The organism is Streptomyces rhizosphaerihabitans (assembly GCF_025399795.1).
Lineage (GTDB): Bacteria > Actinomycetota > Actinomycetes > Streptomycetales > Streptomycetaceae > Streptomyces > Streptomyces rhizosphaerihabitans.
Genome location: NZ_JAODTZ010000050.1, coordinates 1 through 84,075 on the forward strand (window position 1 = coordinate 1; position 84,075 = coordinate 84,075).

Genomic DNA, 84,075 nt, shown 5'->3' on the forward strand with positions numbered 1-84,075 from the left:
CGGCCTTGGCCGCCTTCCGCGTGGGCGCCGCGCTCGCGCCGCCCTCGCTGAGCGGATCGACCAGCGTGCCGACCGGCTCGGCGTGCGCCCCCTTCCCGAAACCCCAGTCGAGCAGCTGGGCCGTCTCCTCGTAGACGCCGCTGCCGCCGCTCTTCGGGTGCATCACCGTGACGAGCAGGGTCCGTCCGTCGCGGGTCGCCGCGCCGGTGAAGGTGTTGCCGGCGTGGCTGGTGTAGCCGTTCTTCACCCCGATCAGGCCGTCGTACGGCCGCACACCCCACGCGCCCGTCAGCAGGCGGTCGGTGTTCTGTATCTGGAAGGTCTTCTTGCCTCCGGCCGGGAAGTCCGCGGTCTTCGTCGAGCAGTAGCCGCGGAAGTCGGCGTCCGCGAGGCCGTGCCGGGCGAAGAGCGTCAGGTCGTACGCGGACGACAGCTGGCCCTTGTGGTCGAAGCCGTCGGGGCTGACCACATGGGTGTCCAGGGCCTGCAGATCCTTCGCCAGGGCCTGCATCTCGGCGATCGTGGCCGCGATGCCGCCGTTCATGTGGCTGAGCACATGCACCGCGTCGTTGCCGGAGCGCAGGAAGACGCCCTGCCACAGCTGCTCGACGGTGTAGGTGATGCCGGGCTTCACGCCGACCATGCTGGAGCCCGAGGGGACGTCGGCCAGGTCGGCGTCGACCACCTTGTACGTCCGGGCCCGCTCGAACTTCTTCAGCACGGTGTCCGCGAAGAGCATCTTCAGGGTGGAGGCGGGCGGGAGACGCAGGTGCGCGTTGTACGAGGCGAGCACCTCGCCGCTGGTGTGGTCCGCGACCAGCCAGGAGCGGGCGGTGAGCCGCTTGGGCAGCCCCGACCCGCCGCCCGCCTGGATCCCGGGGCGGGCCAGTCTCGCACCGCCGATCGTCGTCGTGGCGTACGCGGTCGTGGCCGTCGCGGCGGCCAGGGGTACGGCGGCGGCGAGGCCCAGAGCGGCACGGCGGGAGAGCCCGGAAGAATCACGCATCCCGGGACCGTACAAAGTCTCTCCGAGAAGATTGACAGCGGGGTGTCAAAGAGAAGGAACGCCGATTCCAAAGTGGGGGCAAAACAGGGCGCGCGGGCGCGGGCCCGCCCCGTCGGCACCGTCCACCGTCCCACCGGGGATGCGCGTGCGGCGGGCCCGCCGATCTTCACCGCGGGGGCCACTCAACAGGCGTTTCCTGGCAATGAGCCCTTGAAAACCTGGGAATGGGCTGTCTGACCCAATATTGATTCCGAGGTCCGGATTCTCAGCCTTCACACATCTCTTACTCAGCCCGGCTCAAAGGTTCCTCCATAGCTTGTGGCCGCGCCCACTGGGGCGCCAAGAACCTTTGAGGAACGGGATGTTTGGCATCTATCTCAAGCGTGAGCTGAGCCGGCGCAAGAAGGCGGCGCTGGTGATCGCCATGGGTCTGGCGCTCGGAATCGCGCTGGTCATCACCGTCAACTCGGTGTCGGCCGGCATGCAGCAGGCCCAGGGCAAGGTCCTGAAGTCGCTGTACGGGCTCGGCACGGACATGACGGTCACCAAGGCCCGGACGGCACCGACGAGCAGCTCCTCGGGGCGCCCGAAGTTCGACTTCGACGCCAAGTCGGACAGCAGCACGACACAGAGCTCGGACCGGGTGATGACCCAGGGCGGACAGTCCCTGAAGTCCTCGCTCGTCACCGAGGTCGCCGCGCAGAAGGGCGTCGCGAGCGCCGTGGGCGCGCTGAGCCTGAACGTCACCAAGGTCGACGGCTCCTTCACCCAGGGCAAGGCGAAGTCCTCGACGTCGAACTCCGGCCAGCAGGGCGGACCCGGCGGCCAGAACGGCGGCGGCAGCACCGGCGCGCCGCAGGTGCAGGGCGGCGGCGCCTCCTTCGACGTGAACTCGTACTCCGTCGCGGGCGTCGACGTGACCCACCAGGACCTCGGCCCGCTGGCCACCTCGAAGATCACCACGGGCAAGACGTTCACGGCCGCGCAGACCTCCGCGAAGGTCGCGGTGCTCAGCAAGTCGTACGCCAAGCAGAACAAGTACACGGTCGGCAAGACCTTCAAGATCTCCGGCACCAAGTACACGGTCATCGGCATCGCGACGCCCGACAGCAGCGAGTCGACCACCGACGTCTACCTGCCGCTGAAGCAGGCCCAGACGCTCGGTGACGCCAAGAACAAGGTCACCACGATCTACGTCAAGGCGACCGACTCGAAGCAGATCGCCACGGTCAAGGCGACGATCCAGAAGAACATCTCCGGGACGACGGTCACCACCTCCGCCGACCTCGCGGACACCGTCTCCGGTTCGCTGTCCACCGCCTCGAACCTCGCGACGAGCGTCGGCAAGTGGCTGTCGATCGCGGTCCTGATCGCCGCGTTCCTGGTGGCGGCGCTGCTCACCTCCTCCGCGGTCTCCCGCCGGGTGCGCGAGTTCGGCACCCTGAAGGCGCTCGGCTGGCCGTCCCGCAAGGTCACCCGGCAGGTCGTCGGCGAGTCGATCGTGAACGGACTGCTCGGCGGCGTGCTCGGCATCGCCCTCGGTCTCGGCGCGGCCTACACCGTCACCGCGATCAGCCCGAAGCTGACGGCGGAGCTCGGCTCCACCGGCGGCGGTGGCGGCATGGGGGGCGGCCCCGGCGGCGGCGGGCCCGGTCAGCAGGCGGCCTCCGCGGCCAAGAACACCATCGACATCGCGCTCACCGCGCCGGTCTCGGTGACCACCATCGCGCTCGCCGCGGGCCTGGCCATCACCGGCGGTCTGATCGCCGGCGCGATGGGCGGCTGGCGCGCCTCCCGGATGCGCCCTGCGGACGCGCTCCGCAGCGTCTCCTGACCCGCCCCTTGGGCCACACCCCCTGAGCCGGGGCGCCGCGTCCACTCCCCCCGGGCCGCGGCGCCCCCACCCCTTCATCCTCGGAGAACCTCATGTACAAGCTCACCGGCGTCACCAAGCGCTACACGCGGGGCAAGGAGACGGTCGAGGCGCTGCGCGGCGTCGACCTCACCATCGAGGACGGCGACCAGCTCGTCATCCAGGGCCCCACCGGCGGCGGCAAGTCGACGCTGCTCCAGATGATCGGCGGTCTCGACCGGCCGACCTCCGGCAGCGTCGAGCTGGACGGCGTGGACCTCGCCTCCATCAGCGAGGCCAAGCTGACCCGGCTGCGGGCCGAGAAGATCGGCATCATCTTCCAGTCGTTCAACCTCATCCCGACGCTGACCGCTCAGGAGAACGTCGAGACCGCCCTCGTCCCCCTCGGGGTGAAGCCCGCCGAGCGGCGCGAGCGGGCAGCCGAGGCGCTCCGCTCGGTCGGCCTCGGCGAACGGCTCACGCACGTCCCGACCGAGCTGTCCGGCGGTCAGCAGCAGCGCGTCGCCATCGCCCGAGCGCTGGTCAAGAAGCCCAAGGTGCTGCTCGCCGACGAGCCGACCGGCAACCTCGACGAAGGCACCCGCGACGACATCGTGGGCCTGCTCGAAGGCCTGTGGCACGAGTACGGGCTGACCTTCATCATGGTCACCCACGACTCGTCCATCGCCCGTCGCGCACCGCGCCTCGCGACTATCAAGGCCGGTCAGATCAGCCTGACCGAGCAGGGCGGCGCCCGTCGGGCCACCCCCGGACCGTCCGCCCAGGCGCCGGAACAGCAGCAGTACGCGCAGCAGTTCGGTGCCGCTCAGGGCTACTGACCCCGGGGGCAGCGGCCGGCCCAGGGTCACCGAGCCCGCCGGAGCCCCGGCCGCCGTCGTGCACCTCCGGCACGCGCCTCCTGTACGCCCCTCGCGCCTCCCCGTACGCCCCACGCGTCCTCCGTACGCCCCCGGGCCGCTCACCGTCCGAGCACGCCGTCGACCTCGGTCGACCGCGCGGCGGTGAGCGGCCCTTGGCGCTCGCCCCCGCGTTCTCCTCGGCCCGGCGACCGGGCGACCATGCAACCGGGCGGAAGCCGGGACCGGTGCCTCGCCGGTACGGCGGACAGTTACGCCTGGCCGGTCTCGAAGCGGCTGATCCTGCCGCCGTCGTCGACGATGAAGGTCCACTTCGTCTTCATCTCGCCCCAGGTGTCGTTGCTGTACCGCACGCGGAGGGAACGCCCGCCGTTGGACTCGTTGTCGACGTCCATGTGACCGCGGGAGGAGAAGATCTCCCGGTCGGTCCAGTCGTCGAGGTCCCGGTCGGAGCCGTCGTCGGACATGGTGGCGCCGGGCGCGAGAAGCGCCTCGAAGGCGTTCCGGTCATGGGCGTTCACCGCGGAGACGAAGGCCCGGACGGCCGGGTCGCTGAGCTTCGCTACCTGAATCGTCATGGCAGCCAGAGTCACACCGGTCCCGGGCGGCCGCCACCCGAACGGCTGCGCGGGCACGCCGGGTCCGTCCGATCGGTGCGACGGTGGTCACCCGGGAGGGAACCGTTGCCGCTGCCTGCACTGGGAGTCACCGTGACCTGTATCGACCGGCGTGATCTGGGACTGCTGCTGCTCCGTCTGAGCACGGGCGGCGTACTGGCCGCGCACGGAGCACAGAAGCTGTTCGGCTGGTTCGGCGGAGGCGGCATCGAAGGCACCGGGGCGGCCATGGAGGCCATGGGCTACTCGCCCGGGAAGGCGAGCGCCAAGGCGGCGGGCCTCGCGGAGGCGGGCGGTGGCACCCTGCTGGCGCTGGGGCTCGCCACACCCGCGGCCGGCGCCGCGGCGGCCGGCGCGATGGCGGGCGCGGCGGCGGTGCACGTACCGAACGGGTTCTTCGCAATGAACGGCGGCTACGAGTACACGGCGTCGCTCGGCCTGGCGGCGGCAGGCCTGGCCGTGACGGGTCCGGGCCGGCTGTCCCTCGACCATCTGATGGGACATGCGGTGAACCGCGGCTGGATGGTGCCGATCGCCCTCGGTACGACGGCGGCGGTCACCGCGGTCGTCGTGGGCGCCCGGAACAAGCGGGTACGCAAGGCGCGGGAGGGCGAACAGGAAACCCTGTTCGACGAGTAGGAGTCGGCCCTCCTGACGCGGGGGAGGCTGGCCCCATGGCTGATCACGCCGCGGATGACCCGGCCGAGCACACCGACGCCGACACGGCGGGGCGTACCGCCGACGCCGACATCGCGATGTCTGCCGCCGACGACCCGGCCGGGCGCACGGCCGACACCCCGGTCGGGCCCGCCGCCGACACCACGGTCGAACGCGCCGCCGACACCCCGGTCGAACGCGCCGCCGACACCCCGGTCGAGCGCGCCGCCGACGAAGACGTCGAAGACGTCTGGGACACGATCGACCGTCTGCACGCCTGGCTGGACGCCAACCGGGCGCACGGTGGCCGGGAGGGCCTGCTGCTGCGCGTGCTGAAGCTGTCGGAGGAGGTCGGCGAGGTCGCCCAGGCGGTGATCGGCGCGACGGGCCAGAACCCGCGCAAGGGCGTGAGCCACACCTGGGACGACGTCCGGTCGGAGCTGTGCGACGTCATGATCACGGCGATGGTGGCGCTGCGCACGCTCGCGCCGGACGCGCGCGAGGTCTTCGCCGCCCATCTGGCGTCGGTCGCCGACCGTTCGCTCGGCGCGGCCCCGACTCCTCCGACTCCTCCGACTCCCCCAACTCCCTGACGAGAAAAGGGAATCGTCGGACCGGTTCGGCACCCTGCCTGCGGTGACCGGAAGTGTTCACTCCACGGACGCGTGCGCGCGGTGTGGAGTTGGCGATCACAGCTCAGCCTTCTCGTCGACGCAGAGCCGACGAAAGGGTCCCCGTGCAGGACTACGTTTTCTCCACAGGCCGCAGGACAGTCGCCATGATCGGTGGCGTGCTGACTCTCACGGCCGTGGGTCTGGGAAGCCAGGCGCAGGCGGCGAGTTACGGCACGCCGAGCCTTTCGCTGTCGGCCACGTATCTGTCGGGCGCGGTGGGCGCGACCGCCGATCCGGCCGTGAACGTGACCGTCGCGCAGAGCGGGGCCGACGCCGGCGCGCTCACCGTCACGGTCACCAAGAGCAGCAAGACCGCGGTGGCGACCACGGCGGACGTCAGCGTCACCGGCACGGGCGCCACCCGCAAGGTCGTCGTCGCCGCACGCGGCGAGGGCTACACCGACCTCACCGTGAAGGTGACCGGGGTCGACGGCCAGACGGCCACCAAGACGCTGCACTACGCCGCGTCGGCCGCCGTCCAACTCGCCTCCGACAGCCGGTACTTCACGGGATCAAGTGACGCCTCGGCGGCCGTCGACGCGGGCGGCGGCTACACGGTCGTCGCGGACGACGAGTCCAACGTCCTGCGTCTGTACGACCGTTCGGTGTCGGGCGCTCCGATCAAGACCTGGGACTTCTCCTCGAACATCGGTGCCTCCAAGGAGATCGACATCGAGGCCGCCACCCGGGTCGGCAACACGATCTACTGGACGGGCTCGCTCGGCAACAACAAGGACGGCGAGTACAAGGCGGACCGCAACACGGTCTTCACCACGACGGTGACAGGCTCCGGTGCCTCGACCGCCCTGACGTACGGCCGTTCGTACAAGAAGCTGCGGGACAACCTCGTCGCCTGGGACAAGGCGAACAACAACCGCTACGGCTTCGCGGCGGGCACCGCGGACGGCCAGATTCCCAAGGAGATCGACGGATTCAACGTGGAGGGCCTGGAGTTCGCTCCGGGCTCGACGACCACGGCCTACGTCGGCTTCCGCGCCCCGCTCGCCCCCGCGGTGCCCGGCGGCAAGGCCCTCATCGTGCCGGTCACCAACTTCGACAAGGTGCTGAGCAGCGGCGCGTCGGCCGCCTTCGGCACTCCGATCGAGCTCGACCTCGGCGGTCTGGCGATCCGCGACATCCGCAAGAACGCCTCGAACCAGTACCTGATCGTGGCCGGCTCCTGGGCCGCCGACGACAACTCGGACCCGTACGCCCTCTACTCCTGGGACGGCGACCCGGCGCACGCGCCGGTCAAGCGCCTGGACCTGCCCACTTCGGACCCCGGCGGCTGGGAGGCGATCGTCGACGTCCCCGACCTCACCGTGTCCGGCGCCCGCGCCCAGCTGATCACCGACGACGGTTCCGCCGACCTGTACGGCGACGGCACGGAGGCCAAGGACCTCACCCACGCCGAGTGGAAGAAGTCCCGCGCCACCTGGTTCACGGTCACGAACTGAGGCTGCGGGACCGAGGGCACCCGAGGAAAACGGCTGCCGCCCGTATCCTGACCCGGGCCCGCACCGGCCGCCCGCATCCTGACCGACGGCCGGGTGCGGGCGGCCGGGTGCGGGCGGCCGGGTGCGGGCGGCCGGGTGCGGGCGGGCCCGCTACGCGGCCAGGTGGCGGATTCCCGCCCGGCTCGGAGTCACCGTCGCAGCCTCGATCCCGGTGACCTCGACTGCGACGCCCCACGCCTCAAGGTTCTTGGCCGTCTGCACGAGGGTGACCTGGGAGAAGGGGAACAGCGTGTCGGCGGTGAGGTCGGTTCCGTTCTTCAGCATGATCGCGAAGACGACCCTCGACGGCCGGAAACCCTCCGGCAGGGCCCGGCCGGGCCGGGCCGTGGCCACCTTTCGGGCGAACCCGTCCATGGCCTCCGGCGAGTGCAGCAGGGTCTGAACGGCGACCACGGCCTGGCCGAACAGATGGCTCAGCGCATCTGAGCCCTTGGCCCGCTTCACCATGACCAGGACGTCGTCCGGGCTCAGCAGATCGCAGATCTCCACGCCGTTGCCCCGGTGCAGCGCCGTCCGGACGTTGTCACGGTCGAAGCAGACGTACCCGGGCCGCAGGTCGGGCACCGACTCGTTGTACCTCCGCTCCGTGTCCCCGAGCACCCAGGCCGGAAGGTCGACCGACGGCGTGCCGGTGATGAGCCTCTCGACCTGCGAACGGATCGCCTCCAGGTACGCCTCGCCGATCTCGTACCACTGCCCGTCCAGCAGGAAGAAACGGCGGGCGCCGAGCGCCACCTCCGCTTCGATCCAGCGCAGCACGTACGACGTCCAGATGACGTCGTCCTTCGCTGCCCGGGTGTGCGAGTAGAGGGTGACCGCGCCGTCCCGGAGCGCGGCGAAGCGCGTTCCGGGCCTCTGCACGCGGGCCCGGTTGAGGACGTACTCCAGGCTGAAGTCGTCGGTGAGGTACGCCTCCGTGCTGTGCACCTTGGTGGCGAACGCCTGGGCGGCCGCGTAGTCGTCCCAGTGGTCGGAGGGGACGGCGACCGCGATACGTCCGTCCGGCTGCTCGCCGAGCATGTCGTCGAGCCGCTTCTCCAGCCGCGTGACGAGGTCGTCGTCCTTGATCGGGACGATGTGCTCGACGAATTCCAGTGCCGGGCTCGGGACCTCGTCCCGGAGGACACGGGCGATGGCCCGGATGTCCGCGACCAGGTCCGCGGCGTCGACGCCGAGCCGCATCCGCAGCCCTGTACCGCCCTCGACGCTGGAGATCTTCGTACGGTTGTCCTGACCGATCGTGAGCTGCATCCCGTCCAGTTGGCCGCCCAGCCGACGCACGATCTGCGCGTGCTCCTGGACACCCAGGCTCCAGACCGGAGTGCCGCCGGGCACGAGGGTGATGTCGGTCCGTCCGCCGCCCGGCGTATGGGAGACCAGGTCGCGGATCTGGGCGGGGTCCACCCTGCGGATCACGAAACTCAGTCCGAACCGCCGGTCCTTGACGCGATCGGGCACCAGGCGGAATCCCTGGTCGTAGCCGATGGCGTACACCTCGCCGTCGACCGCGAGCATCAGCAGCCCGGCCGACCGGTTCACCGGCCGCGACACCTCGCACCCGGTCGTGCGGTTGATCTCGCCGCACCAACTCGCGACCGACTGCTCGAAGCTGCCCGTGACCAGCAGTGCCGGAACTCCCAGCCGCTCCTCCGGGAAGTGCAGTTCCGCGTCGACGGCTTCGAGCCGCTCGGGGGCAAGAACGTCGAACATCGCGTCGACCGTGGGAGCGACGCCCGTGAGCCGGTACAGGGTGCGCTTGGAGGTACTGGAGGTCCTGGTTGCCATGGCGCCGCTCCGTCCAAAGGTGTTGCGGGCAGGGGGAGGCCTGGGAGCCCCGGGGAAGCCGGGAGGCCGAGTGAAAGCACACCCAGTAGAGCGTCAACTGAAAGCACTGTCAAATAGTTCACAGCAGTGGGATGCCGGTATAGAGTGGGGTAGTCCAGCCCGCCCGCCCTACGTCACCGGCAGGAGCCCATGAACCAGCAGGCCAGCGCCCTCGTGACCGCCGCCGACATCTCCCGGCTGGCCGGGGTCACCCGCGCCACGGTGAGCAACTGGCGCCGTCGGCATCCGGACTTTCCCGCCCCGACCGGAGGCACGGACACCAGCCCCACCTACGACGTCGACGCCGTGCGCGCCTGGCTCTCCGCCCGTGGCCAACTCCCCGACGACACACCGGCGGACGAACTCCGCACCGCCCTGCGCAGCCACCCCGGCGACGGCGAACCGGCCCTGTACCTGCTCCCCGCGGTACTCGCAGCCGCCCGGCTGGACCGGAGGAAGCGCGAAGCCCTTCCCGAACTGGGTGACGACGCACTGCTGCAATGGATCCGGTCAGCCGCAGACGACGGAGCGGACGACATTCCGGGAATCGAGAACCCCGCATACGGCGCCGAAGTGGCCGGGCCACTGAGGGCCTTGGTTCGATGCGTCGTCGTGGACGGCGCGGAGGCCACGACTGATGTCCTGGCCGAACGACTGCTTGAGGACACTGGGGGTACCGGCACCTATCTCACACCGCGCCCTTTGGCCGACCTCATGGCCCGACTTCTGACCGACAGCGCGGGCGCCTTCCCCGTGAGCGTTCTCGACCCCGCGTGCGGCACCGGGTCGCTGCTCGCCGCGGCGGCATCCGCAGGGGCGGCCGAACTGCACGGCCAGGACATCCTGGTCGCCCAGGCCGCCCAGGCCGCCGTGCGGCTCCGGCTGAGCACCCCCGAGGCGGTGATCTCCGTACGTACCGGGGACAGCCTGCGCTCCGACGCCTTCAAGGGCCTCACCGCGGACGCCGTCCTGTGCAATCCTCCGTACGGAGTCCGTGACTGGGGGCACGAGGATCTGGCGTACGACCAACGCTGGGCCTACGGCGTGCCGCCCAAGGGCGAGCCCGAACTCGCCTGGGTCCAGCACTGTCTGGCCCACCTCACGCCCGGGGGCCGTGCCGTGCTTCTCATGCCGCCCGCCGTCGCGGAGCGCACCGCTGGCCGGCGTATCCGGGCGCAGCTCGTACGCGACGGAGCCCTCCGCGCGGTCATCTCGCTTCCCCAGGGCGCGGCCACCCCGCTCCACATCGGCCTGCACCTGTGGGTGCTCGAACGGCCCGATCCGGGGGCTGAAGCCCCGGGGACGGTTCTGCTCGTCGATGCCGCCGCTTCCGAGAACCGGGATCTCGACTGGGCCACCATCGACGACACCGTGCTCTCGGCGTGGCGGCCGTACCTCGCCGACCGGGACGGCTTCACCGGAGCCCCGGGCATTGCCGGCGTCGTACCGATCACGGACCTCCTCAACGAGGCCGTCGATCTGACCCCGGCCCGCCACATCCGAACGGCTTCCCGACAAGCTCTGCGCCCCGTCCTTCTGGCCCGGCAGGCATCGGAGCTGTACGGCCAACTCCACCAAGCCGCAAGGGACCTGACCGGCCTCAGCACTGAAGGCGACTGGCCACCGGCCGACGACCACCCCCGCGACTGGCGCACGGCGACGGTCTCGGATCTCCTGCGCGGCGGCGCTCTCAGTTTGCTCCGTACCGCGCCCCCAGGCCGCCGGACCCGTAGCGGCGAACCACTACCGCGGCCCGAACCAGAACTCGGCGGACGACCCACGCTCACAGCAACCGACGTCGTGCAGAACCGACCCGCCTCCGGAACGGAAGCAGATCTTCCCACCGGCGCCGCCCTCCCCTTGATCCAGGGAAGTGACGTGCTGCTCACAGAGACGCTCCGCGTGGGGCGTGGCGCCGTGGCCCGGGTCGTCGAGCCGGGCGAGACAGGCTGCTTCCTAGGGCCCCACCTGCTGCTCTTCCGTCCGGACCAACGTCGGCTCGACCCCTGGTTCCTGGCCGGGTTCCTCGCAGCGGAGCAGAACGTCAACGCCGCAGCCACCGGCACATCCATCGTTCGAGTGGACCCTCGACGACTACGCGTTCCCTTGCTCCCACTCGCCGAACAGCAGCGCTACGGCGCCGCGTTCCGCCGCCTGCACGAGCTGCGTACCGCTGCCCGCCGTGCCGACCGGGCCGCCGAGGACGTCACACGCCTCCTCAGCACCGGACTCACGGGCGGCGCGCTGTTTCCGCACGGCCACGGATCGGCGTGAAACCTGCGGCCCGGCACCGCGAACGGCCAGACTTGACCTCTCCGTCCCTCGGGACGGCGAAACTCCGGAAGGACAGCGTTGAACAGCAGTAAGCACACGGAACTGGCAAACCATGCGTGGTCGGTCGCCGACCTCCTGCGCGGCGACTACAAGCAGTCCGACTACGGCAAGGTGATCCTGCCGTTCACCGTGCTGCGGCGCCTGGAGTGCGTCCTCGCTCCGACCAAGGACAAGGTCCTGGAGGTCGCCGCCCGCCACGAGAACCAGGACATCAACCCCGACCGCTTCCTGCGCAAGGCGTCCGGCCACAGCTTCTACAACACCAGCACCTACACGCTGAAGGCCATCGCGGGCGACGCCTCCCACGCGGCGAAGTACCTCAACGAGTACTACGGTGCCTTCTCCCCCAACGCCCGGGAAGTCCTGGAGCGGTACGACTTCGCCCAGCAGATCAAGCGGCTGGACGCGGCGGACCTGCTGTACCAGGTGGTCGGGCGGTTCGCCGATCTCGACCTTCGGCCGGTGAAGCGGGACGAAGACGGCAATCTCGTGCTCGGCGAGGACGGCAAGCCGATCGAGATCGTCACCAACCACCAGATGGGCTACGTCTTCGAGGAGCTGATCCGGCGCTTCGCCGAGCAGTCCAACGAGACGGCCGGTGAGCACTTCACGCCGCGGGAAGTCATCCGGCTGATGGTCAACCTGCTCGTCGCACCGGACAGCGACGCGCTGGCCCTGCCGGGCACCGTCCGCACGGTCATGGACCCGGCCTGCGGAACCGGCGGCATGCTCAGCGCGGCCGAGGAGCACATCACAGCTCACAACCCGGACGCCACCGTCAAGGTCTTCGGCCAGGAACTCAACCCCGAGTCCTGGGCCATCTGCCGGTCGGACATGATGATCAAGGGCCAGGACCCGGAGAACATCAAGTTCGGCAACTCCTTCAGCGACGACGGCTTCAGCAGCGACGACTCCAAGAGGGACAAGAACACGCCCACCACTTTCGACTACCTGCTGGCCAACCCGCCGTTCGGCGTGGAATGGAAGAAGGTCAAGGACACCGTCGAGGACGAACACGAACGCCTCGGTGAGAGCGGGCGGTTCGGGGCCGGCCTGCCGCGCATCAACGACGGCTCGCTGCTCTTCCTCCAGCACATGATCTCGAAGATGAAGCCCGTGGACGTGTCGGGGGCGGGCGGCAGCCGCATCGCGATCGTCTTCAACGGCTCCCCGCTGTTCACGGGCGCGGCGGAGTCGGGTGAGTCCAAGATCCGGCAGTGGATCCTGGAGGAGGACTGGCTGGAGGGCATCGTCGCCCTTCCCGACCAGCTCTTCTACAACACCGGTATCTCCACGTACTTCTGGGTGCTCAGCAACCGCAAGGCCAGGGACCGGCGCGGCAAGGTCGTCCTGCTGGACGCGCGCGACTACTGGCGCAAGATGCGGAAGTCGCTCGGCGACAAGCGCAAGGAACTGGGCGAGCAGCACATCTCCGAGATCACGAGGCTCTACACGGAGGCGCTGGCCGTCGTCGACGCGGCGGAGCGGGGCGGCGGTCACGACCTGGCCGACCGGGCCGGGAAGATCAAGGTCTTCCGCAACGAGGACTTCGGGTATCACCGGATCACCGTCGAACGGCCATTGAAGCTCCGCTTCGAGGTGACGGAGGAGACGCTCACCTCGATCACCGCGTCGAAACCGATCGCACGGGCCACGAACGCCGAGGCGTTCGCGGCGGCGCTGCGCCCGCTGGTCGGCAAGTCCTGGACGGCGAAGTCCGACGCCTGGATCGACCTCAAGGACGCGATCGTCGCGGCCGGCCTGCTGTGGCCGACGGGCGCGCCGTTCGGCAAGGCGCTACGGGAGGTGGTCGGCGTCCGCGATCCGGAAGGCGAGGTTCAGCGCATTAAGGGCGAGCCGGAACCCGATCCGGAGCTGCGGGACTACGAAAACGTTCCACTGGAGGAGGACGTGGAGGAATACCTGCGGCGGGAGGTTCTGCCGCATGTTCCGGACGCGTGGATCGACCACGGCAAGACGAAGGTGGGGTACGAGATCCCGTTCACGCGGCATTTCTACGTGTACAAGCCACCGCGGCCGTTGGCGGAGATCGACGCGGAGTTGAAGGCTCTAGAGGGCGAGATCCAGGCGCTGCTTGGGGAAGTGACCGAATGAGCAACAGGACACCTTACGCCTACCCGCAGTTTCCGCTTCGGCGTTTCATCCACGAGATGACCGATGGACCCTTCGGAAGTGCTCTGACGAGTAGTCATTATTCCGATGAAGGCGCACGCGTCATCCGCCTCGGAAATATTGGATCAGCTCACTTCAAGGATGCCGATGCAGCATTCATCCCGATGTCCTATTTTCAAGAATTGCGACGCCATGAGGTAAAGGCTGGAGATTTGCTCATCGCAGGGCTCGGCGACGATCGGCATCCCGTGGGGCGCGCCTGTATTGCACCTCCCCACCTAGGGCCCGCCATCGTTAAAGCGGATTGTTACAGAGTTCGACTGGATGAGACCCGACTCACACATCGATTTGCCGCATGGGCACTCGGATCCTCAGCTGTCTCGGATCAGGTTTCAGCCTCGACCCGAGGATCGACTCGTTCCCGAATTAACCTTCAGGTGGCACGCGAGATCCACCTACCTGCGCCCTCCATAGAAGAGCAGCGCCGCATCGCCGACTTCCTCGACGCCGAAACCGCCCGCATGGACAAAACAATTGCAACTGCTCAACGCATGCGCGCAGTTCTGCGCGAACGCAAGTCTGCACACAGGGCACTGATTCTTCGAGGCGGTCACAAACTCGGGGGAAGACGCATCCATCCAATGCTCGGCGACTTGCCAGACGAATGGAAGGTTCTCCCTCTTAGGAGGCTGGTTCCGCGGATCGGCGTAGGAGTAGTCGTTGACCCATCGTCATATTTCGCAGACGAAGGGGTTCCCTTTCTCCACGGCGCAAATGTCCTCCCGGAAAAATTTCACCTTGCGGACGTTAAGCGCATTTCACTATCGGACAGTCGGAGGCTTTGGCGTTCCCAGCTATTCGAGGGTGACGTTGTCGTGGTCCGCGCAGGAGACCCGGGCCGAGCGGCAGTCGTAACCCGTGAACTTAACGGTGCTAATTGCGCTTCGGTTCTTGTTCTCAAAAAAGGCGAAACCCTGCTTCCCGGCTATCTCGCAGCATACTTCAACAGCGCACTAGGCACTGCGTATGTCGACTCTGTTCGCTACGGCGCCGCGCAAGAACAAATCAACGTATCTCACGTCGTCGACTTCATGGTGCCTGTACCATCGATTGATGAACAAAAAGAAATTCTTGCAGAATTGCATCGCTCTGCAGCGCCAGGAGTCATCATGGACCGACTTTTGGCAAAGCAATCCGCGGTCCTCGCCGAGCGGCGTCAAGCCCTGATCACCGCTGCCGTCACCGGCCAGATCGACGTGTCCACTGCCAGCGGACGAGGGATCGGGGAATGATCGCGCCATGAGTTTCGCCGCGGCCCATCGCACGATGCCGTTCATCACCCGTGTCCGAATTGAGAACTACAAGTCCATCGCTCATTGCGACGTGACTCTCGGCCAGTTCACCGTACTGCTCGGGCTGAACGCGGCAGGCAAGTCGAACTTCCTGGACGCCTTGCGCTTCGTCCGCGACGTGCTGGTGAACGGCCCGGACGTGGCCGTGTTGACGCACGGTGGGTGGGAAGGGGTGCTGCGCCGGGTCCCTGAACCGACGACCTCCTGCACGATTGGTCTGGAGTTTCACCTGCTGGCAATTACCCACGACAGGAGGCCCTGGGTGGGGCGGTACGAGATCACCCTCGCGCCGGCGACCGCCACCAGGGCTGGGCGAGATGCGGGGTCTGGTGTCCGTATCCAGCGTGAGTTCTGCGAAATGCGTCACCCCGGCGCCAAGGGCGGGATTGACGCCGAGCGATTCCTGGTGCGAGACCGCGCCGGAACGGGACGTCGTCAGAAGCTGCTGGAGCTTTCACGAAGGGCTGACACAGAGCCGTTCGGTGAACTACACGAGGCTCTCACGGAGATGTTCTTCTACAGCCCCGACCTGTCCAGCCTCCGTGAGGCCCGCCCCAACACCCCGACCGCCGGAGCACTCGGCGAAGACGGCAGCGATCTCGGCCCTGCCCTGGCCGCGCTCGGGGATCAGGAGCGTGACCGTATCTCGCAGTACCTGGGGGTGATCGTGCCCGGTGTCGTGGAGGCCGGTCCCACGGACCCCTCCGCCGACTACATCGCGGCGCGGATCAGCTTCGCCACCGACGGCGAGACCGAACCGCACGTCTTCCGGGCCGAGTCCATGTCGGAAGGCACTATCCGGGCCATCGGTCTGCTGACCGCACTCTTCCAGCCCGACGCCCGTGAAGGCTGGATGCCTCTCATCGCCGTCGAAGAGCCCGAGTTGGCACTGCACCCGCTCGCGGCAGGAGCCCTCTACGACGCGCTTACGGAAGCCAGCGAATACGTGCAGGTCCTCGCCACCACGCAGAGCGCGGAGCTGTTCGACCGCAAGGAGGCCGATCTGTCGGCCATCCGCGTGGTCGCCGCCGAGCACGGGGTCACGGTGATCGGCGAAGTGGACCCAGTGAGCCGGTCGATCGTGGCCGACGGCCTGGCCACCACGGCCGAACTGCTGCGCTCCGACCAGTTGCGCCCCGTCATCGAACCCCCAGCCCGACCGGACGAGCAGCCGGAGGGCGAGGAGTGAACCACCCGAGGGTCACGATCGCCTCCGTCGTCGAGGGCGAGGGCGAGATCAGCGCGCTGCCCGTACTCCTCCGGCGGCTGATGTACGAGGCGGAGATCTGGGACGCGGACATCCAGCCGCCCTTCCTGGTCGACCGTGGCCGACTCGTCCGGCCGGGCGGTCTGGAAGCCGCTGTGGAGGCCCAGGCTCGACGCGTACCCGCCGACCACCCGGGCGGCATCCTGGTCGTGATCGACGCCGACGACGACTGCCCGGCAAGCCTCGGGCCCTCGCTGCTGGCCCGCGCCGAGGCGGCCCGCCCGGACCGCCGCACAGCCGTCGTGCTGGCGAACCGGGAGTTCGAGGCATGGTTCCTCGCGTCGGCTTCCTCCCTCGGTGGCCGGGCGGGGCTCGCTCAGGAGTTGGAGGTCCCGGCCAACAGCGAGACGTTACGCGACTGCAAGGGCTGGCTGACCCAGCACCGGCGGGACGGGGTGCGGTACCGCCCACGTGTGGACCAGCCTGCCCTGACCCAGGACATGGATCTCGACCTGGCCCGCGCCAACTCACCGTCCTTCGACAAGTTCTGCCGCGACATCACCTATCTGGTCACCGGAAAACGGGGGGAATAGCCGCTCATGTCCGTCCACGACGAAGCAGCATTCGGGAACGCCATAGTCGCCGCCCTGCTGGAGCGCGGTTGGAGCGAAGGAAGCCGGTCGCACTACCAACCCCAACTCGGCCTGGACACCGCCCAGCTCTTCGATTTCATCGGCAAGACCCAAGCCGACGACTGGGCCGAGCTGATCGCCGTCTATGGAGGGGACGCCAACACCGCCCAGGCCGGGTTCGCCAAGCGCGTGGACCAGGCGATCGGAACCGACGGTGTGCTGGACGTACTCCGCAAGGGAGTGAAGGACCACGGCGTCCTGATCAGGCTCGCGTACTTCAAGCCGTCGCTCGTCGCATCGGACGCGGTCCTGGACGACTACCGGGCGAACCGCCTGACCTTCGTGAAGGAGTTGCAGTACGCGACGAAGCAGGCAGACAAGGGCAACGAGCTGGACCTCACCCTTTTCCTCAACGGAATTCCGCTCGCCACCGCCGAGTTGAAGAATGGCCTGACCCGTCAGGGGGCGGAGCACGCCAAGGAGCAGTACCGACTCAAGCGGGACCCCACTGAGCTGATCTTCGCACGACGCGTCATCGCGAACTTCGCCGTGGACACGGACGTCGTCTACGTGGCGCCCGAACTGCGCGGCAAGCTGACGCGGTTCCTACCGTTCAACACGGGATCGGAGGGCCCGGGGAAGCCCGGCGGCGCGGCAAATCCGGCGCCCACCGTCCCCGGGACGTACGCGACTTCCTACCTCTGGGAACAGATCTGGGAGCGGGACACCTGGCTTGACCTGATCGAGCGGTTCGTACACCTCAATAAGGAGAAGGGCCCGGACGGGCGGACACGCAAGAAGCTGATCTTCCCGCGCTATCACCAGTGGGACATCGTCAAGAAGCTCGCCGGCCATGCGGCCCGTCACGGCGCCGGTCACAACTACCTCGGCATGGCCTCCGCCGGCTCCGGCAAGTCGAACACCATCGGGTGGCTGGCGCACCGCCTGTCGTCACTGCACACGCCCATCGACCCCGACGAGATCGACCCCGACGCCCTGGCCGCCGGACTCAAGCCCGGTGCGCCCGTCTTCGACAAGGTCGTGATCATCACTGACCGCCGCAATCTCGACGCCCAACTGCGCGAGACCGTCGGCAGTTTCGAGAAGACGGCCGGTCTGGTCGTGAAGATCGACGAGAAGCACGGCGCGAAGTCCGACCAGCTCGCCAAGGCGCTGTCCCGCGAGACCGGAAAGATCATCACCGTCACGCTGCACACCTTCCCCGCCCTCATCGACTACCTGCGCCGCAACCCGACCGAGATCCAGGGCCACAACTTCGCGATCATCGTGGACGAGGCGCACTCCTCGCAGTCCGGTGACGCCGCCACGGCCGTGCGGGCGGCACTGCGTGACCTGGGCCTGGACTCGGACTCCGACGAGGCCGGGGCAACCGAGGTGGAAGCGGCGGCTGCCACCACCGAAGCCAGGCTCATCCGCAAGGCCACCCAGCGCAGCAAGGCCTCCAACCTCTCCTACTTCGCGTTCACGGCCACGCCCAAGGCCAAGACGCTCGAACTCTTCGGCACCGTGGACACCGTCAACGGCAAGCCGACGTACGTCCCCTTCCACACGTACTCGATGCGCCAGGCCATCGAGGAAGGCTTCATCCTCGACCCCCTGCGCACCTACGTCACGTACGACACTTACTGGAAGCTGGTGAACAAGAACCCGGCCGAGCGCGAGGTGGACCCGTCCAAGGCGAATCCCCTGCTCGCCCGGTACGCGCTCACGCACGACTCCACCGTGACGCAGCAGGCGCAGGTGATCGTCGAGCACTTCCGCACGCACACCGCCGGCCGGCTCGGCGGGCGCGCCAAGGCCATGGTGGTGACGGCCTCCCGGCACAGCGCCGTGCAGATGGCCCGTCAGATCAGGAAGTACGTCGGCGACCAGGCGTACGCCGACCCCGGCGTCCTGGTCGCGTTCTCCGGGAGCCTGACGTACGACGGCGAGGAGATCACCGAGCCGAAGGAGAACGGCGGCCTCGCCGAGTCCGCGCTGCCGAAGGCGTTCGCGTACACGCGCAAGGACGACAAGGCCGTACGCACCGGCGGGACGGCGACTCAGCGCGAGTACCGCATCCTGGTCGTCGCCGAGAAGTACCAGACCGGCTTCGACCAGCCGCTGCTCACCACGATGTACGTGAACAAGAAGCTCGCGGGCATCAGCGCCGTCCAGACCCTCTCCCGTCTGAACCGCACCGCTGACCGCAAGTCGCAGACGGACCTGGCCGTACTGGACTTCGTCAACGACGCCGAGGACATCAAGGAGTCCTTCCGCCCGTACTTCGAGGAGGCGAACACCCTTCCCTCCGACCCCAACCTCCTCTACATCGCGCAGAGCCAGGTCATGCAGCCCGACATTCTCGTCGAGGAGGAGATGCGGGAGTTCGCGGACGCCTATCTGGCGGCCGAGGCGAAGGCGGCAGGCTCGGTGGCCCGTTGGGAGAAGCTGCACGCCGAGCTGTACCGGCATCTCGGCCCCGCCGTCGAGCGGTTCACCGAACTGCTGGACCGCAAGGACGAGGCAGGCGACCCCGACGAGGAAGCCGCCGAGGCCGCCGAGCAGTTCCGCGCGGATCTCAACGACTACGTACGGAAGTACGGCTTCCTCTCGCAGATCGTGCCCTACCGCGACGCCGACCTCGAATGCCTCTACCTCTACGGCCGCCACCTGCTCAACCGCCTGCCGCGACGCGGAGACGGCGGCGTGGACATAGGGGACGTCGACCTCAGTCACCTGCGCATCCAGAAGACCGGCGAGCACGACCTCGCGCTGACCGCCGAGGGAGCGGCGGAGCTGCGCGGCTTCGGCGAAGGTGGGGGCGGTGCCAAGGAGCAGGAGAAGTCACTGCTGTCGGAGCTGATCGAGAAGTTCAACGACAAGTTCGGCACCGACTTCACCGATCAGGACGTGATCACACCGTTCTCGGAGGCGAAGGCGGACCCGAAGGTCCGCGCCGCCGCCGTCAACGACGAGGAGAACTTCGGTCTCGTCTTCGACGAGGTCTTCGAGGACAAGATGGCCGAACACATCGACACCATCGCCGACATGGGACGGCAGTACTTCAGCCACGACGACAGCTTCAAGCAGTCGCTCAACCAGAGTGCGCGCCGGGCTGCCTGGCGGATGATCCGCCGGGAGGAGAACATCGACGACGAGGCGGCCTGACCCGCCCGTCCGTCCGTCCGCAGGATCAACCACCCTGTTGGAAAGCGAGGCCCGCGACCACGGACGTCCCGCGCGTGTGGCGGGGCCAGACGGTCCAGGCGGCGGCGAGACTGTCGACGAGGATCAGACCCCGACCGCTCTCGGAGTCCGTTTCCGGGCGGGCCAGTTCGGGTTTGCCGACACCCGGGTCGGAGACGGCGAGCCAATAGTGTCCGTCGGCGGGCCAGAGGACGAGTTCGATGAGGTTCTCGTCCTCCCCGCAGGCACCGTGACGGATGGCGTTGGTGACCAGCTCGGAGGTCAACAGACAGAGGTCGTCGCCCAGGTGGGGGCGAAGGACGTACGGCAGCGATTCGGCGACGGCGTGCCGGGCCCGTCGCACAGAGGTGGGGTGGGCAGGAAAGCGCCAGTGGACAGGTACGAGGGGGATCTCGGGCATAGCGAACTCCACGGCTGTGTGAGGGGTTTGGGGTTGCCGGTGGCCTACCGCCCTGGTCGCGGGCACACCCGCCCCAGGGCGGACGGGCATGCTCGCACGGTGCGCTTCCGGCGTTGCGGTGTGTAACTTGCGCGATACTGACAGTAGAGCAGGCGGTGGTAAATTTTCCACGCACTCAAGAGAATTCACCACGGAGAGGTGAGGCGGCCCCAAGTGCGACCGGGCGGCCCCCGCCGGATGGAGAGAACCCCATGCCCCCGAGGACGACCCCCACGGAACAGCAAAAGCGACTGGGAAGTGAGCTGCGGCGCATCCGTACCGTGGCAGGCATGTCCGCAGAGTTCGCGGCGGGCCTACTGGGTGTGGACCGAGGCAAGATCTCCAACATCGAGTCAGGAGTCCGGGGTATCAACGCCGACCGCCTGCGCACACTGGCCTGCAACTGCGATGTGACCGATGAGGCATACGTCGAGGCGCTCATCACGATGGCCCAGGTGAGTACAGGCTGGTGGGAGCGCTATCGAGGCATCCTGCCTCAAGGCCTGCTGGACATCGCAGAAACGGAAAGCAACGCCGCACGCATGCGCGGTGCCAACACCGTGCACGTGCCGGGCATGCTCCAGACATCGGAACAGGCGATGGCCATCTTCCGAGCCGCGGTCCCTGCCCTGCCCGAGCACGAGGTTGCCCTGCGACTCGCGCTGCGTTCGGAACGCCAGCAGGTGATCACCGGCGACACCGCGATCCCGTACGTCGCTGTCATCCACGAGGCCGCACTGCGGATGCAGTTCGGCGGTACCGACGTGGCCCGTGCCCAGTTGGGGTACCTGCTGGAGGTCTCCGAGCGGGACAGCGTCACCGTGCTCGTCCTCCCCTTCGCCCACGGCGCCTTCCCTGGAGCCGGACAGACCGTCGTCTACATCGAAGGACCCGTATCGCAGCTCGATACAGTGCAGGTGGACAGCTCCCACGGACCCACCTTCCTTCACGCCGAAGGGCAGTTGGCGAAATACCGGGCACAACTCGATCTGTTGGAAGGTCTGGCACTGCCGCCAGAGCAGTCCCGAGATTTCATTCGTGAACTCGCACGCCAACTGTGAGGAGCACCAGTGCCCGACATCACCTGGGAAAACCCCTTCTGCGCCGAGGGAAGCTCCTGCTTCCGCCTCGGAACCGACGCCGACGGCAACGGCTACATAGCCGTCAACGGCCAGGAGGACCGATATCTCACCGACTCCCTCGAAGCCCTGCGCACCCTCATCACCGACATCAAGGCCGGCAAGGCCGACCACCTGCTGTAACCCCTGCCGCGCGCCCCGCCAATAGGTACCGTGTACAGCGATCGACTGACATGGCATCAGGACGACGGGGGCGCAACGCGTGTCGCAGGCAAGGAGAATCGGCGAGCAGGGCCGCTACGAGCTGATCGAGGTGATCGAGTCCGGCGGTATGGGCACGGTCTGGCGCGGCTATGACGCTGTCCTCGACCGGGAGATCGCGGTCAAGCTCATCCGGCCCGACGTCATCTCGTCGCCCGCGCAGGCGAAGGAGTTCACCCGCCGCTTCGAACGCGAGGCGCGCGTCACCGCAAGAATCGGGCATCACGGAGTGCCCCAGGTATTTGACGCGGTATTGGACGAGGCGTCGTACGACCGGCTGTACCTGGTGATGGAGTACGTGCGCGGGATCTCCCTGCGCAGGCTGCTCACGAGTGCGGAGGACGGAACGACCGCGCGGCTCCCGGTGAGTTGGGCCGCGTCGATCGCGGCACAGATCTGCACCGTCCTGTCGTACGCGCACGCCATCCCGGTCGTGCACCGCGACCTGAAGCCGGACAACGTCCTGATCGCCACGGACGGCACGGTCAAAGTGCTGGATTTCGGCATCGCGAAACTGCTGGGCACGGACGTCACCCGGCTCACAGCCGCCGGCGACCGGATCGGCACCAGCCGTTACATGCCGCCCGAGCAGATCGACAACGCGCAGATCACACCACTCAGCGACCTCTACGCGCTCGGCTGCGTGCTGCACGAACTCCTCGCCGGAGAGCCGGTCTTCAGTGGCGACAACGAATACCAGCTCCTGTACCAGCACATGGACGTACCGCCGAAGCCGCTCCGCACCCTGCGGCCCGAGGTGCCTGAGGACCTGGAGGCGCTGGCCCTGGACCTGCTGGCCAAAGTGCCCGAGCAGCGTCCGGCCGACGCGTACGCGGTGTACGAGCGTTTATCGCCGCACCTGCCGCAGCCGGGATCGGCGGCTGTCCCCGTGACACTCACCGAGGCCGGCTCCCCTTCGGTGGTTCCCGACCCGACAGTGGTCTACCGGCAGCCGAACGCACCCCTGCGACGGACCACGACGCCCGCACCCTCGCCCGGGCTGGTGGCTCCCGTACCGGTCCCGGCGCGCGTCGACACTGCGCTGCGGGATGCGATCCGGGACGCCTACGCCAGGTCCGCGGACCTGGCCGGGAGCGGGCGGTTCGCCCAGGCCGCGGACATCCTCAAGGCGGTGATCGCCACGGCGGCCACCGCCCTCGGTGCACACAACCCCCGTGTACTCGGTCTGCGGCGACAGCGCGCGGCGGTCCTCATGGCCGGCGAGGACTTCCGGCGTGCCTTGCCGGAGTTCGACGCACTGGCCGCCGTCTACGCCCGTACGGCGGGACCGGCCGACGAAAGCACGCTGGAGTGCCGTCGGCACGCCGCCCACTGCCGGGCCAACCTCGGCCAGGCCACCGCCGCCCTGCGGGAGTTCCAGGAGGTTCTGGAGGTCGTGTCCGACGCGGACGGGGACGCCTCCGAGACCGCTCTCGACCTGCGGCGCAGCATCGGCATTCTCCTCTTTTCCGAGGGTCGCCGCACCGAGGCCGAGGGCGTCCTCGACGCCCTCCACGAGGACATGTGCGTCCTCCTCGGCGAGGACCACGAGGAGACCCGCGAGATCGCCGACCTCCTCGCCCGGCTGCGCGGCCCGGAGGGACCACGCCTTCACTGACGTCCTGCGGGTGCCGTGCGCACGCCGTCAGGCCTCGTCCTCGTCCTCGGCCTCTTCGCTGTGGATGCGCTGAGCCAGATCCCACAGGCTCAGGCCATCCGACTGGAACCAGCGAGCCGTTCCCTGGTTGGCCACGGGCCGCTCGTCCCAGTCTGCGTCCGCCCACATCTTCGACACCAGTCCGGACGGCGAGTACTGCTGCTCGTCGTACGCCCACAGGATCGGTTTGGTCCGGTGATTGACCCAGGTCGCCTGACGTCGCCTTTCGTCTTCGACGAGCCACTCTTCCATGGCGTCACGTTCGGGCTCGTTCAGAGCTACGTACTGGAGGGGAGCTCCGTCCTTGATGGCCCGGCGGTCGACCAGGAGCGGCACGGTGTTCGGGCGACGCGGCTTGCGCTCCTTCGCGGGAGGTGCGGGAACGGCGACGCCATCGGCCAGGTCACCGAGGACATGTTTCGCGAGCTCCCGGCATGTCTCCGCTCTCTGGAAGGCGGTCCTGATCTGGGGACGCGGCCCATGACGAGTGACGATCTGGTGCGTCAGGCGACGCACCAGATCCGGTACGAGGGCGGGGATCTTCTCCATGACCTCGCTGTCCCAGTCGAAGTCGGGGTCGTCGATACTCGTGGCACCAAGATGCTGGAAGAGCAGGTGGGTGACGAGAAAGCCACCGTGCTCGGTGGTCGCAGCCTCCCGGCTGTTCTGCCCACTGCCCAGTTCGTAGACCGCGCTCCGTGCCGCGCGCAGCGTGAGCACGGAGCGCCACACCTTCTGCGGCGAGGGTTCGCGTTTGAACAGCAGGGTGTGACTGCCCGTGGGGCCCTGCTCCCAGAGGTTCTCCGTGGAACTGGCGGCCCGGGCGGCCTGTTCCGCGTCCGGGTGCAGGCACGCTAGTGCGAGAGCGAGTTCGTCCAGTGAACAACCGGTCTCGGGCGCGGCGACCGGCTCGCCGCGCTTGATCACGTACTGCTTGCGCAGTTCGGCGCGCAGGTTGGCCTTGATCGCCTGGTGCACGGGTTCCAGCGCGATGTGATCGCGCTGCTCGATGGCGTTCTGCCGGTTCGCCGCCTGCGAGACCTGCACGCCGAATTTCCGGTCTTCGTGCGTGTTGATGACCTTGATGCTCAGGGTGGCGTGGGCCGCGGCCTCGCCGTCGTCGTGCATGGCCCTGGCGACAGCCCGTACCGTCTGAGCGCCGTTGACGATGCTCGCCCCCGTCACGGTGAGAGTGGTCGGCCTGCTCTGCGGTGCCTTGGCGCTGTCGTGCTTCGCCGTGAGCGAGTTGCAGATCATGGTGATGCCGTTGTTCAGGTGCCAGAATCTCGTGGGATCGGACGTAAGGGTCTGACCGATCTCCGCGTTCGTGACGGTGGTCCCGAGCGGGGCCCGGAGATTCTGCTCGAACAGGCCGGTACCGTGCGTCTCGTACCACTCGGCGACACTCTCGGCGGAGACCGTGCCCTGGTAGGCCTCGAGCGGTCCCTTCTGCTGGTACCAGTCGTCAAGGCGTACGTCCAGACGGATCGGCTTCGGCCGGAGATCCGCGTGGATCTGGTCATGGAAGTCTGCGGCATACAGCACTTCGACGCTCATGCGGGCGCCGTGCTTGTTGAACTCGTCGAGAGCGTTGTCGAGAACCTCGCGTGCGGGCGGAGAGGGCTCCACAGTGCCCATCAGCGCGATGACCAGAGTGGCTCTCTCGTTGATGATGAACGGCCTGGCCTCCAGGGCGAGCGCGCCAGCACGCTGGTTGAACTGGTCGTACAACTCGTTCTCGATACGGTTCAGGCCGTCCACCATCGCCTTGGCGGCGCCCACGTCGAGGGTCGCCGTGCCCTTGTCGCTCCACTTCGCCTGGACGAGCAGAGCCTGTCGGCTCTCCGGCAGGGGGGCGATGGCGTCCATTCCCTGGTCCGCGATGCCGTCCGTGACGAACCGGGCCGCCTCGGCCACGCTGCATTTGGCCACGCGTCGTACCGCGAGGGCTGCGAGGGCTCGGGAGAGGAAACGCTGTTCGTAGTTGTCGCCTCGGAAGTGGGCGATGTCGCTGTCGTCTATCACCCCGTCGAATGTCTCGTGCAGCTGCTCGCGGACCTGCGTGACCGGGCGAGGTGTGTCCGCCCCCGAGGTGGCCATGGATGGTTGCCTTCCTATTGGTGGTGTCCTGTTGATGGCCTACGCCCGCGTCTAGATCCCTGAGCCGTTGCCGCGCTGCCGGAGGCTGAAGTCCACGACCACCAAAGCAACACCGGCCGTCTCGATCGTGGCCTCCACCCAGTCCAGGGCCGCTTCGAAGGGCACCCCGCTCGCGCCGAACCAACCGTCGCGCACCAGTTGGGCGAAGTGGGTCGGTACCAGGTGGCGGGTGAGCGCGCCCGCGGAAGGGCCTGGGAGACCTGGTTCCGCCGCGGCCGAGATCGCTGCGGCGACCTGGTCGTAGGGGTAGATCGCACCAGGGCTCGTCCGGTGCAGAGCAGCGGTGAAGGGCACCTGCTCATGAATACGGAGAAAGAGAGGGTCGTACAGCAAGCTGTAATCGTCAGCGGTCCGCCGGTCGCGCCTCGGCAGGCGGTGAACACGGCTGTGGAACTCGTCCAGACCGTGCCGGGCGTCGGGCGAGAAGAGCCCGTTCGGGCCGGGACGCACGTAGCGCAGCATGACGAGCGTCCCGGTGCCGACGTGGTAGTAGTAGGCGTCGAGGGAGCCCTCCCCACCGTCCACCACCCACCGATCGGTTATCGACGTGGCTTCGAAGTCATAACTTCGGTTGCCTCCGCGACTCGCGAACGCTCGAACGACGGTCTCACCGATGCCGCTGAACCTCGTCGCCGCCCGCCCGCGGATGTCGTCGAGCATCGGCTGGACCGCAGTCCCGACAAGCCCTCTGATAAAGGCTGCCCGGGCGGCTGTCCTGTCCCAGAGACGTACCGCCGAGAAGTCGTCAGGGGTAGCCATCCCGGATATCTTGGCGAAGAGCAGAAGAGCGTCACGCTCATCACGCCAGCGGAGCTCCCCCTCGCTCCAGCCTTCGGATTCGTCGAGCAAAGGCATCAGCCTTTGGACTTCGGCCTCGGCATCAGGGGAGATCTGCCGGAGATTGGCGAACACGGTGTCTGCGCCGACCGTGACAGGACCGCTTTCCGGTAACGACTTGAAGAGTGCGACGTCTCGCTCACCGCCGGCGCACCAGAGCCCTGAGACAGGCACCAGGCCTTGAAGCCTTCGCGCACGGGTGACGATGACCTTCCGGTCTCGGTCGGTCTCATGAGCAGGGCGTACGACACCCAGCCCCCAGATCCGTTCCGGCTGCTCCTCGCCACCTTCTCCACCCTGCTGTTCGGCAGGAGCAAGCAGGATCGCGAGGTGCGACTTGGCCTCGGGCCAGTCACGACAGGGTTGGGAGTAGGACCTTTCCTTGGTGTGGTCGGCATCGAGCAGACGAAGTAAGTCACTGTCAGGGCGCAGAATCGCCAGCCGCGGCGATCGCGCCGAAGACGGGAAATTTACCCGCCTTGGTTGTGCGAATGTCATCCACTCCCCCGAACCGCCTGCCACCACACCGAGCCAGGCTCAGGGGGATGGTAGCGCGCCAGCGCCGGCTTACACGTCCCCAGTTCTCGCCGCCCCGGCCAACTCCGTTACATATTCGCCCAGTTGCTCAGGACCAAGCCGCCTGACTCACCTATTGCCTGACGCCCGGTCAACGGTGCGCGGGTCGCTTTCCCCCGCGTCAAACGGTCCACCCTGGAAACGACGTTGTCCCGCAAGGTCGTCGAGCCGATCACCGAGGCTTTCGGCCGCCACTCCGCAGTCCTCGGCCTGCATGGGACAAGTACGCCATCGACGCAATGCCCGGCTCCGCCGCCCTCGCCGCACGTCCCCAGGTCCCCCGCCCCGCCCCGCCCCGCCCCGGAAATCGAACCTCAGCCAAGCCGGGACGGGACATTCACCGGAATCTGTACTAGAATCTGTACAGAATCGAGCCTCTATATGGGTACGGTGACAGTATGGAGATCCCTCAGGTCGTGACCGTCAGCGATGCGCGCGCGAGACTGTCGCGAATCCTGACTGACCTGTCAGAGTCCGGCGCGGATGCCGACCCGGTCCTGATCGGCGCCCACCGCAAGCCCCAGGGCGTCCTCCTGTCCGTCGATGCCTTCGAGGCGCTGAGCGGCCGAGCGGCACGGCGTGCGGCCGTCGCCTCGGCCACCGGCTCCATCGAGGCTGAGGGGCTCCATGCCTCCGATGCCTCCGATCGCGACACCGAGGCGTACGTGAAGGGCGATCTCGACGCGGACACTCTTGTCGCCCGCGCGATCGCCCGCCACCGACAGACTTCGGAGCGACGGGCAGGGTGAACGATCCGTACGCCATGCCCAACGGCGTGCTGCGCAACAAGCTCGGTATCACCGACCATCAGCTGCTCGCGGCAGCGGAGGCGGACATCACCCGGGCACGCCTCGCCATGCTCGCCGAACGCCCCCTACCAGGCGCGTACGACCTCGGCCATCTCCAAGCGTTCCATGCCGCGGTCTTCGGTGACATCTATCCGTGGGCAGGCGAGTTACGCACCGTGAACATCGCCAAGCGCACACCGTTCTGCCCGGCGAGAAACCTGGTGCCCTACGCCGGAGAGGTCTTCGGCCGTCTCGCCTCGTCCGGTCACCTACGGGATCTCCCCCGGCGAGAATTCGTCATCCGACTTGCCGCGCTGTACGGCGACTTGAACGTCCTCCACCCGTTCCGCGAAGGCAACGGCCGCACCCAGCGGGCGTTCCTGACCCAGCTCAGCACCGACGCGGGCTACGACCTGAACTGGTCGACCCTGGACCCTCGGCGCAACGAGGACGCCTCGGTAAAGAGCTTCCTCGGCGACAACAGCCTGTCGGAGCGGCTACTGGACGAACTCATCACCTTCACAGGGTGACGAAGCCGTCTCCCCGCCGGCAGGCGCGACGCCTGGTGTCAATCCCCTCGGACTGTGGAGATCTTCTGTCCTACCGGGAGCCCCGTTGCCATGTCCCGAGATCATCTGGCGCATCATCAGAACGGGGCGAATCTCCCCATGCACCCCAGGGCCCTACGCACCCAAAAACCACCACCAGTACGGCGCCCACCAGCGCTAATGCACTAAATCACCGGCATTGCTCTGACCTGCGTTCCTTCTGGTCAGAAACCCTGAGCGGCAGACGAGTCGGGCTGTACGCCGGGTTCTGTCGCCCGGCTGCCTCGCGGCGGCCGGGGAGACGGCCATCCATCTAGGGCCGGCGTTGCCGCCGGCCTCGTGCGGTCTACCCGCGGACTCGGGCGGGCAGCCCTCGAACGTCCGCGCAGAGCCGCCTTCTCTTCCGGGAAAGCGGCCCCTCTTGACCTTGCTCCGGGTGGGGTTTACCTAGCCGCCTGAGTCGCCTCAGGCGCTGGTGGTCTCTTACACCACCGTTTCACCCTTACCGGGAACCGGAGTTCTCGGCGGTTTACTTTCTGTGGCACTGTCCCGCGGGTCACCCCGGGTGGCCGTTAGCCACCACCCTGCCCTGTGGAGCCCGGACGTTCCTCGGGAAGGTCCACAAGAACCTCCACGCGGCCGTCCGCCCGGCTCGTCTGCCGTGTCGACCATGGTACCGGGCGGACCGGACGCCGAGGACCGGCAGTCGCCGTGGCCAGGACCGAGCCCGCCAGGATGAGGGCGAAGGCGGCGAGGATTCCGGAGGTCAGGCGTTCGTCCAGGAAGACGGCTCCCGCCGCGACCGCGACCGCCGGATTGACGTACGTGATCACCGTCGCCCGGGTCGGGCCCGCCTCCTTGATCAGTTCCAGGAAGGCCACGAAGGCGACGGCCGTGCAGATGACGCCCAGGCCCGCGAGGGCGGCCAGGACCTGTCCGGAAGGTATCGCGTCCGGCCGGGTGGCCGCCGCCGCCGGGGCGTAGACCAGCGCCGCCAGGGCCAGGCAGGGGGCGGTGAGGTGGAGCGACGGCACGTCCTTGAGGTGGCGGGCCACGATGACCGGCGCGGTGGCGTAGCCGACGACCGTCAGCAGCACCTCGACGAGCGAGCGGGCGTCGCCGCCGGTCAGGTGCGGGGCCGTGAGGACCGCGACGCCGGTCAGGCCGAGCGCGAGGCCCGCGATCCGCCGCGCGCCGAGCCGTTCCGTGTCGCCGAAGAGGCGGGCAGCGGCCACGCCGATGATCGGCACCCCGGCGATCAGCAGGCCCGCGGTGGAGCTGGACAGATGGCGTTCGGCGTCCGTCAGGGTCCACCAGGGGACCATGATCTCGATGATCGCGAAGGCCAGCATCGGGCGCCAGTGGGCCCGTACGGTCCGTGTCAGGCCGCCCTGACGGATCGCGAAGGGGAGCAGCAGCGCGGCGCCGACCGCGCAGCGCGTGAACACCACCACCGACGGGGACACCTCGTCCACCGCCACTTTGATCATCAGGTAGGGGATGCCCCAGACCACTCCCATCAGGGAGAACAGAAACCAGCCGCGTGCAGTCATGGCGGCAGTCTCGGTCACCGCGCGGTGGGGCGTCTTGAACGCTGTTGCGCTCCGGCGCCGGTGACGTGACCGTCTGCCTTACGGCGACGGGAACACGCTCGCGCGGTACGCCGCCGGTGTCACCCCCAGCACCCGGCGGAACCAGCGTGTCAGATGCGCCTGGTCCGCGAAGCCCACGATCCCGGCGACCTCGGCGGGCCGCAGTCCGGACTCCAGGAGGCGGCGGGCCCGGTTCACCCGGTGCTGGGCCAGCCAGGCGTACGGCGGTATCCCCATCGTCGTACGGAAGGCGCGCAGGAGCTGGTAGCGGGACAGGCCGAGGTCCGTGGCGAGGGAGGCGAGGGAGGGCGGGTCCTGGAGTTCGTCGGCGAGGCGGTCCCGTACGGCGTCGGCTATGTGCGCGGCGCCCGGGATCTCGTCGCGGTCCGGGCGTGCCGTGGAGTGGCGCCGGGCCAGCGCGGCCAGCAGCCACGGGAAGCGGGACTCGGCCTCCAACGGGTCGGGGCAGGCGCTCAGTTCGGTGTGCGCGGCGCGTAGCGCGGCGGCGAGTCGGGGGTCGTCGAGGAGGGGTTCACGGAAGTGCGGGAGGCCGCCGACGGCGCCCTCGGAGAGCAGGGACGGCTCCGCGTACAGGGCCCGGTAGGCGTAGCCGTCGCAGGCGGCCGGACCGCCGGTGTGCATCTCGCCGGGGGCCAGCACGACGATGGACCCCGGGCCGGTCCGGATGTGGCCACCCCGGTAGTCGATGATCTCCGAGCCGCCGACGCAGACGCCGATGGTGAACTCGTCGTGGGCGTGCGGGGCGTAGCGGTGCTGGTCGAAGCGGGCGGTCAGCAGATCCAGGGGCCGGCCGTCCCGACCGAGGAAGGCCCGGGTCCAACGGGCCTCTTCTTTCGCAAGGCCCTTCGCGGGGCCCGTTACGGATCCCGTTGCGGATTCCTTCACGGACGCGGTCGCTCCACGCAGTACGGGCACCGTCGGCCCCCGCCGTACGGTCCCGGTCGCCTCTCCCCGTCCGGCCATGGCCGCCTCTCCCCCTCGCCGCCGCGTTTGTGCGGTCGCTCCCAGGAGGTGAACACGCGCGTCCCCCGTTTCCATGCCTGCGTTCGTTCCCGGGATCAAGCGGGTGCGAACTGCACCTTCGCCGTTCCGGGGTCCGCCTGGGTGAGCCGGACCCTCAGGCGTTCGCCCAGGGGCAGCTCCGTCGTGCCGCCCGCGATCCGGGCGAAGACCGCCGGGGACTCCAACTGCACGGTGCCGACCGTCGGTTCGTGCTCCTGTACGTCCACCACGCAGGCCTCGAAGAGGTCACCGACCCGGTCCTTGAGCAGCGCGGCCTCGACGATGTCGACGCACTCGCGCTCGACGGTGCCCGCGCGCCTGCTGCCCTGCGCCATCTCCTTGGGCAGGGCGTCGAGGGCCGCGAGGACCCACTCGGGAGACGGCCGACCGGCGGCGGCCGCGAGGCAGATCTCCGAGGTGTAGCGGTCGACGAGCCGGCGCAGCGGGGCCGTGCAATGGGCGTAGGGCGCGGCGACGGCGGCGTGCGCGGTGACCTCGGGGAGCGCCCCGTCCCGGAAGACGGTGTACCCGGCGCCGCGCAGCAGCGTCGTGCATTCCTGGAGGAAGGCGGCGTGGTGCGGCCGGTGCGGGTCGAGGGAGCGGATGAGCTGCGCGTACGAGACGTGGTGCGGCCAGTCGATGCGCAGGGCCCGCGCGGTACGGCGCAGCCGTCCGACCGCCCCGTCCGGCGCGGCGGGCAGCGTCCGCAGCACTCCCGTGCCGTGCGCGAGCATCAGGTCGGCCGCCGCCATCCCGGTGAGCAGGGAGATCTGCGCGTTCCAGCCGTCGGCGGGCAGCGGGGCCCGGTAGACGAGTTCGTACGTCCCGTCCTTCTCGACGATCTCCTGTTCGGGCACGTTGAGCGAGATACCGCCGCGCTCGACCTCCAGGGCCTCGCGCAGTCTGCCGATGACCTTGAGCAGGGCGAGCGGTTCCTCCGCCGTGCCCGCGTCGATCTGCCCCTGTACCCCCGTGTAGTCCAGCTTGGCGCGACTGCGGACCAGGGCGCGGCGGACGCCGGTCGTCTCCGTACGGCCGTCCGGGTCGAGGTCGATCGTCCACAGGACGGCCGGGCAGGTCTGGTCCGGGAGGAGGCTCGCGGTGCCCTCCGAGAGCTGGGGCGGGTGGACGGGGACCTTGCCGTCAGGGAAGTAGAGGGTCACCACGCGCCGGTGCGCCTCGGCGTCCAGGGCTCCGCCGGGCGCCACGAAGGCGGCGACGTCGGCGATGGCGTACTGGACGCGGTAACCGCCCTTTTCGCGGCGTGACAGGTGCATCGCCTGGTCGAGGTCGTCGGACGTGGGCGGGTCGATGGTGAAGAGGGGGATGTCCGTCGCGTCGTCCGAGGGCAGGCGGGGTGGCCGCCCGGCCTCCGCGAGGACCTCGGCCGGGAAGCTCTCGGGCACACCGAGTTCGGTCCGCAACGCGCCGAGGGCGGCTCGCAGCGGAGCCTCCGGTGCTCCGGTGACGCGGACGTGACGGCGAGGCATGGGTCGAGCGTAGGCCGGGGCCGACCGTTGAGCACGCCGAGCCGAGCAGCGGAACCGGGCGGCGAAAGCGGCTCGGTCGTACCCCGTAGGCTGGCGCCCGGCCATATCCACCGTGAGGAGAACCAACCGTGCTCGTGCTGCTGCCGCCCTCCGAAGGCAAGGCGCCCTCCGGCCGGGGAACCGCGCTCAAGCCGGAGTCGCTGTCCCTGCCGGGTCTCACGGAGGCGCGCCTGGCGGTCCTCGACGAGCTGGTCGAGCTGTGCGTGGCCGACGAGGAGAAGGCACGTGAGGTCCTCGGACTGAGCGAGGGCCTGCGCGGCGAGATCGCGAAGAACACGGAACTGCGGACCGCCGGTACCCGCCCGGCCGGGGAGATCTACACGGGGGTCCTGTACGACGCCCTGGACCTGGCCTCGCTGGACACCCCGGCCAAGCGGCGCGCGGGCCGTTCGCTGCTTGTCTTCTCCGGGCTGTGGGGCGCGGTACGGGTGACCGACCGGATCCCCTCGTACCGCTGCTCCATGGGCGTGAAGCTGCCGGGCCTCGGGGCGCTGGGCGCGCACTGGCGTACGCCGATGGCCGCCGCGCTCCCCGAGGCCGCGGGCGACGGGCTCGTGCTGGACCTGCGGTCCTCGGCGTACACGGCGGCGTGGAAGCCCAAGGGCGAGGTCGCGGAACGGACGGCGACCGTACGGGTGCTGCACGCGCAGATGGTGAACGGGGTCGAGAAGCGTTCCGTCGTCAGCCACTTCAACAAGGCGACGAAGGGCAAGATCGTCCGCAGCCTGCTCACCGCGAGTGCGACGCCGAAGAACCCGGCGGAGCTGGTGGAGGCGCTGCGGGACCTCCGGTACACGGTGGAGGCGGAAGCCCCCGGCAAGGCGGGCAGGCCGTGGGCGCTCGACGTGGTGGTGAAGGAGATCCACTGAGCCACCCGTGACGTTGCAACATGCGCAACGACCTTTGCGCATGTTGCATACCCCGGGCAGGATGTGGGCATGGCTTCGTCATCGCCCTCGTCTCCGCATGCCTCCGTCCTGGATCTCGCGCCCGTCGTCCCCGTCCTCGTGATCGCGGACGCCGCTGACGCGGTGCCGCTGGCGCGGGCGCTGGTCGCCGGCGGACTGCCCGCGATCGAGGTGACACTGCGGACCCCGGCGGCGCTCGGCGCGATCCGGGCCATCGCGGCCGAGGTGCCGGACGCGGTGGTGGGCGCGGGCACGGTCCTGACGCCGGAGCACGTGGCCGAGTCGGTGGCGGCGGGCGCCCGCTTCCTGGTCAGCCCCGGCTGGACGGACGTACTGCTCGACGCGATGAAGGCGTCCGGAGTGCCGTTCCTGCCGGGGGTGTCCACCACCTCGGAGGTGGTGGCGCTGCTGGAGCGCGGGATACGCGAGATGAAGTTCTTCCCCGCGCAGGCCGCGGGCGGCACGGCCTACCTGAAATCACTGGCGGGGCCCCTCCCGCAGGCGCGGTTCTGCCCGACGGGAGGCATCGGCCCCGAGTGTGCGCCGGACTACCTCGCACTTCCCAACGTAGGCTGTGTAGGCGGCAGTTGGATGCTTCCGGCCGACGCGATCGCCGCACGGGACTGGCGCCGGGTGGAGGACCTGGCACGGGAAGCGTCGGCACTGCGACGTTAGCCGCAGCCCACTCCCACACCCGCTCTCACTCCCACACCCGCTCCCGCTCCCGCTCAGTTCACGCGGATGACCACCTTGCCGAAGGCCGCGCCGCTCTCGTAGTACCGGAAGGCCTCCCGCACCTCGTCGAAACCGAGGACACGGTCCACGACCGGGCGCGTCCCGTGCAGCTCCAGCGCCCTGTTCATGGACTCGAAGTGCGCGCGGCTGCCCACGAAGACCCGGCGGATCGTGGCCAGACTCGCCGCGTAGGCCGCGTTGGAGATCTCGATACCGTTCCTGCGAGGGTTGCCGGTGATCAGGAGCACGACCTGGCCGTAGAGCGCGGCGGCGCGCATCGACTGCTCGATGGTGTCGGGCCCGTTCGTCTCGACGACGAGGTCTGCGCCGCGACCGCCGGTCAACTCCCTTACGGCGAGGCCCCATTCCGGGTTCTCGGCGTAGTTGACGACGTGATCGGCTCCGAGGGCCTTGAGGCGGTCCGCCTTGACCTCGCTCGATGTCGTCGCGATGACCTCGGCGCCCAGCATCTTGGCGAACTGCACGACGAACAGGGACAGCGCGCCGGCGCCGAGGGTGAGCACGGTCTGGCCGGGGGTCAGCGGCTCGCCGCCCGTCAGGGACTGCCAGGCGGTCACCCCGACGCAGGGCAGACAGGCCGCCTCCTCCCAGGTCAGATGGCCCGGAACGCGCACCGCGGCCTCCTGGCCCAGGCAGGCGTACTCGGTCAGCATGCCGTCGAGGGTGGCGCCTGGCTGGTCGAACCGGTCGGGGGTGATCCGGCCGTCCAGCCAGTTCGGGAAGTACGTGCCAGCCACCCGGTCGCCCACCGCGAACCGGGTCACCTCCGCCCCCACCGCCACGACCTCCCCCGCTCCGTCGCTCAGCGGGATCACGTCCGGCACGGCCTTCAGCGGGTAGGTCCCCTGCAGAATCAGCAGGTCACGCTTGTTGAGGGAGACCGCACGGACCCGGACGAGGATCTCGCGGGGTCCCGGTTCGGGCCGGGCCGACTCGCGCGGGACGATCCCGTCGACGGTGCCGGGCGTTTCGAGGTGGTAGGCGCGCATGTCCGCTCCCTGAGTGGGCTCCCGAGTGGATGCGCCCATGCTGTTCGCAGCGGGAGCTCCGCTCAATTCCCGGCAAGGTATGACGAGTGCTCGCGTGCCGCTGTCGTACCCGTGACGTACAACTGATCGCATGACGACGGGTACCTCCACCGAACCCCCTCCCTTCGCCCGGGAGCTGCTGCGCTGGCGGCACGCGCGCCGGGTGAGCCAGCTGGAGCTCGCCTCCCGCGCGGGCACGACGCAGCGGTACGTCAGTTTCATCGAGCGCGGGCGTTCGGTGCCCGGCAGAGAGATCGTGATCCGGCTCGCCGAGTCGCTGGGCCTGACCCTGCGGGAGCGCAACGCGCTGCTCCTGGCGGCCGGTTACGCGCCCGCGTTCACCGAGTCGTCGCTCGACGCGGCCGCGCTGAAGCCCGTACGGGAGGCGCTGGACAGCATCCTCGAAGGGCATCTGCCGTATCCGGCAGTGGTGGCGGGACCGCGCGGTGAACTCGTCGCGGCCAACGCGGCGTTCGACGTCCTGACCGAGGGGGCCGCTCCCGAGCTGCTGGAGCCACCGGTGAACGTGCTGCGGCTGGCCCTGCATCCGCGCGGGATGGCGTCACGGGTGGTGAACCTGGACGCCTGGGGACAGCACATCGTGGAGAACCTGCGGGCCCGGTCCCTGCGCAGCCCCGATCCACATCTCGACGCGCTGGTGGAGGAGTTGGCGGAGTACGTTCCGGCGAGCGAGCCCGGCGCGGACTACCTCGGATTCGCCGTGCCGCTGCGACTGCGGTGCCCGGAGGGCGAGTTGAGACTGCTCACCACGCTCACGTCGTTCGCGACCGCGGTGGACGTCACGCTCGCCGAGCTCCATCTGGAGGCGTTCCTCCCGGCGGACCGGGAGACCGCCGGGATCCTTCGCGACCGCGCCGCCCGGCGCGGCTGACCAGCATCCCGCTCAGCGCAGATGTGAGGTGTCGTTGAACAACCGGACGCTCGCGTTGCCGTCCGCGTAGTACGCCACCGCCGAGATGGACGCCGCCGACAGTTCCATCCGGAACAGGGACTCCGGCGGGGCGCCGAGAGCCAGTCGTACGAGTGTCTTGATCGGGGTGACGTGGGTGACGAGCAGGACCGTGCGGCCCGCGTAGGAGGCGATCAGCTTGTCGCGGGTGGCCGCCATGCGGTGCGCGGTCGCGGCGAAGCTCTCGCCGCCGCCGGTCGGTTCGGCCTCCGGCGAGGCGAGCCAGGCGTTCAGGTCGTCCGGGTGGCGTTCGCGCACCTCGTCGAAGGTCAGCCCCTCCCAGGCACCGAAGTCCGTCTCGCGCAGGCCGTCCTCGATGACGACGTCGAGGCCGAGCCGGGCGGCGACGGCCCCCGCGGTCTGCCGGGTCCGGGCCAGCGGGGAGGACACGATCTCCTGGATGGTGCCGCGCGCCGCCAGCGCGGCGGCGACCCGCTCCGCCTGCTCCCGGCCCGCGTCGGACAGCGACGGATCGCTGCCGCCGCTGCCCGAGAACCGCTTCTGCGGGGTCAGCGCGGTCTCGCCGTGCCGCAGCAGGACGAAGGTGGCGGGGGCGCCCATGTCGGGGGCGGCGCTCCAGCCGGTGGTGGGTGCGGTGGTGGCCACGTTCTGCGCGGCCCGCACATCGTTCTCCGACTTCACGGCCCGCCCGTCGGTCGCCGACTTCGCGGCCCGCCCGGCGTCTGCCGTTTTCGCGGCTTCGCCGCCGGATGCGGATGACGGGGTGGGACCCGTGACCGTCGTCCGAGTGCCGCCCGTCCGCGGCTGGTCACGCAGTTCCCCGCGCCCCCCTCCGGGCGCCTCGTCGCTCACCGACCTCGCGGCCTCGCCGTCGGCGGACGGGGCAGGACCCGTGACCGTCGTCCGAGTGCCGCCCGCCAGTGGCTGGTCACGCAGTTCCCCGCGCCCCTCTCGGGGCGCTGCCGAAGGGGGCGTCTCCGCGGCACCGCGGGTGCCGGACAGTGCCGCCCTCGCCTTCGCCGCGCCGGCCGTCGCGTCCCCGGGCGGGCCCGTCGGCTCGGGCGCCGCGGACCGCGCCGCCCGCGCGTCCAGTTCCGCCGTCGACGCCGACGGCGACCAGGCCTCGCCCCGCTTGCCGGCGTCCATCGCCTCGTTGGCCAGCCGGTCCGCGTGCTTGTTCCGCTCGCGCGGCATCCACTCGTACGCGACCTGGGAGGGCGGGAGAACCCGGGCCGCCCGCGCCGCCAGCGGCTTCATGTCCGGGTGCTTGATCTTCCAGCGTCCGGACATCTGCTCGACGACGAGCTTGGAGTCCATCCGGACCCGGACCCGTGCGGTCGCGTCGAGGTCGCGGGCCGCCTCAAGACCGGCGACCAGGCCCCGGTACTCCGCGACGTTGTTGGTGGCGACGCCGATGTACTCGGCGCGCTCCGCCAGCGTCTCCCCCGTGGCCGCGTCGATGACCACGGAGCCGTAGCCCGCGGGCCCCGGGTTGCCCCGGGAACCCCCGTCCGCCTCGACGATGAACTCCCGCACGAGCCGAACTCCCTACAGGCCGGACTCGGACGTACGCACGAGGATGCGGTGGCAGTTCTCGCAGCGCAGCACGGTGTCGGGGGAGGCCGCCTTCACGTCGTTCACCTCGGTGATGTTGAGCTCCAGGCGGCAGCCCTCGCAGCGGCGCTGGTAGAGCCGGGCGGCGCCGACGCCACCCTGCTGGTCACGCAGCTTGGTGTACAGCTTGAGGAGATCGGCGGGCACGGTGGCGGCGATGACCTCGCGCTCCTTGGTGACCGTGGCCGCCTCGCCGTCGAACTCCTCGAAGGCGGCGTCACGGCGCCCGGTCGCGTCGTCGATCTTCGCCTGGACGGAGGCGTCGCGCTCGGTCAGCTCGGCGACCCGCTCCTGGGCGGACTCGCGGCGCTCCATGACCTCGAGGACGACGTCCTCCAGGTCGCCCTGGCGCTTGGCGAGGGAGACGATCTCGCGCTGGAGGTTCTCCAGGTCCTTGGGGGAGGTGACGGCACCCGAGTCGAGGCGCTGCTGGTCGCGGACGGCGCGCTGACGCACCTGGTCGACGTCCTGCTCGGCCTTGGTCTGCTCGCGGGCGCAGTCGCTCTCCTCGGTCTGCGCGGCCACGAGCAGGTCGCGCAGCTGGGTGAGGTCCTTGTTCAGCGACTCGATCTCGGCGTGCTCGGGCAGCGACCTCCGCTTGTGCGCGAGCTGCTGCAGGCGGGCGTCGAGGGTCTGGACGTCGAGAAGTCGGATCTGGTCGGCGGGCGCGGCGTTCAGTTGGGGGCTCCTGATGTGTCGGTGTGTGAGGCCGCGTGGGCGGTCCAGGGGTCGGTGACCGTCCGGGAGACGTGGACGCGCAGTCCCCATCCCTTCCGGTCGGAGATCTCGTCGAGCTGGGCGGCTGCCAGCTCGCACCAGGGCCACTCGGTGGCCCAGTGCGCCGCGTCGAGCAGCGCGAGAGGGCTGTGGGCGCGGGCCTCGGACACCGGGTGGTGCCGCAGGTCCGCGGTGAGGAAGGCGTCCACGCCGGCGGCGCGCACGTCGTCGAAGAGGCTGTCCCCGGAGCCGCCGCTGACCGCCACGGTCCGCACCATCGCCTCGGGGTCGCCCGCGACGCGGATGCCCTGCGCGGTGGCGGGCAGCCGCTCGGCGGCCCGCGCGGCGAGCTCGCGCAGGGTCAGCGGGTGGTCCAGCTCACAGACGCGGCCGAGGCCACGGCGGCCCTCGGGGTCGGTGGGGTCCGGCACGAGCGGACGTACGACCCGCAGGTCCAGCGCCCCGGCCAGGGCGTCGCTGACTCCCGGATCGGCGCGGTCGGCGTTGGTGTGGGCGACGTGCAGCGCGATGTCGTTCTTGATCAGCGTGTGCACGACACGGCCCTTGAAGGTGCCGGCCGCGACGGTCGTCGTACCGCGCAGATAGAGCGGATGGTGGGTGACGAGCAGGTCGGCGTCCAGCTTCACCGCCTCGTCGACGATGTCCTGGACGGGGTCGACGGCGAACAGAACGCGCGTGACCTCCTGGTCGGGGTCGCCGCAGACGGTGCCGACCGCGTCCCACCCCTCGGCCCGCTCCGGGGGCCAGAGGGCGTCGAGCGCGGCGATGACTTCAGACAGACGGGGCACGGGGAAAGGCTACCTGTCTTATGTCCCTGTCCGACCGGTCGCGGGCCACGGGGCCGGCGCTCGGGCGGCGGGCGGAACGCGGTTCCCGTCGCCCCGGCCCCGTCTCTCCACCATCGTTCAGCACATCCACCCCGTTCCCTCAGGCGAATCACGACATGGCCACCCTTATGTGTGAAGCAGCAGCCCGTCGCTCCCCCGTCTGTGCGTGCGAAAACTACCTTCGTCGCCGGAGGTGACCGAACGATGACGGCCGGTGCGACAAAACCCGTGGTGCAGAGCGAGCGCGAGAACGGCGCTGAGTACGGCGACGACGCGAGCCGGTGGGCCGCGCGTCCCGTCTGTGTGATCACCGCCGACGGCACCTACGGGGCACGGCTCGCCCGCGACGGCGAGTCCTGGTACCCGGAGCGCTGGACGCTGGACGGCCCCGAGCCGTACGCCGTACCGCTGCCCGGCCCGCAGCCGGAGGAGCCCGGCACCGAAGTGCAGCCGCTGACCGACGGCAGGGTGCTGATCCATCGCGCGGACGACGGGCGCCACGCCTTCTCCCTCCTCTACCCGACCGGGCCGGGCACCGGCGAGCTCCCGCTCGGTGCGGTGGAGTGCCCCGACGTCGGCACCGTGCTGCGGCTGCTGCCGCCCGCGCCGGACGGGGAACGCGCGTACGCCCTCGCGGTGGGCCGGGGGTCGACGGCGGTGTGGCTGGTGGCGGGCGGGGCGTTCGGCCCCGAGCATCTGGCCGAGGTGCCGGGCCACTGCTCGGGAGGCGTGTGGCTGGACCGCACGGGGCGCCTGCTCGCGCTGGACCGCTTCCAGAACGGCCGCACCAAGACCGTGGTCGTCGACCTGGAGCGCGGCGGAGAGGTGTCGCCGCTCCTCCAGATCGCCGACCACAGCAACGACCGGCTGCTCCTCGCGGACGCGGACAGCGGACTTCTGCTCATCCGCTCCGACGCGCCGTCCCCCGGCCGGGACCGTCTCGGCTGGGGCGTGCTCGGCAGCGCCCTGCCCGTCCGCTTCCCGGACTGCCTGACCGCGACGGGCTGTTCGATCACCCCGTTCGCGATCCAGCCGGGCCAGGTACTGATGCCGGAGTCCTGCGGCGTCGCCCTGCGCATCGACGGACCGGGCGGCACCTGGGTGGGCCTGTGGCGCCCGTCCGAGCGCCGGATCCACCATCGCCCGGCACCCGAGGGCTGGTTGCCCGGCGCCGGGCTGTGGACCCCGGAGGGGGTCCTCCGGCTGCCGTACGCCACGGGGGTCGTCCCGTGCGGTGTCGCACGGCTGGGAGCACCCGGGGGGACGGGGGAGCCGGACACAGGGGATCCGGCTCCCCCGGCACGCCCCGCGCGTCACCCGGTCCCCCTCCAGCAGGCGCCCCTGAAGATCGGCCGGCCGGCCGGTCCGCCCCACCCGGCCCCGAGAACCGGCCCGGCCCGGACGCCTCCGGTCCACCTGGCCCTGAGCACGCACACCGCTCGTGCCCCGGGAGCCGAAGCGACCCGCGCCGCCGACGGCGCCGGAGCGTCGCACGCCACTGCGGGCCACGCGCCCGAGGGCCCGGAGACGCTGTCGACGGTGACGAGCCTCACCACCAGGACCGCACCCGCCGAAGCGCGGCGGGCCGACACGAACCCGGGCGACGAGCCGGCCGGGGCACTCCCGCCCGCCGTACGGCTCGCCACCCAGAAGGCCGAACCGCTCCGGCCCGACCCGCGCCCCATCACCGGGACCACCGAGCCGGTCCCGCCCCAGCCGAGCCGCTGGATCAGGGTGTCCGAAACACCCATGACCGAGCCGAAGCCCCGGACCAAGGTCACCGAAACCCCCACGACCGAGCCCGGCCTCTGGACCAAGGTCGCCGAAACACCCCCACCCGGCATGAGTCTCAGGTCCAGGGCCGACGGAACACTCCCGGGCGGCATGACCCTCAGCATCGAAACGACCGAACCACTTCCGCCGGTCATGAGAATCGGCGGCGGTGCGGGTGCCGAAGCCGGTTCAGGCGCCGGTGCTGGAGTTGGTTCAGGCACCGGTTCAGGCACCGGTTCAGGCACTGGTGCTGGAGTTGGTGCCGGCACTGGTGCTGGTGCCAGTGCCGGCAGGATCGCGCCCGCCGGGCCGCTCCCGCCCGTCACGGGCCATGGCGCCCGGACCGCCGAACCCCTCCCGGCCGTCGCAAGCCCCGCTCACAGGACCACCGGACCACTCCCGGCCGTCGCAGGCCCCGCTCACAGGACCGGCCAACGACTCCCGGCCGTCGCGATCCCCGGCTCCGCGCCCGCCGAACCGCCCCCGCCCGCGGAGCACTTCTGGACCAGGGCCGCCGAAACACCCACAACCGAGCCCAACCTCTGGACCAAGGTCGCCGAAACTCCGCCACCCGGCATGAGTCTCGGCACCAGGGCGGGTGGAACACTCCCCGCCGACACGGGTCTCGGGGGCGGGTACGGGAACGGGAACGCGCCGTCGGCCTTCGGGGAGTTCCGGGGCCAGGTGGCCCTGAGGACCGCGGTGAGCCGTCCGGGGTTCGAGGCCGAACCGGCCTCGGCGCTCGCCGCCGTATCGAAGGAGCCCGCGGAGTTCCAGGAGGAGGCCGGACCCCGGACCGCACTGCCCGTCCGCCGGGCTCTCCACGCGGGTCCGGCCGACGCGGGTCCCACCAGCGCCGGCACCGGTCCGCTCCAGCCGACCGGTCCGGTGCCAGGGGACGCGGCCGCCCCGCCCGCCGGGAGTGCGGGGGCGGCATCCCGCACGGACAGGGAGGAAAGGGACGACACGGGCGAAGAAACGTCACCCTCCGACTCCCGCTCGATGACCGCACGTTAGAATCCCCCGGCTGTAAAGAAGGATCTTGCATACGGGGTGAACACTTCAATGAACGACTTCAGCACCATGGAAGCACCGGGCACGGACGTCCACGAGACGTCGGCGACCCGGTCCGAAGGCCACGGCAGACACCGCGGCCCGGTCTCCGGCCACGACGACGAGGCGACCCCTCAGGGCCGCCACCGCAAGCCGTCCGGCCAGTCGGCCACGAAGGCCTGAGGGCCGCAGGACAGGTCGGGCAGGACATCGCCCGACAGGAACGGCACGAACAACAGGCACGACGCCCAAGGACGGGACGGCCGACCCACACGACGGCCCGACGGACCCCACGGCACGCCGAACCGGCATACGGCCCCGCTCGCACCAGACGCTTTCCGGGGGTCGCGCAACACATGGTCGTGTTGATCAGGCCGTGAGCAGGTCATGCAGTCGCTCGGCTGGGGTTTCCCAGCCGAGCGTTTTGCGTGGGCGGCCGTTGAGTTCGGTGCCCCGGCCGTCGGGCAGGTGCACCAGCATCACGTAGCGGGTGGCGCGCCCGGCTGCTCAGCGGGGAGAGCCCGCCCCGTCCCGCTTGAGCCCCAGCACCTCCGCCGCCGCGAACGTCTCGCCGCTCGGCCGGTCCGCGTAGTACGGGGTGAGCAGCGCGTCGAGTTCGTCGTGGCTGAACGTGTCCTGCTTGCTGTCGAACTTCGCGGCCACCCGCGGTCGTTCGACGACCGCGACCATGCCACCGTGGACGACGAGGAGCTGGCCGTTGACCTGCGCGGCGGCAGGTGAGGCCAAGTAGCCTACGAGCGGGGCGACATGCTCGGGGGCCAATGGGTCGAGACGGTCGCCGGGCAGTCCGAATCCGGCGAAGACGTCCTCCGTCATACGGGTCCGGGCGCGCGGGCAGATGACGTTCGCCGTGACGCCGTACTTGGCGAGCGCCAGCGCCGTCGAGGTGGTCAGACCGACGATCCCGCCTTTCGCGGCCGCGTAGTTGGGCTGTCCGGCGGAGCCGGCGAGGAACGCCTCCGAGGAGGTGTTCACGATGCGTCCGTAGACGGGGCCGCCGACCGCCTTGGAACGGGCCCGCCAGTGCACGGACGCGAAGTGGGTTGTGTTGAAGTGGCCTTTGAGGTGCACCCGGATGACCGAGTCCCACTCGTCCTCGGTCATCGAGAAGACCATCCGGTCCCGCAGGATGCCCGCGTTGTTGACGAGGACGTCCAGTTTCCCGAACTCGGCGACCGCCGACTCGACGAGTTCGCGCGCTTGTTCGTGATCGGCGACGTCCCCGGTGTGGGCGATCGCCCGGCCGCCCGCCGCACGGATCTCGGCGGCGACCTCCTCGGCCGGGGTGGCCGAGGCCTCGCCCGAGCCGTCCCATCCGGGCTGCCCGTAGTCGTTGACGACTACGGCCGCACCCAGCCGGCCGAGTTCCAGCGCCTCGGCCCGGCCGAGCCCGCGCCCCGCGCCGGTGACGATCGCGGTGAGCCCTTCAAGTGGCAGTGACATCAAGGTCCTTAGCGGTTGTCGTGGAGGTCCTCGGCGGTCGTAGGGCGTCCCTGGGCGTCATGGACCGTCGTGGGGCGTCAGATCTCGATGCACGTCCGCAGGGCGGTGCCCGAACGCATCTGGTCGAGCGCCTCGTTGATCTCGGCCAGCGGCACCCGGTGGGTGATCAGGCCTTCGAGGTCGATGCGGCCCGCACGCCACAGGGCGATCGTGCGCTCGTACGACCGAAGGACGTCCCCGCCGCCGTACATGGAGGGCAGGATGCGCTTCTCGTCGAAGAACAACTCGAACATGTTGAGCTGGAGGAAGTCGTCCATGGCGCCGGCCCCGACGACGACGAGGGTGCCGCCGCGGCGGGTGTGGTCGTAGGCGGTGCGTGCGGTGGCGGACCTGCCGACGACCTCGAAGACGTAGTCGAAGCCCTCGCCCGCGGTCAAAGACTGTTTGGCGTCGGCCAGTTCGTCGGGCGAGACGGCCTTGGTGGCACCGAACCCGAGCGCGGCCTCCCGACGCGAGGCGACCGGGTCGACGGCGACGATCTCGGCGGCTCCCCTGAGCCGGGCGCCCTGGATCGCGGAGATGCCGACGCCTCCGCAGCCGATGACCGCGACCGATGAACCGGCTTCCACGTCAGCGGTGTTGAGGGCGGCGCCGAGTCCGGTGGTGACGCCGCAGCCGATCAGGGCGGCGATGTCGAAGGGCACGTCGTCGGGGATGGGGACCGCGCAGCCCGCGGCGACGACCACCTCCTCGGCGAAGGTGCCGGTGCCCGCGAAGCCGAAGACGTCACCGCCGGGACGCTTGAAGTTGGGGGTGCCCGCGTTCATGAATCCGGCCAGGCACAGTTCGGTCTGGCCACGCTTGCAGGCGGGACAGACGCCGCAGGCAGGCAGCCAGCAGATGACGACCCGGTCACCGGGCTTCACGTGGGTGACGCCCTCGCCGACTTCGGTGATCTCGCCGGCGCCCTCGTGCCCGGGCACGAACGGCGCGGGCTGCGGCAGGACTCCGTTCATCGCGGACAGGTCCGAGTGACACAGCCCGGTGGCCCGCACCCGGATGCGCACTTTGCCGGGTCCGAAGCCCACCGCCTCGACGTCGTCGAGGACTTCGAGTTTGTCCTGGCCTATCTCGTGCTGTACGGCTGCGCGCATGGTGCGGCTCCCCTCAGGACGGTTCGTGCAAATGTCAGGCGTGATCGACGACGGTGTCGGCGAGGACCGGCGCGTCGTCCCTTTCGACCGCGCTCACCGCCACCCGGACCCCGTCGTCACGCCGCCACATCCGGATGCGCAGGGTCTCGCCGGGAAAGACGACTCCGGCGAAGCGGGTGGTGTACGAGCGGACGCGGGTCACATCGCCGCCGAGCAGGGTGTCGACGACGGCCTTGAGCGTCATGCCGTACGTGCACAGCCCGTGCAGGATCGGCCGGTCGAATCCGGCGAGCTTGGCGAACTCGGGGTCGGCGTGCAGCGGGTTCCGGTCTCCGGAGAGCCGGTAGAGCAGGGCCTGGTCCTCGCGGATCGGCCGCTCGACGGTTCGGTCCGGTGGGCCCGCCGGCGCTTCGAGGCGGGTGCTGGGGCCCCGGTCACCGCCCCAGCCGCCTTCGCCCCGTACGAAGATCTGGGCGTCGTTCGTCCACAACGGGCCGTCCGCGTCGGCCACTTCGGTGCGCATGACGAGGACGGCGGCCTTGCCCTTGTCGTAGACCGCGGCGATGCGCCCGGTGGCGGTCGCCGTACCCTCGGCGGGGATCGGGCGGTGCAGCCGGACGGTCTGTCCGCCGTGCAGGACGCGGGCGAGGTCGACGTCGACGCCGGGCATGGAGAGGCCGCTGATCACGCCCGGTGAGCCGGCGCCCGCCACGGTGGCGAAGCTCGGCAGGACGTGCAGCCTGGATTCGAGGGTGTAGCGCAGCTCGTCGGGGTCGGTCGCGGGGATACCCGCGCCCAGACCCAGGTGGTAGAGCTGGACGTCCTTGGGGGTCCAGGTGATCTCTCCGGTCCGCGGTTCCGCTGCGACGGCCTTGGCGGCGTCAATGGGCATGGGGCTCCTGACTCGACTGCGCGAAAGACCTCGGTGCGGCCGTCCGCACCGTCGGCCGCACCGAGGTCGACACTGGGCCGTGGAACCCGCTCGTTCTAGAACGCGTTCCAGTCCGGCGAACCCTTGTATAGCCCAGCGCCCATTACTTGTGAAGACTACTGACGCCATGTCAGATCAAGCCGTCACGGCGGCCTTCGCGGGAACGCGTCGCGGCGGGGGGCCGTGACATTTGTCCCGGCCGATCGCCGACAAGTGCATCTGCCGGGGCACGGCCACGGACCTCTAGCGTCGTTCTCATGACACGGACGACGGGGACGACCGCGGGGAGCACGGCGGGACCGAGGGCGGAAAGGTCGGCGGAAACGTCGGCGGGGACACGGACGACGGGGACGGCGACGCCATCGGCCGTGTCCTTCAGGGGCGTGGTCAAGACCTTCGGCGACGTGCGCGCCGCGGCCGGTCTCGACCTCGACGTGGCGTGCGGCGAGACGGTGGCGCTGCTGGGCCGCAACGGCGCGGGCAAGTCGACGGCCATCTCGCTGCTGCTGGGTCTGGACGAGCCGGACGAGGGATCGGTCGCGCTCTTCGGCGGCCGCCCGGAGGAATCGGTGCGCGCCGGACGGGTCGGCGCGATGCTCCAGGACACCCGGCCGGTGCCGAGGGTCACCGTCCAGGAACTGGTCTCCTTCGTGGCGGGACGCTATCCCGCGCCGCTTCCGGTGGCCGAGGCCCTGCGGCTCGCGGGCATCCCGGAACTGGCCGGGCGGCGCGTCGACCGGCTGTCCGGCGGGCAGGCGCAGCGGGTGCGGTTCGCGGTGGCACTCGCCGGGAACCCCGCGCTGATCGTGCTCGACGAGCCGACCGCCGCGCTCGACGTGGAGGCACGGCACGCGTTCTGGGAGTCGATGCGGGCCTACGCCCGGCGCGGCCACACCGTGCTCTTCTCCACGCACTATCTGGAGGAGGCCGACGCTCACGCCGACCGGATCGTCGTCATGGACCGGGGGCGGATCGTCGCGAACGGGACCGGGGAGGAGCTCAAGCGGTCGGCTGGCGGCCATCGGGTCTCCTTCGACCTGGCGGGGCGCGGCGCGGAGGGCCTGGCGCTGCTGCCCGGCGTGGTGGCCGTGGAGGTGCTCGGGGAGCGGGCCCGGCTGCGCACGGACGACTCGGACGCGACGGTGGTCGCGCTGGCCGAACGGGGTGCGATACGCGGCCTGGAGGTCGTCCCCGCGTCCCTGGACGACGCGTTCATGGCACTCACCTCGCATGCTCAGGAGAAGATCTGATGTTCGACTATCTGCGGCTCGAAGTGCGCCGGACGCTGCGCGACACCGGCTTCGTGATCGGCGGTGTCGCGATGCCGGTGATGATGTACCTGCTGTTCACCAACCTCGGCGGTGGCGACGACGGCGGGTGGAAGACGGCGTCGATGGTCGGCATGGCCGCGTACGGCGCGGTCGGCTCGGCGCTGAACACCGGCGGCGGGGTCGCCGAGGACAAGGTGACCGGCTGGCTGCGGCAGCTGCGGGTGACACCGATGACACCGCGCGAGGTGGTGCTCGGGCGCGCGCTGACCGGTTCGGTGACCGTGCTGCCCGCGATCGTCACGGTGCTGGCGGCCGGCGGGCTGGTCAACGGTGTGCGGCTGGAGGCCTGGCAGTGGGCCGCGACGGCAGTGCTGCTGTGGCTCGGCTCGGTGCCCTTCACCCTGCTGGGCCTCGGCAACGGCTACCGGATGACCGCGCAGACCGCGGGTGTCGCGAACATGGTGTGCAATCTGGGGCTCGCGGTGGTCGGCGGCCTGTGGTTCCCGCTCGCCCTCTTCCCCGGCTGGCTGCGCTCGATATCGCCCTACACGCCCACGAACCGCTTCGCGCAGCTGGGTGTGTCGGTCACCGAGGGCCGGGCGCCGGGCCTCGGGGCGGTGGCGGTGCTGACCGCCTGGCTCCTGGTGTTCGGTTCGTACGCTGTGGTCTCGTACCGTCGATCCGCACGAACCGTCTGAACGGGGAACGGGACATGCCCTTGATGAAGAGCATCGGCTGCCAGGTCCGCGGGTGGCGGGCCGAACGGATCCGCTGGAAGGCCGACATGGAACGGTTCAAGGCCGAGCAGCGGGCCGCGCGCAAGAGCGGCGGCGAGATGCCCGAGAACCCGGGCCCGCCGCCGACCGGCTTCGCGCTGCTGCCGTGGCTGCTGCTGGGGATGGGCTCCTTCTCCAATCTCCTCCAGGGCAGGACGGCGCAGCCCTGGATCGGCGGCCTGGGCCTGTTCGTCTTCAACTCCCTGTACATCTACGTGACGTTCCGCGCGTTCGTGAGGACGAAGCGGGAGGCCCGCTCGACCCGGGTGGCGCTCGTCCTGATGGGCGTGATCACCTGCGCGCTGGCCCTCGGGTACGGCGGAAGCTGGCTGTACTTCTTCCCCTTGCTCGGGCTGGCCACCGGGGCGGTGGTGCGCGGCCCCTGGCTCGGGAAGATCGGCCTCGGTCTGACGGCACTCGCCGCGACGGTCTCCGTCGTCCGGGCGGGCTGGGACGCGGTGAACGTCGCCTACGGCACCTTCCTGTCCACGATGGTGACGGCCGCGATCCTCTCCCTCTCCGAGGCGGTACGTGAACTGCGCCAAGCCCGGGAGGAGTTGGCGCGCCGGGCGGTCGAGAAGGAACGGATGCGTTTCTCCCGCGACCTGCACGACCTGCTCGGGCACACGCTCTCCGTCATCGTGGTGAAGTCGGAGGCGGCCCGCCGACTGGCCCCCCGCGATCTGGACGCGGCACTTGTGCAGGTCACGGACATCGAGTCGGTCGGCCGGCAGGCCCTGACGGAGATCCGCGAGGCGGTCACCGGCTATCGCGAGGGCAGCCTCGCCACGGAGCTGGACCGCGCCCGCTCGGCGCTGTCCGCCGCCCGGGTGGAGCCGGTCGTACGGCAGTCGGGGCCGCCCCTCGTCCCGCAGACCGAGGCCCTGCTCGGCTGGGTGCTCCGCGAGGCCGTCACCAACGTCGTACGCCACAGTGACGCGACGCGCTGCGAGATCACCGTCGACGGCACCCCGGACCTCGTCCGTCTGACCGTCTCGGACAACGGCACCGACGCCTCCCCGGCCGATCCCGAGCCGGGCATCGGCGGCACCGGCCTCAAGGGCCTCACCGAACGCCTCGCCACGGCCGGCGGCTCCCTGCGGGCCGGACGGACTCCGCGCGGCGGCTTCGAGGTGCGGGCCGAACTGCCGGTGGAGGCAGCCGACTTGACGGAGGCGTCGATCTGAGCGACGGCCGCTGCGGTACCTACGGGCCGTCGTTCGCACCGGCGGAGCCGACCCTGCCGACGGGCCGCTGACCCGACCCCCGCCGGGGGCACGGCCCGAAGGGTCCGACGGAACACCGCGCGGCGGCGGGCAGGCCCCCACGGGCCGGCCCGTCGTCGCACGGCGACTGCACGGTAGCCGCCGAACCACTCCGAAAAATCAGCGGACTTGGCGTGTCCGTCCAGGGCTAAGGGCTGTCCCGTAATCCCCGGCGGGCGCACGACGACAGCTACGGCACTCCCCCAAGCTCTTCGAGCAGGGGGGACCCCCACGCCGCGTTGTCGGATCGCCCGAATACGCCCAGTATGAGGACGACCCTCCGCCTTGCGATGCTCCCCCACAGCCCGAAAGGCGTGGGAGGGGCCCCCAGCATCTGACGCCGCGCGCTGATCCACCGGGGATTACGGGACAGCCCTTAGGGCGCCCAGGGAGCCGTGACCACCCAGCTCACGTCGTCCGTCCACGAGGTGGTGCTGTCGAAGGCGTTCGAACCGCCATTACTCGCTGTATAGACGTTGTAGTTGTAGTGCCGGATGTATCTCGTCGGGTAGTTGTACGACGCGAACGAGGTCCCCGTTCCGCTCTTGCCGGTCCCGGCGCAAAACGTGGCGTCCTGTCTGAACTGCGCTGTGCCGACCATGGGTTGCCGGAGGAGCTGGTAGTTGTAGTGCCGCAGGAAGTCACCCGGGTAGTTCCGCGACTCGAAGGAGTAGCACGAGCTGTCGGCGAGGCCCCTGCGGACGATCCAGGTGGCGTCGCTCTTGTCGAGCGCCGAACTGCTCGACGTGATCGCCGAGACGACCGCCGCGTTGGCCTGGTGGCGGATGTAGTCGGTCGTGCAGCACGAGGTGGTCGCGCGCAGCGAGATCTCCGACCCGGCCGTCAGCGAACCGGTGATCCCGGTCGAGCCGCCGTAACCGACGGAGACGATGTTCGTCTGCACCAGGTTGTCGGCGGCGTCCGTCGGGATACCGGAGGTCATGACGCCCTCGAAGAAGGACCCTATGGAGCCGTTGCTGTTGTCTCCGCCGGTGCCCAGGACGATCGCGCCCTCCTGATGCATGGGCGAGTAGCCGCTGGTGGTGGGTTCACCCCCGGAATAGGTGGTCGTGAGACTGCCCGATTGGGCGTTGCCGTATTTCAGCGCGAAATGGTCCTGACCGTTGTTTTTCAGCAAAGCGGTCACGAACGGCATCGCCCCGGTGCCGGTGTTCGACGTGTTCTTGCTGTATCCGGAGTCCGACTGGAACAGCCCGTTCTCCAGGTCGGCCTGCACCCAGGGGCCCTGGCCGTAGCAGGGCGAGAACCAGCACTCGGTGCCGAAGTTGATCGCGTCCATGTGGCCGTTGCCGGTGTCCTTGTTGTTCGTCTCGGCGTTGCCGTAGTCGAAGCAGCAGCTGCCGTTGACGTGGGTGCCCGAGGTCACCATGTACATCCCCTCGGCTGCCCCGTTGGTGGCCACGCCCGAGGTGGAGTTGTCCCGGTAGCCCATGCCGGCCGAGATCTCCAGACCGTAGACCTGGTGGCCGCCGGCGGTCACCGGCAGCGCGTCCGCGGGCGCCCCGACATCGGCCGCGCCCGCCCCGCCGGCGCCCTCGACCGTGAGGTCGTTGTGGCGCGCGGACTGGTCGTAGATCTTTGTGATGATGCAGGTGGTACCGGTACAGAAGGAGTCCTGGGCCGCCGCGTTCGCGTACCCGCCGGCCGTCAGGAGACCGATGTTCGCGGTGGCGCTGTCGGAAGCGCGCTGCACCTGGTAGAGCGAGCCGTTGTACGACGCGTAGAGCGCCCTGACGAGGCTGTGCGCGGCGACGCAGGGCGTGCCCGCGGAGGCGTAGACGTCACACGGGAGCGAACCCGCGGCGGTGGCCCGCGGCGCGCCCACGGCGAGCGCAACGACGGCCACCATCACCGACAGCACGGCCAGGGCCGCGCTTCTGAGGCGCTGCAAGCGCACGAAGGATGACAACACGGTGCACCTCTTCCGTTCCTGGTAGGACAGTGCGGGTGCCCGGTCGAAATACCGGACATCGTTCGATCGAAATACCGAACCAATTCCCGGTCGAAATGCCGAACGTTTGCGAAAACCGGATCGGCTCAGGAATTACAAAGGGGAGCGCTGAATTCCGAGGCGATTATTTGCCCGGAGCAGTGGACCGTCAAGACTCGCGGACTCGAACGAGGACGATTTTTTTATCGGCCCCCGACGCGGCCCCCGACGCGCATACCGCGACCGGCCGGGACCTGTCCGCCTTACGCTTGCCCCGTGAACGAGATGCCCCAGGACCACCGGCCCGCCAAGTCCATCCGTGTCCTGCTCGCCGAGGACCAGGGAATGATGCGCGGGGCGCTCGCTCTGCTGCTCGGCATGGAGCCGGACATCGAGGTGGTCGCGCAGGTGTCCGCGGGCGACGAGATCGTGGACACGGCGCTGATCAGCCGGCCCGATGTGGCGTTGCTGGACATCGAGTTGCCGGGGAAGAGCGGGCTGGACGCCGCCGCCGAACTGCGCGAGCAGGCGCCCGACTGCCGGGTGCTGATCCTCACCACCTTCGGCCGCCCCGGATATCTGCGGCGGGCCATGGAGGCGGGAGCCGCCGGGTTCCTGGTCAAGGACGGGCCCGTGGAGGAACTGGCCGAGGCGATCCGGCGGGTGCTGACCGGAGAGACCGTCATCGATCCGGCGCTCGCCGCCGCCGCGCTGAGCGCCGGGCCCAATCCGCTCACCGCCCGCGAGTGCGACGTGCTGAAGGCCTCGGTGGACGGCGCCACCGTCGCCGACATCGCCGGCAAACTGCACCTCTCCGAGTCGACCGTCCGCAACTACCTCTCCTCCGCCATCGGCAAGACGGCCACCCGCAACCGCATGGAGGCGATGCGGGAGGCCCGGCAGCAGGGGTGGCTGTAACCACCGCCGAACGCCCACGCCCCCGCGCCCCGTCCGGCGCGTGGCCGGGACGGGGCGTGGAGGGCGTCAGTCCGGCGGTGAGAGGAAACCGCTGGTGGGAGCAGACTCCGGCCGCCCCCGTCTCGGGTCCGTCGAGGCTGCGTCACGCACCACGCCGGCGGCACCTCCGGGGTCGCCCTCCCCCAATTCGCCTCACCCGCCGCCCCGTTCCCGCCTTCCTACCGCGTCACCTCCGTCGACTTGAAGGACGTACCCTGCGGAGCCAGGCACACGAACCAGCTGTTCGGGGAGCCCTCGACCGCCCGGATCGCGAACGTGCCGGGCGCGCCCCCCTCGCCGTCCGAGGTGTCCCTGCCCAGCACGGTCGTCGTCCCGTCCTTCCAGGTGCAGGTCACACTCCGGGCGGTCTTGGCGACATGGCCGACGACCAGGCGCTGCGGTCCCTTGGAGCCGGGTTGCAGCGGGAGTGCGGCGCTCTCCAGGTCCGTGCCCGCCTGGACGTCCTTCGCGTCGAACGTGTTCTGCACGCTCCAGGATTTCCCCTTCTGAGAGCCCCGGTACACGAAGAACGAGGTCTTGCCGATCAGGTCGGACGCCTTGCTCACGCCCGTCGGCACCTCCTCTTGCTCGATCATCGCCGACAGCTGGCCCTGTGCCTCCGCCGCGTCACGCGGCGCCGCCCACACGTCGACGAAGACCTTCCACGGCTTGCCCTGGTCGGTTCCGCTCGCCAGTACCGTCCGATGCCCGAACAGATCCGGTGTCCCGGTCTGCGACGGCGCCGTCACGGCCGGCTCCACCCGGCCCCCGCTCCCGCCCGGCATCCCGGCCAGTGCCAGCGTCCCCGTCGTGCCGGCGATCACCAGGGCGGTGGCCGTCGCGATCGCCCAGCGGCGGGCCCGCCGGCGTCGGCCGCCGCGGACGACCGCCGCGTAGGGGGCTATGCCGATCTCGACCTCGTCCGCCGCCTCGGCCAGCAGGAAGGCGATGTCCGTTTCCGTCGCCATGCTGTGATTCGTCTCCCGGTTCCCGCTCATCATTTCCGCCCTCCGTGCGTCACCGTGTCCGCCAGGCCCGGTATGACGCGGAGTTTCGCGATCCCCTTGGCCGCGTTGCTCTTCACCGCGCCCACCGAGCAGCCCATCGCCTCCGCCGCCTGGCTCTCGCTCAGGTCCTCCCAGTAGCGAAGAACCACCGCCTGGCGCTGGCGCGGAGGCAGTTGGGCGAGCGCGGTGATCAGGGCGCCTCGGTCGTCGGCGCGGGCGATCGGGTCACCGCTGTCGGGCAGCTCGCGCGCCAGGCCCGAGTCGTCCTTCGGCGCGAGGAACTCCTTGAGTTTTCTGCGGTGTTTGCGAGCGTGCGCGTTGATCATCACGCGCCGCACATACGCCTCCGGTTCATCGGCCGCGCCGACCCTGCGCCATGCCACGTACACCTGCTCCAGCGTCGCCTGGACCAGGTCCTCCGCCGCGTGCTGCTCCCCCGTCAGGAGAAATGCCGTACGCATCAGCCGCGGCCAGCGGCCGACGACGAAACTCTGGAACTCCTCGTCCCGAGCCTGTTTCCGATCCCCCATGAGCACCTCCTAGATGTTTGAAGGAGTCCGCGAGCATCGGATTTCGTTGCCTCACCGCCGCGAGATTCTCCGCGGCAGCCATACGAGCATCAGGACCGCGCCGGCCAGCAGCAGCACCCCGCTGACGCGGAACGCCAGCGCGTACCCGGCGGTCAGGGCTTCCCCGGAGGTGCTTCCTCCCGTACGGGCCGCCGCGATCGTGAACATGATCGCGAGTCCCAGCGAACCGCCCATCACCCGTGAGGTGTTGACCAGGCCCGACACCAGCCCCGCGTCCTGGGGCGCGGCGCCCGAGGTCGCGAGCGCGGCCAGCGGTGTCGCGGCCAGGCCCGCGCCGGCCATCATCAGGATGCCGGGGAGCATGATCGCGGTGAGGTACGGGCCGTCCGCTGTCATGGTCGACTGCCAGCCGAAGCCGGCCGCGGCCAGGAGTGTGCCGAGGACCGCCACGTTGCGCGCCCCGACGACCGGCATGAGGCGCGGTGCCGACTTCGAGCCGATGACCACCGCGAGCGAGCTCGGCACCAGCGCGAGACCCGCGCCCAGCGGCGAGTAGCCGAGCACGTTCTGCGCGTACAGCGTCATGAAGAACCACATGCAGAACATCGCGGAGCCGGAGACGAACATGGCCGCGTTGGCCGAGGACACCGACCGCAGCCGCAGCAGTTTCAGCGGCATCAGCGGCGCCGTGGTCCGCGCTTCGACGACCAGGAAGACCCCGATGAGCGCCGCTCCCGCGCACAGGGGCACCAGCGTCGCCGCCGCCGTCCACCCCTCGGCCTCCGTCTGCACGATCCCGTAGGCCAGCGTCGCGAGGCCGGCCGTCACCAGGAGCGCGCCGGGCAGGTCGAGCCGCCGCCCGTCCCCGGCCCGGCTCTCCACCAGCCAGTGCGCCGCGCCGGCCAGCACCACCGCGCCGATGGGCACGTTGATGAGAAGTACCCAGCGCCACGACAGCCCGTCGACCAGCAGTCCGCCGACGAGTCCGCCCGCCGCGCCGCCACCGGCGCCGACGGCGGTCCAGGTCGCGATGGCCCGCGCGCGGGCGGCGCCCTCCGGGACGGCCGACGTCAGGATCGTCAGTGTCGAGGGCGCGAGCACCGCGGCCCCCAGGCCCTGTGCGGCCCGCGCGAGAAGCAGTTGGGTGCCTTCCTGGGCGAGGCCGCCGCCGACCGAGGCGAGCGTGAAGAGCGCGAGGCCCACCAGGAACATCCGCTTGCGCCCGTACAGGTCGCCGGCCCGCCCGCCGAGGAGCATGAATCCGGCGAAGGCGATCGAGTAGGCGTTCACCACCCACTGCAGCCCCGGGCCGCTCAGCCCCAGGTCGGTCCGCATGGAGGGCAGGGCCACGTTGACGACGGACACGTCCAGGACGACCAGGAACTGTCCGGCACACGCGAGCGCGATCACCACCCAGGTGGGTGGCGCGATACGGGCTGATATCCGGGTGTCTTCAGCGGCTCGGAGCATGGGTGTCATGCTCTCAACCGGCTTACGGTCCTTGCATCAGGATTTCGACGCAGACGGGCGTGCGTCACCAGACCGGGGACCCACGCGGGTCAGGGGTACGACAGTCAGGTGCCGGGCCGGCTGCGGCACGGCGCTCGGTGCCCGTGCTGCTCAGGCCCCCGCGCGCAGCAGCGTGACCACCGCCGCGCCGCCCAGCCCGATGTTGTGGGCGAGCCCGACCCGCGCCCCCGGCACCTGCCGCGCTTCAGCCTCTCCCCTCAACTGCCATACGAGTTCGGCGACTTGGGCGATTCCGGTCGCCCCCAGCGGATGCCCCTTGGAGATCAGCCCGCCCGAGGGGTTCACCACCCAGCGTCCGCCGTACGTCGTGGCCCCCGACTCGACGAGTTTGCCCGACTCCCCCTCCCCGCACATGCCGAGCGCCTCGTAGGTCAGCAGTTCGTTGATCGAGAAGCAGTCGTGGAGTTCCACGACGTCCACGTCCTCGATGCCGAGTCCGGAGCGTTCGTACACCTGGCGCGCGGCTTCCCGCGACATCGGCTGTCCGACGACGTCGATGCAGGAGCCGGAGGCGAAGGACTCCTCGGTGTCGGTGGTCATCGACTGGGCGACGATTTCGACCGCCCTGTCCTCCAACGCGTGCCGCTCGGCGAACCGTTCGGACACGACGACGGCCGCGGCCGCTCCGTCCGAGGTGGGCGAGCACTGGAGTCTGGTCAGCGGCCGGTGCACGGCCTTGGCGGCGAGGATCTCGTCGACGGAGTACACGTCCCGGAACTGGGCGTACGGGTTGTGCGCCGAGTGGCGGTGGTTCTTGGCGCCGACGGCGGCGAGCTGGGCCTGTGTCGTGCCGTACCGCTCCATGTGCTCGCGGGCCGCGTCGCCGAAGATCTGCGCGGTGGGCGGGGACATCTCGAAGCCGTGCCGGGCGGCCATGATTCCGTAGTGACGGGCGACGGGCGACGTCGAGAAGTCCCCGCCGTCGGCGCCCGATCCGAGCACCCCCCGTTTCATCTTCTCGAAGCCCAGCGCGAGGACACAGTCGCAGATCCCGCCCGCCACGAACTGCCGGGCCAGCATCAACGCGCTCGCCCCGGTGGCGCAGTTGTTGTTGACGTTGTACACGGGGACGCCGGTCAGGCCGAGTTCGTAGGCGGCGCGCTGACCGGCGGTGGAGGCCTGGAAGCAGTAGCCGACGGGCACCTGTTCCACGTCCGTGTACGAGATCCCCGCGTCGGCGAGGGCGCCCGAGCCGGCCTCCCGGACCATGTCCCAGTACTGCCACTCCCGGGTCTCGGGCTTCTCGAACTTGGTCATACCGACACCGACGACGTACGTCTTCATGTCGCGCTCCTAGTCTCGTGGCAGGCCGAGGATGCGCTCGGCCACGACATTGAGCTGGACCTGGGTGGTGCCGCCCGCGATGGTCAGGCAGCGGGAGAGCAGGAATCCGTGCACGGCCCGCGCCCCCGGGCCTTCGCACAACGCGCCTTCGGGGCCGAGGAGTTCGAGTCCGAGTTCGGCGACCTTCTGCTGGTGCGCGGTCTGCACCAGTTTCCGGACGGAGGCGCCCGCGCCCGGTTCCACGCCGGAGACCTGGCGCAGGGTGGTGCGCAGCGTGATGCAGGCCAGGGCGTGTGCCTCGGCGAGCAGCGCTCCGAGCCGGGAGCCCTCGACGCCGGCCGGTATCAGCGCCTCGAGGCCGGTGTCGAAGGTCAACTGGTCGGCCATGTGGACGCGTTCGTTGCCGAGCGTGTTGCGGGCGACCCGCCAGCCGTCGTCCACCTCGCCGACGACCGCGTCCGCGGGCAGCAGCGCGTCGTCGAAGTAGACGTCGTTGAAGAGGGAGTCCCCAGTGATCTCCTTCAGGGGGCGGATGTCGATGCCGTCGGTGTTCTTCATGTCGACGACGAAGTAGGTGAGCCCCTTGTGCTTGGGCGCGGCCGGGTTCGTCCGGGCGAGGAGGATCCCGTGGTCGGCCCACTGTGCCGCGCTCGTCCACACCTTCTGCCCGTTGATCCGCCACCGGCCGTCGGCCGTGCGCTCGGCGCGGGTCCGCAGTGAGGCGAGGTCGGATCCGGCGCCCGGTTCCGAGAAGAGCTGGCACCACAGGAGGTCGCCGCTCAGGGTGGGCAGCAGATAGCGCTCCTGCTGCGCCCCGGTCCCGTACGCGATGAGGGACGGTACGACCCAGGTCGCGATCCCCAGGTCGCTGATCCGCACCTCTGCCGCCGCCAACTCCTGTTGTATGGCGAGTTGCTGGACGGGGCCGGCGCCGAGTCCGTACGGCGGGGGCAGATGCGGGGCGGCGTATCCGGTGGGTGCCAGCGCCCGGCGGGCGGGCGCCGGGCCCAGCCCGCGCACCCGGTCGATCACCTGACGGGCCCCGGCCCGGTACCCGTCCGCCTCCGGCGGCAGCTCCAGGCGCAGTTCCCGTCGTACGCCGCCGCGCGCGAGCCGCGCGGCCCGCCGCAGGTGTCCGCTCCCGGCCCCGAGCAACTGCCGTGCCACCAGGGCTCGGCGCAGATAGAGATGGGCGTCGTGCTCCCAGGTGAACCCGATGCCGCCGAGTATCTGGACGCAGTCCTTGGCGCAGGAGCAGGCGGCGTCGAGGGCGGCACCGGCCGCGAGGCAGGCCGCCAACTCCCTTGCGCCGGACGACTCCTGGCCGGCACGTGCCGCGTCCCAGGTGAGCGCCCGTGCCTGTTCCAGTCGTACGAGCATGTCGGCGCACAGGTGCTTCACGCCCTGGAAGTGTCCGATGGGACGGCCGAACTGCTCGCGGACCCTGGCGTGTCCGGCGGCCGTGTCCAGCGCCCATGCCGCGGTGCCGCAGGCGTCCGCGGCGAGGACGACGGCGGCGAGGTCCCGGACCAGGGACGGGTCGACCGCGAGGACGCGGTCGGCGGGGACCCGCACCCCTTCCGCCCGGATCTCGGCGGTCGCCCGTGTCGGATCGGCGCTCTCGTGCGGCCGGACGACGAGATCGGCGGCGTCCACGACCAGCCAGACAGTGCCGCCGGACCCGACGCCTCTACCGGAATCAGCGGCCCCACCCAGCGCGGTACCACCACCGGACGCGGCACCCCCATCGAAGCCGGCCGCCCCACCCGGCGCGATATCGCCGCCCGGCGGTGCCTCCGTCTCCGCTCCCTGACCGCCACTGGACGGAGCGTCCCGCCCCGCCGCCGGCTCGTCGCCGGACGTCGTCCGCCCGTCGCCCGCGCCCGCGACCGCCGCCGCCAGCACGAGCACGTCCGCGTCGGCGCCGGAGAGCACGGGCGGCGCGGTCCCGTCGAGCACGTATCCGCCGTCCACCGCCAGGGCCGTCAGGGAGCCGGCGCCGAACGCGACGGCGCCGACGCGCTCCCCGCACCCCAGCGCCCGTAAGAGATCAGGGAGCCCTCCGGCCCGTCCGGGATCGCCTCGCCCCGCGGCCTGTCCGGGATCGCCTCGCCCCGCGGCTTGTACGGGGTCACCGCCCGCCCCTTCCCGGGCCGCCCTGTCCGCGTCGGCCGACCGCAGTACCGCCGACGCCAGGACGTGCGCGGCGAACGGTCCCGGCAGCGCTGCCCGCGCGGCCTCCTCCACGACGACGGCGAGGTCGACGAGGTCGCCGCCGCCACCGCCGTACGCCTCGGACAGGTGCACGGCGAGGAGCCCCTGCGCCGCGAGCGCGTCCCAGAACGGCGGTCTGCCGCCGCCCGGGGCGTCCAGGAGTTTGCGGACCTCCTCGGGCGGTACGGCGCGCGCGATCCAGCCGCGTACGGCCTCGGCCAGCTCCCGCTGCTCCGGCGTGATCGCGATGCCCATGCGTGCCTCCCCAAAGGCCCAAGGTGCGTGGATCCGCGCCAGACTAGAACACGTTTCATTCTGACGGTAGGTCAGATACCCATGGATCGGTCAAGAATTCGTTAGTACGCCGAAGCATCGGAATAGTTGCCCAGGCGCACCGGGTTCCCCCTGCACGTATCCCGCGCGGATCACCCGACCGACGTCCCCGTGTCCCCATGGATCACCCGACCGACCGTCCCCGCATCCGCACGGATCACCCCCCGCTCGCCGCTCTCTTGAGTGCTCCTTTCTTACGGCCTGGAGGCCCCCCGCAATGACGCACACGACGACCGACCAGCCCGCGCGGAGGCCGAGCGGCGCGACCGTGCCCGTGCTCGCCTTCGCGGGCATCGTTGTCGCGGTGATGCAGACCCTGCTCGTCCCGGTCATCAAGGACCTGCCGACGCTGCTGGGCACCGCGCCCAGCAACGCCACCTGGGTCCTGACCTCGACCCTGCTCTCGGGCGCCGTGGCCACGCCGATCATGGGCCGCCTCGGCGACCTCTTCGGCAAGCGGCGCATGCTGCTCACCAGCCTGGCCGTGATGGTGGTCGGCGCCCTGGTCAGCGCGCTGACCAGCGCCCTGGTGCCGATGATCGTGGGCCGTTCGCTCCAGGGCTTCGCGATGGGCGCGATCCCGCTGGGCATCGGCCTGATGCGCGACATGCTGCCCCGCGAGAAGCTCGGCTCCGCGATGGCCCTGATGAGCTCCTCGATCGGCGTCGGCGGCGGACTCGCGCTGCCCGCCGCGGCCCTCGTCGCGCAGCACACCGACTGGCACGCCCTCTTCTACGGCGCCGCCGGCCTCGGCGTCCTCTCCATCGTCCTCACCCTCCTCGTCGTACCGGAGTCCCCGATGCGCGCCGAGGGCACCTTCGACGTGCTGGGCGCGATAGGGCTCTCCGTCGGACTCGTGCTCTTCCTGCTGCCGATCACCAAGGGCAGCGACTGGGGCTGGACCGCGCCCACCACGCTCGGCCTGTTCGGCGCGTCGCTCGCCGTGCTCCTCCTGTGGGGCGTGATGGAGCTGCGCCTGAAGGCTCCGCTGGTCGACCTGCGCACCACGGCCCGCCCCGCGGTCCTCTTCACCAACCTCGCCTCGATCATGGTCGGCGTCTCCTTCTACGTCGTCTCCCTCGTCCTGCCGCAGCTGCTCCAGCTGCCGACGTCCACCGGCTACGGCCTCGGCCAGTCGATGGTGAAGGCGGGTCTGCTCGTCGCGCCGCTCGGCCTGACGATGATGTTCACCGCGCCCGTGTACGCCCGCCTGTCGGCGAAGTACGGCCCGAAGGTCACGCTGATCATCGGCATGGTGATCATCGGCATCGGCTACGGCGCGGGCCTCGGCCTGATGAACGCCGCCTGGCAGTCCCTGGTCATCGCGGTGGTCCTCGGCGCGGGCATCGGCCTCGCCTACTCCTCGCTGCCCGCCCTGATCGTCGGCTCCGTCCCGGCCTCGGAGACCGGAGCCGCCAACGGTCTGAACACCCTGATGCGTTCCATCGGCACGTCCGTGTCGAGCGCCGTCATCGGCATGGTGCTCGCCAACACGGCGAACCACGTCGGCGGGGTCGCGGTCCCGACCATGCACGGCTTCCGCGTGTCCTTCCTGATCGCCACCGGCGCGGTCGCGGTCGGCCTGCTCATGGCGCTGTTCCTGCCGGGCCGTCCCCCGGCCACCAAGCCTCAGCTGGTCGCCAGCAGCGAGGAGGACGCCGCGCTGGAGCGGGCGCACGAGGTGCTCGGCGGTTTCCGCGGCCGGGTCCTGAACGTCGAGGGCGGCCCGGTTCCCCGCGCCAAGGTCACCCTGATCGACCGGCGCGGCCGCCAGGCGGGCGCCACCCACTCCGCCGAGGACGGCAGCTACGCGCTGGCCGTGCCGGCCCAGGGCGCGTACGTGCTCGCCGCTCGGGCCACCGGCCACGGCCCGCTCGCCTCGTCGGCGACGCACCTGGGCGACGACCGGCCTGTCGCCCTCGACCTGTCACTGCCGGGCGAGGACGCCGAGGTCACCGCCTGACGTTCGGACCCGCCCGAGTGATCATTCCCACCCCCGTCGCCCTCGCGGCGGGGGTGTGGGGCACGATGGGGCGGCCAGGGACCCGTACGCCCGGTTCGTTCGCACCGGTCGTACGCGCCCGATGTCCACGCCGGACGTCCGCGCGGTCCGCAGTTCCGCGCCGGACGCCCGCATCGGACGCACGCATCCGATCCACGTAGCCTTTTCCGCACCCGCTCCACGCACCAGCCGTTCGCAACGCTTGACGCACCCCGTTGTTCGCACCGATGGAGGAGACCCCATGCCCGCGGCACCCAAGCCCGAGATCCTCGCCGCCTTCGAGGCCGCGAAGGGGTTCATGCCGCGGGGTGAGGGACTCGCGCTGTACGAGGCCGCCGTCGAGGCCGGACGGCTCGGGCTGCCGCTCCTGGAGGTCGGCACCTACTGCGGCCGTTCCACGATCCTGCTCGCCGACGCGGCGCGCGAGGCCGGGGTGACCGCGATCACGGTCGACCACCACCGGGGCAGCGAGGAGCAGCAGCCGGGCTGGGAGTACCACGACCCGTCCACGGTCGACCCGGAGATCGGCCTGATGGACACGCTCCCCACCTTCCGCCGCACCCTCCACCGGGCGGGTCTGGAGGACCACGTGGTCGCGCTGGTCGGCCGCTCGCCGCAGATCGCCGCGTTCTGGCGCACGCCCCTCGGCCTGGTCTTCATCGACGGCGGCCACACCGACGAACACGCGAGCGGCGACTACGAGGGCTGGGCTCCGCATGTCGCCGAGGGCGGTCTTCTCGTCATCCACGACGTGTTCCCGGACCCCGCCGACGAGTTCACCGGCCAGGCCCCGTACCGCGTCTACCTCCGGGCCCTGGAATCGGGCGCGTTCACCGAGATCGCGGTGACCGACTCGTTGCGCGTCCTGCGGCGAACCGGAGCAGGGATCTGAGCGCCCGGTTAGAGTCGCTGACGTGTCGTACGTAGGCCCTGACTTCGATCCGCCCCAGCCGCGCCGTTTCCGGCGCGGACCGCTCACCGTCGCGCTCGCCGCGCTCGTACCGGGCGCGCTGGCCGGCTGGCTGGTGTACCACGCCGTGGGAGACGATTCGGGGGGCGGGTCCGGCCGGGCCGTTCCCGGGTCGTCGTCCTCCGCGCCCGGCTCCGCCTCGCCCTCCGCGCACGCGTCCGCCTCTACGGCGGACGACGCCAAGGGGGGTACGCCGTCGACCTCGGCGCCCTCCTCCTCCGCGCCCGCCGCCTCCGGCTCCGGCTCCCTCAAGGGCAAGGTCATCGTCATCGACCCGGGGCACAACCCGAGCAACTTCCAGCACACGTCCGAGATCAACCGCAAGGTGAACATCGGAACGAACTGGAAGGAATGCGACACGACCGGTACGTCCACCAACGCGGGTTACACGGAAGCCCGGTTCACCCTCGACGTCGCGCACCGGATGCGGGCGATCCTCGAAAAACAGGGCGCCACGGTGAAGCTGACCCAGGACGGCGACCGCGCCTTCGGCCCCTGCGTCGACGAGCGGGCCCGCATCGGCAACACGGCGCACGCGGACGCGGTCGTCTCCATCCACGCCGACGGATCGGCGGCCGGCAACCGCGGCTTCCACGTCATCCTCCCGGCATCGGTGCACGCGCACGCAGCCGACACCCGCCCGATCGTCGCCCCCTCCCGCGACTTGGGCGAGCGCATCGCGGGTCTGTTCGTCCGCGAGACGGGCAGCGCGCCCTCCAACTACGTCGGGGACGGAACCGGACTGGTGGTCCGTAAGGATCTCGGTGGTCTCAATCTGTCAACGGTTCCCAAGGTGTTCATCGAATGCGGCAACATGCGCGATAGCAAGGACGCTGCGCTGCTCACCAGTAGCGCGTGGCGAGAGAAAGCGGCACGGGGGATCTCTGAAGGAATCGTTGGTTTCCTGCACGGGTAGTGATCTACGGACCCAACCCGGCGGACACCCTGATCGTCCGGGCGATAGTGTCGTCCGTACGATAAAAGGGCCACCCCCGCGCTTCACACCGAGTCCCGACGGCGACACCATGACGGCGACACGGTGAACAGCGATGCCTCCATGACGACGAGACGACTGACGAAGGACCTGAAGTGAATATCCGCTCCCTCACTCGAGGCGACGGCGTGGTGATCGGAGCAGCGGTGTTGCTGTTCATCGCGTCGTTCCTCAAGCTCTACTCCATTTCTGGGTACAACTACGACGCGACCGCATGGGACAGCCTCGGCGAAGGCCTCGGCGTCTACATGGGTGGGGTGATCGGCGCCGCTCTGATCGTCGTCAACCGCTGCTTGCCGCAGCCGCGCAAGATCGCCGGGCTCGACCTGGGCACGGTCGGCGTGGCCTTCACGGTGCTCGTCGCCTGGACCATGTTCTGGTCGCTCGTGGACGTCCCGGACAGCGCCGACGCCGCCGCCGGAACCATCCTCGGCTTCATCGCGGCCCTCGCGCTGGCCGGCGCGGCCGTCGCGAGCCCGCTCGTCCCCGCGCTCAAGGTCGCCCTCGTCGGCGCTCCCGCGCTCCCCTCCCCGCAGCCCTACGGCGGTCAGCCGCAGGGTGGTTACGGGTACCCGGGAGCCTCGCAGCCGAGCCAGCCCGGCCAGCCCGGTCAGCAGCCCTACGGTGCTCAGCCGTCCCAGCCGGGGCAGCCGTTCGGCGCGCAGCCGGGTCAGCCGCCGGCCCCGCAGACGCAGCAGCCCGCTCAGGACTTCTCGCCGTTCTGGTTCGCCGTGCCGGTCGCGCGCCCGCTGTTCTCGGAGGACGGCGCGCAGGCGCCGATCGCCGAACTGGCGCCGGGTACCTGGTACCTGGCCGTCGAGCAGCGCGGTGCGACCCTGGTGGCGCAGACGCAGGACGGTCGTCGCGGTGTGCTTCAGGACACCTCGGGGATCCAGCGCGGCTGACCCGCCCATCGTCGCAGCGACGGCCCCTCGCCCTTTCCGGCGGGGGGCCGTTGTCGTACAGTCGCAGCACCCACATGACTGACGGACCGTCAGAATTCTGGTTCTGGAGGCGACATGCGGCTCGGTCTCGCGCTCGGCTACTGGGGGCGCGGCCCCTCGACGGACCATGTGCCGCTCGCCCAGGAGGCGGAGCGGCTCGGCTACCACTCGGTGTGGACCGCCGAGTCATGGGGTTCGGACGCGTTCACCCCGCTCACCTGGATCGCCGCGCGGACCACGCGCATCCGACTCGGCACGGCGATCGCGCAGATGGCCGCCCGTCCCCCCACCACCACCGCGATGCACGCGCTCACCCTCGACCATCTCTCCGGCGGGCGCATGATGCTGGGGCTCGGTCTGTCGGGACCCCAGGTCGTCGAGGGCTGGTACGGGCGGCCGTTCCCGAAGTCGCCGCTGACCGCGACCCGGGAGTACGTCGACGTCGTACGCCAGGTTCTGCGGCGCGAGGGGCCGGTCGAGCTGGACGGACGCTTCCACTCCCACCCGTACCGGGGCGCCGACGGCACGGGACTCGGCAAGGCGCTGAAGCCCATCACCCATCCGCTCCGGGCCGAACTGCCGCTCCTGCTCGGGGCGGAGGGACCGAAGAACATCGCGCAGACGACCCGGATCGCCGACGGCTGGCTGCCGCTGTACTGGTCGCCGACGCGTCCTCAGGCGTACGAGGCCTCGCTCGCCGACCTGCCCGAGGGCTTCCTCGTGGCGCCGATGGCCCGGGCGCACGTCTGCGACGACGTCGCCGAGGGGCTGCTGCCGGTCAAGGCGATGCTCGGCTTCTACATCGGCGGGATGGGGCACTCGGCCCGTAACTTCCACGCCGATCTGATGGCCCGGATGGGCTTCGAGGAGGAGGCCCGCAGGATCCAGCGGCTGTTCCTGGAGGGGCGCCGGGAGGAGGCCGTCCTGGCCGTACCGGACGCCTTCGCAGACGAGATCTCGCTTGTCGGACCACGTGAACGCATCGCCGAGCGGCTGGAGTTGTGGCGCAAGGGCCCGGTGACCGACCTGCTGGTCCTGTCCCCGGACCCCCACACACTGCGCGTGCTGGCCGAGCTGAACTCCTAGCCGCACCGACGATCCCGATCCGGCCGCGCCGGCGGGCCGAATCAGGCCAGACCGACCGGATCACACCGGTTCGCCGGGTCCGCCGGGTCCGCCGGGCGGGCCTAGCCTCCGCTGAGCTGGGACGCCGACGGCACCTTGTCCTTGACCTCGGCGCCCGCGCTCTTCCCGGCCGCCTTCACCTTGTTGATGATGTCGTCGAAGGAGTTGGCGACGGCGTCGGTGGAGTCGCCCTTGCGCAGCTTGGCGGGCAGGTCCTTGAGCGCGGCGATGCCCGCGGCGAGCGGGGCGAGGGCCTTGGACAGGGCGGGATCGCCCTGGGCGTTCTTCGTGGCGGCCTTGAGCCGGTTGTACGCGAAGGCGCCGGCGAGCCCGGCCTTGACCAGGGCGACCCGGCGGCCCTTCGCGCCCTTCTTGAACGTGCCCGCCTTCCAGGGTTTGACGATCCACTGGTAGGTGGCGCCGGCCGCGAGCCCCGCGTTCGCCACGAAGCGGGTCTTGGCGAACTTCTGCTTCTGCGCCGAAGTGGTCGGGGTGGGGGTGGCGGCCGCCTGCACCACGGCGGCGGTGTCCTGCCCGGATCCGCCGCTGCCACAGGCTGCGGAACCGCCGATCAGGACGCAGGAGAGGGTCAGCGCCACGATCAGGCGCCGTATCGGTACGGGCACGGGATCCTCCGGATGAGGGGACGGTTCTCCCGGTCCGCCGGTTCTTCCCGTTCGCGGAGGAACGCGGCTCTCCCCGGCAGCCTCACCCGGCCCCATCCGCCGCGCCACTTGAGAGAACCCGTTCGGGTTTCATCCAGGATTGACGGGCAACCCGCTGGACATGTCCCCTCGATATCGCAACGGCTCGAATCAGGCGGGGACGGTCATCGCGATCGTCGCGGATGTTATGGCCGTCATCCTCGGTCTCTGGATTCTGATGTATCTGCTCGACGCCAACCGTGGCAACGACCTCGTGCAGTTCATCCACCACATGGCGAGCTGGCTGGCCGGCTGGTCGCGTGACCTGTTCACCTTCGACGAGCAGTGGGCGCGCGTGGTCGCCGGCTACGGTCTCGCCGCGGTCGTCTACCTGTTCGTGGGCCACGCTGTGGCCAACCGCATGCACCGGCACTGACAGCCCGGAGCGCCCAAGTCCCGAGCGTCCGGACGGTCCAGAAGGCAGGACCGTCCGGACGGTTCAGCGGGTCTGGGTGCAGCAGTCCGGGTCCAGGCCGGTCGGAAGGCGCTCGCCGCCGAAGACGGCGCAGGTGGGCTCGTCGCCGCCCAGTGCGGCGACCGCCAGCAGCAGGGAGCCCGCCGTCCAGGTGGTGAGCTCCTCGGGCCAGACGGCCTGGTCCTCGAAGACATAGCCCGTCCAGTACAGACCGGTCTTCGGATCGCGCAGGTGCTGGATGGACTGAAGGATCTCCAGCGCGCGGTCGGACTCGCCCACCGCCCACAGGGCGAGGGCGAGTTCGGCCGATTCACCACCGGTGACCCACGGGTTGGGAACGACGCAGCGCACCCCGAAACCGGGCACGACGAAGCGGTCCCAGCCCTCCTCGATACGGGACTTGGCCTCGGCGCCCGTCAACGCGCCGCCGAGTACCGGGTAGTACCAGTCCATGGAGTAGCGGTTCTTGTCGAGGAACCGCTCCGGGTGGAGCCGGATCGCGTGCCGCAGCGCGCCGACCGCCAACTCCCAGTCGGGCTGCGGCTCTTCGCGCTGTTCGGCGATGGCGAGCGCGCAGCGCAGCGCATGGTGGACCGACGAACTCCCGGTCAGCAGCGCGTCGTCGACCGCGGTCCCGTCGTCCTCGCGCTTCCAGCCGATCTGCCCGCCGGGCTGCTGGAGTCGCAGCACGAACTCCACCGCCGCGAAGACGGTGGGCCACATGCGGTCCAGGAACATGTCGTCGCCGGTCGCCAGGTAGTGGTGCCAGACACCCACCGCGATGTACGCGCAGAAGTTGGTCTCCCGGCCGCGGTCGGTGACGTCCTCGAAGTCCCCGTCGGCGTACGCCGCGTACCAGGATCCGTCCTCGTTCTGATGCCGTGCCAGCCACGCGTAGGCCCGCTCGGCGGCCTCGTGCTCCCCGGCCGCGTCGAGCGCCATGGCGGCCTCGGTGTGGTCCCACGGATCGAGGTGGTGGCCGCGGAACCACGGAATGGCTCCGTCGGGGCGCTGCACCCCGAGGATCCCGCGCACCGTGGCGTCGGCCTCCTCGACGGTGAGGACCCCGGGCAGGACGAGATGTTCTGTCCGGGAAGTGGTCACGTGGCGTCCGTCTCGGAAGCGGTCGTCGCGGATTCCGTCGCGCCGGCGAGCTTCGGCAGGTGCGGCTTGGTCGCGTACGCCACGAAGCTCTTGCCGATCAGCGGGTTCAGCGCCTGCTCGACGACCCGGGTGGCCAGCGGTTTCTTCATGATGTCCCAGACCAGCAGCTTGTGGTACGCCCGCACGGGCAGCGCCTTGTCGTTGTCGACGCCGAACGCGCACTTCAGCCACCAGTACGGCGAGTGCAGCGCGTGCGCGTGGTGGGAGCCGTAGGGTCGCAGCCCGGCCTCGCGGATCTTCCCGAGCAGTTCGTCCGCCTTGTAGATGCGGATGTGGCCGCCCTCGACCTCGTGGTAGGCGTCCGACAGGGACCAGCAGACCTTCTCCGGCCCGTAGCGCGGCACGGTGATGGCGATCCGGCCGCCCGGCCTGAGCACGCGGACCATCTCGGCGAGGACGCCCTTGTCGTCCGGGATGTGCTCCATGACCTCGGAGATGATCACGACGTCGAAGGACTCGTCGGGGAAGGGCAGCGCGAGCGCGTCACCCTCCATGGCCGTCGCGGTGGCCCCGGCGGGCGCCTCCCCGGCCTCCTTCATCGCCGCGAACCACTTCGCGACCTCGCGGATCTCCTCGCCGTTCTGGTCCAGCGCCACGACCTGCGCGCCGCGCCGGTAGCACTCGAACGCGTGCCGGCCGGCACCGCATCCGAGGTCCAGGACGCGGTCGCCCGGGGCGAGCGGGAACCGGGAGAAGTCGACGGTCAGCACGTGGCCCTGCTTTCGCGATTGGCTGCAACTAGTTCTTCGGCGGCGAAGGTCTCTTCCGCGGCCTCGGAGCGGGCGGGGCCCGGGGTCGCCAAGGAGCCGGTGCCCGGCGCGCTGCCGCGCCCTTCGGTGCCCGTGGCGGAGGCGGCCTCGCGCGAGCGGAGCCGGGACGCGGGAAGAGCCATCGCCTCACGGTAGTGGGCCACCGTGCCCTCGGCCGCCTTGGCCCAGGTGAAGCGAGCGAGGACGCGTTCACGCCCGGCGGAGCCGAGCCGCACCCGCAGTTCCGGGTCGCCGAGGAGCCGGCCGAGGGCCGCCGCCAGCGCCCCCGAGTCGCCCGGCGGGACCGCGAGGCAGGTCTCGCCGTCGGGGCCCGCGACCTCCGGGATCGCTCCACCGGTGGTGGCCACCAGCGGCGTTCCCGTGGCCATCGCCTCGGCGGCGGGCAGCGAGAAACCCTCGTACAGGGAGGGCACACAGGCGACTTCGGCCGAGCGGACGAGATCGACGAGATCGGCGTCGGAGATGCCCTTGACGAACTCGACGGCGCCGTCGAGGCCGTACCGCTCGATGGCCTGGGCGACCGGACCGTCCTCGGCACGCCGGCCGACGACGACGAGGTGCGCGCCCGGGTGTTCGGTGCGTACCTTCGCCAGCGCCTCGACGAGGAACACCAGGCCCTTGAGCGGCACGTCCGCGCTGGACGTGGTGACGATGCGCCCCGGCACCTGGCGCACGGACGGATTCGGCGAGAAGAGGTCGGTGTCCGCGCCGATGTGGACGACGTGGATGCGGTCCCGCTCGACGCGCAGGTGGTCGACGATCTCCTGGCGGGAGGTGCCGGAGACCGTGAGGACGGACGGCAGCCGGCGCGCGACGCGCTTCTGCATGCGGGTGAAGGCGTACCAGCGGCGGACGGAGGCCCGGCGCTGCCAGCCCTCGGCGGCGTCCAGCTCCAGTTGCCGGTCGACGGTGATGGGGTGGTGGATGGTGGTCACCAGCGGGGCGCCGACATCCCCCAACAGACCGTATCCGAGCGTCTGGTTGTCGTGGATGACGTCGAACTCGCCGCGCCGGGCCCGCAGATGACGGCGGGCGCGCAGCGAGAAGGTCAGCGGCTCGGGGAAGCCGCCGGTCCACATCGTGCCGACCTCGAGGGCGTCGATCCAGTCCCGGTACTCGCCTCGCGCGGGGGTGCGGAAGGGGTCGGGCTGGCGGTACAGGTCGAGGCTGGGCAGCTCGGTGAGGCTCAGCTCGGGCAGGCCCTCGTCGAGGACGGGGTAGGGCTGGGATCCGATGACCTCGACGCGGTGGCCGAGGCGGGCGAGTTCGCGCGAGAGGTGTCGTACGTACACACCCTGGCCGCCACAGAACGGGTTTCCCTTGTAGGTGAGGAGCGCGATGCGCAGGGGGCGGTCCCCGTCGGCAGCCGCACCCTTACCGGGGCCCGCCTCCATGGCCTCAGCGGTCACTTCCGGTCCCCTTCTCCCTGCACTTTCCCGCGAGATTACGCCGGGACGCTAATCTAGAACAAGTTTCAGACTTGATCGTTCAAGGAGCATTGAATCTACCGGCAGGTAGCGCCAGTGTGAGCGGTGGATCAGGTGATTCACGCCACGACGGCGCGGCGGGGTCGGCTGGTCCGCACGGTGGTGCCCCACCCTGCCATGCCGACTCGTCGCTCCCTCTCGCTGATGTCACGGAACGGACCCATGCCTGCGGAAGCCAAGGCGGACTCGAAGAACGCGCGACCGGCGCCGGGGGCCAGCACGCCCGCCGCGCCCGCCACCGCCGCGCACTCCAGGCCGCACCCCATGTCGCATACCGCCTCTCCCCCGCTCACCGAGCGCCAGGAGGCGCGCCGTCGCCGGATCCTGCACGCGAGCGCGCAGCTGGCCAGCCGGGGCGGCTTCGACGCCGTGCAGATGCGCGAGGTCGCGGAGTCGTCGCAGGTGGCTCTCGGCACGCTGTACCGCTACTTCCCCTCGAAGGTGCATCTGCTGGTCGCCACGATGCAGGACCAGCTGGAGCACATGCACGGCACGCTGCGCAAGAAGCCGCCGGCCGGGGACACCGCCGCGGAGCGGGTGGCGGAGACCCTGATGCGGGCGTTCCGCGCCCTCCAGCGCGAACCGCACCTGGCCGACGCGATGGTCCGCGCGCTCACCTTCGCGGACCGCAGTGTCAGTCCCGAGGTCGACCAGGTCTCGCGGCAGACCACGGTGATCATCCTGGACGCGATGGGCCTCGACGACCCGACGCCGGCCCAGCTCTCCGCCGTCCGCGTCATCGAGCACACCTGGCACTCCGCTCTGATCACCTGGCTCTCCGGCCGCGCGTCCATCGCCCAGGTCAAGATAGACATCGAGACGGTCTGCCGCCTGATCGACCTGACCGACCCGGAAGGCCGGTAGGCCCCGGAGGGCCGGGACTGCCGCCGGAAGGCATCCGGGGGAACGCGCCGTCCTCGTGTCCGCCCCCTCCGTCCTATTCCTCCGGCGGGAACACCGGCTCGCCGCTGCCCAGCAGAGAGATCATGACGGCCTCGACCGGGCAGCCCTCGGCCGCTTCGAGGATCTTCTCGTTGGCGTCGGTCTCCGGCTCGACCGGGTGGGACTGCATGCCGGCGTCGAGGCGGAAGGCGTCCGGGGCGTGGTGGACGCACTGGGCGGAGCCGATGCAGACGGAACGGTCGACCTCCACCTGCCAGCGGTCGCCCATCCTCAGGCCTCCCACCCGGCCGGCAGGTGGATCATCTTGTGCTCCAGGAACTCGCTGTATCCCTCCGGCCCGAATTCCCGCCCCAGGCCGGAGTTCTTGTAGCCGCCGAAGGGGCCCAGCATGTCGAGGCTGAAGGTGTTGACCGAGTAGGTTCCGGTTCGGACCTGGCGGGCGATGTCGATGCCATGGGCGACGTCCGCCGTCCAGACGCTGCCGCTCAGCCCGTAGTCGGAGTCGTTGGCGATCTTCACCGCCTCGGTCTCGTCGCCGTAGGGGAGCAGACAGATCACCGGGCCGAAGATCTCCTCCCGGGCGATGCGCATCGAGTTGTCGACGCCACCGAAGAGGGTCGGCTCGACGTACCAGCCGCGGTCGAGTCCTTGCGGACGCCCGCCGCCGGCCAGGATCTTCGCGCCCTCCTCCTGACCGATGCGGATGTAGTCGAGGTTGCGCCGCTGCTGCCGCTCGGCGACCAGCGGGCCGACCTGGGTGGCCGGGTCGAGGGGATCGCCGACGACCAGCGCGTTCGCCGCCGCGGCGAAGGCGTCCGCGAACTCGTCGTAGCGCGAGCGCGGTACGAGGATGCGGGTCTGTGCCACACAGGCCTGGCCGTTGTTCATCCAGGCCGCCGACACGATTCCGGGAACCGAGGTGCCGAGGTCCGCGTCCGGCAGCACCACGGCCGCCGACTTGCCGCCCAACTCCAGGGTCACGCGGGTGAGATGGCGCGCGGCGACCTCCATCACCCGTTTGCCCGCCGCGACGGAGCCGGTGAAGGAGACCTTGTCGATACCGGGGTGTCCGACCAGGTACTCACTGACCTCGCGGTCCGCCGGGAGGATCGACAGGACCCCCTCGGGCAGCCCGGCCTCCTTCGCGATCTCACCCAACAGGTAAGCGTCCAGGGGTGATTCGGGCGACGGCTTCAGTACGACGGTGCAGCCGGTCAGCAGCGCGGGCGCGAGCTTGGCGGCCGCCACGAACTGCGGGACGTTCCACGGCACCACGGCCGCCACCACGCCCACCGGTTCACGGCGGACGAGGAGCTTGCCGAGGACTCCGTCGCGCGCCTCCTCGTACGTGTAGCCGCGCGCGACCGTGATCGCCGCGTCCCACACCATCATCGCGCCGAGGGCCTGCGCGAGGACGCTCCAGGAGTAGGGGGAGCCGTTCTCGGAGGAGATGACGCGTGCGATCTCCTCGTGGCGTACGGCGATCGCGTCCTTGATCCGCGCCACGACCGCGATCCGCTCGTCGAGGCTCATACGCGGCCAGGGGCCCTCGTCGAACGCCTGACGCGCGGCGGCGACGGCCCGGTCGACATCCGCCGCCGAGGCGTGCGGCACCCGGCCGATGACCTCCTCGGTGTGCGGCGAGATCACCTCGATGACGTCCTTGCCGAGGGGGTCGGTCAACTCCCCGCCGATGAACAGCTGTCCGTGTTCCACGAGCTCGGTCATGGCCGACTGCCTCCAAGGACGCTCTTTGCCGCCACTTCTGACGCTTCATCAGATACGAGAACTGATACCAGTTCCAGTGAGATGAGTCCACGGCGCGAACGCGACCGTCCGCGCGGACGCAAAGGTCGACCCGGACTCCCGACAGTCGACTCAGGCTCCAGACAGTCGACTTGGGCTCCCATTGGAACCCGTTCTAGTTATAGTGGCGAGAACTCGGCGATGGGTGGAAGCGCATGACGCAGGTGACCGATCACGGCGGGGGCGTACGGTCGATCAGAGTCCCCATCCCGGACAATCCGCTCGGCCATACGCTGGTGTATCTGGTCGACACCGACGCGGGGCCCGTGCTCATCGACACGGGCTGGGACGACCCCGCTTCCTGGGACACACTCGTCGAGGGAGTCACCGGCTGCGGAACCTCCGTCGCGGAGATCCACGGCGTGGTCATCACCCACCACCACCCCGACCACCACGGCCTGTCGGGCCGGGTCCGTGAGGCGTCCGGCGCCTGGATCGCGATGCACGCCGCCGACACGGCGATCGTCCGGCGAACCCGGGAGAACCGGCCCGAGCGCTGGTTCGGCTACATGGCGGCCAAGCTGGCCGCCTCCGGCGCCCCGGAGGAGCACGTCGCCCCGCTGCGCGAGGCACACAAGTCCGTCCGCCGCCCCAGCACCCTGCCCGGCTTCTCCCCCGCGCTGCCCGACCGCGAGATCGTCCCCGGCGAATTCGTCGCCCTGCCCGGCCGCCGGCTGCGCGCCGTCTGGACCCCCGGCCACACCCCCGGGCACGTCTGCCTCCACCTGGAGGAGGAGCATCCGGCGCAACTGCCCGGCAACGGACGCCTGTTCTCCGGTGACCATCTGCTGCCGAAGATCACTCCGCACATCGGGCTCTACGAGGACCCGGGCACCCACGGGCGCCCTCCCTACGCGAACGGTATGGAGAGCCTCGGGGAGATCGCCGATCCGCTCGGCGACTACCTCGACTCCCTGGAGCGCGTCGGCCGTCTCGGCCCCGCCGAGGTGCTCCCGGCCCACCAGCACGTGTTCACCGATGCCCCTTCCCGAGTGGCGGAGTTGCTCACGCACCACGAGGAGCGGCTCACCGGCCTGCTGGCCCTGCTCTCCGTCCCGCTCACGCCCTGGCAGCTCGCCCAGCGCATGGAGTGGAACCGCCCCTGGGCCGACATCCCCTACGGATCACGGAACATCGCGGTCTCGGAGGCCGAGGCCCATGTGCGCCGACTGGTGAAGCTGGGGCGCGCGGAGGCGGTGCCGGGCAGCGATCCGGTGACATACGTGGCGGTGTGACGCCCTCGCGCCCAGCGAGTCGCTGGGCGCCGGCCCGCTCGCCACGAATCACCGGTCGCAGATCGCCAGTCGCCGCTCGCGAGCCACGGGTCACGGGTCACGGGTCACCGGTGCCTGATCGCTGCTCGCGAGCCACGGGGCGCCAGTGCCTGGGCACCGGTCGCAAGTGCCTGGGCGCCAGTCGCGAGCCACGAGGCTGGGCGCCGGTCGCGAGTGACGGGGTGCCGGTCGTGCCGCGGATCTCGGGGGCGCACCTCATCGGCCGTGGACCGCGTAGTCCAGCCCCTCCTCGTACGGCATCGCGCGCCCCTCCCCGTACGCCTTCTCGTAGGCCGGGTCGCCGATCTCGCCGCGGACGCGGAGTTCGTGCGAGCGGCGGGTGGCCATCAGGTCGGGCGAGTCCATCTGGGCCCGCCCGGTGAGTTCCCACACGCGCTCACCGATGCCCAGGAGGCGGGCCGCGCGATGGCCGTCGCCCGCCGCGACGACCCCCGCCGCGAGCACGTCGAGGGCCATCGCGGCACCCACGGTGTTGTGCAGCAGTCCGTGCCCGGCCAGCGCGGTGCGGGCGTTGCCGACGGCCGCGCCGATGTCCCCGCGGGCCAGATCGGTCTGAGCCACGACGCTGTCCGCGAAGGCGCCCGCCCACGACTCCCCGCACGCGACGCTCGCCGCACGCACCTCCTCGGCCACCGCGCGCGCCCGCCCGTGGTCCCCGCTCAACAGGTACGCGAAGGCCAGCGCCACCCGGACCTGGAGCTGCGCCGCCCCGAACCAGTCCCGCCGGACAGGCAGCCGAGGTGCGCCCGCCAGCACGTGGACCGCCTCGGACAGACGCCCGCTCAGGGCGAGTTGGCCGCCCCGGATGTACTTGGCGGCCACCACCGCCACCGGGTCGCCCTGTTCCCTCGCCGCGTCGGCGCAGCGCACCGCCCAGTTGGCCGCGGCCTCCAGATCACCCTGGAGGAGCGCGACCGCACCCCGTGTCCACACCGCGCGGATGCGGTCGGGGCCGGGCGGCGCGCCGTTCGACAGCGCCTGGTCGAGACAGTGCTGGGCTTCGCGCAGGTAGCCGCAGTGCCGCCACAGGAAGCCGATGTCGGCCGCCATCGCGAGGGCGACCCGTCCGTCCGGCTCGGTGAGCGCGCAGTCCATGGCCGCGCGGAGATTGGCGTGCTCGGTGAGGGTGCGCTCGCACCAGCCCGCCTGGCGTCCGGTGTTCCACTCGGCGCAGCCCTGGTGGGCCAGCCGCCGGTAGTGGTCGCGGTGACGCAGCCGCAGGGCGTGTTCCTCGCCCAGCGCCCGCAGCCAGTCGGCGCCGAACTCCCGCACGGTGTCGAGGAGTCGGTAGCGGACGGGGTCGGCGTGGTGGCGGCGCACGATGGACTGCTCGACGAGCCGGTCGAGCAGTGCGGGGATCCGGCCGGCGGGCAGCGGACCGCCCGCGCAGACCTCTTCGGCGGCCCTCCCGCAGAAACCGCCCGCGAACACCGACAGACGGGCCCACAGCAGTCGTTCCAGCGGTGCGCACAGTTCGTGGCTCCAGCCGATGGCCGTGCGCAGGGTCTGGTGGCGCGGCGGCCCTTCGCCCTCGCGCGCGGCGAGCAGGTCGAGCCGGGACGGCAGGCGCCGGCCGAGCAGGCCGCTCAACTGGTCCAGGGTGAGCTCGCCGAGCCGGACGGCGGCGAGTTCGATGGCGAGCGGAATGCCGTCGAGGCGGCGGCAGACGGCCTCCACGGCAGGGCGGTCGGTGTCGTGAAGGGTGAATCCGTTGTCGGCCGCGCGGTCGGCGAACAGGGCCACCGCGTCGCCCGCGACCGGCAGCGGATCGAGGCGCAGGACGTGTTCGCCCGGCAGACCGAGCGGCTCGCGGCTGGTGACGAGGACCCGCAGGCCCGGCAGCAGGGGCAGCAGCGTCTCGACGAAGGCCACGCAGTCCGCGAGGACGTGCTCGCAGGAGTCGAGGACCAGCAACAGCCTTTTGCCCTCGGCCCATTCGGCGACCACCTCGGTGACCGGCCGTGTCGACCGGTCGGAGAGCCGCAGCGCCTCCACGACGGCGAGGCCCACCAGTCCGGCGGAGTGCAGCGGGGAGAGCTCCACCAGCCAGACGCCGTCCGGGTACGCGCCGCCGATCCGGCCTGCGGCCTGGAGCGCGAGCCGGGTCTTGCCGACTCCGCCGACGCCGACCAGGCTCACCAGCCGGTAGATCCCGGTACCCGGATCCAGCTCTCGCTCCAGCCGGCCGAGTTCCTCCAGCCGGCCGATGAAACTCCGCGTCGATGAGGGCAGATTGCCAGGCCGTCCACCGGACGTGCTGCCGGGCCGTCCACCGGTCGTGTTGTCGGACACGCGCACCAGTGTGACCGGATCGCACACGTGCGATGCCCCGCTCCCCCGACTCGGACAAAAGATCCACATCGCGACGCCACTTCCGGGCGCGTTCCGACGAGATGTGATCAACTCTCCGTCGGCGTGGGCGACGAGGACCGTTTTCGGGGATTGTCGGGTGATGCGCGAGAGGGAGCGACGGAGCGAGCGGATGTCCGCCGACGACGGAGGCGATGGGCAGGTCGGAGCCGGGTTCTCGTGGCCGATGCTCGTACCGCCGGCCGCCTGTCCGGCGGTGGCCCTGCCGCATCTGCTGGACGACCGGGTGCCTCCCCTGGTCACGCTGCTGCTGATCGGACCGTTGCTGGCGTGCGCGCGGTCCGGGGTGCGCTGGACCCTGCTGGTCTCCTCCTGGTCGGCGGCACTCGGGCTCGCGACGGGCCTCGCCGACGGTGATGTGACCGGCCTCGACTTCGGCGTCCACTTCGGCGGGCTGCTGCTCGGCTGCGCTATCACCGTGTACGCGGCCGGCCGGCGCGAGCGCCTGAGCGACGCGCTCGCGCGGGCCCGCGAGGTCGCCCGGGTCACCCAGGAGGCGATCCTGCGGCCCATCTCCCGCACACTGGGCGGCACTCAGGTGTACACCCGCTACCACTGCTCCGGCGCCGAGTCGACGGTCGGCGGCGATCTGTACGACGTTGCGGTGACCCCGTACGGGCTGCGGGTCCTGGTGGGTGATGTACGCGGTCACGGCCTCGACGCGCTCCGGCTGACCGCCGAGACGATCACCGGTTTCCGTGAACTCGCCTATACCGCGCCCGATCTCCCGGCCCTGGCCGACGGCCTCGACACCCGTCTCGCACCGGAGCTGGGACCGGAGGACTTCGTCACCGTCCTGCTCGCCGAGTTCGCGCCCGGCGAGGTGCGGCTGGTCAACTGCGGTCACCCGGCGCCCCTGCGCTCCGGCCGGAGCGTCGAGTTCCTCGAACCCGAGTTCACCACACCGCCGTTGGGGCTGCACCCCGAGCCCCGCCAATACCGTGTGCGGCTCCAGCCCGGTGACCGTCTGCTCCTCTACACGGACGGCCTGACCGAAGGCCGCGACCAGGACGGCGTCCCGTTCCCACTGCTCGGCGAGGCCGCTCTCGCGCTGCGCGAACCCCTCCCCGAGGACGCCTTGAACAGCTTGCACGCCCGTCTGCTCCAGCACACCGGCGCGCCGCTGTCCGACGATCTCGCGCTGGTGCTGTGCCAGCCGGTGGAGGCCGCGGTCCCCGCGCGCGTTCTGTGACCGTCACCCCGGCGCCGGTACCGACGTCGGCGCCGAGCGGCTCGGACCGGGTCGCCGTGCGCGTGCCGGACCCACGTCAGCCGGCCACCGCTCAGTCACTCAGCCCTCAGCCCTCAGCCCAGCATCGCCCGGATCAACTCGTCGGCCTCGCCCAGAAGTTCGACCTCGTGCGCGCTCATCGTCGGGTTGGCCGCCCGGCGCCGTCCAGCCTCGATGAGCCCCTCCTCGGTCACCTGGTCCTCGTTCCCGTCGAGCAGCGCGTCCAGCGTCTCCTCGGCCACGTCCCCGATCGCCTCGCCGCCGACGGCGACCTGGGCGAGGATCACGGCGGACATGGCCCAGTCGAGGCCGGGCGGACCCTCCTCGGTGTTGGACCAGTCGATGACCTTCGGTCCGTCCGGGGTGAGCATCACGTTGTCGGGGTGCAGATCCAGGTGCAGGACGCGCACGGCGGGGTCGGCGGAGAGCCTGGCGGGCACGGCGTGCAGCTTGCGCAGCAGCCGGGCCAGGGTCAGGCCGGCCTCCTGGGCGGAGAGCAGGCCCTGGCCGAAGGCTTCGAGCATGGTCGGCCCGGACAGCCGCTCCATCACCAGGTCGCCGCGGGTCGCCGCCCGCACTCCCGGCACCGGATAGCCGTGCGAGCGCACGTGCTGCATCACCGCAGCCTCGGCCGTCGCGTCGCCCCAGCCCGCGCGGTCCCGCCGCAGCACCCACGCCTCGTCGATCTCGTAGACGTCCGCCGAACGCCCCGAGCCGAGCAGTCTCCCCGTTCGCATGGCCCGAACCTAGCGGATGTCCTTCGGCCCGCCCCGGGTCATCGGTGATCCGAACGACACCCGCATGCCGTTCCCACACCCGCTCCACAGGCGGCACTCGGGGAATTCCGGGCGGCCGGTAGAGTGAGCGCGTCGTCATCACACCCGTACGAGGAGAAGCCGGTGCAAATCCGGCGCTGACCCGCAACCGTGAGCCACTTCGGTGGTGAGCCGGATCGCCTCGCACGGGACGTGACCGGCTCGTGCCCTCGGCAGCCCGCCGACGGCCGGCACCGTCGAGGGATACGGAGCCGGAGCCGCCCGGATACCTCAGCGTGCCCGGTGCTGCCCGGCTCCCCGCAGGGAGAGTCATGTTTGTTCGCCGCACCGCAGCGGTACTGGCCGCCACCGCAGTCATCGGGGCGGTCGTCGCACCGGCCGCTTCCGCCGCCGGCTCGTCCCCCTCGCCGTCACCCTCGGTGGCACTCCCCTCGGGCCTGTACGGCTCCACCGACCCGACCTACGACGGCGTCTGGCGGCAGTCGCTCGCGCTGCTCGCCCAGCACACCGTCGGCGTACGCCCCGCCGCCAAGGCCGTGGACTGGCTGACCGGCCAGCAGTGCGCGAACGGGGCCTTCGCCGCGTACCGCGCCGACGCGAGTGCCGCGTGCGACGCCAAGACGCAGGTCGACACCAACAGCACCGCGGCCGCCGTCCAGGCCCTCGGCGCGCTCGGCGGACACGACGACGCCACCGGCAAGGCCGTCACCTGGCTGAAGTCCGCGCAGAACAAGGACGGCGGCTGGGGCTACATGGCCGGCGGACCCAGCGACACCAACTCGACGTCCGTCGTCATCGGCGCGCTGAAGGCGGTCGGCAAGAAGCCCGCGGGCGTCTCCAAGGACGGCAAGTCACCCTTCGACGCCCTGCTGAAGCTGTCGACGGCCTGCGACGCGGAGGGCGACGGCGCCTTCGCCTACCAGCCCGACAAGAAGGGCAAGCTGGCGGCGAACGCGGACGCGACCGCGGCGGGCGTGACGGCCGGCATGGGCCAGGGCTTCGTGGCGGCGACCGGCTACGCGTTCCACCTCACGGGTTGCGTCATCGCCGACGCCCCCGACATGGCGACCGCGGCGGGGAACGGCGCCAACTATCTCGCCAAGGCGATGGCGAAGACCTCGTACCTGAAGTCCGCGCTCCCGGGCGCCAAGGACCAGCCCGACTACGGCAACACGGCGGACGCGGTCGTGGCCCTCGCGGCCATCGGCGCGACGAAGGACGCGCAGAAGCCGCTCGCCTGGCTGGAGAAGAACTCCGGTGACTGGGCGGCCGAGTCCGGTCCCGCCGCGTACGCGCAGCTGATCTTCGCCGCGCACGCCACCGGCACCGACCCGCGCGCCTTCGGCGGCAAGGACCTGGTCGCGCTGCTGGGCGCCACGGGCCCGGCGCCGAGCACGGCCGGAGCCTCGGCCACCCCGAGCGAGAAGAAGAACGACGAGAAGAAGGACGACGGCAACGGGCTCGGCGTCTGGTGGATCATCGGCGTCGGCCTGGTCGCGGGCATCGGCATCGGCTTCCTGATCAGCGGCCGTAACAAGAAGCGCCAGCTGTGACCGCCCGTCGGACGACCGCGCCCGCCCTGGCACTCGCGCTGGCCCTCCTGCTCCTCGTCCTCGGCGGCGCAGGACAGGCCCGAGCCGTCGGCTACCGCTACTGGTCCTTCTGGGACCTGACCGGCGGGAAGTGGACGTACGCCACCCAGGGCCCGTCGACCGCGCGGCCGTCCGACGGCGATGTCCAGGGCTTCCGCTTCGCGGTGAGCGAGGACTCCCAGCACGCAGTACAGCCGCGCGGGGAGCGGGGGTTCGCCGCCATATGCGCCAGGACGCCCGCCCAGCAGGGCAAGAAGCGGGTGGCCCTGGTCATCGACCCCGGTACGGCCACCGACGCGCCGTCCGGCGAGCGTCCGCCGTCCCCGCGTACCGCCTGTGCCCGAGTCGCCCCCGACGCGAGCACCGCGGAGGCCCTGGCCACGGTCGCCAAACCCCTGCGCTACGACACCAACGCCCTGCTGTGCGCCATCGCGGGCTATCCGCGAACGGGCTGCGGCGAGCCGGTCGCGGTCGGCGGACCGACCGCGACCGCCCGCCCGCACGCCTTGGAACCGGCCCACCACGGCCCCTCGGTAGGCGTGCTGGCGGGCGCGGCGGCGGTGGCCGTGCTGGGCGCGGCGGCCGTGTGGCAGGCCCGCCGGCGCAAGGGCTGAGGCGCCGATCATGACCAAGGGCGACCCCGAACGCCCCACCGCCACCGCCGCGGGCCACCGCCCCGCGGTGCGGTGGGGGTCCCCCCTGCCCGAGCGGGACCGGGAACCCGGGACGGTGGGCCCCCAACGCCCTGCACCGGACGCCGCCCCGACCGGCCGACCGCCGAAGTCCCGCGCCCTCCCCCTCTCCCGCACACCAGGGGCGACCCGTGCGAATGCCCTTCATCCGGGCGCCTGGTGGATCTGGGCCCTGGGGCTCGGCACGGCGGCCTCCCGCACCACGAACCCCCTCCTGCTCGCGCTCCTCATCGCAGTGGCGGGCTTCGTGGTGGCCACCCACCGCAGCGAGGCCCCCTGGGCCCGCTCCTACACCGCGTTCGTGAAACTGGCCGCGGCCGTCCTCGCCATCCGGCTGGCCTTCGCCGTCTTCCTCGGCTCCCCCATCCCCGGCACCCATGTGATCGTCACGCTGCCCGAAATCCCCCTCCCGCACTGGGCGCAGGGGGTCCGCATCGGCGGCCGGGTCACCGCCGAGGGCCTGCTCTTCGCGCTGTACGACGGCCTGAAGCTGGCCGCGCTCCTCGTCTGCGTCGGCGCGGCGAACGCCCTCGCGAACCCGGCACGCCTGCTCAAGTCACTGCCGGGAGCGCTGTACGAGGCGGGCGTCGCCGTGGTCGTCGCGCTCACGTTCGCCCCGCATCTGATCGCCGACGTCCAGCGGCTGCGCGCCGCGCGCCGGCTCCGCGGCCGCCCCGACAGGGGGCTGCGCGGCCTGCTGCACGTCGGACTCCCGGTCCTGGAGGGCGCGTTGGAGCGTTCGGTCGCGCTGGCGGCGGCGATGGACGCACGAGGATACGGGCGCACGGCACAGGTCCCGCCCGCCGTCCGCCGGACCACCGGAGCTCTCACCCTGGGCGGTCTGCTCGGCGTCTGCGCGGGCACGTACGGACTGCTGACCGCCGCCGGCGACACCTACGGGCTGCCGGTCCTGCTGGCCGGCCTCGGCGCGGCGCTCGGCGGCCTGTGGCTGGGCGGCCGCCGCTCGCCGCGGACCCGGTACCGGCCGGACACCTGGGGCGTCCGTGCCTGGCTGGTCGCCGGGTCGGGCGTGGCGGTCGCGGCCCTGATGACCGTCGCCGCGTCCTACGACCCCGCCGCACTGCGCCCCGGCGTCGTCCCCCTGGTCGCCCCCGCCCTCCCGCTCTGGCCGGCGGCGGCGGTCCTGCTGGGCCTGCTCCCCGCCTTCGTGGCCCCCGCCTCCCAACGAACCCCGGCCCCCGAGGAGTCGTCGTGATCCGCTTCGAGGATGTCTCCGTGACGTACGCCGGGGCGGCCGAACCCACCGTCCGGGGCGTTGACTTCGAGGTCCCGGAAGGCGAACTGGTGCTGCTGGTCGGCCCGTCCGGGGTCGGCAAGTCGACGGTGCTGGGTGCCGTGAGCGGACTGGTCCCGCACTTCACGGGCGGAACGCTGCGCGGCCGGGTCACCGTCGCGGGGCGGGACACCCGGACGCACAAGCCGCGCGAACTCGCGGACGTGGTCGGCACGGTCGGCCAGGACCCGCTGTCCCACTTCGTGACGGACACGGTGGAGGACGAACTCGCCTACGGCATGGAGTCGTTGGGTCTGGCGCCGGCCGTGATGCGGCGCCGCGTCGAGGAGACCCTGGACCTCCTCTCCCTGGCCGACCTGCGCGACCGTCCGATCGCCACGCTGTCCGGCGGCCAGCAGCAGCGGGTCGCGATCGGCTCGGTGCTCACCCCGCACCCCCGGGTCCTGGTCCTCGACGAACCCACCTCGGCCCTGGACCCCGCCGCCGCCGAGGAGGTCCTCGCCGTCCTGCAGCGCCTGGTCCACGACCTCGGCACCACGGTCCTGATGGCCGAGCACCGCCTGGAACGCGTCGTCCAGTACGCCGACCGGCTCGCCCTTCTCCCCGCTCCGGGAGCGCCGCTGACGCTCGGCACCCCGTCCGAGATCATGGCCGTCTCCCCGGTCTGCCCACCGGTGGTGGAACTGGGCCGCCTGGCCGGCTGGTCCCCGCTCCCCCTGACCGTGCGCGACGCGCGACGCCGGGCGGGAACACTGCGCGAGCGGCTCTCCGCGACGCCATCGAAATCCGCCGCGGTCACCAAAGACCCCGGTCCCATGGCACCCACCGAAGGCCCCGGGCCGACCGGACTCGGCGACGGCCCCGCGGCGACCGAACTCGGTGCAGGCACCGGACGGGCCGGAGACATCGAGAGCACCGGAGGCACACAGCCCGCCGCTGCCCTCCCCCGCCCTTCCGCACCGCCGCACCCCGCCTCCCCCCTGGCCTCCCCCTTCTCTTCCCGCTTCTTCCGCCTCCCCGGCAGGCGCACCCCCGGCACCGCCCCTTCGCCGGCCGAAGTGGCCGTCGTCGAGGCGCTGGCCGTCCGGCGCGGGCGGGTCGAGGCGCTCCGCCGGGTCGACCTCACCGCGGGGCCCGGCGAGACCATCGCGCTGATGGGCCGCAACGGCGCCGGGAAGTCGACGCTGCTCGGGGCGCTCGTCGGGCTGGTCGAGCCGGCCGCCGGTTCCGTGCGGGTCGGCGGGGCGGTACCGCACCGCATGGCGCCGCGCGACCTCGTACGCCGTGTGGGACTCGTACCGCAGGAGCCCCGGGATCTGCTGTACGCCGACACGGTGGCCGCCGAGTGCGCGGCGGCCGACGAGGACGCCGGGGCCGGGGCCGGGACCTGCCGGGCGCTGGTGTCCGAGCTGCTGCCGGACATCGCGGACGACACACACCCCCGTGACCTCTCGGAGGGGCAGCGGCTGGCGCTGGCGCTGGCCGTCGTCCTTACGGCCCGCCCCCCGCTGCTGCTCCTCGACGAGCCGACCCGCGGCCTCGACTACGCGGCCAAGGCCCGGCTGGTCACCGTGTTGCGCGGGCTGGCGGCCGAGGGACACGCCATCGTGCTGGCCACCCACGACGTCGAACTCGCCGCCGAGCTCGCCCACCGTGTGGTGATCCTCGCGGACGGTGAGGTCGTCGCCGACGGCCCCACCGCCGAGGTGGTCGTGGCGTCCCCGTCCTTCGCCCCGCAGGTCGCCAAGATCCTGGCCCCCGAGCCGTGGCTCACCGTCGCCCAGGTCAGGAAGGCCCTCGCATGAGCGCCGCCGACGCCTCCGTCCGCCGTCCCCCGTCCCGACCGCAGCCGCAGCCGCAGCCGCCGCAGCGCCAGGCCAGGGCCGTCCGCCTCGGCCCGCGTTCCGTCGCCGCCCTGGCCCTGGTCAGTGCCACCGGGGCCGCCGGATTCGCCTGGCCGCTCTTCGCGGGGACCGGCTCGCAGGTCAGCGCACACGCCCAGGACGCTCCGTGGCTGTTCGCGGGGCTTCTCGTCCTGCTGGTCGCGGTGGTCGCGGCGACGATCTCCGAGTCGGGGCTCGGCCCGAAAGCGGTCGCCATGCTCGGCGTACTGGCCGCGACCGGTGCCGCGCTGCGCCCGATCGGGGCCGGGACCGCGGGCATCGAGCCGATGTTCTTCCTGATGGTGCTGAGCGGGCGGGTGCTCGGGCCGGGCTTCGGATACGTGCTCGGGTCCGTGACCATGTTCGCGTCGGCGCTGCTGACCGGCGGGGTGGGGCCCTGGATGCCCTTCCAGATGCTGGCCATGGGCTGGTTCACGATGGGCGCCGGACTGCTGCCGGGCCCGGACCGGCTGCGCGGCCGCGGGGAACTGCTGATGCTCGCCGGATACGGCTTCCTCGCCGCCTTCGCGTACGGCACCGTCATGAATCTGGCCGGCTGGCCCTTCATGGACGCGCTCGCCTCGAACATCGCGTTCGACCCGCACGCCGCCGTCCCCGCCAACCTCGCCCGGTTCGTCGCGTACTGCCTGGCCACCTCCCTCGGCTGGGACCTGGGCCGGGCGGTCGTCACCGTCGTGCTGACCCTGACGATCGGCACGACCCTCCTCAAGGCACTGCGCCGGGCCACGCGCCGGGCCGCTTTCGAGAGCCCGGTCACCTTCGACCCCAGCTGAGCTGCGGCCCGCGTCACACCGCCCGGCCGCACTGGGTGGGCACCCCCGCACCGTCCGTCAGGTGCGGGGTGAACCGGCCCACAGGACCCAGGTCACATACGAAGCGGCTTCGTAGACCGAATCCCATGGCATGAACGCGTCGTTATGCCCTCTGACCTGGGGTTTGAGAGCCACGTCACATGAGGGACTTTCACCTCGGATGCGA

68 protein-coding genes, 1 other RNA gene and 1 pseudogene are annotated in these 84,075 nt (G+C 70.7%); 39 read left to right on the forward strand and 31 right to left on the reverse strand.

The window, feature by feature from the left end; translation table 11 throughout:
• Positions 1-1,006 (reverse strand): D-alanyl-D-alanine carboxypeptidase family protein (locus N4G66_RS35395; protein WP_261708396.1); only part of this gene is annotated, 1,006 nt, incomplete at its 3' end.
• Positions 1,007-1,367: 361 nt separating this feature from the next.
• Between N4G66_RS35395 and N4G66_RS35400 the strand changes: the two genes are divergently transcribed.
• Together N4G66_RS35400 and N4G66_RS35405 are read left to right on the forward strand one after the other, a co-directional pair.
• A complete protein-coding gene (locus tag N4G66_RS35400) occupies positions 1,368-2,840 on the forward strand; it encodes an ABC transporter permease (RefSeq protein WP_261708397.1) in 1,473 nt (490 codons plus the stop codon).
• Positions 2,841-2,932: 92 nt separating this feature from the next.
• Positions 2,933-3,697, forward strand: a complete 765-nt coding sequence (locus N4G66_RS35405; RefSeq protein ID WP_261708398.1) for an ABC transporter ATP-binding protein — start codon at positions 2,933-2,935, stop codon at positions 3,695-3,697.
• Positions 3,698-3,987: 290 nt separating this feature from the next.
• On the opposite strand, the gene N4G66_RS35410 is transcribed toward N4G66_RS35405, so the two are convergent.
• Positions 3,988-4,314, reverse strand: a complete 327-nt coding sequence (locus N4G66_RS35410) for a nuclear transport factor 2 family protein (RefSeq protein WP_261708399.1) — start codon at positions 4,312-4,314, stop codon at positions 3,988-3,990.
• Between the two features lie 132 nt (positions 4,315-4,446).
• Here N4G66_RS35410 and N4G66_RS35415 point away from each other — a divergent pair, with 132 nt between their 5' ends.
• The 3 genes from N4G66_RS35415 (at position 4,447) to N4G66_RS35425 (ending at position 7,141) form a co-directional block, all read left to right on the forward strand.
• The gene (locus N4G66_RS35415; RefSeq protein WP_261708400.1) at positions 4,447-4,992 is read left to right on the forward strand and encodes a DoxX family protein; all 546 of its coding nucleotides are present in this window, start codon (positions 4,447-4,449) and stop codon (positions 4,990-4,992) included.
• A gap of 278 nt (positions 4,993-5,270) precedes the next feature.
• On the forward strand, positions 5,271-5,603 hold the full coding sequence (locus N4G66_RS35420) for a MazG-like family protein (RefSeq protein ID WP_261708462.1): 333 nt from the start codon (positions 5,271-5,273) through the stop codon (positions 5,601-5,603).
• A 185-nt stretch (positions 5,604-5,788) separates the two neighbouring features.
• Entirely contained in the window at positions 5,789-7,141 is a 1,353-nt protein-coding gene (locus tag N4G66_RS35425) for a hypothetical protein (protein ID WP_261708463.1), read from the forward strand.
• Positions 7,142-7,291: 150 nt separating this feature from the next.
• Here N4G66_RS35425 and N4G66_RS35430 read toward each other — a convergent pair whose 3' ends face one another.
• Positions 7,292-8,986 carry a TIGR04141 family sporadically distributed protein gene (locus N4G66_RS35430; RefSeq protein ID WP_261708401.1) on the reverse strand — a complete coding sequence of 565 codons (1,695 nt, stop codon included), beginning with the start codon at positions 8,984-8,986 and terminating at the stop codon, positions 7,292-7,294.
• A gap of 189 nt (positions 8,987-9,175) precedes the next feature.
• On the opposite strand from N4G66_RS35430, the gene N4G66_RS35435 reads away from it, so the two are divergent.
• The 6 genes from N4G66_RS35435 to N4G66_RS35460 all read left to right on the forward strand — a co-directional run bounded on the left by N4G66_RS35435 (position 9,176) and on the right by N4G66_RS35460 (position 19,854).
• The gene (locus N4G66_RS35435; RefSeq protein WP_261708402.1) at positions 9,176-11,299 is read left to right on the forward strand and encodes an N-6 DNA methylase; all 2,124 of its coding nucleotides are present in this window, start codon (positions 9,176-9,178) and stop codon (positions 11,297-11,299) included.
• A gap of 78 nt (positions 11,300-11,377) precedes the next feature.
• Positions 11,378-13,474: a type I restriction-modification system subunit M gene (locus tag N4G66_RS35440; protein ID WP_261708403.1), complete on the forward strand. Its 2,097-nt coding sequence runs from the start codon at positions 11,378-11,380 to the stop codon at positions 13,472-13,474.
• Entirely contained in the window at positions 13,471-14,784 is a 1,314-nt protein-coding gene (locus N4G66_RS35445) for a restriction endonuclease subunit S (protein ID WP_261708404.1), read from the forward strand. The genes N4G66_RS35440 and N4G66_RS35445 overlap by 4 nt, the downstream gene beginning before the upstream one ends.
• Positions 14,785-14,791: 7 nt before the next feature.
• A complete protein-coding gene (locus tag N4G66_RS35450; protein ID WP_261708405.1) occupies positions 14,792-16,033 on the forward strand; it encodes an AAA family ATPase in 1,242 nt (413 codons plus the stop codon).
• Entirely contained in the window at positions 16,030-16,644 is a 615-nt protein-coding gene (locus N4G66_RS35455; RefSeq protein WP_261708406.1) for a DUF4276 family protein, read from the forward strand. Before N4G66_RS35450 ends, N4G66_RS35455 begins: the two co-directional genes overlap by 4 nt.
• Positions 16,645-16,650: 6 nt before the next feature.
• Entirely contained in the window at positions 16,651-19,854 is a 3,204-nt protein-coding gene (locus N4G66_RS35460; RefSeq protein WP_261708407.1) for a type I restriction endonuclease subunit R, read from the forward strand.
• Positions 19,855-19,879: 25 nt separating this feature from the next.
• On the opposite strand, the gene N4G66_RS35465 is transcribed toward N4G66_RS35460, so the two are convergent.
• Entirely contained in the window at positions 19,880-20,293 is a 414-nt protein-coding gene (locus N4G66_RS35465) for an ATP-binding protein (RefSeq protein WP_261708408.1), read from the reverse strand.
• 251 nt (positions 20,294-20,544) lie between these two features.
• On the opposite strand from N4G66_RS35465, the gene N4G66_RS35470 reads away from it, so the two are divergent.
• The 3 genes from N4G66_RS35470 to N4G66_RS35480 all read left to right on the forward strand — a co-directional run bounded on the left by N4G66_RS35470 (position 20,545) and on the right by N4G66_RS35480 (position 23,290).
• Positions 20,545-21,393, forward strand: coding sequence for a helix-turn-helix domain-containing protein (locus N4G66_RS35470; RefSeq protein WP_261708409.1), 849 nt, complete (start codon positions 20,545-20,547; stop codon positions 21,391-21,393).
• A gap of 9 nt (positions 21,394-21,402) precedes the next feature.
• Positions 21,403-21,594, forward strand: a complete 192-nt coding sequence (locus N4G66_RS35475) for a hypothetical protein (protein ID WP_261708410.1) — start codon at positions 21,403-21,405, stop codon at positions 21,592-21,594.
• Positions 21,595-21,673: 79 nt separating this feature from the next.
• Positions 21,674-23,290 (forward strand): serine/threonine-protein kinase, encoded by a 1,617-nt coding sequence (locus tag N4G66_RS35480; protein ID WP_261708411.1) that lies wholly within the window; start codon positions 21,674-21,676, stop codon positions 23,288-23,290.
• A 27-nt stretch (positions 23,291-23,317) separates the two neighbouring features.
• Here N4G66_RS35480 and N4G66_RS35485 read toward each other — a convergent pair whose 3' ends face one another.
• Together N4G66_RS35485 and N4G66_RS35490 are read right to left on the reverse strand one after the other, a co-directional pair.
• Positions 23,318-25,429 carry an AIPR family protein gene (locus N4G66_RS35485; protein WP_261708412.1) on the reverse strand — a complete coding sequence of 704 codons (2,112 nt, stop codon included), beginning with the start codon at positions 25,427-25,429 and terminating at the stop codon, positions 23,318-23,320.
• Between the two features lie 51 nt (positions 25,430-25,480).
• Positions 25,481-26,824 (reverse strand): hypothetical protein, encoded by a 1,344-nt coding sequence (locus tag N4G66_RS35490; RefSeq protein ID WP_261708413.1) that lies wholly within the window; start codon positions 26,822-26,824, stop codon positions 25,481-25,483.
• 476 nt (positions 26,825-27,300) lie between these two features.
• Here N4G66_RS35490 and N4G66_RS35500 point away from each other — a divergent pair, with 476 nt between their 5' ends.
• A complete protein-coding gene (locus N4G66_RS35500) occupies positions 27,301-27,651 on the forward strand; it encodes an antitoxin VbhA family protein (protein ID WP_261708414.1) in 351 nt (116 codons plus the stop codon).
• A complete protein-coding gene (locus tag N4G66_RS35505) occupies positions 27,648-28,220 on the forward strand; it encodes a Fic/DOC family protein (protein WP_261708415.1) in 573 nt (190 codons plus the stop codon). Before N4G66_RS35500 ends, N4G66_RS35505 begins: the two co-directional genes overlap by 4 nt.
• 259 nt (positions 28,221-28,479) lie before the next feature.
• On the opposite strand, the gene rnpB is transcribed toward N4G66_RS35505, so the two are convergent.
• From rnpB to N4G66_RS35525, 4 genes and pseudogenes are all read right to left on the reverse strand, one after another.
• Positions 28,480-28,893, reverse strand: an RNA gene (gene rnpB / locus N4G66_RS35510) — RNase P RNA component class A.
• 118 nt (positions 28,894-29,011) lie between these two features.
• Positions 29,012-29,791, reverse strand: a pseudogene (locus tag N4G66_RS46040) (DMT family transporter); the annotation flags it as partial.
• Between the two features lie 78 nt (positions 29,792-29,869).
• Positions 29,870-30,814 carry a helix-turn-helix domain-containing protein gene (locus N4G66_RS35520; protein ID WP_261708417.1) on the reverse strand — a complete coding sequence of 315 codons (945 nt, stop codon included), beginning with the start codon at positions 30,812-30,814 and terminating at the stop codon, positions 29,870-29,872.
• 95 nt (positions 30,815-30,909) lie between these two features.
• Positions 30,910-32,343, reverse strand: coding sequence for an RNB domain-containing ribonuclease (locus N4G66_RS35525; protein WP_261708418.1), 1,434 nt, complete (start codon positions 32,341-32,343; stop codon positions 30,910-30,912).
• Positions 32,344-32,471: 128 nt separating this feature from the next.
• Between N4G66_RS35525 and yaaA the strand changes: the two genes are divergently transcribed.
• Entirely contained in the window at positions 32,472-33,272 is an 801-nt protein-coding gene (gene yaaA / locus N4G66_RS35530; RefSeq protein ID WP_261708419.1) for a peroxide stress protein YaaA, read from the forward strand.
• Between the two features lie 69 nt (positions 33,273-33,341).
• Positions 33,342-33,986, forward strand: coding sequence for a bifunctional 4-hydroxy-2-oxoglutarate aldolase/2-dehydro-3-deoxy-phosphogluconate aldolase (locus tag N4G66_RS35535; RefSeq protein ID WP_261708420.1), 645 nt, complete (start codon positions 33,342-33,344; stop codon positions 33,984-33,986).
• A gap of 53 nt (positions 33,987-34,039) precedes the next feature.
• Here N4G66_RS35535 and N4G66_RS35540 read toward each other — a convergent pair whose 3' ends face one another.
• Entirely contained in the window at positions 34,040-35,056 is a 1,017-nt protein-coding gene (locus tag N4G66_RS35540; protein WP_261708421.1) for a zinc-dependent alcohol dehydrogenase family protein, read from the reverse strand.
• A gap of 130 nt (positions 35,057-35,186) precedes the next feature.
• Here N4G66_RS35540 and N4G66_RS35545 point away from each other — a divergent pair, with 130 nt between their 5' ends.
• Positions 35,187-35,987, forward strand: a complete 801-nt coding sequence (locus N4G66_RS35545) for a helix-turn-helix domain-containing protein (protein ID WP_261708422.1) — start codon at positions 35,187-35,189, stop codon at positions 35,985-35,987.
• A 12-nt stretch (positions 35,988-35,999) separates the two neighbouring features.
• On the opposite strand, the gene N4G66_RS35550 is transcribed toward N4G66_RS35545, so the two are convergent.
• Genes N4G66_RS35550 through N4G66_RS35560 form a run of 3 tightly spaced genes read right to left on the reverse strand, consistent with a single transcriptional unit; the run spans position 36,000 to position 39,166 of the window.
• Positions 36,000-37,562, reverse strand: a complete 1,563-nt coding sequence (locus N4G66_RS35550; protein WP_261708423.1) for a bifunctional RNase H/acid phosphatase — start codon at positions 37,560-37,562, stop codon at positions 36,000-36,002.
• Between the two features lie 12 nt (positions 37,563-37,574).
• Complete coding sequence (locus N4G66_RS35555) at positions 37,575-38,318, reverse strand: zinc ribbon domain-containing protein (protein ID WP_261708464.1); 744 nt, start codon at positions 38,316-38,318, stop codon at positions 37,575-37,577.
• Positions 38,315-39,166 (reverse strand): Nif3-like dinuclear metal center hexameric protein, encoded by an 852-nt coding sequence (locus tag N4G66_RS35560; protein WP_261708424.1) that lies wholly within the window; start codon positions 39,164-39,166, stop codon positions 38,315-38,317. Before N4G66_RS35560 ends, N4G66_RS35555 begins: the two co-directional genes overlap by 4 nt.
• 243 nt (positions 39,167-39,409) lie before the next feature.
• Between N4G66_RS35560 and N4G66_RS46045 the strand changes: the two genes are divergently transcribed.
• The gene (locus N4G66_RS46045) at positions 39,410-41,995 is read left to right on the forward strand and encodes a hypothetical protein (RefSeq protein ID WP_261708425.1); all 2,586 of its coding nucleotides are present in this window, start codon (positions 39,410-39,412) and stop codon (positions 41,993-41,995) included.
• Positions 41,996-42,043: 48 nt separating this feature from the next.
• Positions 42,044-42,214: a hypothetical protein gene (locus N4G66_RS35570; RefSeq protein ID WP_261708426.1), complete on the forward strand. Its 171-nt coding sequence runs from the start codon at positions 42,044-42,046 to the stop codon at positions 42,212-42,214.
• A 324-nt stretch (positions 42,215-42,538) separates the two neighbouring features.
• On the opposite strand, the gene N4G66_RS35575 is transcribed toward N4G66_RS35570, so the two are convergent.
• The 3 genes from N4G66_RS35575 to N4G66_RS35585 form a co-directional block, all read right to left on the reverse strand.
• A complete protein-coding gene (locus tag N4G66_RS35575) occupies positions 42,539-43,495 on the reverse strand; it encodes a 3-oxoacyl-ACP reductase (RefSeq protein ID WP_261708427.1) in 957 nt (318 codons plus the stop codon).
• A gap of 77 nt (positions 43,496-43,572) precedes the next feature.
• Positions 43,573-44,649, reverse strand: a complete 1,077-nt coding sequence (locus N4G66_RS35580) for a Zn-dependent alcohol dehydrogenase (RefSeq protein ID WP_261708428.1) — start codon at positions 44,647-44,649, stop codon at positions 43,573-43,575.
• 34 nt (positions 44,650-44,683) lie between these two features.
• On the reverse strand, positions 44,684-45,541 hold the full coding sequence (locus N4G66_RS35585; protein WP_261708429.1) for a MaoC/PaaZ C-terminal domain-containing protein: 858 nt from the start codon (positions 45,539-45,541) through the stop codon (positions 44,684-44,686).
• Positions 45,542-45,948: 407 nt separating this feature from the next.
• Between N4G66_RS35585 and N4G66_RS35590 the strand changes: the two genes are divergently transcribed.
• The 3 genes from N4G66_RS35590 to N4G66_RS35600 are packed head-to-tail and all read left to right on the forward strand — an operon-like array spanning position 45,949 to position 48,814.
• On the forward strand, positions 45,949-46,830 hold the full coding sequence (locus N4G66_RS35590) for an ABC transporter ATP-binding protein (protein WP_261708430.1): 882 nt from the start codon (positions 45,949-45,951) through the stop codon (positions 46,828-46,830).
• On the forward strand, positions 46,830-47,549 hold the full coding sequence (locus N4G66_RS35595) for an ABC transporter permease (protein WP_261708431.1): 720 nt from the start codon (positions 46,830-46,832) through the stop codon (positions 47,547-47,549). Before N4G66_RS35590 ends, N4G66_RS35595 begins: the two co-directional genes overlap by 1 nt.
• A 14-nt stretch (positions 47,550-47,563) precedes the next feature.
• Complete coding sequence (locus N4G66_RS35600) at positions 47,564-48,814, forward strand: sensor histidine kinase (protein ID WP_261708432.1); 1,251 nt, start codon at positions 47,564-47,566, stop codon at positions 48,812-48,814.
• Positions 48,815-49,268: 454 nt separating this feature from the next.
• Here the strand turns inward: N4G66_RS35600 and N4G66_RS35605 are convergent, their stop codons facing one another.
• Positions 49,269-50,762, reverse strand: a complete 1,494-nt coding sequence (locus N4G66_RS35605; protein WP_315903733.1) for an alpha-L-arabinofuranosidase B — start codon at positions 50,760-50,762, stop codon at positions 49,269-49,271.
• Positions 50,763-51,128: 366 nt separating this feature from the next.
• Between N4G66_RS35605 and N4G66_RS35610 the strand changes: the two genes are divergently transcribed.
• Positions 51,129-51,761, forward strand: a complete 633-nt coding sequence (locus tag N4G66_RS35610) for a response regulator transcription factor (RefSeq protein ID WP_261708465.1) — start codon at positions 51,129-51,131, stop codon at positions 51,759-51,761.
• A 218-nt stretch (positions 51,762-51,979) separates the two neighbouring features.
• On the opposite strand, the gene N4G66_RS35615 is transcribed toward N4G66_RS35610, so the two are convergent.
• From N4G66_RS35615 to N4G66_RS35635, 5 genes are all read right to left on the reverse strand, one after another.
• The gene (locus tag N4G66_RS35615) at positions 51,980-52,768 is read right to left on the reverse strand and encodes a hypothetical protein (protein WP_261708435.1); all 789 of its coding nucleotides are present in this window, start codon (positions 52,766-52,768) and stop codon (positions 51,980-51,982) included.
• 29 nt (positions 52,769-52,797) lie between these two features.
• Positions 52,798-53,337 carry a SigE family RNA polymerase sigma factor gene (locus N4G66_RS35620; RefSeq protein ID WP_261708436.1) on the reverse strand — a complete coding sequence of 180 codons (540 nt, stop codon included), beginning with the start codon at positions 53,335-53,337 and terminating at the stop codon, positions 52,798-52,800.
• Between the two features lie 51 nt (positions 53,338-53,388).
• Positions 53,389-54,807: an MFS transporter gene (locus tag N4G66_RS35625; protein ID WP_261708437.1), complete on the reverse strand. Its 1,419-nt coding sequence runs from the start codon at positions 54,805-54,807 to the stop codon at positions 53,389-53,391.
• Positions 54,808-54,957: 150 nt separating this feature from the next.
• Positions 54,958-56,151 carry a lipid-transfer protein gene (locus tag N4G66_RS35630; protein WP_261708438.1) on the reverse strand — a complete coding sequence of 398 codons (1,194 nt, stop codon included), beginning with the start codon at positions 56,149-56,151 and terminating at the stop codon, positions 54,958-54,960.
• A gap of 9 nt (positions 56,152-56,160) precedes the next feature.
• Positions 56,161-58,620, reverse strand: coding sequence for an acyl-CoA dehydrogenase (locus N4G66_RS35635; protein ID WP_261708439.1), 2,460 nt, complete (start codon positions 58,618-58,620; stop codon positions 56,161-56,163).
• Between the two features lie 295 nt (positions 58,621-58,915).
• On the opposite strand from N4G66_RS35635, the gene N4G66_RS35640 reads away from it, so the two are divergent.
• From N4G66_RS35640 to N4G66_RS35660, 5 genes are all read left to right on the forward strand, one after another.
• A complete protein-coding gene (locus N4G66_RS35640; protein WP_261708440.1) occupies positions 58,916-60,661 on the forward strand; it encodes an MFS transporter in 1,746 nt (581 codons plus the stop codon).
• Positions 60,662-60,941: 280 nt separating this feature from the next.
• Complete coding sequence (locus tag N4G66_RS35645; protein WP_261708441.1) at positions 60,942-61,592, forward strand: class I SAM-dependent methyltransferase; 651 nt, start codon at positions 60,942-60,944, stop codon at positions 61,590-61,592.
• Between the two features lie 22 nt (positions 61,593-61,614).
• The gene (locus N4G66_RS35650; RefSeq protein ID WP_261708442.1) at positions 61,615-62,586 is read left to right on the forward strand and encodes an N-acetylmuramoyl-L-alanine amidase; all 972 of its coding nucleotides are present in this window, start codon (positions 61,615-61,617) and stop codon (positions 62,584-62,586) included.
• Positions 62,587-62,759: 173 nt separating this feature from the next.
• Entirely contained in the window at positions 62,760-63,569 is an 810-nt protein-coding gene (locus N4G66_RS35655; RefSeq protein ID WP_261708443.1) for a DUF5336 domain-containing protein, read from the forward strand.
• A 114-nt stretch (positions 63,570-63,683) separates the two neighbouring features.
• Positions 63,684-64,694: an LLM class F420-dependent oxidoreductase gene (locus N4G66_RS35660; protein ID WP_261708444.1), complete on the forward strand. Its 1,011-nt coding sequence runs from the start codon at positions 63,684-63,686 to the stop codon at positions 64,692-64,694.
• A 101-nt stretch (positions 64,695-64,795) separates the two neighbouring features.
• On the opposite strand, the gene N4G66_RS35665 is transcribed toward N4G66_RS35660, so the two are convergent.
• Positions 64,796-65,359, reverse strand: coding sequence for a hypothetical protein (locus tag N4G66_RS35665; protein ID WP_261708445.1), 564 nt, complete (start codon positions 65,357-65,359; stop codon positions 64,796-64,798).
• A 160-nt stretch (positions 65,360-65,519) separates the two neighbouring features.
• Here N4G66_RS35665 and N4G66_RS35670 point away from each other — a divergent pair, with 160 nt between their 5' ends.
• Positions 65,520-65,813, forward strand: a complete 294-nt coding sequence (locus N4G66_RS35670) for a hypothetical protein (protein ID WP_261708446.1) — start codon at positions 65,520-65,522, stop codon at positions 65,811-65,813.
• Positions 65,814-65,876: 63 nt separating this feature from the next.
• Here the strand turns inward: N4G66_RS35670 and N4G66_RS35675 are convergent, their stop codons facing one another.
• The 3 genes from N4G66_RS35675 to N4G66_RS35685 are packed head-to-tail and all read right to left on the reverse strand — an operon-like array spanning position 65,877 to position 69,195.
• Positions 65,877-66,956, reverse strand: coding sequence for a prenyltransferase (locus N4G66_RS35675; protein WP_261708447.1), 1,080 nt, complete (start codon positions 66,954-66,956; stop codon positions 65,877-65,879).
• A complete protein-coding gene (locus N4G66_RS35680; protein ID WP_261708448.1) occupies positions 66,953-67,726 on the reverse strand; it encodes a class I SAM-dependent methyltransferase in 774 nt (257 codons plus the stop codon). The genes N4G66_RS35675 and N4G66_RS35680 overlap by 4 nt, the downstream gene beginning before the upstream one ends.
• The gene (locus N4G66_RS35685; RefSeq protein ID WP_261708449.1) at positions 67,720-69,195 is read right to left on the reverse strand and encodes a glycosyltransferase family 4 protein; all 1,476 of its coding nucleotides are present in this window, start codon (positions 69,193-69,195) and stop codon (positions 67,720-67,722) included. Before N4G66_RS35685 ends, N4G66_RS35680 begins: the two co-directional genes overlap by 7 nt.
• Positions 69,196-69,435: 240 nt before the next feature.
• On the opposite strand from N4G66_RS35685, the gene N4G66_RS35690 reads away from it, so the two are divergent.
• Complete coding sequence (locus N4G66_RS35690; protein ID WP_261708450.1) at positions 69,436-70,137, forward strand: TetR family transcriptional regulator; 702 nt, start codon at positions 69,436-69,438, stop codon at positions 70,135-70,137.
• Between the two features lie 73 nt (positions 70,138-70,210).
• Here N4G66_RS35690 and N4G66_RS35695 read toward each other — a convergent pair whose 3' ends face one another.
• Together N4G66_RS35695 and N4G66_RS35700 are read right to left on the reverse strand one after the other, a co-directional pair.
• Complete coding sequence (locus tag N4G66_RS35695; protein WP_261708451.1) at positions 70,211-70,444, reverse strand: ferredoxin; 234 nt, start codon at positions 70,442-70,444, stop codon at positions 70,211-70,213.
• A 2-nt stretch (positions 70,445-70,446) separates the two neighbouring features.
• The gene (locus tag N4G66_RS35700) at positions 70,447-71,904 is read right to left on the reverse strand and encodes an aldehyde dehydrogenase (RefSeq protein ID WP_261708452.1); all 1,458 of its coding nucleotides are present in this window, start codon (positions 71,902-71,904) and stop codon (positions 70,447-70,449) included.
• A gap of 233 nt (positions 71,905-72,137) precedes the next feature.
• On the opposite strand from N4G66_RS35700, the gene N4G66_RS35705 reads away from it, so the two are divergent.
• Positions 72,138-73,217, forward strand: a complete 1,080-nt coding sequence (locus tag N4G66_RS35705; protein ID WP_261708453.1) for an MBL fold metallo-hydrolase — start codon at positions 72,138-72,140, stop codon at positions 73,215-73,217.
• 255 nt (positions 73,218-73,472) lie between these two features.
• Here the strand turns inward: N4G66_RS35705 and N4G66_RS35710 are convergent, their stop codons facing one another.
• Positions 73,473-75,569 carry an ATP-binding protein gene (locus tag N4G66_RS35710; protein ID WP_261708454.1) on the reverse strand — a complete coding sequence of 699 codons (2,097 nt, stop codon included), beginning with the start codon at positions 75,567-75,569 and terminating at the stop codon, positions 73,473-73,475.
• Between the two features lie 190 nt (positions 75,570-75,759).
• Between N4G66_RS35710 and N4G66_RS35715 the strand changes: the two genes are divergently transcribed.
• The gene (locus N4G66_RS35715) at positions 75,760-76,839 is read left to right on the forward strand and encodes a PP2C family protein-serine/threonine phosphatase (RefSeq protein WP_261708455.1); all 1,080 of its coding nucleotides are present in this window, start codon (positions 75,760-75,762) and stop codon (positions 76,837-76,839) included.
• 113 nt (positions 76,840-76,952) lie between these two features.
• Here the strand turns inward: N4G66_RS35715 and N4G66_RS35720 are convergent, their stop codons facing one another.
• Positions 76,953-77,615 carry a phosphotransferase gene (locus N4G66_RS35720; protein ID WP_261708456.1) on the reverse strand — a complete coding sequence of 221 codons (663 nt, stop codon included), beginning with the start codon at positions 77,613-77,615 and terminating at the stop codon, positions 76,953-76,955.
• Between the two features lie 350 nt (positions 77,616-77,965).
• Here N4G66_RS35720 and N4G66_RS35725 point away from each other — a divergent pair, with 350 nt between their 5' ends.
• The 5 genes from N4G66_RS35725 to N4G66_RS35745 are packed head-to-tail and all read left to right on the forward strand — an operon-like array spanning position 77,966 to position 83,870.
• Positions 77,966-79,207 carry a prenyltransferase/squalene oxidase repeat-containing protein gene (locus tag N4G66_RS35725; protein WP_261708457.1) on the forward strand — a complete coding sequence of 414 codons (1,242 nt, stop codon included), beginning with the start codon at positions 77,966-77,968 and terminating at the stop codon, positions 79,205-79,207.
• Complete coding sequence (locus tag N4G66_RS35730) at positions 79,204-79,860, forward strand: SCO2322 family protein (protein ID WP_261708458.1); 657 nt, start codon at positions 79,204-79,206, stop codon at positions 79,858-79,860. The genes N4G66_RS35725 and N4G66_RS35730 overlap by 4 nt, the downstream gene beginning before the upstream one ends.
• 10 nt (positions 79,861-79,870) lie before the next feature.
• Positions 79,871-81,154 carry an energy-coupling factor transporter transmembrane component T gene (locus N4G66_RS35735; RefSeq protein ID WP_261708459.1) on the forward strand — a complete coding sequence of 428 codons (1,284 nt, stop codon included), beginning with the start codon at positions 79,871-79,873 and terminating at the stop codon, positions 81,152-81,154.
• On the forward strand, positions 81,151-82,998 hold the full coding sequence (locus N4G66_RS35740; RefSeq protein WP_261708460.1) for an ABC transporter ATP-binding protein: 1,848 nt from the start codon (positions 81,151-81,153) through the stop codon (positions 82,996-82,998). The genes N4G66_RS35735 and N4G66_RS35740 overlap by 4 nt, the downstream gene beginning before the upstream one ends.
• A complete protein-coding gene (locus N4G66_RS35745) occupies positions 82,995-83,870 on the forward strand; it encodes an ECF transporter S component (RefSeq protein WP_261708461.1) in 876 nt (291 codons plus the stop codon). Before N4G66_RS35740 ends, N4G66_RS35745 begins: the two co-directional genes overlap by 4 nt.
• Positions 83,871-84,075 lie beyond the last annotated feature (205 nt).

Bases quoted from the DNA above. Each gene is read 5' to 3' on its own strand.
- N4G66_RS35405 (WP_261708398.1), top strand. From the start codon at position 2,933: ATGTACAAGCTCACCGGCGTCACCAAGCGCTACACGCGGGGCAAGGAG.
- N4G66_RS35635 (WP_261708439.1), bottom strand. From the start codon at position 58,620: ATGGGCATCGCGATCACGCCGGAGCAGCGGGAGCTGGCCGAGGCCGTA.
- N4G66_RS35525 (WP_261708418.1), bottom strand. From the start codon at position 32,343: ATGCCTCGCCGTCACGTCCGCGTCACCGGAGCACCGGAGGCTCCGCTG.
- N4G66_RS35500 (WP_261708414.1), top strand. From the start codon at position 27,301: ATGGAGATCCCTCAGGTCGTGACCGTCAGCGATGCGCGCGCGAGACTG.
- N4G66_RS35445 (WP_261708404.1), top strand. From the start codon at position 13,471: ATGAGCAACAGGACACCTTACGCCTACCCGCAGTTTCCGCTTCGGCGT.
- N4G66_RS35735 (WP_261708459.1), top strand. From the start codon at position 79,871: ATGACCAAGGGCGACCCCGAACGCCCCACCGCCACCGCCGCGGGCCAC.
- N4G66_RS35690 (WP_261708450.1), top strand. From the start codon at position 69,436: ATGCCTGCGGAAGCCAAGGCGGACTCGAAGAACGCGCGACCGGCGCCG.
- N4G66_RS35450 (WP_261708405.1), top strand. From the start codon at position 14,792: ATGAGTTTCGCCGCGGCCCATCGCACGATGCCGTTCATCACCCGTGTC.
- N4G66_RS35595 (WP_261708431.1), top strand. From the start codon at position 46,830: ATGTTCGACTATCTGCGGCTCGAAGTGCGCCGGACGCTGCGCGACACC.
- N4G66_RS35570 (WP_261708426.1), top strand. From the start codon at position 42,044: ATGAACGACTTCAGCACCATGGAAGCACCGGGCACGGACGTCCACGAG.
- N4G66_RS35670 (WP_261708446.1), top strand. From the start codon at position 65,520: ATGTCCCCTCGATATCGCAACGGCTCGAATCAGGCGGGGACGGTCATC.
- N4G66_RS35745 (WP_261708461.1), top strand. From the start codon at position 82,995: ATGAGCGCCGCCGACGCCTCCGTCCGCCGTCCCCCGTCCCGACCGCAG.
- N4G66_RS35535 (WP_261708420.1), top strand. From the start codon at position 33,342: ATGGCTTCGTCATCGCCCTCGTCTCCGCATGCCTCCGTCCTGGATCTC.
- N4G66_RS35400 (WP_261708397.1), top strand. From the start codon at position 1,368: ATGTTTGGCATCTATCTCAAGCGTGAGCTGAGCCGGCGCAAGAAGGCG.
- N4G66_RS35470 (WP_261708409.1), top strand. From the start codon at position 20,545: ATGCCCCCGAGGACGACCCCCACGGAACAGCAAAAGCGACTGGGAAGT.
- N4G66_RS35490 (WP_261708413.1), bottom strand. From the start codon at position 26,824: ATGACATTCGCACAACCAAGGCGGGTAAATTTCCCGTCTTCGGCGCGA.
- N4G66_RS35430 (WP_261708401.1), bottom strand. From the start codon at position 8,986: ATGGCAACCAGGACCTCCAGTACCTCCAAGCGCACCCTGTACCGGCTC.
- N4G66_RS35580 (WP_261708428.1), bottom strand. From the start codon at position 44,649: ATGCGCGCAGCCGTACAGCACGAGATAGGCCAGGACAAACTCGAAGTC.
- N4G66_RS35645 (WP_261708441.1), top strand. From the start codon at position 60,942: ATGCCCGCGGCACCCAAGCCCGAGATCCTCGCCGCCTTCGAGGCCGCG.
- N4G66_RS35605 (WP_315903733.1), bottom strand. From the start codon at position 50,762: ATGGTGGCCGTCGTTGCGCTCGCCGTGGGCGCGCCGCGGGCCACCGCC.
- N4G66_RS35435 (WP_261708402.1), top strand. From the start codon at position 9,176: ATGAACCAGCAGGCCAGCGCCCTCGTGACCGCCGCCGACATCTCCCGG.
- N4G66_RS35695 (WP_261708451.1), bottom strand. From the start codon at position 70,444: ATGGGCGACCGCTGGCAGGTGGAGGTCGACCGTTCCGTCTGCATCGGC.
- N4G66_RS35575 (WP_261708427.1), bottom strand. From the start codon at position 43,495: ATGTCACTGCCACTTGAAGGGCTCACCGCGATCGTCACCGGCGCGGGG.
- N4G66_RS35520 (WP_261708417.1), bottom strand. From the start codon at position 30,814: ATGGCCGGACGGGGAGAGGCGACCGGGACCGTACGGCGGGGGCCGACG.
- N4G66_RS35715 (WP_261708455.1), top strand. From the start codon at position 75,760: ATGTCCGCCGACGACGGAGGCGATGGGCAGGTCGGAGCCGGGTTCTCG.
- N4G66_RS35425 (WP_261708463.1), top strand. From the start codon at position 5,789: ATGATCGGTGGCGTGCTGACTCTCACGGCCGTGGGTCTGGGAAGCCAG.
- N4G66_RS46045 (WP_261708425.1), top strand. From the start codon at position 39,410: ATGACGGCCGGTGCGACAAAACCCGTGGTGCAGAGCGAGCGCGAGAAC.
- N4G66_RS35660 (WP_261708444.1), top strand. From the start codon at position 63,684: ATGCGGCTCGGTCTCGCGCTCGGCTACTGGGGGCGCGGCCCCTCGACG.
- N4G66_RS35585 (WP_261708429.1), bottom strand. From the start codon at position 45,541: ATGCCCATTGACGCCGCCAAGGCCGTCGCAGCGGAACCGCGGACCGGA.
- N4G66_RS35720 (WP_261708456.1), bottom strand. From the start codon at position 77,615: ATGCGAACGGGGAGACTGCTCGGCTCGGGGCGTTCGGCGGACGTCTAC.
- N4G66_RS35725 (WP_261708457.1), top strand. From the start codon at position 77,966: ATGTTTGTTCGCCGCACCGCAGCGGTACTGGCCGCCACCGCAGTCATC.
- N4G66_RS35705 (WP_261708453.1), top strand. From the start codon at position 72,138: ATGACGCAGGTGACCGATCACGGCGGGGGCGTACGGTCGATCAGAGTC.
- N4G66_RS35610 (WP_261708465.1), top strand. From the start codon at position 51,129: ATGCCCCAGGACCACCGGCCCGCCAAGTCCATCCGTGTCCTGCTCGCC.
- N4G66_RS35485 (WP_261708412.1), bottom strand. From the start codon at position 25,429: ATGGCCACCTCGGGGGCGGACACACCTCGCCCGGTCACGCAGGTCCGC.
- N4G66_RS35640 (WP_261708440.1), top strand. From the start codon at position 58,916: ATGACGCACACGACGACCGACCAGCCCGCGCGGAGGCCGAGCGGCGCG.
- N4G66_RS35545 (WP_261708422.1), top strand. From the start codon at position 35,187: ATGACGACGGGTACCTCCACCGAACCCCCTCCCTTCGCCCGGGAGCTG.
- N4G66_RS35410 (WP_261708399.1), bottom strand. From the start codon at position 4,314: ATGACGATTCAGGTAGCGAAGCTCAGCGACCCGGCCGTCCGGGCCTTC.
- N4G66_RS35630 (WP_261708438.1), bottom strand. From the start codon at position 56,151: ATGAAGACGTACGTCGTCGGTGTCGGTATGACCAAGTTCGAGAAGCCC.
- N4G66_RS35625 (WP_261708437.1), bottom strand. From the start codon at position 54,807: ATGCTCCGAGCCGCTGAAGACACCCGGATATCAGCCCGTATCGCGCCA.
- N4G66_RS35540 (WP_261708421.1), bottom strand. From the start codon at position 35,056: ATGCGCGCCTACCACCTCGAAACGCCCGGCACCGTCGACGGGATCGTC.
- N4G66_RS35460 (WP_261708407.1), top strand. From the start codon at position 16,651: ATGTCCGTCCACGACGAAGCAGCATTCGGGAACGCCATAGTCGCCGCC.
- N4G66_RS35620 (WP_261708436.1), bottom strand. From the start codon at position 53,337: ATGGGGGATCGGAAACAGGCTCGGGACGAGGAGTTCCAGAGTTTCGTC.
- N4G66_RS35465 (WP_261708408.1), bottom strand. From the start codon at position 20,293: ATGCCCGAGATCCCCCTCGTACCTGTCCACTGGCGCTTTCCTGCCCAC.
- N4G66_RS35600 (WP_261708432.1), top strand. From the start codon at position 47,564: ATGCCCTTGATGAAGAGCATCGGCTGCCAGGTCCGCGGGTGGCGGGCC.
- N4G66_RS35615 (WP_261708435.1), bottom strand. From the start codon at position 52,768: ATGGCGACGGAAACGGACATCGCCTTCCTGCTGGCCGAGGCGGCGGAC.
- N4G66_RS35700 (WP_261708452.1), bottom strand. From the start codon at position 71,904: ATGACCGAGCTCGTGGAACACGGACAGCTGTTCATCGGCGGGGAGTTG.